Here is a 111,376-nt window from a genome sequence, read left to right as displayed (position 1 = left end):
AAGAAATTACCCTTGAAGGGATCGCCAGCATGGTTGGCGTATCCAGTATGCCCGTGCGTGAAGCATTTCAGATACTGGCTGCGGATGGGCTGATTAAAGTCCGCCCCAATAAAGGGGCGGTTGTGCTGGGGATTAACGAACAAACGATTCGCGAGCATTACGAGATTCGCGCGCTGCTGGAGAGTGAAGCGGTCGCTAAAGCTTCTCGCCCTGGGACGGACATTTCGCGCATTGCCGAAGTCCATTACGCTGCGGAAAAAGCGCTGGCGCAAAATAACTCAGCTGAATATTCTGACCTCAATCAGGCTTTTCATATGGAGATATGGAATGCGGCCGGAAACGGCAAAATGAAGCTGCTGCTCAGCAATATGTGGAACGGGCTCTCGATGGGGCATAAGGTCACCGAGGAGGAGTATGCGATCATTTCCATACGCGAGCATAAAGGGATTTTACAGGCCCTGGAGCAGCATAATGAAGCGCTGGCCCGTCAGCGAATGCGCGAGCATATCATCCGTTCGATGGAGAATATGCTGACGCGCTACGTCGGCGAGCCCTCGGCCTGACCTCACCGCCTGCACGATCGTTGCAGGCGTCTTACCTATTCACTCCATAAATTAATTTCTCTAAGTTACTGCTTTTGCGAGATTTTGATAAAGATCTCAATCCTGACGCTTTCGTGAAAAACGCATTGACTTACTCTTTGCATGGGAATAATTTCCCTCTCGTCAATATTGGATACAATATCATATATCATTGATGGGATAATTATAAATATGGAACCGATTACCATTACTCTATGTTTGCTGGCGTTTGCTATCGCCATGTTTGTGTGGGAAAAAATACCGCTCGCGGTCACGTCTATGGTGGTTTGCGTCGCGCTGGTTCTCACCGGCGTCCTCAATCTCAAGCAGGCTTTCGCCGGCTTTATCGACACCAACGTCATTCTCTTCGTCGCCATGTTTATCGTCGGCGGGGCGCTATTTGAAACCGGGATGGCGAATAAAGTGGGGGGCGTGATTACGCGCTTCGCTAAAACGGAAAAGCAGCTGATTTTTACCATTATGGTCGTGGTTGGCGTGATGTCCGGTTTCCTCTCCAATACCGGTACCGCAGCCGTCCTGATCCCGGTCGTTATCGGCGTGGCGGCGAAATCAGGCTTTGCCCGTTCCCGACTGCTGATGCCGCTGGTTTTCGCCGCCGCGCTCGGCGGTAACCTGTCGTTGATTGGCGCGCCGGGCAACCTGATTGCGCAATCAGCCTTGCAGAACATTGGCAGCGGTTTTGGCTTTTTTGAATATGCCAAAGTGGGTTTACCGATGCTGGTTTGTGGCATGATTTACTTTCTGACCATCGGCTATAAATTCCTGCCCAACCACCCGAATAGTGGGGAAGTTGGCAGCATCGGCCAACAGCGCGATTACAGCCACGTTCCGCGCTGGAAGCAGATCCTCTCTTTGCTTGTTCTGATCGCCACGATCCTCGGCATGATTTTCGAAAAGCAGACCGGTGTGAGTCTTGCGGTAGCGGGCTGTATCGGCGCGCTGGTGCTGGTGGTTACCGGCGTGCTTACAGAAAAGCAGGCTTATAAAGCCATTGATTCACAAACTATTTTTATCTTCGGCGGCACTCTGGCGCTGGCGAAAGCGCTGGAAATGACCGGGGCGGGAAAACTGGTGGCGGATCACGTGATTGGCCTGCTGGGGCAAAACTCTTCGCCTTTTATGCTGCTGGTGGTGGTCTTTGCGCTGTCCGTCGTTATGACTAATTTCATGTCCAACACCGCCACCGTCGCGCTGCTGGTACCGGTGAGCCTGTCGATTGCGGCGGGCATGGGCGCCGACCCTCGCGCGGTGCTGATGGCGACGGTGATCGGCAGCTCTTGCGCCTACGCCACGCCAATCGGTATGCCTGCCAACATGATGGTGCTGTCGGCAGGCGGCTATAAGTTTGTTGACTACGCCAAATCCGGCATCCCACTGATTATCGTTTCCACCATTGTCAGCCTGATTCTGCTGCCAATCCTTTTCCCTTTTCATCCGTAATGAACGGAAGCTGTCCTGACTAAGGAGCCTTTATGAGCAAAAGTGAACAGATATCCCATATGACCAATATTATGGCCAAATTTGTGGGGTACACCGGCAAAGTCTTGCCTGATGACGTCACCGCAAAACTGGAAGATTTGCATAAAAAAGAGACCAGTAAACTGGCCGACGTCATCTTTACGACCATGATTGAGAACCAGCGTCTGGCAAAAGAACTGGATCGCCCTTCCTGCCAGGATACCGGCGTGATTCAGTTTCTGGTGGAGTGCGGGGCCAACTTCCCGCTGATCGGCGAACTGGAAGCGCTGCTGCGTGAAGCGGTGATCAAAGCGACCGTGGATTCCCCGCTGCGCCACAACAGCGTTGAGACTTTTGATGAATACAATACCGGTAAAAACGTGGGTAAAGGTACGCCGACGGTATTCTGGGAGATCGTTCCCAATTCTGACCAGTGCAGCATTTACACCTATATGGCGGGCGGCGGCTGTTCTCTGCCGGGGAAAGCGATGGTGCTGATGCCGGGCGCAGGTTATGAAGGCGTAACCCGCTTTGTGCTGGATGTGATGACCAGCTACGGCCTTAACGCCTGTCCGCCGCTACTGGTTGGCGTGGGCGTGGCGACCTCTGTTGAAACGGCGGCGCTGCTATCGAAAAAAGCGCTGATGCGTCCGATCGGTTCGCACAATGAGAATGAGCGTGCGGCTTCGCTGGAGAAAATGCTGGAAGACGGCATTAACAAAATTGGCCTTGGGCCGCAGGGGATGTCCGGTAATACCTCCGTCATGGGCGTGAATATTGAAAACACCGCGCGCCATCCCTCCACCATCGGTGTGGCGGTGAACGTCGGCTGCTGGTCGCACCGGAAAGGACATATCGTTTTTGATAAAGACCTGAACTACACCATTACGTCTCACAGCGGAGTGAATTTCTGATGACGAAAAAAATCCTGACTACGCCAATTAAAGATGAAGATTTAGCCGATATTAAAGCGGGCGATATTATTTATCTCAACGGTCATATTGTTACCTGTCGTGATGTGGCGCACCGTCGATTAATTGAAGGTGGGCGCGAATTACCTGTAGATGTTCGCGGCGGCGCTATTTTACACGCTGGCCCAATTGTCCGCCCAATTAAAGGCGAAGACGATAAATTTGAAATGGTCTCCGTTGGGCCAACCACCAGCATGCGCATGGAAAAATTCGAAAAAGAATTTATTGCGCATACCGGCGTGAAATTAATCGTTGGGAAAGGCGGCATGGGGAAAGGCACCGAAGAGGGCTGCGCGGAGCATAAAGCGCTGCACTGCGTATTCCCGGCCGGCTGCGCGGTAGTGGCCGCGGTGTGCGTGGAAGAGATCGAAGATGCGCAGTGGCGCGATCTGGGAATGCCGGAAACGCTATGGGTATGTCGGGTAAAAGAGTTTGGCCCGTTAATCGTTTCCATTGATACCCATGGAAATAACCTGTTCGAACAGAACAAAATTATTTTTAACCAGCGTAAAGAGATCGTCGCTGATGAAATATGCCAGCACGTAAGCTTTATCAAATAATCTGGGTTATATGAATTGCACGATAATGATGGCGATACGTTTATTGCGATAATAAACAGGGACTCTGACCGGGGCGGTTCAGGGAAATCCACCCTTATTATTTTCGTTATAAATAACATCATTATCGTGCCTCCTGCTCGAAGGCTATTTTATGACTGATGCAGCACTGCTATTAGGTGAAGGCTTCACCCTGATGTTCCTCGGCATGGGGTTCGTGCTGGCGTTTCTGTTTGTGCTGATTTTCGCCATCCAGGGCATGTCCGCCGCTGTCAACCGCTTCTTCCCCGAACCGGCTCCGGCGCCGAAGGCCGCACCTGCCGCCGCGCCCGCTGACGACTTCGCCCGCTTAAAGCCGGTGATTGCCGCCGCTATCCACCACCATCGCCGACTTAACCCTTAATTCACGGAGGAATCCATGACCGTTGCCATTACCGATGTCGTCCTGCGCGACGCCCACCAGTCCCTGTTCGCCACCCGCCTGCGCCTCGACGATATGCTCCCCGTCGCCGCGCAGCTCGACGACGTGGGCTACGGCTCCCTCGAGTGCTGGGGCGGCGCCACCTTCGACGCCTGCATCCGCTTTCTCGGCGAAGACCCGTGGGTCCGCCTGCGCGAGCTGAAAAAGGCCATGCCGAAGACCCCGCTGCAGATGCTGCTGCGCGGCCAGAACCTCCTCGGCTACCACCACTACGCCGATGACGTGGTCGAACGCTTTGTTGAGCGCGCCGTCAAAAACGGCATGGACGTCTTCCGCGTCTTCGACGCCATGAACGACCCGCGCAATATGCAGGCCGCCCTGCGGGCGGTGCGCAGCCACGGGGCGCACGCCCAGGGGACTCTGAGTTACACCACCAGCCCGGCCCACTCCCTGCAGACCTGGCTCGATTTAACCGAACAGCTGCTGGAAACCGGCGTCGACTCCATCGCCATCAAGGACATGTCCGGTATCCTCACCCCGATGGCGGCGTATGAACTGGTCAGCGAAATCAAGAAGCGCTATGACGTCAGGCTGCACCTGCATGCTCATGCCACCACCGGGATGGCGGAGATGGCCCTGCTGAAGGCCATCGAGGCGGGCGTGGACGGCGTGGACACGGCCATCTCTTCCATGAGCGCCACCTACGGCCACCCGGCCACCGAGGCGCTGGTGGCGACGCTGGCCGGAACGGAACATGACACCGGGCTGGATATCCTGAAGCTGGAGAGCATCGCGGCCTACTTCCGCGAGGTGCGCAGGAAATACCACGCCTTTGAAGGCCAGCTGAAGGGCACCGACAGCCGTATCCTCGTGGCCCAGGTGCCGGGCGGGATGCTCACCAACCTCGAGGGCCAGCTGAAGCAGCAGAACGCCGCCGACAAACTCGACCAGGTGCTGGCGGAAATCCCCCGCGTGCGCGAGGACCTCGGCTTTATTCCTTTAGTCACCCCGACCTCGCAGATTGTCGGCACCCAGGCGGTGCTTAACGTCCTGACCGGGGAGCGCTACAAAACCATCGCTAAAGAAACGGCGGGCATTCTGAAGGGTGAATACGGCCACACCCCGGTGCCGGTCAATGCCGCCCTGCAGGCGCGCGTGCTGGAGGGGGCCGCCCCGGTGACCTGCCGTCCGGCGGACCTGCTGAAGCCGGAGCTGGCTGCGCTGGAAGCGGACGTGAAGCGCCAGGCGCAGGAGAAGGGCATCACGCTTGCCGATAACGCCATCGACGACGTACTGACCGTGGCCCTGTTCCCGCAAATCGGCCTGAAGTTCCTTGAGAACCGCAACAACCCGGCGGCCTTTGAGCCGGTTCCGCAGGCGGAAGAGGCGAAACCTGCCGCTGCCCCGGTAAAACCTGCCGCCTCCGGCGTCTACACCGTGGAAGTGGAAGGCCAGGCCTTTGTGGTGAAGGTCAGCGACGGCGGCGATATCAGCCAGCTGACTGCGCCGGCGCCCGTTCAGGCTGCTGCGCCGGCCCCGGCAGGCGCAGGCACCCCGGTGACCGCCCCGCTGGCGGGCAATATCTGGAAGGTGACTGCCACCGAGGGCCAGACGGTCGCCGAAGGCGACGTGCTGCTGATTCTCGAAGCCATGAAGATGGAAACCGAAATCCGCGCCGCGCAGGCCGGGACCGTGCGCGGTATCGCGGTGAAATCCGGCGACGCGGTCTCCGTGGGCGACACCCTGATGACGCTGGCGTAAGGAACAGGAACCATGGAAAGTCTGAACGCCCTGATTCAGGGCATGGGCCTGATGCACCTCGGCATCGGCCAGGCCATCATGCTGCTGGTGAGCCTGCTGCTGCTGTGGCTGGCGATTGCGAAGAAGTTCGAGCCGCTACTGCTGCTGCCGATTGGCTTCGGCGGCCTGCTGTCGAATATCCCGGAGGCCGGGCTGGCGCTGACCGCCCTGGAGAGCCTGCTGGCCCACCACGACGCCGGGCAGCTGGCGGTGATTGCCGCGAAGCTCAACTGCCTGCCGGACGTTCACGCCATCAAGGAGGCATTAGCCCTGGCCCTGCCGTCGGTACAGAGCCAGATGGAGCAGCAGGCGGTGGATATGGGCTACTCCGCCGGGGTGCTGGCGGTGTTCTATAAGGTCGCCATCGGTTCGGGCATTGCCCCGCTGGTGATATTTATGGGCGTCGGGGCGATGACCGACTTCGGCCCGCTGCTGGCCAACCCGCGCACCCTGCTGCTGGGGGCGGCGGCGCAGTTCGGTATCTTCGCCACGGTGCTCGGGGCGCTGACGCTGAACTACTTCGGGATTATCAGCTTCACCCTGCCGCAGGCGGCGGCGATAGGCATTATCGGCGGGGCGGACGGCCCGACGGCGATTTACCTGTCGGGCAAGCTGGCGCCGGAGCTGCTGGGGGCCATCGCGGTGGCGGCGTACTCGTATATGGCGCTGGTGCCGTTAATCCAGCCGCCGATTATGAAGGCGCTGACCACGGATAAGGAGCGGAAAATCCGCATGGTGCAGCTGCGCACGGTGAGCAGGCGGGAGAAAATCCTGTTCCCGGCGGTGCTGTTGCTGCTGGTGGCGCTGCTGCTGCCGGACGCGGCGCCGCTGCTGGGGATGTTCTGCTTCGGCAACCTGATGCGCGAGAGCGGCGTGGTGGAGCGCCTGAGCGACACGGTGCAGAACGCGCTGATAAATATCGTGACCATTTTCCTCGGGTTATCGGTGGGCGCCAAGCTGGTGGCGGACAAGTTCCTCCAGCCGCAGACGCTGGGGATTCTGGTGCTGGGGGTGATTGCGTTCTGTATCGGGACGGCGGCGGGGGTGCTGATGGCGAAGCTGCTGAACCTGTTCAGTCACAACAAAATCAACCCGCTGATTGGCTCGGCCGGGGTGTCGGCGGTGCCGATGGCGGCGCGGGTATCGAACAAGGTGGGGCTGGAGTCGGACGCGCAGAACTTCCTGCTGATGCACGCGATGGGCCCGAACGTGGCGGGAGTGATTGGCTCGGCGATAGCCGCCGGGGTGATGCTCAAGTACGTGCTGGCGATGTAGTTCTGTGCTCTTCCCGGAGGCGGCGCGTTGCGCCTGTCCGGGCTACGGGATCGCAGATGACTGTAAACCCGTAGCCCGGGTAAGGCGTCAGCCGCGACCCGGGAGATTTCCTGTAAGGAGACTTTGATGAATGAAACCATAGCATTACGTCCTGACAGCAGGGCGTCGGCAAAGGACAGCGTTGTTGATTACACCCTTGCGTCGCTGGAGGAACTTGAACAACTGCATCCGGCTCTGAATCTGCTGGCGCACCCATCAATCGCTCAGGGTAGCCATGATTTTTTTGTCCGTTGCTATGACGCTGGCGTACGGCATGCGCAGGCCGGGGCCGCTGAAACGGTGGCGGCTTTACCTGATTCGCTGACACATGAGCAGCAAGGGAGCGGGCTACTGTGTGCGGCTGCCGGGCGTCTGGAAATTCTTGGTCAGCCGCTGACGCACAATCGTCTGTGCGACCTCGCCGGTCAGTTCTGTGCTGGCATTGCGGATGTTGATAGCGAAATCCGCAGCGGTTTCTATACCGTGCGCAGCATATCGCTGCCGGTTTACCGGCGGCTGCTGCGGGATAAGCATTCATATGGCATCTGCCTGCAGCAGGCGCTGCTGCATCTGCTGGCCTGGAAAAGTGATTCCCCCTGGGCGCGGCAGCAGGCCCAGCGGTTGCTCTGGCAGGGGGGAGTTCTGGGTGATAACGGCGAGTTTGCGCTGATGACGCTCGATGATGAACTGCGGGAGCGCCAGTTTGCGTGGCCCGGACTGTGGTCGCTGCTGGCCGTGACCGGGTTTCTGGCGAAATTCCCGGCCGGGCCATTGTTTGCTGATTGAAAAGCGCTCCCCTGGCGGGGAGCCTGTTAATTGGTCGCAGGATATTCCTGGACGGCGATATGCAGCGTAAGTTTTTTATCATCGCGCATAATCACCACCGGAATTTCCGAGCCCGGGCGAATCTCTGCGACCTGGTCCATGGTTTCCAGGGCGGAAACGGCGGGCTTGTCGTTAACCGAAATAATGACGTCGTTGGCGCGGATCCCTGCCTGGGCGGCCGGGCCTTCCGGCGCAACATCATTCACCACGATCCCCTGCAGCTGATCGATCCCGCCGCCCTGCGCATGCAGCGGCGCAATTTCGCGGCCGCTGATCCCTATATAGCCGCGAATAACGCGGCCATCGCGGATCAGCTTATCCATAATCTTGGTTGCCAGCTGGAAAGGGATCGCAAAGCCGATCCCTTCCGGCGTTTCGCCATCGTTGCTTTTATCAAATGACAGGGTATTGATACCCATCAGCTCGCCCAGCGAGTTCACCAGCGCGCCGCCGGAGTTACCGTGATTGATTGACGCGTCGGTCTGCAGGAAATTCTGGCGCCCGGTGGGGTTCAGGCCGATACGGCCGGTGGCGCTGATAATGCCCTGGGTAATGGTTTGCCCAAGGTTGTACGGGTTGCCGATCGCCAGCACGACGTCACCGATATGCGGCACGCGTTTCGGGTTAATCGGAATCACCGGCAGGCCGCCGCTGGCGTTGATTTTTAACACCGCCAGATCGGTGAGAGTATCCGAGCCGACCAGCAGCGCTTCAAAAACCCGACCATCCTGTAGGGCCACGATAATCTGATCGGCATCGTTGATAACGTGCTTATTGGTCAGGATATAGCCGCGCTGATCCATGATCACGCCGGAACCGAGCGTTAGCTGGTTATGGCTGGTGCTGTTGAGTGCCCGGTTATAGACGTTCACGACCGCCGGGGCGGCGCGGCGAACGGCGGAATTATAGCTGGCGGGGGATTCATCCGCGCTATCGTATTGCGTGGTCGGCGAAAGCTGCCACTGGCGCAGCGAAGGCATAACGGCCAGCAGCAGACCGCCGACAATCAAACCAATAAGTATCGAACGTAAAAGCTTTCCAGGCATGATGCAGATATCGTTGATGGATGGACAGGCGCAGCATAACACGTCTTGTCCGGACATCGCACTGCACGCGATGCCCGGAAGGCGAGTTAACGCAGCAGCAGATAGATGCTTTCGCTGCCGCGAACGACGTTCAGCGCAATCACCGTCGGCTTGCTTTCAAGCACTTTTCGCAGTTCAGCAATGGACCTTACGCGCTCGCGGTTGAGGCCAATAATGATGTCGTCTTTATGCAGCCCCGCCTGGGCGGCAGGGCTGGCTTTATCGACATTATCAATGACGACGCCTTTGGTCCCGTCTTTCATCTGACCGTCGCTTAACGATGCGCCCTGCAGGGCTGGCGCGATAAGTTCGGCGCTGGCGGAAGAAGAGGTGCTCTTGTCGAGGGTGACTTCAACTTCTACGGGCTTTCCTTCGCGCAGGAGCCCCAGCTTCACCTTGGTCCCCGGCTCGGTCGTGGCGATGCGGGAGCGCAGTTCGGCGAAGCTGTTGAGCGGCTTGCCGTTCAGGCTGACGATAACGTCGCCAGATTTGATGCCCGCTTTGGCCGACCCTGAATTTGGCAGCACTTCGCTGACGAAGGCGCCGCGCTGGACGTCGAGATTCATCGCTTTGGCGATATCCGCGCTCATTTCCATGCCTTTGATGCCCAGCAGGCCGCGTTTGATTTCACCAAACTGAATAAGCTGCTGGGAGAGAATTTTCGCCATATTGCTGGGGATCGCGAAGCCAATGCCGACGCTGCCGCCGCCCGGGGCCAGAATGGCGGTGTTGATGCCAATCAGCTCGCCGTTGAGGTTCAGCAGCGCGCCGCCGGAGTTGCCGCGGTTGATCGAGGCATCGGTCTGGATAAAGTTCTCCAGCCCTTCAAGATTCAGGCCGCTGCGGCCAAGGGCTGAAATAATCCCGGATGTGGCGGTCTGACCCAGACCAAACGGGTTACCGACGGCGACGGCGAAATCGCCTACCCGCAGCTTATCGGAGTCGGCGATCGCGATTTGCGTCAGATTGCTGGGTTTTAACAGCTGCAGCAGGGCGATATCGCTCTGCTCGTCGCTGCCGACCAGTTTGGCATCGAACTCGCGACCATCGTTAAGCTGGACGCTGATTTTCTGCGCCTGATTAATCACGTGATTATTGGTTAGCACGTAGCCTTTTGCCGCGTCAATGATGACCCCAGAACCCAGGCCTTCAAATGGCTGCGCCTGCTCTTGCGGCGCATTGTCGCCAAAGTACTTCTTCAGCTCTTCCGGCATATTCTGCGCGGGCGACGCGGTGCCCTCAACCTGTACGCTCACCACCGCCGGCAACACTTTTTCCAGCATCGGCGCGAGGCTTGGCAACGCGCCCTGGCCGGGAACCTGTGTCGGTAAAGAGGCTGCTGCCGGAGGTAAGGCGGACAACGACAACCCAACGCTTAACGCTAACGCACTTAACAGCAAAGTCTGTTTATTCATTAGATGCTGGCTCTCGTAACCTGAGGTGTATGGGAAACGTCCCGAATGGTCCGATGTTATTGAATTTTCGGCCCGGTAACAATGTGGGCGATAGTTAAATTGTAGCTGGGATGAGAGGTTGAAACGGGCGCTGAGGGTGCGCCCGGAAAATATTTTTACTGTCGTTGGCGGATTAGTCGCGCTTTACGCCGCCGCGCAGCAGGCCGGAGGCGCCTTCAGAGTAGTCGCGCGGCATCTGGACCGGAGCCTGATCGTTGCCCGCTTCAGACTCTTCCAGACGATTGCGGAACGGATTGGCGTCCGCCATGCTGTCCGGCAGCAGGTTGCTGGAACTTTTCGCCATATGCTGATACAGCTGGCGGTAATCATGCGCCATGTTATCCAGTAGCTCTGCGCTCCGGGCAAAATGGCTTACCAGCTCTTCGCGGTACTCTTCCAGCTCTGCTTTATTCTTTTCCAGTTCAAACTGCAGCGCCTGCTGTTGGCGTAATTTGCGATTGCCAAAACGCATCGCGACGGCGCCGATAATGATGCCGACAACTAGCCCAATTAGCGCGTATTCCCAGGTCATGAACATCTCCCGTTGTTTTGTGGTTCCGTAGGATGGCTGTGAGGCTCTCCGCCTGCGCCCGATAGTGCCACTATAACCGCTAATTCCACAGAAGTGGAATCCTGGCGTATCATCACGTAGTGTAGAGCGGCCTTTTTTTCGTCAATCGTGAGCTACGGCATTACGGTTTTCAAGGAATAAGAATTAGATCATGCAAAGCCTGTCCCCAACATCGCGTTACCTTTCCTCTCTCAACGAGGGGAGCCACCAACCTGACGACGTACAGCGAGAAGCGGTCAGCCGCCTCGATACGATTTTTCATGAATTGCAGAATAAACCTTCGGCAGCGCCGCAAACCGGCGGCGGTTTACGGGCGAAATTCGGCAAGCTGCTGGGCAAGCGCGAACCCGTTGCCGAAACGGTCGCGGTTCGCGGTCTCTATATGTGGGGCGGGGTCGGCAGGGGGAAAACCTGGCTGATGGACCTGTTCTATCAAAGCCTGCCGGGAGAACGTAAACAACGTCTGCATTTTCATCGGTTTATGCTGCGGGTACATGAAGAGTTAACGACGCTGCAGGGGCACAGCGATCCGCTGGAAATCGTTGCGGACCGTTTCAAAGCTGAAACCGACGTGCTCTGCTTCGATGAGTTTTTCGTCTCTGATATTACCGATGCGATGCTGTTGGGCGGTCTAATGAAAGCGCTGTTCGCTCGCGGCATAACCCTGGTGGCGACATCGAATATTCCTCCTGACGAGCTGTACCGGAACGGCCTTCAGCGCGCCCGTTTCCTGCCCGCCATCGACGCCATTAAGCAACATTGCGATATCATGAATGTCGACGCCGGTATTGATTACCGCCTGCGCACGCTGACCCAGGCGCATCTGTGGCTGTCGCCGCTGAATGCTGAGACCCAGCAGCAGATGGATAAATTGTGGCTGGCGCTGGCAGGTGCGAAGCGCGAACAGGCGCCGACGCTGGAGATCAACCATCGTCCGCTGCCGACGCTGGGCGTAGAGAACCAGACGCTGGCGGCGTCGTTCGCCACGCTGTGCGTGGATGCGCGCAGCCAGCATGACTATATTGCGCTCTCGCGTCTGTTTCATACCGTGATGCTTTTTGAGGTGCCGGTGATGACTGGGCTGATGGAGAGCGAGGCGCGGCGCTTTATCGCCCTGGTTGATGAGTTCTATGAGCGCCACGTTAAACTGGTGGTCAGCGCGGCGGTACCGCTTTATGAGATCTATCAGGGTGAGAGGTTAAAATTCGAGTTCCAGCGCTGTTTGTCGCGCCTGCAGGAGATGCAGAGCGAGGAGTATCTGAAGCGGGAACACTTACCGGGGTAAAACCGGGTACAAATCACATAAAGGGGTCGATCTTTGACCCCGACTTCTCTATAATCTTGCGACCCCACGTTACGAGAAGGTTTTTTTCCCAAAACTTTCTATGTGCCGGCATAGGCTATTCGAAGGGGTAGGTTTGCTGGACAATGTCGTGTGAACCTCAACTGACTAAACGTTTGGGTGTTCACCAACGTGTAACTTATTTATTTGGGTAAGCTTTTAATGAAAACTTTTACAGCTAAACCAGAAACCGTAAAACGCGACTGGTATGTTGTTGACGCGACCGGTAAAACTCTGGGCCGTCTGGCTTCCGAACTGGCTCTGCGCCTGCGCGGCAAGCATAAAGCGGAATACACTCCGCACGTTGATACCGGTGATTACATCATCGTTCTGAACGCAGAAAAAGTTGCTGTAACCGGCAACAAGCGAGAAGACAAAATGTACTACCACCACACCGGCCACATCGGTGGTATCAAAGAAGCGACCTTTGAAGAGATGATTGCCCGCCGTCCTGAGCGTGTGATTGAAATCGCGGTTAAAGGCATGCTGCCAAAAGGCCCGCTGGGTCGTGCTATGTACCGTAAGCTGAAAGTTTACGCGGGTAACGAGCACAACCACGCGGCACAGCAACCGCAAGTTCTTGACATCTAATCGGGATTATAGGCAATGGCTGAAAATCAATACTACGGCACCGGTCGCCGCAAAAGTTCCGCAGCTCGCGTTTTCATCAAACCGGGCAACGGTAAAATCGTTATCAACCAGCGTTCTCTGGAACAGTACTTCGGTCGTGAAACTGCCCGCATGGTAGTTCGTCAGCCGCTGGAACTGGTCGACATGGTTGAGAAATTAGATCTGTACATCACCGTTAAAGGTGGTGGTATCTCTGGTCAGGCTGGTGCGATCCGTCACGGTATCACCCGCGCTCTGATGGAGTACGACGAGTCCCTGCGTGGCGAACTGCGTAAAGCTGGTTTCGTTACTCGTGATGCTCGTCAGGTTGAACGTAAGAAAGTCGGCCTGCGTAAAGCACGTCGTCGTCCTCAGTTCTCCAAACGTTAATTGTTTTCTGCTCACGCAGAACAATTTGCGAAAAAACCCGCTTCGGCGGGTTTTTTTATGGATAAATTTGCCATTTTCCCTCTACAAACGCCCCATTGTTACCACTTTTTCAGCATTTCCAGAATCCCCTCACCACAACCTCTTCAAAATCTGGTAAACTATCATCCAATTTTCTGCCCAAATGCAGGTGATTGTTCATTTTTTGTTTGGATGACGAACGAAATGAAGTCACGCAAATGGGGTTTTTACATCTGGCTGGCCATGCGTGGTCGGCAGCAGTACAAAAATTCTGAATATACCTGGAGGTTTTCATGGCTGTCGCTGCCAACAAACGTTCGGTAATGACGCTGTTTTCTGGTCCTACTGACATCTATAGCCATCAGGTCCGCATCGTGCTGGCCGAAAAAGGTGTTAGTTTTGAGATAGAGCACGTGGAGAAGGACAACCCGCCTCAGGATCTGATTGACCTCAACCCGAATCAAAGCGTACCGACGCTTGTGGATCGTGAGCTCACTCTGTGGGAATCTCGCATCATTATGGAATATCTGGATGAGCGTTTCCCGCATCCGCCGCTCATGCCGGTTTACCCGGTGGCGCGTGGGGAAAGCCGTCTGTATATGCAGCGTATCGAAAAGGACTGGTATTCGTTGATGAATACCATTCAGACCGGTACCGCTGCGCAGGCTGATACTGCGCGTAAGCAGCTGCGTGAAGAACTACAGGCGATTGCGCCAGTTTTCACCCAGAAGCCCTACTTCCTGAGCGATGAGTTCAGCCTGGTGGACTGCTACCTGGCACCACTGCTGTGGCGTCTGCCGGTTCTCGGCGTAGAGCTGGTCGGCGCTGGCGCGAAAGAGCTTAAAGGCTATATGACTCGCGTATTTGAGCGCGACTCTTTCCTCGCTTCTTTAACTGAAGCCGAACGTGAAATGCGTCTCGGTCGGGGCTAAATGATGGATGTATCACAGCTGACGCCGCGTCGCCCGTATCTATTACGAGCGTTCTATGAGTGGCTGCTGGATAACCAGCTGACTCCGCATCTGGTCGTTGACGTCACTCTGCCGGGCGTAATGGTCCCGATGGAGTACGCTCGCGATGGGCAAATTGTTCTCAATATTGCCCCACGCGCTGTCGGTAACCTCGAGCTGGCCAACGACGAAGTGCGTTTTAACGCGCGCTTCGGCGGCGTGCCGCGCAATGTCTCCGTGCCGATGGCTGCCGTACTGGCGGTTTACGCGCGTGAGAATGGCGCAGGGACCATGTTCGAACCGGAAGCGGCCTATGATGAAGATGTCACTAGCCTGAACGATGACGAAGAGCTGCCTGACAGCGAAACGGTCATGTCGGTGATCGATGGCGATAAGCCGGATAGTCACGACGACGATCCCGACGATACGCCGCCTCCTCGCGGTGGGCGTCCGGCGCTGCGCGTCGTAAAATAATCTTTGCCAGGCCCTTCGGGGCCTGTTTTATATCTTAATTCACATCTGAATTTGATAACATCATTGAAAATGAGCGAAGCGTGTTTCTGAACATGCTTCGCTTTTTTTATCCTATAGTCGGCGGCCTTGGTGTAAATAGACCCGTTTTAGTTCCCGGATTTTTTTGCGATCCCGGCCAAATTGACCCTGGCCCAATACTTTATGCCGCCAACAATCTGAACATGGATTTTACCGTGACCGCGGAGGCGGCGGGGTATACACCGACTTTAGTAATAACGACGTCGTTGATTTTGGCTCGCGGCATGTCGGCTTGCTATCAACCACCGCCTTTACCCAACTGGGCGCGCGGGACATCACTTTAACGATTCACTGTGAGACGTCCGCCGGGATCGCCATTACGGCACGATATGCCCGCGTCAGTTCCGCTCTCACAGGCAAAGACGCCTTTACAGATAAGCGCAGCGGTTGGGGGTAATATCAGAAGCGGGCAGAAGGTGTAGCTGGACGGCGAGGCGGTAATCAGCATTGTTTATCTTTGAATAAAGAGCTTGCGGGCACGGAGCCCGCAAGCTTCTCATTTTACACTTCCAGATAGTTCAGGATCCCGTCAGCCGCCTTACGGCCTTCGGCAATCGCCGTCACCACCAGGTCGGAACCGCGAACGATATCACCCCCGGCGAAGATTTTCGGGTTGCTGGTCTGGAAGGCGTTGTCGCTGCCTTCCGGCGCAATCACGCGGCCCTGAGAATCGAGCTCGACGCTGTGCTTCGCCAGCCATTCCATGCTGTGTGGACGGAAACCAAACGCCATTACAACGGCATCGGCGGGCACCACATGCTCAGAACCGGCCACGATTTCCGCGCGGCGGCGGCCTTTCGCATCCGGCTGGCCCATCTCCGTACGCGCCATCTTCACGCCGCATACCTTACCGTTGGCATTCACTTCAATGCCCAGCGGTTGGACGTTGAACTGGAACTCCACGCCTTCTTCACGCGCGTTTTTCACTTCGCGCTTCGAGCCCGGCATGTTCTCCTCATCACGGCGATAGGCGCAGATGACGTGAGTGGCGTTCTGGCGAATCGAGGTCCGCACGCAGTCCATAGCGGTGTCGCCACCGCCAAGAACCACGACGCGTTTGCCTTCCATGCTGACGTACGGCTCGTCCGCCGTTTCGCCAAAGCCCATGATCTGTTTGGTATTGGCGATCAGGAACGGCAGCGCATCAAAGACCCCGCTAGCGTCTTCGTTTTCCAGCCCGCCGCGCATGGACTGATAGGTCCCGACGCCGAGGAACACCGCATCGTAATCTTTCAGCAGATCGTCGAGCTGTACATCGCGGCCCACTTCGATATTGAGTTTGAACTCGATGCCCATGCCGGTGAAGATCTCGCGACGGCGGGTCATCACCTCTTTTTCCAGCTTAAACGCCGGAATACCAAAGGTCAGCAGACCGCCGATTTCCGGATGGCGATCGAAAACCACCGCCTTCACGCCGTTGCGGGTCAACACGTCGGCGCACGCCAGGCCCGCTGGACCCGCGCCGATAATGGCGACGGTTTTACCGGTTTGCTTTACGCCGGTAAGGTCGGGGCGCCAGCCCATTTCGAACGCTTTATCGTTGATATAGCGTTCGATGTTGCCGATGGTGACCGCGCCGAACTCATCGTTCAGCGTGCAGGAACCCTCGCACAGACGATCCTGTGGGCAAACGCGCCCGCAGACTTCCGGTAAGGTATTGGTTTGATGCGACAGCTCCGCCGCTTCAAAAATACGTCCTTCATTAGCCAGCTTCAGCCAGTTCGGGATGTAGTTATGCACCGGGCACTTCCATTCGCAGTACGGGTTGCCGCAGGACAGGCAGCGGTCCGCCTGTGCTTTGGCCTGGCCTTCTGAAAACGGCTCGTAAATTTCCACAAATTCAATTTTACGGATCTTCAGCGCTTTCTTTGGCGGATCAACTCGCTGTAAGTCGATAAATTGATAGACATTCTGACTCATCTTAACCCCTTACTGCGCCTGCACCCGCAGCTCAGCTGCGGAACGACTACGGTGACCCAACAGTGCTTTAACATCGCTGGACTTCGGTTTAACCAGCGCAAACTTCGCTGAGAAGGCCGGCCAGTTAGCCAGGATCTCTTCGCCGCGCTGCGAGCCGGTAAGCTGCACGTGCTCGGTAATCAAACCGCGCAGGTGCTCTTCATGGATGGCCAGAGAGTCAACGTCCAGCACTTCTACCAGTTCAGGGTTCACGCGTTTGCGGAAGTCGCCATCTTCATCCAGAACGTAACCAAAGCCGCCGGTCATGCCTGCGCCAAAGTTGACGCCGGTTTTACCCAGCACGCAGACGATGCCGCCGGTCATGTATTCACAGCCGTTGTCGCCAATACCTTCGACGACGGTGATCGCGCCGGAGTTACGCACCGCGAAACGCTCGCCCGCACGGCCCGCAGCATACAGGCGACCGCCGGTCGCGCCGTACAGGCAGGTGTTGCCGATGATGCTGGCTTCGTGGCTACGGAAGGCCGAGCCTACCGGAGGACGAATGGCGAGCAGGCCGCCGGCCATCCCTTTACCCACATAGTCGTTCGCATCGCCAGTCAGATGCAGTTCGACGCCGCCGGCATTCCACACGCCGAAGCTCTGGCCCGCAGTACCGCTAAAGTGGGCGACAATCGGGTCGGCAGCGAGACCCTGGTCGCCGTGAGTCTGGGCGATATAACCGGACAGCGATGCGCCAACGGAGCGGTCGGTGTTGCGGATATCGAACCAGAACGTTTTGCTCTGCTTGCTGTCAACAAACGGTTTCGCCTGCTGCAGAAGCTGGGCATTGAGTACGCCATTGTCGAACGGCGGGTTGTTCTCCGTGCAGTACAGCGCTTTGCCAGGATGCGGCTCAGCGGTTTCCAGCATCTTGCTCAGATCCAGCTTCTGCTGCTTGGCGGTAAATCCGTCCAGCTCTTTCAGCAGGTCGGTGCGACCAATCAGATCCACCAGACGCTTCACGCCCAGCTGCGCCATCAGCTCGCGAGTTTCGCGGGCGATGAATTCAAAGTAGTTGGTCACTTTAAACGGCAGACCGTGATAGTGGTTCTTACGCAGTTTGTCGTCCTGGGTTGCTACGCCGGTTGCGCAGTTGTTCAGGTGGCAAATACGCAGATATTTACAGCCCAGCGCGACCATTGGGCCGGTACCGAAGCCGAAGCTCTCAGCCCCGAGGATAGCCGCTTTGATGATATCAAGGCCGGTTTTCAGGCCGCCGTCCACCTGCAGACGAATTTTGTGGCGCAGCCCGTTGGCAACCAGCGCCTGCTGGGTTTCCACCAGTCCCAGTTCCCACGGACAGCCTGCGTACTTCACTGAAGAGAGCGGGCTGGCGCCGGTGCCACCGTCATAGCCAGCGATGGTGATTAAATCCGCGTAAGCTTTTGCCACGCCGGTGGCGATAGTCCCGACGCCCGGTTCGGAAACCAGCTTCACGGAGATCATCGCCTTCGGGTTGACCTGCTTCAGGTCGAAAATCAGCTGCGCCAGATCCTCGATAGAGTAAATATCGTGGTGCGGCGGCGGGGAGATCAGCGTCACGCCCGGCACGGAATAGCGCAGTTTGGCGATGTAGGGCGTCACTTTATCGCCCGGCAGCTGGCCGCCTTCGCCAGGCTTCGCGCCCTGAGCGACTTTAATCTGGATAACGTCGGCGTTGACCAGATAAGCGGGGGTTACGCCGAAGCGGCCGGAAGCAACCTGCTTAATGCGCGAGACTTTATTCGTGCCATAGCGCGCCGGGTCTTCGCCGCCTTCGCCGGAGTTGGAATTACCGCCGATGCTGTTCATCGCTTCCGCCAGCGCTTCGTGCGCTTCGGGGCTCAGCGCGCCGATAGACATCGCCGCGGTATCGAAGCGTTTGAACAGCTCGCTGGCCGGCTCAACGTCTTCCAGGCTCACCGTGGTGCCGTCCGGCGTCACGGCCAGCAGATCGCGCAGCGTTGCCGCCGGACGCTCGTTAACCAGCTTCGCGTACTGCTGGTAATCACCGTATTCGCCGCTTTGTACCGCTTGCTGCAGGGTACGCACCACGTCCGGGTTGTAGGCGTGATATTCGCCGCCGTGGACGTACTTCAGCAGGCCGCCCTGGTCCAGCGGTTTACGCGCCAGCCAGGCACGTTTCGACAGGTTCAGCAGATCCTGCTGGAAGTCATCGAAGCCCGCGCCGCCGATGCGGCTGACGACGCCCTGGAAGCACAGGTCGGAGACGTCGCGATGCAGGCCGACCGCTTCAAACAGCTTCGAGCAGCGATAGGACGCAATGGTCGAAATCCCCATCTTCGACATGATTTTATACAGACCTTTGTTGATGCCGTTACGATAGTTCAGCATCACCGCGCGGTACTCTTTGTCGATGGCTTTGTTATCCACCAGCTTCGCCAGGGTTTCATAGGCGAGGTACGGGTAGATAGCCGTCGCGCCGAAGCCGAGCAGCACGGCAAAATGGTGCGGATCGCGGGCGCTGGCGGTTTCGACAATAATGTTGGCATCGCAGCGCAGGCTCTTATCGACCAGTCGGGTCTGAATTGCGCCGACCGCCATCGGAGCCGGTACCGGCAGACGGTTTTTCGCGATGTTGCGGTCAGAGAGCACCAGCAGAACGGTACCGTTACGTACCATCTGTTCGGCTTTATCGCACAGCGCCTTCACGGTTTCAGCCAGCGTGGTTGCGGTGGCATCAAAAGTGATATCCAGGACGTCGGCGCGATAGTGCTCCTCTTCCATGGTGGTCAGCTGTTTAAAATCGGAGTACAGCAGAATCGGCGATTTGAAGCTCAGGCGGTGCGCCTGGCCTTCCGCTTCGCAGAAGACGTTCATTTCACGGCCGATGCTGGTGGCCAGCGACATGACGTGCGCTTCGCGCAGCGGATCGATCGGCGGGTTGGTCACCTGCGCGAACTGTTGGCGGAAGTAATCGTAAATGATACGCGGCTGGCTGGAGAGCACGGCAAATGGGGTATCGTCGCCCATTGAGCCGACCGCCTCCTGGCCGTTTTCACCCAGAACGCGCAGGACGGAGTCCAGCTCTTCAGCGCTGTAGTTAAACTGTTTCTGGTAGCTGGCGAGGGTATCATCGTCCAGCTGGCGGCTACCGACCTCTTCATCCGGCAGATCTTCGAATGGCACCAGGCGACGGACGTTTTTCGCCATCCACTCTTTATATGGGTGGCGGCTTTTCAGATCGTTGTCGGTTTCCGCGGAGTGCAGAATACGCCCCTCGCGGGTATCGATAACCATCAGCTCGCCCGGGCCGACGCGGCCTTTTTCGACCACTTCATCCGGCTGGTAATCCCAGATCCCGACTTCGGAAGCGCAGGTGATGAGCTTGTCTTTGGTGATGACGTAGCGCGCCGGGCGCAGACCGTTACGGTCGAGGTTACAGGCGGCATAGCGACCGTCGGACATGACGATGCCCGCCGGGCCGTCCCACGGCTCCATATGCATGGAGTTAAAGTCGAAGAACGACCGCAGGTCTGGATCCATATCCGGGTTGTTTTGCCAGGCTGGCGGCACCAGCAGGCGCATGGCTCGGATGATATCCATCCCGCCCGCCAGCAGCAGCTCCAGCATGTTATCCATGGAGCTGGAGTCAGAGCCGGTTTCATTGACGAACGGCGCGGCGTCGTGGAGGTCCGGGATCAGCGGCGTCTGGAACTTATAGGTACGGGCGCGGGCCCACTGGCGGTTGCCGGTGATGGTGTTGATCTCGCCGTTGTGCGCCAGATAGCGGAACGGCTGCGCCAGCGGCCAGCGCGGCACGGTGTTGGTGGAAAAGCGCTGGTGGAACAGGCAGATCGCCGACTCCAGGCGCAGGTCCGCAAGATCCAGGTAGAAGCGCGGCAGATCCGCCGGCATACACAGACCTTTATAAATGTTGACCAGGTTCGACAGGCTGCAAACGTAGAAATCTTTATCTTCCTGCAGGCGTTTTTCGATACGGCGACGCGCGATGAATAAACGGCGCTCCATGTCGCGCGGACGCCAGCCAGCCGGGGCGTTCACAAAGATTTGTTCAATACGGGGCAGCGAGGAGAGGGCGATTTCACCAAGAACGCCTTCATTAGTCGGCACATCGCGCCAGCCAACGATAGACAGCGTTTCGCGTTGAAGTTCTTCTTCGACGATGCGGCGTGCCGCTTTGGCCAGTTCAGGATCCTTATTAAGGAACAGCATCCCAACGGCGTAATTTTTGGCTAAACGCCAGCCGCGCTCTTCCGCAACAATTCGGAAGAAACGATCGGGTTTTTGTAGCAGCAAGCCACAACCGTCGCCGGTTTTTCCATCGGCAAGAATCGCGCCGCGGTGCTGCATTCGGGCCAGTGCGTGTATAGCGGTTCGCACTACCTTGTGGCTAGGTTCGCCTTCTATGTGGGCGATCAGGCCGAAACCACAGTTATCCCTCTCAAGGGATTTATCGTACAACATATCAGTGAACCTCCCCAGGCTCTACGGGACACCCTCCGATACCGATTGCGCACGGGCACAGAAAGAGCATGGCGACGGGGTTTACACCTCGCATTCGCCCTCTTTAAATCCTTTTCGCGTCGGTACACAAGTTTGAGGACTTGCTGTTAAGAGGGAATCTCAATTACTGCATAAATATGATGAGCAGAGCGCTCATCCAGAAAGCTTCCAGCGGATTCCCAACTTATCGGGAATCCACACATACGTCAAATGGCAATCTTATTTATACAAAAATGTGCTATACAACATCTAATATACTGATTTTTAAGAAAATAACGGTATTTTGAATGCCAGGGAAGCGCAGGGAACGGCTTGATCGAGTGTGATCTGTCTCACTATATCGACGGCACGCTATTATCGTTCTGTGCTGAAGTGTTCATTTATTGCAGTTTTTTAAACTGGTTTTTGTTTGATTAAAAGTTATTAATACTGTTTTATGCCCTGGTAAAGATAATGGCAAATCAGAGGCTATATATAAGGAAAACTCATTACCATGATGGTGAATTAAATTGCAGTTATCTTGATTGTTTATGCAATGAAATAAGCGGCCGCGTTGACGATTGATCCAAGTCATCGCCGTCGGTAGCTAAAAATGGCAGGCTTGGCCCCTTTCTTAAGGCCGGTCTATCAGATTATGCAGTTACAAAAATTAGTCAATATGTTTGGTGGGGATCTTATGCGCCGCTACGGTGAAAAGGTTCATAAACTGACGCTGCACGGTGGATTTAGTTGCCCAAATCGCGATGGCACCCTTGGTCGCGGCGGCTGTACGTTCTGTAATGTCGCCTCTTTTGCCGATGAAGAACAGCAGCACAGCTCGATCGCTGAACAGCTGGCCCATCAGGCGCAGCGGGTTAACCGCGCAAAACGCTATCTGGCCTATTTCCAGGCTTATACCAGCACCTTTGCCGAGGTACAGGTACTGCGCTCCATGTATCAGCAGGCGGTCAGCCAGGCGAATATCGTCGGGCTCTGCGTGGGCACTCGCCCGGACTGCGTCCCCGGAGCGGTATTGGATCTGCTGTCTGAATATCGGCAGCAGGGTTATGAAGTCTGGCTCGAGTTGGGTTTACAAACCGCGCACGATAAAACGCTGCGCCGAATTAATCGCGGCCACGATTTTGCCTGCTACCAGCGTACAGCCCGTCTGGCGCGCGAGCGGGGCCTCAAAGTGTGCAGCCACCTTATCGTTGGCCTGCCGGGTGAAGGGCAGAGCGAATGCCTTGAAACGCTAAAACAGGTGGTAGAGACCGGCGTAGACGGCATTAAGCTGCATCCACTTCATATTGTGAAGGGCAGCATTATGGCCAGGGCGTGGCAGGCCGGAAGGTTGCAGGGTATTGATCTGGCGGACTATACGGTCAGCGCAGGCGAGATGATCCGCCATACCCCGGCAGAGGTGATTTATCACCGTATTTCCGCCAGTGCTCGACGTCCGATGCTGCTGGCGCCGCTGTGGTGTGAGAACCGTTGGACCGGGATGGTTGAGCTGGATAAATATCTCAATGAATACGGCGTTCAGGGGTCAGCTATTGGTCGTTGCTGGAGATCTCCGGCCGCTACCGAATAACGTCATCGCCAGCCGCATTCCGGCTGACCGCTACCCCCAGGCAGGCGCGTAACTACAATCCTTCCCGCATTTTTCGCACAACTTACAGCGTCTTGCTCAGAATTGAGTATTATTGTGCGAAGTTGTCGCGAAGGAATCCCTTATGAAGCAAATCCGTATGCTGGCGCAGTATTATGTTGACCTGATGATGAAGCTGGGTCTGGTGCGCTTTTCCATGCTGCTGGCCTTTGCGCTGGTGGTGCTGGCGATCGTCGTGCAGATGGCCGTTACTATGGTGCTGCACGGCCAGGTGGAAAGTATTGATGTGATCCGCTCTATCTTCTTTGGTTTGCTGATTACGCCGTGGGCGGTCTATTTCCTGTCGGTGGTCGTTGAGCAGCTGGAAGAGTCCCGGCAGCGTCTTTCGCGGCTGGTGGAGAAACTGGAGGAGATGCGCGAGCGCGATCTCAAGCTGAATGTGCAGCTTAAGGACAATATCGCCCAGCTTAATCAGGAAATCGGTGAACGTGAAAAAGCTGAAGCGGAACGTGAAACGACGCTTGAGCAGCTGAAAATTGAGATGAAGGAGCGTGAAGAAACGCAAATTCAGCTTGAACAGCAATCGTCCTTTCTGCGCTCCTTTCTTGACGCTTCACCGGACCTCGTTTTCTATCGTAATGAAGATAAAGAGTTCTCAGGCTGTAACCGCGCCATGGAACTGCTGACCGGTAAAAGCGAAAAACAGCTTATTCATCTGAAGCCGCAGGATGTCTACAGCGAAGAGGTGGCGGAGAAGGTGCTGGAGACGGATGAGAAAGTCTTCCGCCATAACGTTTCGCTCACCTACGAGCAGTGGCTGGATTATCCGGACGGGCGCAAGGCCTGCTTTGAAATCCGCAAAGTGCCCTATTATGACCGCGTCGGTAAGCGGCGCGGCCTGATGGGGTTCGGTCGTGATATTACGGAGCGTAAGCGCTATCAGGACGCGCTGGAGCGTGCCAGCCGCGATAAGACCACCTTTATCTCAACGATCAGCCACGAGCTGCGTACGCCGCTTAACGGCATCGTCGGGCTGAGCCGAATCCTTCTCGATACCGACCTGACCGACGAACAGGAAAGATACCTGAAAACCATCCACGTCTCAGCGGTAACGCTGGGTAATATCTTCAATGATATTATTGAGATGGATAAGATGGAGCGGCGTAAAATTCAGTTGGATAACCAGCCGGTTGATTTCACCGGCTTCCTTGCCGACCTTGAAAACCTCTCCGGCCTGCAGGCGCAGCAGAAAGGGCTGCGCTTTGTGCTGGATCCTTCGCTTCCGCTGCCGCATAAAGTGATCACCGACGGAACGCGTTTACGCCAAATCTTGTGGAATCTAATCAGCAACGCCGTGAAGTTTACCCCGCAGGGTGGGAGCGTGAACGTGCGCGTGCGCTATGACGAAGGGGACATCCTGCACTTTGAAGTGGAAGATTCAGGCATTGGCATCCCTGAAGCGGAACAGGATAAAATTTTCGCCATGTATTACCAGGTGAAAGATAGCCAGGGCGGCAAGCCAGCGACAGGTACCGGCATCGGACTCGCCGTGTCGCGGCGTCTGGCGCGTAATATGGGCGGCGACATTAGCGTTGCCAGCCTGCCGGGTAAAGGGGCCACGTTCACGCTCACCGTACACGCGCCGGCCGTGGCTGAAGAGGTTGAAGACACGCTGGCGGAAGATGAAATGCCATTACCTGCGCTGAACGTGCTGCTGGTGGAAGATATTGAGCTCAACGTGATCGTGGCGCGTTCGGTACTGGAGAAGCTGGGCAACAGCGTGGATGTGGCGATGACCGGTAAGGCTGCGCTGGAGATGTTTGTACCCGGCGAGTACGATCTGGTTCTGCTCGATATTCAACTACCGGATATGACTGGGCTCGATATTTCTCGTCAGCTGAAACAGCGCTTTGCCGCCGATGAGCTTCCCCCGCTGGTTGCGCTTACCGCTAACGTCCTGAAGAACAAGACTGAGTATCTGGAAGCGGGAATGGATGATGTCCTGAGCAAGCCGTTATCGGTTCCGGCATTAACCGCGATTATCAAAAAATTCTGGGATGCGCCGGAAGAGGAGGAGAATGAGATGCCATCTGTAGATATCAGTAAATCAGCTTCCGTACTGGATATTCCGATGCTTGAGCAGTATATCGAACTGGTAGGGCCGAAGCTGATTAATGACGGTCTGGCCGTTTTCGAAAGAATGATGCCGGGCTACATGGCGGTTCTGGAATCAAATTTAACCGCTCGCGACCAGAAAGGTATCGTCGATGAGGGGCATAAGATAAAAGGCGCTGCGGGCTCTATCGGTTTGCGCCATATCCAGCAGCTAGGCCAGCAGATCCAAACCCCGGATTTACCGGCCTGGTCGGATAACGTTGGCGAATGGGTTGAAGAGATGAAATCCGAATGGCAAAACGATGTCGCGGTACTGAAGGCGTGGGTAGCGGCGGCAGATAAAAAATGACCCCGGATAAACCGGGGTGCGCGAATACTGCGCCAACACCAGGGAACGGGTCATTGCGCCAGAATCATTTGAGTGATTTTTTTACACGGCGCAACCTGAGGATTTGGCTTACTCGCTCATTAAGATAGCAAACCTTAAATATTTTGTTACGTGAAACAGTAAAATATGTGAAGCATAGCGAGTAAATCAAAATTTTTGACTGCTTTCATAAACTTGTACTAAGGGGCTGATGTGATGAAGAAAATTGGTGTAGTGCTGAGCGGTTGCGGCGTTTATGACGGAAGCGAAATTCATGAAGCCGTTATTACCCTGCTGGCTATTGCCCGCAGCGGCGCTCAGGCTATCTGCTATGCGCCTGATAAAGCGCAAACCGATGTTATCAATCACCTGACCGGCGAAGCGCAGGCGGAAAGCCGTAATGTGCTTGTGGAAGCGGCGCGTATCGCGCGCGGAGAGATTCAGCCTTTAGCAAACGCCCGGGCGGATGCGCTGGACGCGCTGATTGTGCCCGGCGGTTTTGGCGCGGCAAAGAACCTCAGCAATTTTGCTTCGCAGGGAAGTGAATGTGAAGTGGATAGCGATCTCAAGGCCCTGGCGCTGGCGATGCATCAGGCGGGTAAACCGTTGGGCTTTATCTGTATCGCTCCGGCGCTGTTGCCTAAAATATTCTCTATTCCGCTACGCGTCACTATTGGTACCGATCTTGATACCGCCGATGCGGTAGAGGAGATGGGGGCCGAACACGTGCCTTGCCCGGTCGATGACATTGTGGTTGATGAAGACAATAAAGTGGTGACGACTCCCGCGTATATGCTGGCGCAGAACATCGCCGAAGCGGCGAGCGGAATTGAAAAGCTGGTTGCTCGCGTAGTGGTTCTGACGGCATGACATTTCGCTTTTCGCCGTTGCGCTTGATTAAACGTTTTTTGCTGAGGCTGCTGCTGGCTTGCGCGGTGCTATGGGGCGGCGGGGTTGCTCTGTTTAGCATCGTCCCCGTCCCGTTTTCAGCGGTGATGCTGGAGCGGCAGCTCGGCGCCTGGCTCTCAGGGAATTTTCATTACATCGCCCATTCCGATTGGGTGGGCATGGATGAAATTTCTCCGTGGATGGGGCTGGCGGTTATTGCCGCGGAAGACCAGAAATTCCCGGAGCACTGGGGGTTTGACGTCCCGGCGATTGAGAAGGCGCTGGCGCACAATGAACGCAATGAGAACCGCATCCGCGGTGCGTCAACCCTGTCGCAGCAGACGGCAAAAAACCTGTTCCTGTGGGATGGTCGCAGCTGGCTAAGAAAAGGGCTGGAGGCGGGGCTGACCGTTGGCATTGAGACGGTCTGGAGCAAAAAGCGGATCCTCACCGTTTATCTGAATATTGCGGAGTTTGGTGAAGGGACGTTTGGCGTTGAAGCCGCATCGCAGCGCTATTTTCACAAACCGGCCAGCAGATTGACGGCTGCTGAAGCCGCGCTTTTAGCGGCGGTTTTGCCTAATCCCATTCGCTTTCGCGCTGATGCGCCGTCGGGTTATATTCGCAGCCGCCAGGCGTGGATCCTGCGCCAGATGAGGCAGTTAGGCGGGGAAGGGTTTATGCGGGCGAATCAGCTACATTGATGATTTCACGGCTCAGTACCCCGGAAGGCGCGCCGCGACCGGGGGAGTGAAATCTAATCCTCATCAAACCCGGCGTTGAACAGCGCGATAACCGCTGCCAGCGCCTCCACTTCTTGCGGGCCGTTGGCTTCAATCTCAATCTGCCGCCCTTTAGCTGAGTCAAGCATCAGCAGGGCAATCACGCTATTCGCTTCAGCTACAGTTCCTTCATCATTGCGCAGCAGCACTTCAGCATCGTAGTTCTGCATTAATTCAAACAGCTTCATCGCCGGGCGAGCGTGCATCCCCAGCTTATTGGTGATTTCAACGGTTTGCTTAACGGTCATGATTTGCGTTTTTCCAGCGTCCGATGACGGGACTGCACGTTCTTACCGCGCGAGCGGAAGTAGTCAGCCAGCTGTTCGGCGATGTAAACCGAACGGTGTTTACCACCGGTACAACCAATAGCTACCGTCAGATAGCTGCGGTTATTGGTCTCCAGCATAGGTAACCATAGCTCAAGATAGCTGCGGGTCTGGTAAATGAAATTGTGAACTTCCGTGTGCCGGTCGAGGAAGGCGGCCACGGGTTTATCCAGACCGGTCATCGGGCGCAGCTTCGGATCCCAGTGCGGGTTCGGCAGGAAGCGTACGTCGAAAACGTAATCAGCATCAATGGGAATACCGTGCTTAAAGCCAAAGGATTCAAACACCATCGTCAGCTCGCGTTCGCGCTTGCCTAACAAACGCGTGCGCAGCATTTCTGCCAGCTCATGTACCGACATTTCTGAGGTATCGACGATCAGGTCAGCGCGGGAACGCAGAGGTTCCAGCAGGTCGCTCTCTTCATCAATGGCGCTCTCCAGCGACAGGTTTTTGCTGGAGAGGGGATGCAAACGACGCGTGTCGCTGTAGCGGCGAATCAAGGTGTTACGATCGGCATCCAGGAACAGCAGCTGAGGTGAAAACTCTGCGGGCAGATTTTTCATCGCCTGCTCGAAGATTTCCGGCGACTCAGGCATGTTTCGCACGTCAATACTGACCGCGGCCGAGATGTTTCTGTCGGCGAGCGAGCGCGCCAGCTCGGGCAAAAGCACAACCGGCAGGTTATCCACGCAGTAAAAACCCATATCTTCCAGCGCTCGCAGGGCGACGGATTTCCCCGACCCTGAACGGCCGCTGACGATCATCAGTACCATGTACCGTTTCTCCTCAGTACGAAAAAGCGTAAGGTGCGGCTTTCGTTACGCCTCATTATTGCTTCCCGCTTCAGTGATGATTTCATACAGCTCTTCATCGCTTTGCGCAGCGCGCAGACGGCGGCAAATTGTTTTATCGGCCAGACGTTTCGCCACCAGCGAGAGCGTATGCAGATGCGTCTTAGTTTGATCGGCCGGGACGAGAAGGGCAAACAACAGATCGACGGGTTGGTTGTCGATAGCATCGAAAGCAATGGGGGTTTCCAGCTGGACAAACACGCCCACGGCCCGCAGCGTATCCTCTTCGAGTTTGCCATGGGGGATTGCAATGCCGTTGCCAATCCCGGTACTGCCCATTTTCTCACGGGTAAGGATCGCCTCGAACACTATCTGGGACGATAAGCCTAACTGCTTTGCTGCCAGCTCGCTGATGATTTCCAGCGCGCGTTTCTTGCTCTGGCAGTGAACCTGGCTACGGGTACATTCCTGGTTAAGGACATTGCTCAGTTGTAGAGCCGAATCGTTATTTATCATAATTTCACCTGAGCTCTCCTTGCCAACCGCCGGCAGGCGGTTGGCGTAGGCGATTGCCCGGACAATTAGTGTTGTTTCAGTTTATCTTTATGTTTTGTTAACTGTCTTGCCAGCTTATCGATAAGACCATCGATAGCAGCATACATATCCTGGCCTTCCGCACTGGCATGGATTTCGCCACCGTTGACATGCAGATTGGCGTCCGCAATTTGCGTCACCTTCTCCACTTTTAACACAATGTAGACCTGGTTGATCCTGTCGAAAAACTGCTCCAGTTTGCTGAACTTCGCGGTAACGAAATCGCGCATCGCGGGGGTTATCTCGACGTTGTGTCCTGTAATGTTGAGCTGCATAGTGTCTTCCTTATCGGTTGGGTCAAACCAGCTGCTTGCGCTGATTTGACGGCGGAATGGATAAAGACTCTCGGTACTTAGCAACGGTTCGCCGTGCCACCATAATACCCTGATCGGATAGCATGGTGGTGAGCTTACTATCACTCAATGGTTTCGCGGGGTTTTCCGCGGCGATTAATTTCTTCACCAGCGCGCGAATGGCCGTCGACGATGCTTCGCCGCCGCCTTCGGTGTTCACATGGCTGGAGAAGAAATACTTCAGCTCAAAAATACCGCGTGGACTGTGCAGGTATTTTTGCGTAGTAACGCGTGAAATAGTGGATTCATGCATTTCGACGGCCTGAGCGATATCCGCCAGCACCATCGGTTTCATAAACTCTTCACCTTGTTCAAAAAAAGCCTGCTGCTGTTCGACGATACAGCGGCTGACGCGCAGCAGGGTGTCGTTGCGGCTCTCCAGGCTCTTGATCAGCCAGCGCGCTTCCTGCAGGTTGCTACGGATAAACTGGCCGTCAGCGTCATTGCGCGTGCTGTTACCCATAGCGGCATACTGCTGATTGATCTTCAGGCGCGGGAGGCTATCTGAATTGAGCTCAACCACCCAACGATCGTTGACTTTACGCACCAGAACGTCAGGAATGACATATTCTGGCTCGCCAGTTTGGATCGACTGTCCCGGGCGCGGATCCAGCGATTGGATCAGATTTACCGCTTCCTTTAACACTTCTTCTTTGAGGCGGGTTACGCGCATCAGGCTGCGGAAGTCGTGGTTGGCCAGCAGATCGAGATGATCGCTGATGATCAGGCGGGCTTCTTCAATCCACGGCGTCTCTTTGGCAAACTGTGAAAGCTGAACCAGCAGGCAATCACGCAAATCTTTTGCCGCCACGCCGACGGGGTCGAAACGCTGAATGCGCTTGAGAACCGCTTCAACTTCTTCAAGTCCGATTTCATCGTCGCCAATACTTTCCACGATGTCTTCGACAGAAATCGTCAGGTAGCCGGTATCATCAACGGCATCGACGATAGAGGTCGCGATGGCGCGATCGGTATCGGTGAATGGCGTAAGTTCAACCTGCCACATCAGGTAATCCTGCAGGCTTTGCGTGGTCTCTCCCTGGTAGACGGGCAGTTCGTCATCCTGGTAATCGACGCCGTTGCCTGATGGCGTTCCGGCGGTGTAAATCTCATCCCAGCTGGCATCAAGCGGCAGCTCTTCGGGCATCTCTTTTTGCTCAAGGGCGTCGACGGTATCCAGAGATTCGCGATCCTCGGCCTCTTTGGTTTCTACCTCATCGTGAAGATCGGTTTGCTCCAGCAACGGGTTGCTGTCCAGCGCCTGCTGGAGTTCTTGCTGGAGTTCTAACGTGGACAACTGCAGTAGACGAATCGCCTGCTGCAGTTGTGGCGTCATGGCAAGCTGTTGGCTTAGCCTTAATTGCAAACCTTGCTTCATATTCAGGGCCAATATCTCCGGCTAAAACGTCTGTAACCTCTACCCTATCAGAGTCTGAAGTCTTCCCCAAGATACACGCGCTTAACCTGCTCGTCTTCAAGGATTTGCTGCGGCGTACCGTGGGCTATCAGGTGGCCCTGACTGACGATATAAGCACGCTCGCAAACGGCCAGCGTTTCCCTGACGTTATGGTCGGTTATCAGGACGCCAAGACCGCTGTCGCGCAGGTGTTCAATAATGCGTTTGATATCGATAACGGAGATGGGGTCAACGCCGGCAAAGGGTTCATCCAGCAGGATGAATTTCGGGTTAGCGGCCAACGCGCGGGCGATCTCGACGCGGCGCCGTTCACCACCGGAGAGCGCCTGGCCGAGACTATCGCGCAGGTGCTCAATGTGAAACTCCTCCATCAGCTCTTTCGCGCGATCTTCGCGCTGCTCGTTGCTGAGATCGTCGCGAATCTGCAATACCGCCATCAGGTTATCGTAAACGCTCAGCCGGCGGAAAATGGAGGCCTCCTGCGGCAAATAGCCGATTCCGCGACGCGCGCGCGCGTGCAGCGGCAGCAGGCTGATGTCTTCATCATCGATGATAATGTTGCCCGCGTCGCGCGGTACGATACCAACAACCATATAGAAGGTAGTGGTTTTACCGGCGCCGTTCGGACCGAGCAGGCCAACAATCTCGCCCGAATTCACGGTCAGACTGACATCTTCCACGACGCGGCGGCCTTTATAGGCTTTAGCAAGATTCTTTGCAGTTAATGTTGCCATAACGAATTACTTACCCTTCTTTGACTGATCGCTACCTTTATCCTGCAGCTGCGAAGGAACCAGAACCGTGGTCACGCGCCCGCCTTTATTGCTGAAAGCCTGCATTTTTTGTTCTTTCACCAGGTAAGTGATTTTGTCACCCTGGATATTGCTATCGATCTGTTCCAGATGCGCATTGCCGGTCAGGACGACAAAGTCGTTTTGCAGTTCATAATGCATTTTCGACGCGCGGCCTTTTACCGGTTTGCCGTTGTCCTGCATCTGGTAGAAGGTGGCCGGGTTACCGTAGCCATCGATAACCTCTTTGCCTTTTTCGCCGCCCGGACGGGTCACGACGACTTTGTCGGCGTTGATTTTGATCGTACCCTGAGTGACGACGACATTACCCGTAAAGGTAACGACGTTGCCCTGCATATCCAGCGACTGCTGATCGGATTCAATATGAATCGGCTGATCGGTATCACCCGTTTTGGCCTGTGCCGACAGGCTGGCGGCCAGTAAGGCGCTGGCGAGCGCAATCTTAAGGCTGAGTTTGTTTGTTCTGAATTTCATATGAGGTTCTAACCTTTTCAATCAGCTCGGCATTTTTGCTGCGCAGGTTCCCGCGCATTTTCAGGCCGCTGGAATTAAATGTTGTTCCGTACAACGTCACCATGTCATCGGAGGTAACATCCTGCGTCACCAGGTTTATCTGGGCGTTATCCGTCGTAATTTTGCGCAGTTGAGAATCCGCCGTCAGCGCATTAACCTCAACGTGCCCGTAAAGATACAGCATGCGGTCATTCGTCAACTTAGCTTTATCCGCTTTGATAGACCAGGTTGGTACTTTATTCGTATCGAAGGTGGTCATCACCGGTTTTGCGAACCACGAGAGCTGCTGTTCGGAAAAATACTCTACGTGTTCCGCGATTAGCCGGTAGTTAAGCGCCCCTTCGGGACTATAAACGACGGTATCGGTATGCTCGCTGGTATACGTCGGATCGTCAGGATTGATCGCTTGCTGGGTGGCATCGTCCGTACTCGCCAGGTTCAGGCCGATCAGGATCAGCGCGACCAGCGATAGTAAAATGATAACCCAACGTCTGGTTTTACTCATATAGATTGCCCTTTGGCCTCATCCAGCTTGCCCTGCGCCAATAGTAGCAAATCGCACACTTCGCGTACCGCTCCGCGACCGCCGTTGATACGAGTGACGTAATCCGCGCGCGGGAGCAGCAACGGATGCGCATCGGCTACCGCTATGCTTAAACCCACTTCAGCCATCACCGGCCAGTCGATCAGATCGTCGCCAATATAGGCCACTTCATCCGCGCTAACGGCCAGTTTATTGAGTAGCTCATGAAACGCCAGCAGCTTATCAGACTGCCCCTGGTAGAGATGGGTGATGCCGAGCGTCTGGCAGCGATCTTCCACCAGTTTAGCGTTTCGCCCGGTAATTATCGCTACTTCAATCTCTGAAGTCAGGGCGCAGCGGATACCGTAGCCGTCGCGCACGTTAAACGCTTTCAGCTCTTCGCCGTTGTTGCCCATATAGATAAGACCGTCGGACAGAACGCCGTCCACATCAAGTATCAGTAAACGGATCTTCGCCGCCCGGTCAATAAAGCCCTGACTTACCGGACCATAGCAGGTCGTTATCAGGGCATCAGCATTATTCATTATTTTTTCCTTACTTACACTACGCCCGCGCGCAGGAGATCGTGCATATGTATCACACCTACCAGACGGTCGCCATCGGCAACCAGTACGCAGGTGATATGACGGGACTGCATCAGGTTCAGCGCATCAACGGCCAGCGTACCGGGACGGATGCGGATGCCGCCTCGCGTCATGACTTCGGCGATGCTGGCGTTACGCATATCAATGCCGGTATCAAAGACGCGGCGCAGATCGCCATCGGTGAAAATGCCGATGATATTCATTTCATCGTCGCAAATAGCGGTCATGCCTAAATTTTTGCGCGTGATTTCCAGCAGCGCATCGCGCAGCGTGGCCTCCAGGCCAACATGCGGAATTTCATCGCCGGTGTGCATGATATCATTGACCCGCAGCAGTAGCTTACGGCCCAGCGCGCCGCCGGGATGCGATAGCGCAAAATCTTCAGCGGTAAAACCGCGGGCTTCCAGCAGCGCGACGGCAAGGGCATCGCCCATCACCAGCGCGGCGGTGGTGCTTGATGTGGGGGCCAGCCCTAACGGGCAAGCCTCTTTGGGCACCTTCACGCACAGATGAATATCCGCCGCGCGCGCCATGCTGCTTTCCGGTCGGCTGGTGATACAGATAAGCGACACCTGCTGGCGCTTAAGCACCGGGATCAGGGCGAGAATTTCATTTGATTCCCCGGAGTTAGATAGCGCGATCACTACGTCGCAGGGGGTGACCATGCCCAAATCGCCGTGCGCGGCCTCGCCGGGATGGACGAAGAATGATGATGTCCCGGTGCTGGCGAACGTTGCGGCCATCTTTCGCCCGATATGGCCGGATTTACCCATTCCCATCACCACAACTTTACCGGTACAGCGAAAAATGGTCTCACAGGCACGGGTAAAATCTTCATTAATATATTGATCGAGCTGGGCCAGACCTTCACGTTCAATGTCCAGCACCTCACGGCCTGCCCGTTGAAAGTCAAAATCCGCTGGCAAATCTATTTGCGACATAATGTTATCCCGAATCATTCAACGAAGAGCGGCGCTGTCCAGTACAGCATCGCTAACCAAAGCACAAAACCACCCAGCAGCAGGGCGCCGGCAAGGCGACCGGGCTGTTGTTTACGACGCCAGCACAGCACCGCGAAGATCAGGCTGACCAGCAGCATGACGCCATAGTCGCGGGTAAAGGCCTCGGCGGCAAAGGCGCCAGGCGCAATCAGCGCGGGGAGCCCGAGAACCAGTACGATATTCAGAATATTAGCGCCAATGATATTGCCGATGGCGATGTCATTTTCGCCTTTTCGCGCTCCGGCGATGGCGGTGGCCAGCTCGGGCAGGCTGGTGCCGATGGCAACGACCGTTAAGCCGACGGTCAGTTCGCTGATGGCAAAAAAGTTTGCCAGCACCGTGGCGTTATCCACCACCATCCGCGTGGCCATCGGCATCACTATCATCGCGACGCCCAACCAGAGCAGCGCGACGGGAAGCGAGCCCTCCCGCGGCAGCTCCGCCAGCTGTTCACGGGTCAGGCTGTCGTTCCCCTGGCGTTCCGCAAGGCGGGCAATCTTAAGGGTAAACAGCAGCCACAGTACCGCCAGCGCCAGCAAAAAAAGGCCATCTATCCGCGTAATCTGCCCGTCGTACAGCACAAATCCTGCCAGTAAACTGACCAGCAACATTAGCGGCAATTCGCGGCGCAGGATATCAGAATGCACGGTAAAAGGTTGAAACAGAGCGGTGAGGCCGAGGATCAGCAGGATATTGGTGATATTCGATCCGAGAGCGGTGCCAATCGCCAGATCGGTTTGCCCATGCAGGGAAGCGGCGGCGGAAACAATGACTTCCGGTAAACTGGTACCGATGCTGACCACTGTCATCCCTATAATAAGGGGGGGGATTCCCAGCATACGGCAGAGTATTGAAGCGGCGTAGACCAGACGATCGGCGCTGTAGACAACCAGCAATAAACCAATAATTAACAGAGCCGTCGCTAAGAGCATCTAAAGTCCTTTCTTCAGGTATAATCGTCGCCTCGCTGGCCGTCCGTAGGCAGCGTAACGAATTCTTAATTTTGACTTTATGTGTGCCAAAAGTAAAACAAATGCCAGCTTTCGCTAACCCGGGCGGGTAAGATTCTGTAAAAATGTTGGGTTTGTGGTGAAAGAAAGCGCCATGCTTAGCCCGACGGGTGTCTAGTAAGGATGATTTTATGAGCCAGAGTTCGGCGAATCTAGTCGAAGTGCGCGGTATTCGCTTCTCGAGGGGCGATCGCGTGATCTTCGATGATATCTCGCTATCGGTACCCCGCGGCAAGATCACCGCGATAATGGGGCCATCAGGGATCGGCAAAACCACCCTGTTACGTCTGATCGGCGGTCAGATCCCGCCCGATAAAGGCGAGATCCTGTTTGATGGTGAAAACGTACCGCAGATGTCGCGCTCGCGCCTGTATACCGTCCGCAAGCGCATGAGCATGCTGTTTCAGTCCGGCGCGCTGTTCACCGACCTGAACGTGTTTGATAACGTCGCTTATCCGCTGCGCGAGCATACGCGTTTGCCGGAAGCGCTGCTGCACACCACGGTGATGATGAAGCTGGAGGCCGTCGGGCTACGCGGAGCCGCGAAGCTGATGCCTTCTGAGCTCTCCGGCGGCATGGCGCGCCGTGCCGCGCTGGCGAGGGCGATTGCGCTGGAACCTGATTTAATCATGTTCGATGAGCCCTTTGTCGGGCAGGACCCCATTACGATGGGGGTGCTGGTGAAGCTGATTTCTGAACTCAATAGCACCCTGGGTGTCACCTGTATCGTGGTTTCGCATGATGTGCCGGAGGTGCTCAGCATCGCGGACTTCGCATATATCGTGGCGGACAAAAAGGTGGTGGCGCACGGGAGTGCGCAGTCGCTGCGCGAAAATGCCGATCCTCGGGTTCGTCAGTTCATTGATGGTATCGCCGACGGCCCGGTGCCGTTCCGCTATCCGGCGGGTGATTATCATCATGATTTATTGGGCAAAGGGAGTTAAGCGACTCATGTTGTTAAATGCGCTAGCCGCGCTTGGGCATCGCGGTATTAAAACTATCGCGACGTTCGGGCGTGCTGGATTAATGCTCTTCAACGCGGTTGTCGGCAAGCCTGAGTTTCGCAAGCATGCGCCGCTGCTGGTGCGTCAGCTGTATAACGTTGGCGTGCTGTCGATGCTGATCATCATTGTCTCGGGGCTGTTTATCGGTATGGTGCTGGGTCTGCAGGGCTATCTGGTGTTAACCACCTATAGCGCCGAAACCAGTCTGGGCATGCTGGTGGCGCTGTCGCTGCTGCGTGAACTGGGGCCGGTGGTCGCCGCGCTGTTGTTTGCCGGGCGTGCCGGTTCGGCGCTGACTGCCGAAATTGGCCTGATGCGCGCAACCGAGCAGCTCTCCAGCATGGAGATGATGGCGGTCGACCCGCTTCGCCGCGTGATCTCTCCGCGCTTCTGGGCGGGGGTGATTTCACTGCCGTTGTTAACGATTATTTTTGTGGCGGTCGGCGTTTGGGGCGGCTCGCTGGTCGGTGTCAGTTGGAAGGGCATCGATGGCGGATTCTTCTGGAGCGCGATGCAAAACGCCGTTGACTGGCGGATGGATCTGGTTAACTGCCTGATTAAGAGTCTGGTTTTCGCCATTACGGTAACATGGATCGCGTTATTTAACGGTTATGACGCTATCCCCACTTCCGCCGGGATTAGCCGGGCGACGACGCGTACCGTGGTACATGCGTCGCTGGCGGTTCTGGGGCTGGATTTTGTGCTGACTGCGCTGATGTTTGGGAATTGAGTTCATGCAAACGAGAAAAAATGAAATCTGGGTAGGGGTATTTTTACTGGTTGCGCTGCTGGCTGCGCTGTTTGTCTGCCTGAAGGCGGCAAACGTAACCTCTTTACGTACCGAACCGACTTATCGGCTCTATGCCACTTTTGACAATATCGGCGGTCTGAAAGCGCGCTCTCCGGTACGGATTGGCGGCGTTGTCGTCGGACGCGTGGCGGATATCACGCTCGACCCTAAAACCTACCTGCCTCGCGTCGCTCTCGATATTGATGAGCGCTACAACCATATCCCGGATACCAGCTCGCTGGCGATCAGAACTTCCGGTCTGCTGGGCGAACAGTACCTGGCGATGAACATCGGGTTTGAAGACCCGGAGTTGGGAACGGCTATCCTTAAAGATGGCGGCACCATTCAGGACACCAAATCCGCCATGGTGCTGGAAGATTTGATAGGCCAGTTCCTTTATAACAGTAAAGGTAGCGACAATAAGAATTCTGGCGATGAACAGTCTGCCGGGGAGAGTCATACTGACGCTACGCCGCCAGCCGGCACGACGCACTAATTTCAGGAGAGATAAGACATGTTTAAACGCTTACTAATGGTCGCCATGCTGGTGATTGCCCCTTTGACTGCGGCCACCGCCGCGGACCAATCCAATCCCTATAAGCTGATGGACGAAGCGGCGCAGAAAACCTTCGATCGCCTGAAGAACGAGCAGCCTAAGATTCAGGCTAACCCGAACTACCTGCGCGATATCGTCGATCAGGAACTGCTGCCCTATGTTCAGGTGAAATACGCCGGCGCCTTGGTATTAGGTCGTTATTACAAAGAAGCGACCCCGGCGCAGCGTGAAGCCTATTTCGCCGCCTTCCGCGAATATCTGAAACAGGCCTACGGCCAGGCGCTGGCGATGTATCACGGTCAGACCTATCAGATTGCGCCTGAGCAGCCTCTGGGCAGCGCGACCATTGTTCCTATTCGCGTTACCATCCTCGATCCGAATGGCCGTCCGCCGGTTCGCCTGGATTTCCAGTGGCGTAAAAATACCCAGACCGGTAACTGGCAGGCGTACGACATGATTGCGGAAGGGGTGAGCATGATCACCACTAAACAAAACGAGTGGAGCGACCTGCTGCGTACTAAAGGCGTTGATGGTCTGACGGCGCAGCTGAAGGCAAGCTCCGCGCAGCCGATTACTCTGGAACAGAAAAAATAATGACCGGGCAGCTGAGCTGGACTCGCGATGGTGAGACGCTGGCGCTGCGCGGAGAGCTGGACCAGGATCTTCTGGTCCCGCTGTGGGAAGCACGCGCTCAGGCGACGGATGGCGTGTCCGCAATCGACCTGAGCGCCGTGACCCGCGTGGACACCGCCGGGCTGGCGCTATTAGTGCATTTTATCGCACTGGTTCGTCGGCAGGGCGGGGAAGCGAAGTTGACCGGGAAGAGTGAAAATCTGCAAACCCTGGTCAGGTTGTATAACCTTCCTGCCGATATGATCCCATAACTTTTTCAGTGCCTTACTGCTGAAGCTATTCTGAAAGCCCCATCAAACTTTTCGATGGGGCTTTTTGCTTGTTTAAGACAGCGCCACTTTCCTCTAAGATGTTGGGCTGTTTTCACTATCAGATAAATGTAGCCCATGGAAAATCATGAAATTCAGACCGTGCTGATGAACGCACTCTCCCTTCAGGAAGTCCACGTCTCTGGCGATGGCAGCCACTTTCAGGTTATTGCTGTGGGTGAGATGTTCGACGGCATGAGTCGGGTCAAGAAGCAACAGGCTATCTATGCCCCGCTGATGGAATATATTGCCGATAACCGCATCCATGCTCTGTCGATAAAAGCGTTTACCCCGCAGGAGTGGGCGCGAGACCGCAAACTAAATGGCTTATAAGCTGTGGGGATGTTCCCCGCAGCGTATGTGAATTCTTAACAGAGAACAGAATCAATGGATAAATTCCGTGTTCAGGGGCCTACTCGTCTGCAGGGCGAGGTCACTATTTCCGGCGCGAAAAACGCCGCTCTGCCAATCCTCTTTTCCGCGCTATTAGCCGAAGAGCCGATTGAGATCCAGAACGTACCGAAGCTGAAAGACATCGATACCACCATGAAACTGCTGAGCCAGCTGGGCGCGAACGTTAAGCGCAACGGCTCCGTATGGATCGATGCCGGCCCGGTTGACGTTTTCTGTGCCCCGTATGACCTCGTCAAAACCATGCGTGCTTCGATTTGGGCGCTGGGTCCGCTGGTGGCCCGTTTTGGTCAGGGACAGGTATCACTTCCCGGCGGCTGCGCCATCGGCGCGCGCCCGGTTGATTTACACATTACCGGTCTTGAGCAACTGGGTGCGGAAATCAAACTGGAAGAAGGTTATGTCAAGGCGTCGGTTAATGGACGCCTGAAAGGCGCGCATATTGTGATGGATAAGGTCAGCGTTGGCGCTACCGTAACCATCATGAGCGCTGCGACGCTGGCGGAAGGCACCACCGTTATCGAAAACGCCGCGCGCGAGCCGGAAATTGTCGATACCGCCAACTTTCTCAACGCGCTGGGCGCGAAGATCAAAGGTCAGGGTACCGATCGTATCACCATCGAAGGCGTAGCGCGCCTCGGCGGCGGCGTCTACCGCGTTCTGCCGGATCGTATTGAAACCGGGACCTTCCTCGTGGCGGCGGCGATTTCTGGCGGTAAGATCCTGTGCCGCAATGCTCAACCTGATACGCTTGATGCGGTTCTGGCGAAGCTACGCGATGCCGGCGCGGACATCGAAACGGGCGAGGACTGGATTAGCCTCGATATGCACGGCAACCGTCCGAAAGCTGTCAACGTTCGTACTGCTCCGCATCCGGGTTTCCCGACCGATATGCAGGCCCAGTTCACCTTGCTGAATCTGGTTGCCGAGGGAACCGGCGTGATCACCGAAACGATCTTCGAAAACCGTTTCATGCATATCCCGGAGCTGATCCGTATGGGCGCGCATGCGGAAATCGAGAGCAATACGGCGATTTGCCACGGCGTGAAGCAACTTTCTGGCGCCCAGGTCATGGCGACGGATCTGCGTGCGTCAGCTAGCCTGGTGCTGGCAGGCTGCATTGCGGAAGGGACGACGATTGTCGATCGTATTTACCACATTGACCGCGGCTACGAACGTATCGAAGACAAACTTCAGGCGCTTGGCGCGAATATCGAACGCGTCAAAGCCGAATAAGCCCATTACAGCAGCCCTCTGACGTAGGTCCGGGGGCTGTTGTCTGCAACCTCGCTTTACTTGTTATTCTTCCTCTGACGCATCATCTGCGTTCTGTCGATAAACTGGTGGGTATGGGGATCGTGATAGCGCGATGGCCATATTACCCACGGATCGGTTTCCAGCGCGTGAGCGATAATCAGCTCGCCCTTGGGCCAGGGCCGAGTCAGCGCATTGGCGAGCGTTGAAGAACTTAAACCATTACGCCGCGATTCAGCTGCCAGCGACGTCCCTTTTTTGCGTAATCCGGCAATAATATCCGCCGGATGCCAGTCGATGAACTTATCCATAAATTCTCCTGGTAATAAACATTCCGTTCGTCCTTAATGGGCGACAAAATGACTATACTTTGAGTTCCAGTAATGTTCTAACAAGTTCTTTTAATGGCTTTGATATTAGGAATATATCAAGAAATAAGGCTGAAATTGGCTTTATTGGTGCTTACTGGAACTTTCCCGCGATTTTACGCGGGAAAGTGAGAGGAGGGGTTAATGGTCGCGCTGCACGGCGATGTGGGCAAGACCAATTAGCGCTTCACGCCACGGGGATTCGGGGAGGACCTGAAGGGCGGCAATCGCTTTATCAGCCTCTTCCTCCGCGCGTTTTTGGGTCCATTCCAGCGAGCCGCAGGCTGCCATGGTTTCCAGTACGGCTTCGAGTAGATGGCGGCCGTTACCCTGCTCGATCGCTCCGCGGATCATGGCGGACTGTTCTGCGCTGCCGTGTTGCATAGCGTGCAGCAGCGGAAGGGTGGGTTTGCCTTCGTTCAGATCGTCACCGACGTTTTTACCCAACCGCTCACCGTCTGAACTGTAGTCAAGCAGATCGTCAATCAGCTGGAAAGCGGTGCCCAGATAGCGCCCGTAGTCCTGTAACGCTTTCTCTTGTTCCGCGGTGCAGTCGGCCAGGATCCCGGAGCACTGGGCTGCGGCTTCAAACAAACGAGCGGTCTTGCTATAAATGACCCGCATATAGTTTTCTTCGGTGATATCCGGGTCGTTCACGTTCATCAACTGCAGAACTTCGCCTTCAGCAATGACGTTCACGGCTTCCGACATCACTTCCAGAACTCTCAATGAGCCGAGGCTGGTCATCATCTGAAAGGCGCGGGTGTAGATGAAATCGCCAACCAGCACGCTAGCGGCATTGCCAAAAGCGGCGTTTGCGGTGGCTTTGCCCCGGCGCATATCAGACTCATCGACGACGTCATCATGCAGCAGGGTGGCGGTATGGATAAATTCGATCAGCGCAGCAATGGCGACGTGAGCGTTTCCCTGATATCCCACGGCACGCGCGGCCAGCACGGCGATCATCGGGCGAATGCGTTTACCGCCTCCGCTAACGATGTAGTAGCCTAACTGATTGATAAGCTGAACATCCGAGTCGAGTTGCTCAAGAATTGTCGCATTGACGCCCGCCATATCCTGCGCGGTTAACTCATTGATTTTTTCTAAATTCATCGCAAAAGCCGGGCCAAATGTCCTGTTCCCGCGTATCCAATAGGATCACAGAAGGATTAAGATAGAATTAAAAGAAGATGTGATTGTACTGAAAAATTGCCGCAGATAAACGCTGGAGTGAAAGTTGTGTTTTTTTTCTGCGTTGATCGCTGATCGCTCTTGTCAAAGGCTCGCGTTTTGCGTAATATTCGCGCCCTATTGTGAATATTTATAGCGCACTCTGAATCATACGAAGAGGTGCGCGGAAGCGGAGTTCTATATGTACGCGGTTTTCCAAAGTGGTGGTAAACAACACCGAGTAAGCGAAGGTCAAACCATTCGCCTGGAAAAGCTGGACATCGCAACTGGCGAAGCTGTTGAGTTCGCAGAAGTGCTGATGATCGCAAACGGTGAAGAAATTAAAATCGGCGTTCCTTTCGTTGAGGGCGGCGTAATCAAAGCTGAAGTTGTTGCACACGGTCGTGGCGAGAAAGTTAAAATCGTTAAGTTTCGTCGTCGTAAACACTACCGTAAGCAGCAGGGCCATCGTCAGTGGTTCACTGATGTGAAAATTACTGGCATCAGCGCCTAAGACCTGAGGAGAGATTTAAATGGCACATAAAAAGGCTGGCGGCTCAACTCGTAACGGTCGCGATTCAGAAGCTAAACGCCTGGGCGTTAAGCGTTTCGGTGGCGAATCCGTTCTGGCGGGTAGCATCATCGTTCGTCAACGTGGTACCAAATTCCACGCTGGCACTAACGTAGGTTGCGGTCGTGACCACACTCTGTTTGCTAAAGCAGACGGTAAAGTGAAATTCGAAGTTAAAGGCCCGAACAACCGTAAATACATCAGCATCGTTGCTGAGTAAGTTTTTCGTGGTCCGGTAACGGATTAAAGCCCCGCAACGTGTTGCGGGGCTTTTTACATTGAAAACCCGGAAAATTTTCTGCAGGGAAAACGGGCATGAAGCAGCAGGCCGGCATCGGCATTATTTTAGCGCTCACCACGGCGATGTGTTGGGGGGCCCTGCCGATCGCAATGAAGCAGGTTCTTGAAGTGATGGAGCCGCCGACGGTGGTTTTTTATCGCTTTTTGATGGCAAGTTTTGGTCTTGGCGCCATTCTGGCCATGAAAAGAAAACTGCCTCCGCTGCGTATTTTTCGTAAGCCGCGGTGGTTGATACTGCTGGTGATTGCGACGGGTGGTTTGTTCGGTAACTTCATTCTGTTTAGTTCTTCCTTGCAATATCTCAGCCCCACCGCTTCCCAGGTGATTGGCCAGCTGTCCCCGGTCGGCATGATGGTGGCCAGCGTTTTTGTCCTTAAAGAAAAAATGCGCGGCACTCAGGTTGTGGGAGCGCTGATGCTGGTGAGCGGTCTGGTCATGTTTTTTAACACCAGCCTGATTGAGATTTTTACTCGCCTGACGGACTACACGTGGGGGGTAATTTTCGGCGTCGGGGCGGCGACGGTGTGGGTGTGCTACGGTGTCGCGCAAAAGGTGTTATTGCGGCGTCTGGCGTCACAGCAAATCCTTTTTTTGCTGTACACTTTATGTACGATATCGCTATTGCCATTAGCGAAGCCTTCGCAGGTACTGGCATTAAGCGACTGGCAGCTGGCCTGCCTGGTTTTTTGCGGCCTGAACACCCTGGTCGGCTACGGCGCGCTGGCGGAAGCGATGGCGCGCTGGCAGGCGGCGCAGGTGAGCGCGTTGATTACCTTAACGCCGCTGTTTACGCTGCTGTTTTCAGATTTATTATCACTGGCCTGGCCCGACGTTTTCGCCAGACCGCTGTTGAACCTGATGGGTTATCTCGGTGCGTTTGTCGTGGTTGCGGGCGCGATGTATTCCGCCGTCGGTCATCGTCTTTGGGGACGATGGCGTAAGCGAGAAGCGGTTGTGCCGCTCCCCCGCTCAGGCGAATGATTTACGGAGAGTAAAATGAAGTTTGTTGATGAAGCAACGATCCTGGTCGTAGCAGGCGATGGCGGCAATGGTTGCGTTAGCTTCCGCCGCGAAAAATATATCCCGAGAGGCGGCCCGGACGGCGGTGACGGTGGTGATGGCGGCGACGTCTGGCTTGAAGCGGACGAAAACCTGAACACCCTGATCGACTATCGTTTTGAGAAGTCTTTCCGCGCCGAGCGCGGGCAAAACGGCCAGAGCCGCGACTGTACCGGTAAACGCGGTAAAGACGTGACGGTGAAAGTGCCGGTAGGAACCCGTGTAATCGACCAGGGGACCGGCGAGACGATGGGCGATATGACCAAGCACGGTCAGCGTCTGATGGTCGCCAAAGGCGGCTGGCACGGTCTGGGTAACACCCGTTTCAAATCGTCCGTAAACCGTACTCCGCGTCAAAAGACGATGGGGACGCCGGGCGATAAGCGCGATCTCCAACTGGAGCTGATGCTGCTGGCGGACGTCGGGATGCTGGGGATGCCGAATGCGGGTAAATCGACCTTTATTCGTGCCGTTTCCGCTGCCAAGCCTAAAGTCGCTGACTATCCGTTTACGACGCTGGTGCCAAGCCTCGGCGTGGTGCGTATGGATAACGAGAAGAGCTTTGTGGTGGCGGATATCCCTGGGCTGATTGAAGGCGCAGCGGAAGGCGCAGGCCTCGGTATTCGCTTCCTGAAGCACCTGGAGCGCTGCCGCGTGCTGCTGCATCTCATCGATATCGAGCCGATTGACGGCTCCGATCCGGTTGAGAACGCGCGGATTATTATCGGTGAGCTGGAAAAATACAGTGAGAAGCTGGCTTCTAAGCCGCGCTGGCTGGTCTTTAACAAGATTGACCTGATGGATAAAGCTGAGGCGGAAGCGAAAGCGAAAGCTATCGCGCAGGCGCTGGGCTGGGAAGATAAATTCTATCTGATTTCGGCGGCCAGTCAGCAGGGCGTAAAAGACCTGTGCTGGGACGTGATGACCTTTATCATCGAAAACCCGATTGTCCATGCGGAAGAAGCGAAGCCGGCCGAAAAAGTCGAGTTTATGTGGGACGACTATCATCGTCAGCAGCTTGAAGAAGCTGAAGTGGAAGATGATGAAGACTGGGATGACGATTGGGACGAAGACGACGAAGAAGGCGTCGAATTCATCTACAAGCGTTAATTCCGGGTACACAAAAAGGGCCGCATATGATGCGGCCCTTTTGCTTTTAGTTGTTCTGGTACAGGTCCTTGTACAATCGGCTTTCGAAGCGCACCAGCGGAATGCGGCGATTACGCTGGTCGGCCGGAGGCACGGCGTAGCCAGACAAATATTGCACGAACGCAATCTTCTGGCCGCTGGCGGTAGTGATGAAACCGGCCAGGTTATACACCCCTTGCAGTGAACCCGTTTTCGCCGAAACTTTGCCATCAACGCCAGCCTGATGCAGACCCGCACGGTATTGCAGAGAACCGTCGTGGCCGGCCAGAGGCAGCATCGAGATAAAGTTGAGCTCGTTATCGTGCTGGGCGATGTACTGCAGCACCTGCATCATCGTGGCTGGCGCGATGAGGTTATGGCGCGATAGACCTGAGCCATCGGCAATAATGGTATTGCCGAGATCGACACCGGCCTGCTGGCGCAGGATCTGCCGTACGGCATCGGATCCGGCTCGCCAGGTACCCGGTACGCTGAAGCGGGCATGCCCAATGGTGCGGAATACCGTATCGGCGATCATGTTGTCCGATTTTTTCAACATAATACGCAGCAGATCGTGCAGCGGTGCAGATTGGGTGCTCGCCAGGACGGTACCCGGATCGTTCGCCAGCGTCTGACGCAGCAGCGTGCCGCTCCAGGTGATGTCGGCATCGGTCAGCTCCGCTTTCAGAATCGCACCGGCGTAGCTGGCACCATCCTGGATGGCGAAAGCCAGCGGCAGCGGTTCGCTGCGCTGCGGCAGACAGCCGGTCAGGGTGTATCGGTTCAGATCGCCGGGAACCACGTCAAGCTCACAGTACTGTGCTTCAGAAGAGCCGCGCGCCAGCGTTCGTACCTGGCTGAACATGGTCACCGGGTAGTAAGACGCCACGCGGATAAACGCCAGATCGCCCGGTTTTTGCGCGCTATAGAGCGAGATGGAGAAACAGTTTCGATCGACAATAGCTGCCGCTGGCGGGGCGCTAAAGCACTGCGTCATATCATTCCAGGGCCAGCCCGGCGCTTTGTCATGGCTGGCGAAGATGGAGGTATCGATCAGGACATTACCTTCAATTCGCTGGACGCCGGCTTTCTTCAGCGTGGCCACCATATTACGAATATCCTGACGCCGAAGGGTGGGATCGCCGCCAAAGCGCGCAATAAGGTCGCCTTTCAGGACACCGCCATCGAGACTGCCTTTCGTTTCCAGCGTGGTGGTGAAGCGGAAGTCCGGACCCAGCTGCAGCAGCGCAGCAAGTGCGGTTATCACCTTTTGGGTGCTGGCCGGAAGCGCCATCTGCTGGCTATGATAGTCTATCTCCGGCGTTGGGGATCCCACCTTCTGCGCCATAAAGGCAAGGTTTGCGCCCGCAGGAAGCTGGTTGATGTACTCGTCAATATTCGCCGCCTGAGCGCTAAGCGCTATACCGGCGGTCAATCCGATGATAAATCTGGGAAATCGCATAATCTCGCGCTAACAGCCTGAAACCAGTCCGTCATACTACGGTGCATCGCCCTGTAAAGTAAACGATGACCCATAGTGAACTTCAGGGTAAAATACGTATCAAATTGAAAATTGCTGCTGACCTGGGGATGACTTTCCGGGTCGGTTTTCTTTTGCTCCGGCCCTGCTCAAGTCTTGACCGGCTGCGGAGCGGTGTTGTCTGCTCCATGAAGGAATGAAAAGAGGTATAACAAATGCAAGCTATTCCGATGACCTTACGTGGCGCTGAAAAACTGCGCGAAGAACTAGATTTCCTGAAGTCCGTACGTCGTCCTGAAATCATCGCGGCCATCGCTGATGCGCGCGAGCACGGCGATCTGAAAGAAAATGCTGAGTATCATGCTGCCCGCGAACAGCAGGGCTTCTGTGAAGGCCGCATTAAGGATATTGAAGCAAAGCTGTCGAACGCGCAGGTTATCGACATCACTAAAATGCCTAACAATGGCCGGGTGATTTTTGGTTCGACGGTCAGCGTTCTGAATCTCGATACGGATGAAGAGCAAACTTATCGTATCGTCGGCGATGATGAGGCCGATTTTAAGCAAAATCTGATCTCTGTTAACTCACCGATTGCACGTGGTTTAATCGGTAAAGAGCAGGATGATGTTGTGGTAATCCGTACACCGGGCGGTGAAGTCGAATTCGAAATTCTGAAGGTTGAGTACCTTTAATCCGAATTTAACGCTACGATGTTGATGGATTGTAAAGAAAGGAAAAAGGCCGCGTAGCGGCCTTTTATCAGCGTCCGGAGCATGGCATTTTGCTCGTCTACCCGCAGAAAACCCTCGATTTACACAAAGTTGTGTCGATAACCAGGATATTCTTAGCGTGGCAGCGAGATTTTACGCTCTTTAGTCGGGCGGTACAGAACCAGCGTTTTACCGATGACCTGTACATTACAGGCGCCGGTTTCGCGCACGATAGCTTCCACGATCAAGGTTTTAGTTTCGCGATCTTCCGAGGCGATCTTCACCTTGATAAGTTCATGGTGCTCTAACGCTTGTTCAATCTCGGCCAGTACCCCTTCGGTCAAACCATTGTTGCCAAGCATAACTACCGGCTTGAGCGGATGTGCCAGACCTTTCAGGTGCTGTTTTTGTTTAGTACTCAGATTCATCGTATTTTTTTGCTTACGTTGGGATTGAAAACGGTTCATTCTACCGCCATCTCCCATATATCGCCAAACTACCGCGTCGATTTTTACGTCGCGAAGTACGATGAACCCGAAATGGGAATGTTAAATGACAGGTAAAAAGCGTTCTGCCAGCTCAAGTCGTTGGCTTCAGGAACACTTTAGCGATAAATATGTTCAGCAGGCACAGAAAAAGGGGTTACGTTCCCGTGCCTGGTTTAAACTTGATGAAATACAGCAAAGTGACAAGATTTTTAAACCGGGGATGACGATAGTTGACCTCGGCGCTGCACCCGGTGGCTGGTCGCAATACGCGGTTACGCAGATCGGTAACAGCGGCCGCATCATTGCTTGCGATCTTCTACCTATGGATCCAATCGTTGGTGTGGACTTCCTTCAGGGCGACTTTCGTGATGAATTAGTCCTGAAAGCGTTACTTGAGCGTGTAGGTGACAGTAAAGTACAAGTTGTCATGTCCGATATGGCGCCAAATATGTGTGGAACACCGGCGGTGGATATTCCCCGGGCCATGTATCTGGTGGAACTGGCGCTTGGAATGGCTCGTGATGTCTTAGCGCCAGGTGGTAGTTTTGTAGTGAAGGTGTTCCAGGGCGAAGGCTTCGATGAGTATCTAAGAGAGATTCGCTCCCTGTTTACGAAGGTCAAAGTTCGTAAGCCGGACTCTTCTCGCGCCCGTTCGCGTGAAGTGTATATTGTAGCGACCGGGCGTAAACCATAACCGGCAGATTTCAAACGAAAGTTTGAAAGACGCTGGATATAGAGTATCCTGACGCTGTTTTTAACACAGTTGTAATATGAGGTTAATCCCTTGAGTGACATGGCGAAAAACCTAATACTCTGGCTGGTCATTGCCGTTGTGCTGATGTCAGTATTCCAGAGCTTTGGGCCCAGCGAGTCGAATGGCCGCAAGGTGGATTATTCTACCTTCCTGCAGGAGGTCAATCAGGACCAGGTTCGCGAAGCGCGTATCAACGGACGTGAGATAAACGTTACCAAGAAAGATAGTAACCGTTACACGACCTACATCCCGGTGAACGATCCTAAGCTGCTTGATAACCTTCTGACTAAAAACGTCAAGGTGGTTGGTGAGCCGCCAGAAGAGCCGAGCCTGCTGGCTTCTATCTTCATCTCCTGGTTCCCGATGCTGCTTCTTATCGGCGTCTGGATCTTCTTTATGCGCCAGATGCAGGGCGGCGGTGGCAAAGGTGCCATGTCGTTCGGTAAGAGTAAGGCGCGTATGCTGACGGAAGACCAGATCAAAACCACTTTTGCCGACGTCGCCGGTTGTGACGAAGCGAAAGAAGAAGTGGCTGAACTGGTTGAATACCTGCGCGAGCCGAGCCGTTTCCAGAAGCTGGGCGGTAAAATCCCGAAAGGCGTCCTGATGGTCGGCCCTCCGGGTACCGGTAAAACCTTGCTGGCAAAAGCCATCGCGGGTGAAGCTAAGGTTCCATTTTTTACGATTTCCGGTTCTGACTTCGTTGAAATGTTCGTTGGTGTCGGTGCATCCCGCGTGCGTGACATGTTCGAACAGGCCAAGAAAGCGGCTCCGTGCATCATCTTTATCGATGAAATCGACGCCGTGGGCCGCCAGCGTGGTGCGGGCTTAGGTGGCGGTCACGATGAACGTGAACAGACCCTGAACCAGATGCTGGTTGAGATGGACGGCTTCGAGGGTAACGAAGGTATCATCGTTATCGCGGCAACCAACCGCCCGGACGTTCTTGACCCTGCGCTGCTGCGTCCAGGCCGCTTTGACCGTCAGGTTGTGGTAGGTCTGCCGGACGTTCGCGGTCGCGAACAGATTCTGAAAGTGCATATGCGCCGCGTACCGCTGGCGCCGGATATCGACGCGGCAATTATTGCCCGCGGTACGCCGGGCTTCTCCGGTGCTGACCTGGCAAACCTGGTGAACGAAGCGGCGCTGTTTGCGGCTCGTGGCAACAAGCGCGTTGTATCGATGGTTGAATTCGAGAAAGCGAAAGACAAAATCATGATGGGTGCGGAACGTCGCTCCATGGTGATGACGGAAGCGCAGAAAGAGTCCACCGCATATCACGAAGCGGGCCATGCGATTATTGGCCGCCTGGTGCCGGAACACGATCCGGTGCACAAAGTGACGATTATCCCGCGCGGTCGCGCACTGGGTGTCACCTTCTTCCTGCCTGAAGGCGACGCGATCAGCGCCAGCCGTCAGAAGCTGGAAAGCCAGATTTCAACCCTGTACGGCGGTCGTCTGGCGGAAGAGATTATCTACGGCGTAGAGCATGTTTCTACCGGCGCGTCGAACGACATTAAAGTCGCGACTAACCTGGCGCGTAACATGGTCACCCAGTGGGGCTTCTCTGACAAACTCGGCCCGCTGCTGTATGCCGAAGAAGAAGGTGAAGTTTTCCTTGGCCGCAGCGTCGCGAAAGCGAAGCATATGTCCGATGAAACGGCGCGTATTATCGACCAGGAAGTGAAGTCACTGATTGAGCGTAACTACAATCGTGCACGCCAGCTCCTGAACGATAACATGGACATCCTGCACGCGATGAAAGATGCGCTCATGAAATATGAAACCATCGACGCCCCGCAGATTGATGACCTGATGGCTCGCCGCGATGTTCGCCCGCCAGCTGGCTGGGAAGAACCGGGTTCATCCAACAATTCTGACAACAATGGCACCCCTCGTGCTCCGCGTCCGGTCGATGAACCGCGTACGCCAAACCCGGGCAATACCATGTCAGAACAGCTGGGCGACAAATAAGTTAGCCGTTATTGACGCTGTTGTACTTTTTAAAACCCCTGAGCGTATGCTCCGGGGTTTTTCTTTTTCAACCTTTCTCTGACTCAGGGATTTAGCGATGAAACTTGTAGCCCAGGGCTCAACCCTCGATCTCTCTCATCCACATGTGATGGGTATTCTTAACGTTACTCCTGATTCTTTCTCTGACGGCGGGACTCACAACACGCTGGTCGAAGCCGTTAAACACGCCAATCTGATGATCAATGCCGGGGCGACTATCATTGATATCGGTGGGGAGTCGACGCGTCCGGGGGCTGCGGATGTCAGCGTCGAGGAAGAACTGGCGCGAGTCATTCCGACGGTGGAGGCGATTGCCCAGCGCTTTGAGGTCTGGATCTCCGTTGATACCTCAAAACCGGAAGTGATTCGCGAGTCGGCGCGTGTTGGCGCGCATATCATCAATGATATCCGTTCGCTGACCGAACCGGGAGCGCTGGAGGCTGCGGCTGAAACGGGCTTGCCGGTATGTCTGATGCATATGCAGGGTCAGCCGAAGACAATGCAGGACGCGCCGAAGTACGCGGACGTGTTTGCTGACGTTGAGCGCTTTTTTGTCGAACATATTGTGCGCTGCGAACGGGCCGGTATCGCAAAAGATAAATTGTTGCTCGACCCGGGATTCGGTTTCGGTAAAAATCTTTCTCATAATTATGAACTGCTTGCCCGACTTGGAGAGTTCCATCATTTTGGTCTTCCGCTGCTGGTAGGTATGTCGCGTAAGTCGATGGTAGGTCAGTTGCTTAATGTCGGGCCGACGGAGCGCCTGAGTGGCAGCCTGGCCTGTGCTGTCATTGCTGCAATGCAGGGCGCGCAGATAATTCGCGTCCATGATGTCAAAGAAACGGTAGAAGCGCTGCGCGTGGTGGAAGCTACCCTGGCCGCTAAGGAAAATAAACGTTATGAGTAACCGCAAATATTTTGGTACGGATGGTATTCGTGGCCGCGTAGGCGATGCGCCAATAACGCCAGAATTTGTGTTAAAGCTGGGCTGGGCGGCAGGTAAGGTACTGGCAAGGCACGGCTCACGGAAGATTATTATTGGTAAAGATACCCGTATTTCAGGCTATATGCTGGAGTCCGCGCTGGAGGCTGGCCTGGCCGCCGCGGGATTATCCGCTTCTTTTACCGGCCCGATGCCAACGCCGGCAATTGCCTATCTGACGCGCACCTTCCGCGCGGAAGCCGGGATTGTGATTTCCGCTTCGCATAATCCGTTCTATGACAACGGCATCAAATTCTTCTCTATCGAGGGCACGAAGCTTCCTGATGAGGTAGAGGAAGCCATTGAAGCTGAAATGGAAAAAGAACTCACCTGCGTGGATTCCGCCGAGCTGGGTAAAGCCAGCCGTATCGTCGACGCTGCCGGTCGTTATATCGAGTTTTGCAAAGGCACTTTCCCGAACGAGCTGAGCCTCAACTCTTTAAAAGTGGTGGTCGATTGCGCTCACGGGGCGACATATCACATTGCGCCGAACGTTTTCCGCGAGTTGGGCGCTCAGGTCATTGCGATGGGCTGTGAGCCTGATGGTCTCAACATCAATGAAGAAGTCGGGGCGACGGACGTTCGTGCTCTGCAGGCGCGCGTGCTGGCGGAAAAGGCCGATCTGGGCATTGCTTACGATGGCGATGGCGATCGGGTCATTATGGTGGACCATGAAGGCAACAAAGTCGACGGTGACCAGATCCTCTATATCATTGCCCGTGAGGGCCTGCGTCAGGGGCAGCTGCGGGGCGGCGCTGTCGGGACGCTGATGAGCAATATGGGTCTCGAACTGGCGCTCAAACAGCTGGGTATTCCTTTTGTTCGCGCCAAAGTGGGCGACCGCTATGTGCTGGAGAAGCTGCAGGAGAAGGGCTGGCGCATTGGCGCGGAAAACTCCGGTCATGTGATCTTACTGGATAAAACCACTACGGGTGATGGGATTGTCGCCAGCCTGCAGGTTGTGGCGGCAATGGTGCGTAACCATATGAGCCTGCACGACCTGTGCAGCGGAATGAAAATGTTCCCGCAGCTTCTGGTTAACGTTCGCTTTACGGAAGGTAGCGGTAACCCGCTGGAACATGAGCACGTCAAAGCGGTAACGGCAGAAGTGGAAGCGGCGCTGGGGAATCGGGGCCGCGTACTGCTGCGTAAATCAGGCACTGAGCCGCTGATTCGCGTTATGGTGGAAGGCGAGCATGAAGAACAGGTGCACGAATTTGCCCACCGTATCGCTGATGCGGTGAAAAGCGTTTAATCTCTCTTGCTAAGTGACTAAAAAGGCGACGCTTGCCGCCTTTTTAGTCGACAATAAATCGCTTTTTGCTGTTTTTTTCCGCACTTGATACAATGCGCTGAAATTGCCCTTGCGAAGGTCATTCGCTTTGGTTAGTATTCACACCCGCTTCAGTGGGAAACGTTGAAACGTCCCGCTTTATTGGTCGAAGCACTTGGTATGCGGCAAATCCGCAAGGAACAGGTTGATTATGTACGAAGCTCTTTTAGTTGTTTTCCTTATTGTGGCGATTGGCCTTGTTGGTCTGATTATGCTGCAGCAAGGTAAAGGCGCTGATATGGGAGCCTCCTTCGGAGCAGGCGCTTCCGGCACTCTGTTTGGATCCAGCGGTTCAGGTAATTTTATGACCCGCATGACTGGTATCCTGGCTGCGCTGTTCTTCATCATCAGTCTGGCGCTGGGCAATATCAACAGCAACAAGACCAATAAAGGAAGTGAGTGGGATAATCTGAGCGCTCCGAAAACTGAGCAAACTCAGCCGACAGCTCCGGCGCAGCCGAGCAGCGATATCCCGCACTGATAAGTAGTATCCGTACCGAGGTGGTGGAATTGGTAGACACGCTACCTTGAGGTGGTAGTGCCCTAACGGGCTTGTGGGTTCGAGTCCCATCCTCGGTACCAATTTCTTAAAAAAAGACGCTGAAAAGCGTCTTTTTTTCGTCCAGAGAAAGGTGAACGGCAGCATCAGTGCCGGATATTCCACGTCGCTTTGGCGCGGATATTTCTGCATAAAAAAGGCCGCTCGCGCGGCCTTCACTATTTTCTCTGGAACGTTACTTAGATTTACTTTCCAGATTTTCTACCTGCGGCAAGCCGGTGGCGGAAGAGGCGGTCAGCAGTCCGGACTGCGCGTAGCCAAATAGCTTATCGCGGGTATCGGTGATATCCAGGTTGCGCATCGTCAGCTGGCCGATACGGTCCTCGGCGGAGAACATCGAGTCACCTTTTTCCATCGTCAGACGCTCTGCTTTATAGGTCAGATTATCAGAGACGGTATTGAGGATGGAGTAGTCGTTGCCGCGACGCAGTTCAAGCGTCACTTCGCCGGTGATTTGGCTAGCCACCCAGCGCTGCAGTCCGTCGCGCAGCATCAGCGCCTGGGAATCGAACCAGCGCCCCTGATACAGCAGACGACCCAGCTGACGACCGTGCGCATGATATTGCTCGATGGTATCTTCATTGTGAATACCGGTCAGCAGACGCTCGTAGGCGATATGCAGCAGCGCCATGCCCGGGGCTTCATAAATGCCGCGGCTCTTCGCTTCGATGATACGGTTTTCGATCTGATCGCTCATACCCAGACCATGGCGGCCGCCGATGCGGTTAGCTTCCAGCATCAGTTCAACGTCATCGCTAAAGGTTTGTCCGTTCAGCGCAACCGGGTGGCCCTGTTCAAAGCGAACGGTGACTTCTTCCGCCGGGATTTTGACGCTTTCGTCCCAGAACTTGACGCCCATAATCGGGTTCACAATCTTGACGCTGGAGTTCAGGAACTCGAGATCTTTCGCTTCGTGTGTGGCGCCCAGCATATTGGAGTCGGTTGAGTAGGCTTTTTCTACGGACATTTTATAGTCAAATCCGCAGGAAATCATAAACTCTGACATCTCCTGACGGCCGCCCAGCTCGTCGATAAAGTCGCTATCCAGCCATGGTTTGTAAATTTTCAGCTCAGCATTGGTCAGCAGGCCGTAGCGATAGAAACGTTCAATATCGTTACCTTTATAGGTACTGCCATCGCCCCAGATATTGACGCCGTCTTCCTTCATGGCAGCGACCAGCATGGTACCGGTCACCGCGCGGCCCAGCGGGGTGGTGTTAAAGTAGGTTAATCCGCCGGTGGTGTTATGAAATGCTCCGCACTGAATCGCGGCAATGCCTTCGGCAACCAGCTGTTTACGGCAATCGATCAGACGAGCCCCTTCAGCACCATATTCTTTGGCACGACGAGGAATGGCATCGTAATCGTCTTCGTCTGGCTGTCCCAGGTTTGCAGTATATGCATAAGGGACTGCACCCTTTTTACGCATCCACAGCAGCGCGGCGCTGGTATCCAGCCCACCAGAAAAAGCAATACCAATACGTTGGCCTACCGGGAGATGCTTGAGAATCGTCGTCATAAAATAAAACCCTGCTAGATAGACTGTGGTGAGTTCAACTCAACAATCTTTATTGCATGTTTATGCATTAATTGTGAGTTTTCATTTAATCATCTTTTGCTGGCGACAGGAAGAGGCAGAGCCTATTTTTGCCAAAAAAGCCTGAAATACCAGCATGAACCGAAACCTGCAATGTGAAATTCATGTTGACAAAATATATGAAGTATCAATACAATTCACTACGATTTTATGTCCCGTCTCTCGGTACCAAATCCCAGCAGTATTTGCGTCTTTTGCTCAAAACGAGTAAAATATGCCACGTTTCAGGCGCGGGGTGGAGCAGCCTGGTAGCTCGTCGGGCTCATAACCCGAAGGTCGTCGGTTCAAATCCGGCCCCCGCAACCACTTTCCCATTAAGTACTTTTTCAAATATACTGTGAGGACCGGGTCCTTCGTAGACGAATTTGAAAGAATTCTTCTGGAAAGTGTTCCAGATCGCAGTTGCGATCTCAGGGTTCAGTTATCTAAAGCCCCGATTTATCGGGGTTTTTTGTTATCTGACTTCAGAATAACTGGGCTATACGCCCTTTTTTTATGTCTTGGGGGTGGGTTTGTCCACATTAGAGCAAAAATTAACAGAGATGCTCACTGCGCCAGTTGAAGCGCTTGGCTTTGAGCTGGTCGGCATCGAATTTATTCGCGGTCGCACGTCCACACTGCGCATCTATATTGATAGTGACGATGGCATCAATGTTGATGATTGTGCTGATGTGAGCCACCAGGTCAGTGCTGTCATGGACGTCGAAGACCCGATTACAGTCGCTTATAACCTGGAAGTCTCTTCCCCTGGTCTCGATCGTCCCATGTTCACCGCCGAGCACTATGAGCGTTTCATTGGTGAAGAAGTTTCGCTGGTTTTGCGCATGGCGGTACAGAACCGACGCAAATGGCAGGGCCTTATCAAAGCGGTAGACGGTGAGATGATCACGGTAACCGTCGAAGGCAAAGATGAAGTGTTCGCGCTGAGTAACATCCAGAAGGCGAACCTGGTTCCCCACTTTTAACAGTCTGGATTGAGGTGAAAGGCCCCGATGAACAAAGAAATTTTGGCTGTTGTTGAAGCCGTTTCCAACGAAAAGGCGCTGCCGCGTGAGAAAATTTTCGAAGCGTTGGAAAGTGCGTTAGCGACGGCTACCAAGAAAAAATATGAGCAAGAGATCGACGTGCGCGTAGAAATCGATCGCAAAAGCGGTGATTTCGATACTTTCCGTCGCTGGTTGGTAGTTGAAGAAGTCACTCAGCCGACGCGCGAAATCACGCTGGAAGCTGCGCGCTACGAAGATGAAAGCATGAATCCTGGCGATTACGTCGAAGACCAGATTGAATCTGTCACCTTTGACCGTATCACTACGCAGACCGCCAAGCAGGTTATCGTACAAAAAGTACGTGAAGCCGAACGTGCGATGGTCGTCGATCAGTTCCGTGAGCACGAAGGTGAAATCATCACGGGCGTAGTGAAGAAAGTGAACCGCGACAACATTACGCTGGATCTGGGCAACAACGCTGAAGCCGTGATCCTGCGTGAAGATATGCTGCCGCGTGAGAACTTCCGTCCGGGTGACCGTATCCGTGGCGTACTGTACGCAGTTCGTCCGGAAGCGCGCGGCGCGCAGCTGTTCGTGACTCGCTCCAAGCCGGAAATGCTGGTTGAACTGTTCCGCATTGAAGTACCGGAAATTGGTGAAGAAGTTCTCGAAATTAAAGCGGCGGCTCGCGATCCTGGCTCTCGTGCCAAAATCGCCGTTAAAACTAACGACAAGCGTATCGATCCGGTTGGCGCCTGCGTCGGCATGCGCGGCGCGCGCGTTCAGGCTGTCTCGACTGAACTGGGCGGCGAGCGTATCGATATCGTGCTGTGGGACGATAACCCGGCGCAGTTCGTGATTAACGCCATGGCTCCGGCTGACGTCGCATCTATCGTGGTAGATGAAGACAAGCACACCATGGATATCGCAGTCGAAGCGGGCAACCTGGCGCAGGCCATTGGCCGTAACGGTCAGAACGTACGTCTGGCATCTCAGCTCAGCGGCTGGGAACTCAACGTCATGACCGTTGACGACCTCCAGGCTAAGCATCAGGCCGAAGCCCATGCAGCGATTGATACCTTCACTAAATATCTTGATATTGATGAAGATTTCGCCACGCTGCTGGTTGAAGAAGGTTTCGCCACTCTGGAAGAACTGGCCTATGTGCCAATGAAGGAACTGCTGGAAATCGACGGTCTGGATGAAGCAACCGTTGAAGCACTTCGTGAGCGGGCGAAAAACGCGCTGACCACGCTGGCGCTGGCCAAAGAAGAGAGCCTGGGAGACAGCAAACCTGCCGACGATCTTTTGAATCTCGAAGGTATGGATCGCGCTCTGGCATTCACCCTGGCCGCCCGTGGTGTTTGTACGCTGGAAGATCTCGCCGAGCAGGGCATTGATGATCTGGCTGATATCGAAGGCTTGACCGACGAGAAAGCCGGAGAACTTATCATGGCCGCTCGTAATATTTGTTGGTTCGGCGACGAAGCGTAATAAACTGTAGCAGGAAGGAACAGCATGACAGATGTGACCATTAAAGCGCTGGCCTCAGAGATTCAGACCTCTGTGGATCGCCTGATACAGCAGTTTGCTGATGCAGGGATCCGCAAATCGGCTGATGATTCTGTGACCGCGCAAGAGAAGCAAACCTTGTTGACGCACCTGAACCGTGAACACGGCTCGGCGCCCGACAAGCTGACGCTGCAGCGCAAAACGCGCAGCACGTTAAATATTCCGGGTACCGGTGGAAAGAGCAAATCGGTACAAATCGAAGTCCGCAAGAAACGCACCTTTGTGAAACGCGATCCGCAAGAGGCCGAACGCCTTGCCGCGGAAGAGCAGGCGCAGCGTGAAGCGGAAGAGCAAGCCCGTCGTGAAGCTGAAGAATCAGCCAAACGCGAGGCGCAATTAAAAGCTGAACGTGAGGCCGCAGAACAAGCGAAACGTGAACTCGCCGATAAAGCGAAACGTGAAGCCGCGGAAAAAGACAAAGTGAGCAATCAACAAACCGACGATATGACCAAAACCGCCCAGGCTGAAAAGCAACGCCGCGAAAATGAAGCAGCGGAGCTCAAGCGCAAATCGGAAGAAGAAGCACGCCGCAAACTTGAAGAAGAAGCGCGCCGTGTAGCGGAAGAAGCACGCCGTATGGCTCAAGAAAATGAAAAGAACTGGACTGAAGCGCCAGAAACGCCTGAAGAGACCACTGACTATCACGTAACGACTTCTCAGCATGCTCGTCAGGCTGAAGACGACAACGATCGTGAAGTTGAAGGCGGTCGCGGCCGCGGACGTAATGCGAAAGCAGCGCGCCCGGCGAAGAAAGGCAATAAACACGCTGAATCGAAAGCCGATCGTGAAGAAGCCCGTGCGGCCGTTCGCGGCGGTAAAGGCGGTAAGCATCGTAAAGGTTCTGCTCTGCAGCAAGGTTTCCAGAAGCCGGCTCAGGCGGTTAACCGTGATGTCATTATCGGCGAAACCATCACCGTTGGCGATCTGGCCAACAAGATGGCCGTCAAAGGTTCTCAGGTCATCAAAGCGATGATGAAACTGGGCGCCATGGCGACCATCAACCAGGTCATCGACCAGGAAACCGCGCAGCTGGTTGCCGAAGAGATGGGCCACAAGGTTATCCTGCGTCGTGAAAACGAGCTGGAAGAAGCGGTAATGAGCGACCGTGACACCGGCGCAGCGGCTGAACCGCGCGCACCGGTAGTGACCATCATGGGTCACGTTGACCACGGTAAAACCTCTCTGCTGGACTACATTCGTTCAACGAAAGTGGCCTCTGGCGAAGCGGGCGGCATCACCCAGCACATCGGTGCGTACCATGTTGAAACCGACAACGGTATGATCACCTTCCTGGATACCCCGGGCCACGCCGCGTTTACCTCTATGCGTGCTCGTGGTGCGCAGGCGACGGATATCGTGGTTCTGGTTGTGGCGGCAGACGACGGCGTGATGCCGCAGACCATCGAAGCTATCCAGCACGCGAAAGCGGCGCAGGTACCTCTGGTCGTTGCGGTGAACAAAATCGATAAGCCGGAAGCTGACCTGGATCGCGTTAAAAACGAACTGTCTCAGTACGGCGTTATGCCGGAAGAGTGGGGCGGCGAAGCGCAGTTCATCCCTGTATCCGCTAAAGCCGGTACCGGTATTGACGATCTGCTGAATGCTATTCTGCTGCAGGCGGAAGTTCTGGAGCTGAAAGCGGTTCGCAACGGTATGGCGAGCGGCGCGGTGATCGAATCCTTCCTCGATAAAGGTCGTGGTCCGGTTGCAACCGTTCTGGTACGCGAAGGTACGCTGCATAAAGGCGACATCGTCCTGTGCGGTTTCGAATACGGTCGCGTTCGTGCGATGCGTAACGAACTGGGTCTGGAAGTGCTGGAAGCGGGTCCATCCATTCCGGTGGAAATCCTCGGCCTGTCTGGCGTACCGGCTGCCGGCGACGAAGTGACCGTCGTGCGTGACGAGAAGAAAGCGCGTGAAGTTGCGCTGTATCGTCAGGGCAAATTCCGTGAAGTTAAACTGGCTCGTCAGCAGAAATCTAAGCTGGAGAACATGTTCGCCAACATGACTGAAGGCGAAGTTCACGAAGTGAACATCGTCCTCAAAGCGGACGTTCAGGGTTCTGTGGAAGCGATCTCCGACTCCTTGCTGAAACTGTCTACCGACGAAGTGAAAGTGAAGATCATTGGTTCCGGCGTAGGTGGTATCACCGAAACCGACGCAACCCTGGCGGCCGCATCCAACGCGATTCTGGTTGGCTTTAACGTTCGTGCTGACGCATCTGCGCGTAAAGTTATCGACGCGGAAAGCCTGGATCTGCGCTACTACTCCGTCATCTACCATTTGATCGACGAAGTGAAAGCAGCGATGAGCGGCATGCTGTCTCCGGAACTGAAACAGCAGATCATCGGTCTGGCTGAAGTGCGTGATGTGTTCAAATCGCCGAAATTCGGCGCCATCGCGGGCTGTATGGTCACCGAAGGTACGATTAAGCGTCACAACCCAATCCGCGTTCTGCGCGACAACGTGGTTATCTATGAAGGCGAGCTGGAATCCCTGCGCCGCTTTAAAGATGACGTTAACGAAGTCCGTAACGGCATGGAATGTGGTATCGGCGTTAAGAACTACAACGACGTTCGCGTCGGCGATATGATCGAAGTGTTCGAAATCATCGAGATTCAACGTACCATCGATTAATCGTTTAGTAGGCCGGGGAAGCGCAGCGCCACCCGGTTATACAAAATTAAAGGGGGCCGCGTGGCCCCCTTATTTGTCTGGAGAATTTATTATGGCGAAAGAATTTGGTCGCCCGCAGCGTGTGGCCCAGGAGATGCAAAAAGAGATCGCAATCATCCTGCAGCGCGAAATTAAAGACCCGCGTCTGGGCATGATGACCACGGTTTCAGGTGTCGAAATGTCCCGCGATCTGGCCTATGCCAAAGTGTTTGTGACCTTCCTGAACGATAAAGACGAAGCCGCCGTGAAAGCGGGCATCAAGGCTTTGCAGGAAGCGTCTGGTTTTATTCGCTCGCTGCTGGGCAAAGCGATGCGCCTGCGTATCGTGCCTGAACTGACGTTTTTCTACGATAATTCGTTAGTCGAAGGGATGCGCATGTCGAATCTGGTGACCAGCGTGGTGAAACATGACGATGAGCGTCGTGTGAACCCGGACGACAGCAAGGAGGACTAATGAGTCGTCCTCGTCGTCGCGGCCGCGATGTGCACGGCGTTCTGTTGCTGGATAAACCGCAAGGCGCATCCAGCAACGACGTGTTGCAGAAAGTCAAACGGCTTTATAACGCCAACCGGGCAGGGCACACGGGCGCGCTGGATCCGCTGGCGACCGGTATGCTGCCGATTTGCCTCGGGGAAGCGACAAAGTTTTCCCAGTATCTGCTCGATTCTGACAAGCGCTACCGCGTGATTGCAAAGCTCGGCCAGCGCACCGATACCTCTGATGCCGATGGCCAGGTGGTGGAAGAGCGTCCGCTGGCTTTTAGCCCGGAGCAGCTGGCAGCCGCGCTTGACGGCTTCCGCGGCGAAACTCAGCAGATACCGTCGATGTATTCGGCGTTGAAATACCAGGGCAAAAAGCTGTACGAATATGCCCGCCAGGGCATTGAAGTACCGCGTGAATCCCGGCCGATTACGGTATACGAACTGCTATTTATTCGTCATGAGGGTAGCGAGCTTGAGCTGGAAATCCACTGCTCGAAAGGCACCTACATTCGCACGATTATTGATGATTTAGGCGAGAAACTAGGATGCGGCGCGCACGTCACTTTTCTCCGTCGCCTGGCGGTCAGTAAATATCCTGTCGAACGAATGGTGACGCTGGAGCAACTGCAGGCGCTGGTCGAGCAGGCCAATGCGCAGGATATTCCCGCCGCTCAGCTGCTGGACCCGCTGCTGATGCCGATGGACAGTCCGGCTTCGGATTACCCGTTGATTAATATTCCGGAAACCTCAGCCGTCTACTTTAAAAACGGTAACCCGGTTCGTACATCGGGCGCGCCGCTACAGGGGCTGGTTCGCGTCACGGAAGGCGCGGAAGAGAAGTTTCTTGGTATGGGTGAAATTGATGATGAAGGCCGCGTTGCGCCTCGTCGTCTGGTGGTTGAATACCCTGCCTGAGCGCTTTCCTTGCGATAAAAGGCTGCTGCGAGTAGAATATCGCCGCTTAACGCTCGCCAAAGTGATTTAACATTTGCGAGCGTTATATCAGGGGTTGCTGAATTAGAGATCGGCACCCTTTCTTTCTTTTAATTTTGGAGTTCGAAAATGTCTCTAAGCGTTGAAGCTAAAGCAAAAATCGTTTCTGAGTTCGGTCGTGGCGAAAACGACAGCGGTTCTACTGAAGTTCAGGTTGCACTGCTGACTGCACAGATCAACCACCTGCAGGGTCACTTTGCAGAGCACAAAAAAGATCACCACAGCCGTCGTGGTCTGCTGCGCATGGTTTCTCAGCGTCGTAAACTGCTCGACTACCTGAAACGTAAAGATGTTGCACGTTACTCTGCGCTGATCGAGCGTCTGGGTCTGCGTCGCTAATTCTGCGAGTTTCAGAAGAAGGGGCCTCACGGCCCCTTTTTTCGACCGGGCGGCAGCAATTCATTAAAAACTCATGTATTGTTGCTATTAATGATCTTCATGCAGAGGTTCGCGCGGCTAATGAGAGGCTTGACTCGCAGGGGCGGGTAAAGGTTGTCATTAGTCGCGAGGATGCAGAAGATCGGGTCATACGATGTCTTATCGTGGATTTGACATCATCTATAGATATAAGGATAGAATTTTGCTTAATCCGATCGTTCGTAAATTCCAGTACGGCCAACATACCGTAACCCTGGAGACCGGCATGATGGCGCGCCAGGCAACTGCCGCCGTTATGGTTAGCATGGATGACACCGCGGTATTCGTTACCGTTGTGGGCCAGAAAAAAGCGAAACCAGGCCAGGATTTCTTCCCGCTGACCGTTAACTATCAAGAGCGTACCTACGCTGCAGGTAAAATCCCGGGTGGTTTCTTCCGTCGTGAAGGCCGTCCGAGTGAAGGCGAAACCCTGATCGCGCGTCTGATTGACCGCCCGGTTCGCCCGCTGTTCCCGGAAGGCTTCGTGAACGAAGTCCAGGTTATTGCGACCGTGGTTTCCGTTAACCCGCAGGTTAACCCGGATATCGTCGCGATGATTGGCGCTTCCGCAGCCCTGTCCCTGTCCGGTATTCCGTTCAACGGCCCAATTGGCGCCGCTCGCGTCGGTTATATTAATGACCAGTACGTGCTGAACCCGACCCAGGAAGAGCTGAAGTCCAGCAAACTGGATCTGGTTGTTGCAGGTACCGAAGCCGCAGTACTGATGGTTGAATCCGAAGCTGAACTGCTGAGCGAAGACCAGATGCTGGGCGCGGTCGTGTTTGGTCACGACCAGCAGCAGATTGTTATTCAGAACATCAACGACCTGGTGAAAGAAGCCGGTAAACCGCGTTGGGACTGGCAGCCGGAAGTGGTTGATGCGGCGCTGAACGCGCGCGTTGCCGCGCTGGCTGAATCTCGCCTGAGCGATGCTTACCGTATCACCGACAAACAGGAGCGTTATGCTCAGGTTGACGCGATCAAATCTGAAACTATCGCGACCCTGGTTGCGGAAGATGAATCCCTGGACGCTAACGAACTGGGTGAAATCCTGCACGCAATCGAGAAAAACGTGGTTCGTAGCCGCGTACTGGCCGGTGAGCCGCGTATCGATGGTCGTGAAAAAGATATGATTCGTGGTCTGGACGTTCGTACCGGCGTTCTGCCGCGTACCCACGGTTCCGCACTCTTTACTCGTGGCGAAACTCAGGCGCTGGTTACCGCGACCCTGGGTACCGCACGCGACGCGCAGAACATCGATGAGCTGATGGGCGAGCGCACGGATTCCTTCCTGTTCCACTATAACTTCCCTCCGTACTCCGTAGGCGAAACGGGAATGGTCGGTTCTCCGAAGCGTCGTGAAATCGGTCACGGTCGTCTGGCCAAGCGCGGCGTCCTGGCCGTTATGCCGACTATCGAAGAGTTCCCGTACACCGTTCGCGTGGTTTCTGAAATCACCGAATCTAACGGTTCCTCCTCCATGGCTTCCGTCTGTGGCGCTTCTCTGGCGCTGATGGACGCAGGCGTGCCGGTGAAAGCCGCCGTTGCGGGTATCGCAATGGGTCTGGTGAAGGAAGGCGACAACTTCGTCGTACTGTCTGACATTCTGGGCGATGAAGATCACCTGGGCGATATGGACTTCAAAGTAGCGGGTTCCCGCGAAGGTATCTCTGCGCTGCAGATGGATATCAAAATTGAAGGTATCACCAAAGAGATCATGCAGGTTGCTCTGAACCAGGCTAAAGGTGCGCGTCTGCACATCCTGGGCGTGATGGAACAGGCGATTAACGCGCCGCGCGGCGATATCTCCGAATTCGCACCGCGTATCCACACGATCAAAATCAGCCCGGACAAAATTAAAGACGTTATCGGTAAGGGCGGCTCCGTTATCCGCGCGCTGACCGAAGAGACCGGCACCACTATCGAAATCGAAGATGACGGTACCGTTAAAATCGCAGCAACCGATGGCGACAAAGCGCAGCACGCGATTCGTCGTATCGAAGAGATCACCGCTGAGATCGAAGTTGGCCGTATCTATAACGGTAAAGTGACCCGCATCGTTGACTTTGGCGCGTTTGTTGCCATTGGCGGCGGTAAAGAAGGCCTGGTTCACATCTCTCAGATCGCCGACAAGCGCGTTGAGAAAGTGACCGACTATCTGCAGATGGGTCAGGAAGTGCCGGTTAAGGTTCTGGAAGTTGACCGTCAGGGCCGTGTCCGTCTGAGCATCAAAGAAGCAACTGAACAAACTCAGCCTGCGGCTGCGCCGGAAGCTCCGGCTGCCGAACAGCAGGGCGAGTAAGGTTGCCGTTTGCCCTCCGCATAGCGGAGGGCGCATTACGGGCAGGACGCCCTGTTTGCAGCCGGGGAACTGGACGTTCATCCAATCGTTGTCTTCGGGAGTGGGAAATGAAGCCTTTTTTGCGCTGGTGTTTCGTGGCGACAGCTCTCACGCTGGCAGGATGCAGCAACTCTGCCTGGCGTAAGGACGCAGTCCTCGCGGTGCCATTGCAACCGACTTTGCAGCAAGAAGTGATTCTGGCGCGCATGGAACAAATTCTTGCCAGTCGGGCTTTAACCGATGACGAACGCGCACAGCTTTTATATGAGCGCGGAGTGTTGTATGATAGTCTCGGTCTGAGGGCATTAGCGCGAAATGATTTTTCACAAGCGCTGGCAATCCGACCGGATATGCCTGAAGTATTCAATTACTTAGGCATTTATTTAACGCAGGCAGGCAATTTTGATGCTGCCTATGAAGCGTTTGATTCTGTACTTGAGCTTGATCCAACTTACAACTACGCGCACTTAAATCGCGGCATCGCCCTGTATTACGGCGGTCGTGCTAAGTTAGCGCAAGATGATCTGCTGGCGTTTTATCAAGACGATCCCAATGATCCTTTCCGAAGCCTGTGGCTTTATCTCGCCGAGCGTCAGCTCGATGAGAAGCAGGCGCTTGAAGCACTGAGACAGCGCTTAGACAAGTCGGATAAAGAACAATGGGGATGGAACATTGTCGGGTTCTACCTTGGCGACATTAGCGAAAAAGAGCTAATGACCCGTCTGAAGGCAGACGCAACGGATAACACCTCGCTCGCTGAGCATCTCAGTGAAACCAACTTCTATTTAGGTAAGTACTACCTAAGTCTGGGGGACAAGGACAGCGCTACGGCACTGTTCAAACTGGCGGTCGCAAACAACGTTCATAACTACGTTGAGCACCGATACGCATTGTTGGAATTATCGCTCTTGGGCCAGGAGCAAGATGACCTGGCAGAATCGGACCAGCAATAGCTGACGAACACATCAGCCCTTTTTTGATTGCCATCACCTTTGCGGGTGAGGGCGTTGTTGTTCGTTAATACACCTACTTTGAGCCGGTTCACACTTTTCAATGAAAATTACCGTAAATTTTCACGATGAGTTATGTAGACTGGCCGCCATTAATTTTGAGGCACACGTACTACATGGCTGAATTCGAAACCACTTTTGCAGATCTGGGCCTGAAGGCTCCCATCCTTGAAGCGCTTAACGATCTGGGTTACGAAAAACCATCTCCGATCCAGGCTGAGTGCATTCCGCATCTGCTGGGCGGCCGCGACGTTCTGGGTATGGCCCAGACGGGTAGCGGTAAAACCGCAGCGTTCTCTTTACCGCTGCTGAACAACCTTGATCCTGAGCTGAGAGCACCGCAGATTCTGGTGCTGGCGCCGACCCGCGAACTGGCGGTACAGGTAGCTGAAGCAATGACGGATTTCTCTAAACATATGCGCGGCGTAAACGTGGTTGCCCTCTACGGCGGCCAGCGTTATGACGTGCAGCTGCGCGCGCTGCGTCAGGGACCGCAAATTGTTGTTGGTACCCCGGGTCGTCTGCTGGACCACCTGAAACGCGGTACGCTGGATCTCTCTAAGCTGAGCGGTCTGGTTCTGGATGAAGCTGACGAAATGCTGCGCATGGGCTTCATCGAAGACGTAGAAACGATTATGGCGCAGATCCCGGAAGGTCATCAGACCGCTCTGTTCTCCGCCACCATGCCGGAAGCGATTCGTCGTATTACCCGCCGCTTTATGAAAGAGCCGCAGGAAGTGCGCATCCAGTCGAGCGTAACGACTCGTCCGGACATCAGCCAGAGCTACTGGACTGCTTACGGTATGCGTAAAAACGAAGCGCTGGTGCGTTTCCTGGAAGCGGAAGATTTTGATGCGGCGATTATCTTCGTTCGTACCAAAAACGCGACCCTGGAAGTGGCCGAAGCGCTGGAGCGTAGCGGCTATAGCAGCGCTGCGCTGAACGGCGATATGAACCAGTCCCTGCGTGAGCAGACTCTGGAGCGTCTGAAAGACGGTCGTCTGGATATCCTGATTGCAACCGACGTTGCGGCCCGTGGCCTGGACGTTGAGCGTATCAGCCTGGTAGTTAACTACGATATCCCGATGGATTCCGAGTCTTATGTTCACCGTATCGGCCGTACCGGTCGTGCGGGTCGTGCTGGTCGCGCGCTGCTGTTCGTTGAGAACCGCGAGCGTCGTCTGCTGCGCAACATCGAACGTACGATGAAGCTGACCATTCCGGAAGTTGAACTGCCGAACGCAGAACTGCTGGGCAAACGTCGCCTGGAAAAATTTGCCGCGAAAGTTCAGCAGCAGCTGGAAAGCAGCGATCTGGATCAGTACCGCGCGCTGCTGGCGAAAATCCAGCCGTCTGCCGAAGGCGAAGAGCTGGATGTGGAAACGCTGGCCGCCGCGCTGCTGAAAATGGCTCAGGGCGAACGTCCGCTGATCCTGCCGCCGGATGCGCCAATGCGTCCTAAGCGCGAGTTCCGCGACCGTGACGATCGTTTTGAGCGTCGTGGCGACCGTAACGACCGTGGCCCGCGCGGCGACCGTCCTGAACGCAGCGGCGAAGATCGTCCTAAGCGTGAACGTCGTGACGTTGGCGATATGGAACTGTACCGCATTGAAGTGGGCCGTGATGACGGCGTTGAAGTACGTCATATCGTTGGCGCAATCGCCAACGAAGGCGACATCAGCAGCCGTTACATTGGTAACATCAAGCTGTTTGGTTCTCACTCCACTATCGAACTGCCGAAAGGCATGCCGGGCGAAGTGCTGCAGCACTTTACGCGTACCCGCATCCTGAACAAGCCGATGAACATGCAGCTGCTGGGTGATGCTCAGCCGCGTCCTGAGCGCAGCGGCGAACGTCGTGGCGGCGGTGAGCGTCGTGAAGGCGGTCGTAGCTTCGGCGGCGGTGAACGTCGTGAAGGTCGTGGTTTCGGCGGCGAGCGTCGCGAAGGCGGCCGTAGTGAAGGTCGTCGTTTCAGCGGCGAACGTCGTGAAGGCGGCCGCGCGCCGCGCCGCGATGATGCTTCAGCTCCGCGTCGCGATGACTCCGCAGGTCGTCGTCGTTTCGGTGGCGATGCATAATTAGCGCTTTCCGCTAACGTAAAGTAAACGATACAGCCCCGATCTTAACGATTGGGGCTTTTTTTATTTCCTTTGTACTCGTGTACTGGTACAGTGCGTCACGTTGATAACAACAAAAGTATTTTCGACTGGAGATTTCGGCAAATGGCGACACTTACCACTACGGCAACCCGACCGTCCTTGTTTGGCGGCGTAGTGATTATTGGCGGGACGATTATTGGGGCGGGGATGTTCTCACTGCCGGTTGTGATGTCCGGCGCGTGGTTCTTCTGGTCTCTGGCGGCGCTGGTTTTTACCTGGTTTTGTATGCTTCACTCCGGGTTAATGATCCTCGAAGCGAACCTGAATTATCGCATTGGCTCCAGCTTCGATACCATTACCAAAGATTTGCTCGGTAAGGGCTGGAATCTGCTTAACGGCGTGTCGATCGCCTTTGTGCTTTATATTCTGACTTACGCCTATATCTCCGCCAGCGGCTCGATCCTGCACCATACGTTTAGCGAAATGTCGCTGAACGTCCCGGCAAGGGCGGCAGGTTTTGGTTTTGCCCTGCTGGTGGCGTTTATCGTCTGGATGAGTACCAAAGCGGTGAGCCGCATGACGGCCATTGTGCTCGGGGCGAAGGTTATTACTTTCTTTCTGACCTTTGGCAGCCTGTTGGGACACGTTCAGCCGACCACCCTGTTTAACGTTGCTGAAAAGAATGCCTCGTATCTGCCCTACCTGCTGATGACGCTGCCGTTCTGCCTCGCGTCCTTCGGCTATCACGGCAATGTGCCGAGCCTGATGAAGTACTACGGCAAAGATCCGCGCACAATCGTTAAGTGCCTGGTTTACGGTACGCTGCTGGCGCTGGGTCTGTACGTGGTGTGGCTGCTGGTGACGATGGGCAATATCCCTCGTCCGGAGTTTATCGGTATCGCGCAGAAGGGGGGCAATATTGATGTCCTGGTCCAGGCGCTCAGCGGGGTACTGAATAGCCGGAGTCTGGATCTGCTGTTAGTGATCTTCTCAAACTTTGCCGTAGCCAGCTCATTCCTTGGCGTCACTCTCGGCCTGTTTGATTATCTGGCGGATCTTTTCGGTTTCGACGACTCCGCGCTGGGACGCTTTAAAACCGCGATTTTCACCTTTGTCCCGCCAATGGTGGGCGGCCTGCTGTGGCCGAACGGGTTCCTCTACGCGATCGGCTATGCGGGTCTGGCGGCGACCATCTGGGCGGCAATCGTACCGGCGCTGCTGGCTCGCGCATCGCGTAAACGCTTTGGCAGCCCATTGTTTCGCGTTTGGGGCGGAAAGCCGATGATTGCTTTGGTCCTGCTGTTTGGTCTGGGCAACGTGATTGTGCATTTCCTGTCGAGCTTTAATGTATTACCCACCTATCAATAATTGAATTTTCCGCTGAGCCAGATTTAACGATCTGGCTCAAAAAATATTTTCTTTATTTCTCTTACTATGAATATTGTCTTGAATAAGGGAATATTTATATGCTGAATAACGATATTACTCTGCGGAAGCTCGAGATTTTCCTTAGCTATATGGAGTCGATGAATATATCAAAAACTGCAGAGCTAATGAACATTTCATCCGTTAGCGTTCATCGCGCGCTTCATTCGCTGGAAGATAATTTACGCTGTCCTTTGTTTACCCATAATGGCCGCAATCTTTATCCTTTACCTGGCGCATGGGTTATGCAAAAGGAAGCGCGGGAAGTCATTAATGCACTGGAACGCTGTATTTATCTTACCCGTAAGGCTTCGGGGTATCATTCTCAGGTTTTACGTTTAGGGCTACTTTATTCGCTAGTGTTAAAAACCGCACCGCAAATTGTTCAGGGATTGAAAAAACGCTGCCCGGAACTGACCATTGAATTTATCATGAACTCTAATAAGAAATTATTAGAAGCGCTTAATGAAGAGAAGATTGATGCGGTTCTGATATCGACTCCCGATGATTATAACGCCCAGTTATTTGAGACATGGACCATATTCTCTGATTCCATCTACCTTGCAGTTCCGGTAACCGAAGCGGATAGCTTATCGACCCCCGTAGATTTACGGCATCTGCAAAATAAAAAGTTTATTGCCTTGAGCGAAGGCTTCGCGACCTGGCGAGGATTTCAGGAGGCCTTTCAGATTGCTGGATTTACGCCCGACATTACCGTCCGGGTACATGATATTTTTTCACTGATGAGTATGGTGAATGCCGGCATGGGCTATACCTTAATTCCGGGGAGGATGCGCGGCCTGTTCAGTAACGGCATTCGCCTGCTGCCGCTGCAGGAGCCCTATCGAATGGAACAGGAAATTTCGCTGGTCTTCCCGCGTAGCCAGGAAAATCAGCCGGGTCTGCTGTCCTTACTAGCCGAGTGCCGTATGTACGCCAGACAGCTTATGATGGAGAAAAGCGAGACAGAGAAAACCCCGTAAGCTCATGACTCAATCGCTGATAGACCACGCTTTCGCCGTAGATAGCGACGGCAAGCCACTTTGGATTACTGACTAAGGCTATTTTTATTCTCATCCGATCGCCATTGATGCTGTTCGCTAAAGCATGGGTCAGCGCCTGATGGCTGACCTGACATAACGTAAAAATGGCCGATTCCTGGCGCGTAATTATCTGATGCTTAAACGCGCAGCCGATGATACAGCGCTGTAGTTTATTTTTTATTTCATCCGATGTCCCGGTCATAAAAACAAAACCCACCTTATGTTCGGGCTTATCCGCTAATAGCTTCTGGCGAAAATTATCTTCGTCTTCTTGCGTACAAAGTGAGGCCAGAAGCGCGATTTGCCCAGGTTTCATGCGCTGAAATGAGTACATTGAACATCCCTTGCGCCTGCTGCATCACAGCAGGCGTCCGTCATTAAAAGAAGGGGGTTAAAGAGAGATAGAGGGCCGAAGGGGCCAGCAGACAGCCAAGGCCGGTATAAAAGGTTGCCGTCATTGCGCCATAGGGAACGAGTTTCGGGTCCGTGGCCGCCAGACCCGCGGCGACTCCGCTGGTGGAGCCCATTAGCCCGCCGTAGACGATAGCGGCGGCAGGCGAGTTCAGGCCCGCGGCTTTCGCTACCAGCGGCGTTAAGATCATGACGGCAATAGACTTAATCACGCCGGCGGCGATGCTCAGCGCGATAACATCCGAGCTTGCGCCAAGCGCTGCGCCGGTTACCGGGCCGACGATGAAGGTTACGGCCCCCGCGCCAATGGTCGCCATGCTGATGGCGTCGGTATAGCCAAAAGCCCAGGCGACAATCGCCCCGAGATAAAAAGAGAGCACCGTCGAGATAACCAGCGCCAGCGCGCCAGCCATGCCGGCTTTTTTCAGTTCTTCAAGCTTAACGCCGAAGGCGGTGGAAATGATGGCGAAATCGCGGAACATACCGCCGCCCATCAGCGCAATACCGCTAAACAAGCTGATATCGGCCAGACCTTTTTTACCGCCGGTCAGTTCCCCGCCAAGCCAGGCCAGCAGCAATCCGGCGACGATGGCAATAGCTGAGCTGTGGATCTTGCCGCGAAGCAGATGCGTTGAGATCCAGCTTGCGGCCCAGCATACGATACCCACCACGACAAAAGCGGTAATCAAACCGTTGCTGGTGAAGCTACCGGTTAGAATCTTTGTCAGCTGTTCCATTATTTACACTCCTCGCTAACGGCGGAGCTTTCCTGATGGTCGCGACCGCCGATTTTGCTCAAAGGCTTAATCAGCAGAAAACCAATAAAAACGGCGCCAACGCCGGCAATCAAGGCAACCGGACCGCCTTTAAGGGCGGCGATAACGTTCTGGTTTGCCGACATAGCGACGACAATCGGGATATACATTGCATTCCAGAAACCTACCCCCTGTTCCGCAGGCTTGGAGAGCAATCCTTTATCCACTAATTTTTGTGACACGATAACTAAAAACAGCATCGCGAAGCCGATGCCGCCGATATTGGCGGAAATACCCAAGACCAGGCCAAGAAGATCGCCCACGATTAGCCCGGCGAACATGCACAGTCCCATTAACATCAATCCGTAAATAATCATGATGTTTCTCTTTGTCTATCCATACTAAAAGCGAATTACACAACGCGGGTTGATAATGCCCGCGTTGGAGAAATGACAAAAAATTAATCAGCGGCTTTTAGCATAGCGCGTTTTTATTTGCGGACATTCGTAAGAACACAGGTTTGCTCAGTCACTATGATTTATCATATCAGCAAGCAAAATGCTTACTGATATGACATTAACATAGAAATAATCTCACAATAGAATGTCGCATTGTTTTTTTAATTAAATGCGTGTTAACTCACTTTACTCTGCAATAATTTCAAATAACACCATGCCTGGGTTGACGCGGTCTCCGGTATTGAGTGACAGCGTTTTTAATATACCCGTCTCCGGCGAGGCGACCGGCATTTTCATTTTCATGGCTTCGAGCACAATCACCACCTGGCCTTTTTCGATTTTATCCCCGGCAGCGGCTTTTACTTCATCGACCACACCCGGGACTTTTGATTTAACTTCAGACATATTAGATTCCTTTTTGATGTATTTAACAGAGATATGTTCTCATTGCTGCCGTGACCTGCTGTCGCGATCTTAATTGAACATCATCCTCTCCTTTAGCCAGCAGAGTTGCGCTTCCGCTGAACCACTCTTTGATATTGATTGCGTATCCGTCAGCTAAACCAATCTCGCCATCAATACGTAACTGAAATTGCTCTTCGGTATGACGTAAACAGGCCCAGCATGCGTTGAGTTCGCCTGGCGCGGTGGGGATAACGCGAATATCCAGATCCGAGTGGGCATCGCTCCATCGCCACGGCGTGGCCATTTCCAGCCCTACCGAACCCCAGACCCCGAGCTGGAGCCCGGGCCAGCGCCATGCCTGGCGCAAGGCATGAAATGCGCCTATCGCATTAGTGCGCTCTGCAATGGAGAGCGATGCCGTTTGCTCTGGGGTTGAGTAACGTGTTATCGCTGATAACGCCGCTTCAGTGGCCAGACGCACTCGCTGCCCTTGCCAGCGCAGTGGGAAAGAGAACCCAAGCGGAACACTATTCTCACTCCGCAGGCCGCGACGTACGATGCCCGGTAGCGATCCGCTGAGCAGATATTCCCGCGCTTGCTGCCGCAATACGGCAGGAAGGTGGCCGAATTCATCCTCCAGCTGCGCCGCGATTTCATCCAGCGTCGAAGGCTCCAGCCAGCACAGGGTATGTCGTTGCAGGGCGGTCATCGCGCTTTACACCAGGCAGGATCGTTTTTCGCCTGCCGCTGTAAATCCCGCTGGGACTGCAGCAGAGCGTCAAACTGGGCCGTTGCCTGCGGACCGATAATATCGATGGGCGCAACGCCTGCGGTACATTCGCCGGGAACCGCCTTTGGCCAGAGGCGAATATGGGTGGCCGTGGCCTCGGTTATCAGCTGCGTTGACACGTGGCAAACGCGTCCCTTAATACGCAAAATCGTCCGTGCGGTGCGCTCCACGATCTCCCGATGCCGCGCGGTGGTCGCCATGACCACCATGTCGTATTCCGGCGTGGTGCGCTGGCGCTTCCAGGTCTGGATTTTGCCCTGCGGATTGCAGAGATGTCCGCCGGCGGCGACGGGAAAGCTGTCGCCGGTTGGTAAACCGCCAACGATCGCTTCCCGCCAGTCTCCGCCCTGCGGAGCGGGAACCAGCGAAATATCTTCGCGTAGCGGGATGCCATCAAGCGTCAGCCAGCCGAATTCCTGACAGCCATACATATCGTGCAGCGCATAACCCAGAGAAGCCGCCAGCGGAACCAGCGCTTCATCCAGCGGCGTGCCGGCCGTTATCAGCGTCAGCTTTTTCGGCAGCCTGTCCGCCAGCTCCATCTTCAGCGCCTGCTCCAGGGTGGCGCGTAAAAAAGAGGACTCGCCCACCACCGCGTCCGGCGGCTGCCGGCACAGGGCGATCAGCAGCGCGTCCCGGCAGGAGCGGGATAAAAACGACCAGCGAAGGCCGCTCTCATCCAGCGCCTGGCGGGTAAACACGTTGACCAGCGGCGCGTAGGTCACCAGCACCTGCTGCCCTGCGGTTACGCCACATGCCGCCAGCGCGCGCTTTCCGGCGGCGGTGCGCAGCGCCAGTTCATCGTGCGTGACGCCGACGATATTCTGAAACGCGCTGCTGCCGGTGGTGAAGGTGACCAGCGCCAGGTTAAGCGGCGTATGGATCTCTTCAATCACGTGCGCCGCCGTTGGGCCGGCAATGCCTTTGTCCTCCAGCGTCCGGCGCGGCATCTCTTGCAGAGAGGGAATGCCGGGCTGGGCCTCAAGAAGCCATTCAAGCGTGGCGATGGGATCGTTCATCTCACTTTTCCCCTGGATCAGCCGGGCTGATAACGCGCCGCGACGTGCTGATACTCTTCGCGCATCTGCGCCAGAATCACGCCGCGGGCTTTCCTGCCGCCGCGTTCCTCGCCAGAGATGCCGCGCCCCTGCGGACCGGTGGCCTGAATACCCGCAGCCTGTTTCTGCTGGCGTACTTCAGCGATATGTCGAACGATCGCCTCTTTCATCGCCGGGATGGTTTTGATTAACTCTTCCACGCCGCCCAGCTGCCAGAAAAACTCCGGACCTGCCGCAAAGACCGGGTTGCTACGGGAGAGTTCGCTCAGCCGCTCGACGTCCTGACGCGTAATGCGCGCGATGCTGCTCAGCGGCATCACGTGGATCATGGTGCCGAATTCCGAGGTCAGACTGAGGATATGGTCGGCCTGCAGCCCGTGGCACAGGAACGCGCCGCTGATGGCGCGGCCAATCACCATGGCGATAATCGGGTGCCCGGCATGGCGCGCTTCGGCCAGCGCCAGCTGGTATGCGCCGGTCGCTTTATTCATACCGATAATCTCTTCCAGCTTGCCTGGTCCGTTCCCTGGCGTGTCGACAATCAGCACCAGCGGACGCTTCTCGCTCGCAGGTTTGTCTTTATCCATCGCCAGCGTGCGGTAGACCGCCAGCGCCATTTTATAGCCCTCTTCGAGACCGATTATCCCGGCGTAAACCACCGGAAAACGCGGGTTGAAGGTCATGGCGTCGTTGGCGATCACCGTGCAGGTTTCGCCGTTGATCCGCGCGCTGCCGACGACCGCGCCGGGGCCGTAGTCGTCGCAGGGGAGGTTAAGTTGCTCAAGGGCGTTTTCGGCAAAACTGCCTTCATCGACAATCAGGTCGATGGCTGCGCGCCCCTGACCGAGTAAATTTTCCATCATACTTCCTCCACGGACAGGCGTTGGACATTGCTCAGAAAGGTCTCCAGGCTCATATCAACCAGCGATTGCGGCACTGAATTTCCCGCCGCAGCCCAGACATCGCGCGCGTCGGTTGGCGCAAGTTCGTTGATTTTTTGCGTCAGCGCCATCTGTGCGCGGACTTTCGCCTCGCTGCCGATCCGGCGCATCGCTTCAATCTCAGGCCACGGCAGGTCGGCAATCAGTGAAGCCTGCTGGTGGAAGGCCGCCAGCGAATCGGCAATCAGGTAGTTGCAGTCGCCGACGATATATTTGTGCTTGCCGCCGGTAGTGCGGAACACCAGGGCGCGATCCGAGGCGTCAAATTCGCTACGACCCATCTCCTGCTCAATGACTTCCGGGCCGGTGAGTCCGAGACGGCCCGACTCGCTCATGACGATCAGATCGGTGGCGGCGGCGACAAAGCCCATACCGCCGAAGCAGCCGATCTTGCTGCCGATCAGCGCCACCACAGGTACGCGGCCGCGCAGGATTTGCAGCATATCCATGCACTCGGCGTGCGCCAGCAGCCCGGCGTTGGCCTCGTGCAGGCGTACGCCGCCGGTTTCAAACGAGATGAGCACGATGGGACGGCGGGCCGGATCGTTAGTTTGCGCCGCCAGCTCGTCGGCCAGCATCAGCGCGCCGACCATCTTTGCGCCGCCAACCTCACCAACGGAGCCGCCGATAAAACGTCCTTCCTGCGAGATAACGATGGTCGGATGCTGGCCGAGCAGGCCAATACCGGTCACCACGCCGTCATCAAACTCTACCGCTTCGCCCAGTACCGGCAGATGCGGACTAATCCGTTTCGCCGTCGGACCGATCAGTTCGGTAAACGAGCCTTTATCCACCAACCCTTCGGCGCGAACGCGGGCGCTGGCTTCCAGAAAACGCAGATCACTCATGATGGTTTTCCCCCGGAATTGCCTGTTGTAATGCTTGCTGAAGGCGTAACGCCACCACGGCAGGCGTCGCGTTGTTATCATTGATGCTGACCTGCATATCGCCCAGCGGACCGTTGTCTAAAAAGCGGGTGAGGACGATTTTCCAGATGGCGTCGAACCCGGTGACCGGCGTACAAATGCTGATGTCGATTCCGCCTGCCAGGGCTTTAGGTTCCAGCAACACTTCCAGATCGCCAGAGCCTACGATGCCGCAGTGCACGGTTTGCGGCAGAGACGGACGGTCGCTTTTACCGCTGAAATGATGTGATATTTGATGTAGAGCCATTTGCTATTCCCTTACCAGTTACGGAATCGAGCAGGAGGGTTGTACAGTCCGCCGGACCACTCGACCAAATCGCGAATACTCTTCGCCGCCAGCATCTGGCGGTTGGCGCGGCGTCTGTCGATGCCTAAATCTTCCGGCGTCTGCACAATGCCCGCATCGCGTAGCGCTTGCGTTTGCGCCGGGTCGGCGGCGAGGCCGATATCGGTGTAGCCCGCCACGGCGCGAATGGCCGCCATCCGCTGCTCCAGCCCATCGCAGCGGTGCAGGTGGGCAATACCTTCTTCGGTGAGCACGTGGGTGACGTCGTCGGCGTAAACCATTACCGGCGGCAGGGCGAGACCGGCTTTTTCCGCCAGTTCCCAGGCGTCCAGTTTGTCGACGAAGGCGGGCTGGCGTTTCTCGCGGAAGGTCTCCTGCATCTGGACCACCAGGCGTTTGCCGCGCGGCATATCGCCGATTAGCTGCTGCTGAGTCGCATTGAACTCTTCGCCGCATTTGAGCCAGGATTGAGTGACGTGGCGGCGGCCTTTGGCATCGCAGCCCATATTCGGCGCGCCGCCAAAACCGGAAACGCGGCTGGCGGTAGCGGTGCTGCTGTTGCCGTACTTATCGATTTGCAGCGTGCCGCCGATAAACATATCCAGCGCATAGTGTCCGGCGGCCTGGGCGAAGGCGCGGTTTGAGCGCAGAGTGCCGTCCTGGCCGATGTAAAACACATCCGGGCGCTCGGCGACGTATTTTTCCATTCCCAGCTCGCCGCCGAAGCAGTGAACGGACTGGATCCATCCGCTCTCGATCGCCGGGATCAGCGTCGGATGCGGGTTCAGCACCATGTGGGTACACACTTTGCCTTTCAGCCCCAGCTCTTCGCCGTAGGTGGGCAGCAGCAGTTCAATGGCGGCGGTGAAGAAGCCGATGCCGTGGTTAATGCGCTCGACGCCGTATTCGGCGTAGATCCCTTTGAGCGCCATCATCGCCATCAGCACGTGGGTATCGGTGATCAGCGCCGGATCGCGAGTGAACAGGGGTTCAACGTAGAACGGGCGCGGCGCTTCAATAACCGCGTTCACCCAGTCGCCGGGAATATCGACGCGCGGCACTTTATCGACGATCTTGTTCACCTGGGCTATCACGATCCCCTGGCGGAAGTGGGTCGCTTCAGCGATTACCGGCGTGTCTTCGGTGTTAAAGCCGGTGTAGAGGTTGCCGTCTTTGTCGGCGGCAAAGGCGGTGATCAGCGAGACTCGCGGAGTGAGATCGACAAAGTAGCGGCTGAACAGCTCCAGATAGGTGTGGATCGCCCCGAGCTTGATCTTGCCCTGCTGAATAAGCTGCGCGAGGCGGCCATCCTGCGGGCCGGCGTAGGCGAAGTCGAGCTTTTCGGCAATGCCCTTCTCGAACAGATCGAGGTGCGTACTGAGCGGCACGGAAGACTGCACCATATGCAGGCCGGAAATTTTTTCCGGGTCCACTTTGCACAGGCATTCGGCGAGAAAATCCGCCTGCTTCTGGTTGTTGCCCTCAATATTGACGCGATCAAAGCGGCGGATCGCCGCCTCCAGCACCGCGACGGTATCTTTAGCATCAATAATCTTGCCATCGCGGAAATACGGCGCCAGAAGGCTCAGGCGCTGCGCCGTGTCATCCTTAAGTTGATGCCAGTTGTGCTCTTTAAGCATGTTTTTACTCCCTTATTTCAGCAGGAATAGCGTGGAGATAAAGACCCCGGTGGCGATGGCCGAAACGATCAGGCCGCTGACGCCAGCGCCCATGGCCAGCGGCAGAATGACGGCGTAGGGGTTTTCATGGCTGACTTCTTTCTGCGCGATTTTGGCGGTGGTCGGCAGGCACGAAACCCCGGCGATGCCAATGGCCGGGTTGTAGCGTCCTTTCGAGATAAGCCAGATAAACCAGCCGCCGAGCAGGGCGCCGATTGCCGAGATAGCCAGCGCGCCAATACCGAGAATCAGAATGATGCCGACTTTCGGGTCAAGAATGGTTTGCGCTTCGCACAGCGTGCCGAGCAGCAGGCCGAGAAACAGCGTCGCGGTATAAGTCAGGGTGGTCTCCAGCAGCTTCTGGAACGGTTCGATCTCCGCTTCTTTAATCGCGATCCCGAGGAAGAATGAGAGGATCAGCGGCGCGGCGACCGGCAACAGCAGGCACAGCAGCAGGCAGGCGCAGATGGTGAAGATGAACTTCGCTTTTTTTGATACGGTGGGATATTCGATATCCACTTCCATCCCGCGGTACTTTTTCGGTACCAGCAGGCGCACCAGATACGGATAGCCGGCGTAGGTCAGGCTCAGATACAGGTAGGCGATAATGGCAATGGGGACAAACAGATTCGGCGCCAGAATCAAGGAGGCGAAGAGCACCATCGGGCCGTCGGCGCCGCCGATGGTCGCAATAGAAGCCGCTTCGTTAGCCGGGAGGCCAAATACTTCTATTCCCAGCAGCAGTGCGGCGAAGGTACCCGCTTCGGCGAACAGCGCAACGATGATGCTGGCCCAGGGGCGGAGCAGAATAAAGCTGATATCGCTCATCGCACCGATGCCGAAGAAAACGATACAGGCGATCAGGCCGTTACTGAAGGTCAGGTTATAAACCGGCTGCAGGAAGTTTATCTGCATAATGTTAACCAGCTCGGTAGGGTCGCTGATCATCGGGTCGAGAATTAAGGTGCCGGTTTGCCCGCCCGCGAGAAAGAGCACCCCGGCGTTAACGGCAATCATGCCTAAGCCCATCGGCACCATAATCAGCGGTTCGAGGGTGCGGCGAAAACCCATCCACGCCAGGACAAAACCCAGAATAATTAATAATATTCGCGCAATGGCTATTGTGGGATCTTCAATAAAAAAGGTACCAATGCCCGAAAAGAGCTTAATAAAGATATCCATAAAATATATTCCTGATAACGCATAAAAAGAGGCGTATTAGTCGTCGGTAATATTCAGCTTATTCATGACTCTATTAACGCCAACAATGACTCCGACCACGGCAAAAGAAATAACAATCGTCATGGCATAAGTTAATAATGTATATAAATAGATACTCATATCTCTTCCTCGTTAGGGTCCTCTTGCAATTGATGGCAAAGAAAGTACATCGCCAGGGTCAGCGCTAATAAATCTGCCGACCCGCCCGGACTGACCCATTTGTCCACGCACCAGGCATTAAATTCGTTGAGCTCATGTTCTATGCCGGGGTGGCTCATTCCTCCCAGGTTGACCAGGCGCTGCGCGCGCTGTTTCATTTCGTGCAGCGCAGGGGGACCTGCGCGCGAAAGTACCGTCGTATCATCGCAGTGCGCCATTAGCGCGAGCAGCGTATGTACCAGTGCTTCACGCCAGCTAAATCTCAGCGAGAGCGCCTGGCGCAGGGCTGGGAGACCAATATGGCAGACCAGCGGAAAGCCCCGTTCGGCCTCGCCGCGCACGCCGGTGATACCAAATTGCAGATACAGTTTTTCACCGTGAGTTTGCGCGGAACGATGGGCGAGCGCGGCGAAATCGTTGCGGCAGAGATCGAGGCACAGCCCGGCGACGCACTGGCTTAATGACTCGCTGGAAAGCGGCTGTCTCCGACCTTTTAGCCAGCCGGCGGCGGCGGCCAGAACGGCTCCGGCAAAGAGTATGCCGCGCTGAGTATTTATCTCGCGGGTGGATTGCAGCAGCCTGGATTCGTATTCAATACCGATAAGACGTATTTTGGGAAATAAATCTGCCAGCTCGCCCTGATGATATTCACCGGCCTGCGCGCAAGCATAAAAACAGGGCGCTATGGCAGAGCTACTGGTAATAAAAAGCCATATATCCATATCGTCATGCGCGCCCTGCGAGTGCGGCGTCACCAGGCCGGGTTTCGGCCAGGCGCAAACTTCCATTAATAGCGCTTTTAATAAACACTCACCGATCCTTATTGCATTGGCGGTTGGTTGGCTCATGGCGATTCTCTTTGACGCGTGCATTTATGAAAAGTAAAACAAGAGAGAAAGTAACATCGCTTTTTTTAGAGAACAATTACGCTCGGGGTAACGTAATTACGCTTAACGTAACCAGATGAGGGAAAAGGCGTGAGAAGAATGAGGTGGGTCACAGATTGTCATTCAGGCGGAAAAAAATGCGGCAAAAATGCCGCATTGCTCACTATCCGAGAAGCGCTTCTTTCACCTGCATCGCCAAATCAAATGAATGCAGGCGGGCCTGATGATCGAAGATTTGACCGTTAACCATGATTTCATCGGCCTGGGTTTCCCGCAGGATCGATTCCAGCCCGTGGCGGATTTTGGTTTTATTGCCGACCAGCGACATGCTCAGCGCCTTTTGCACGCCGTACTGCTCTGAAGCGGACCACAGCTGATGCATATTTTGCACCGGCGGCGGCAGCTGCCCGGTTTCGCCGCGGCGCAGTTTGACGAACGCCTGCTGCACGGAGGTAAACAGAAACTCCGCATCTCTGTCGCTGTCGGCGGCAATAATATTGATGCACACCATCGCGTACGGCTTCTCTAACCGTTCTGACGGCTGGAAGTGAGTGCGGTAGAGGTGCAGGGCCTGGAAAAGCATATCCGGGGCGAAGTGCGAGGCAAAGGCGAACGGCAGCCCAAGCTGCGCCGCCAGCTGGGCGCTGTACAGGCTTGAGCCGAGCAGCCAGACCGGGATCTTCTCGCCATAGCCGGGAACCGGGCGCACGTGCGGATTAGGATCGCGGGCGTCGAACCAGTCCACCAGCTCCGCGACATCGCGCGGGAAGTTATCGACATCGCCGCTCATATGGCGACGCAGCGCGCGCATGGTAGGCTGATCGCTGCCCGGCGCGCGGCCAAGGCCGAGATCGATTCGTCCTGGGTACAGCGTATTGAGCGTGCCGAACTGCTCGGCAATCACCAGCGGCGAATGGTTTGGCAGCATCACGCCGCCGGAGCCAAGATGCAGAGTGGTGGTATTCGCGGCAAGGTAGCCAATCAGCACCGAAGTCGCGGCGCTGGCGATACCGACCATATTATGGTGCTCGGCCAGCCAGTAGCGGTGATAGCCGCGCTTTTCCGCCAGCTGCGCCAGGTCTAAAGAGTGGGAGAAGGCTTCCTTTGCGGAAGACCCCTGCGGGATCGGCGCCAGATCGAGCACCGAGAACGAAACAGGTTTGTCAGTCATAAAGGCTCACTTTGCTACAGCATCGTCATCAGATTGAAGGTCTTCTTCCAGCCTGGCGTATCCAGGATACGCCTGCCAGAAAAGCTGCATCTTTAATAGTGCATTAAAAAGCAGCGATAGCCATTAACAAAGTGAGCGGTTAATCAGCTCTGCAATTCCAGTCCGGCCAGCCGTCGCCAGTAGCCGTTGCAGTCGCTGTTCGCCGTCAGCGACAGCGGCGCTGCGCCGTTTTCATTGGCGCGGAAGGCGTCCAGCATCGCAAAGGTCTCGCTGCCCAACGGCGATAGGCGAACCATATCCACCAGCCCGTTCATGGTGTTGAGCTCATTCCCGAGGTTATAGACGTAGCCGCTCATGGTCTGAATGCCGTTGAGGACGAACACCTGCTGGTTCTCCTGTGAGAGCACGTCGCGCCCGTTAGGGTATTTAATGCAGCAGGTTTCACACTCATCTTTTGGCCGGTCTTCCGAGCGGGCGGTAAAGCAGCGGGCGGAGTAAGCCAGCGGCAGGTGGCCGTAGCTGAGCACCTCCACTTCAAACTGATGGCGGATGCCCAGGTCGTCACACTGGGTCAGCAAGTTCGCCAGCCAGTCGCGGGAAAGCTCAACTGGCATACACCAGCGCACCATGCCTTGCTTGAGCAGCAGGCGCAGGGTGACGGCGTTGTAGCAGTTGAGCGCATGGCCGGCGACGAACGGCAGCTTACGTTCCGCGCACAGGTTGACGACTCCGAGATCGCTGGCTTCAATCAGAAACTCGCCGTTATCGACATAGCGTTTAAGTTCGCCCAGCTCAGAGGAGGCCTGCACCAGCGCGAGGGTGGAAAGCACCACCTGTTTACCGCTTCCCGCCAGCGCTTTCGCCATCTCGATCCAGTCGCCGACTTTGGTGGCGCGGCGTTTGCTGCATACCGCTTCGCCGAGGTAAATCGTATCCGCGCTGCAGTTTGCCGCCTGCTGGTAAAAATCTTCCAGCGTCTCTTTTGGCCAGTAATAAAGCACCGGCCCTAATGAATATTTCATTGCTGTTCTCACTGCCATTTACGGTGATAAGCGCCAAGGGTGGTTTGCGTCCCTTCGGACATGGAACCGAGGGTTTCCATCCACGCGGACTGCGGCACGAAGTTTTGCGGATCGGCTTTGCAGCGATCGATCGCCTGACGCCAGACCTTCGCCACCTGGGTGACGTAGGCCGGGCTGCGCTGGCGGCCTTCAATTTTCACCGAGGCAATATTTGCCGCCATCAGTTCCGGCAGCAGCTCCAGGGTGTTCAGGCTGGTGGGCTCTTCCAGCGCGTGGTAGCGCTCGCCGTCGACCAGATAACGCCCCTTGCAGAGGGTGGGATAACCGGCGTTTTCACCATCCCGGTAGCGGTCGATCAACACTTCGTTAAGGCGTGATTCCAGGCCCTGCGGCGTTTGCTGCCAGCGCACGAAGCGCGCCGGCGAACAGGCGCCAACGGTATTCGGCGATTCGCCGGTGAGGTAGGAGGAAAGGTAGCAGCGTCCTTCCGCCATAATGCACAGGCTGCCGAAGGCGAAAACCTCCAGCGGCACAGGCGTGTTGCGCGCCAGCTGTTTGACCTGGTGAATCGACAGCACGCGCGGCAGCACCACGCGGGCGACGTCGAAATTGCGATGATAAAACTTCACCGCCTCTTCGTTGGTGGCCGAAGCCTGAACGGAAACGTGACGCTCAATATGCGGGTAACGCTCGGCGGCGTATTCCAGCATCGCGATATCGGCGAGGATTAGCGCATCGGCGCCCAGCTGCGCCGCCATGTCGACCGCGCGTTGCCAGCGGGCATAACCATCAGGATGGGCGAAGGTGTTGATGGCAATATGCAGTTTGCGACGATGCTGATGCACAAAGCTGACGGCTTCCTGCAGTTTCTTTTCGGTGAAATTAAGGCCGGCAAAGTGGCGGGCGTTGGTGTCATCTTTCAGCCCGATATAGACGGCATCGGCGCCGTTTTCGATGGCCGCCTTAAGCGCCGGAAGGTTACCGGCTGGGCAGAGCAGCTCCATAATTTTTCCTGAAAAATGCGGCCCGTCAGGGACGCTGGATGGTTAATGAGCTGGGATTTTAGTTAACCTTCTGGTGACAATTTTTGATTTGAGGCAGTTAAAAGCGTATTGGCGGAATCAATACCAGCGGCCCGGCATCGTGATTTTGTTGATTTACGCCGCTATGTCGTTTATTTGATATGGCACAATAGAGGAACTATTGCATTCATGGAGTAAAGCTTGTGTTGGATAAACTGCGTTCCAAACTGGTTCACTTTGGCCCGTCGATGATGAGCGTGCCGGTTAAGCTGGCGCCATTTGCCCTCAAGCGCCAGGTGCTGGAACAAGTATTAAGCTGGCAATTTCGCCAGGCGCTGGCGGATGGGGAACTGGATTTTCTCGAGGGGCGCTGGTTAAGTATTCATGTGCGCGACATCGGTCTGCTGTGGTATACCTCGGTGGTTGATGGGCGTCTGGTGGTCAGTCCTGCGGCCGAAGCGGACGTCAGCTTCAGCGCCGACGCCAGCGACCTGCTGATGATTGCGGCGCGTAAGCAGGATCCGGATACGCTGTTCTTCCAGCGTCGCCTGGTTATCGAAGGCGATACCGAGCTGGGACTGTATGTAAAAAACCTGATGGATGCCATTGAGCTGGAGCAGATGCCGAAGGCGCTGCGCATCATGCTGCTGCAGCTGGCGGACTTTGTTGAAGCTGGCCTGAAAGGCCCGCAGAAACCTGAACAGACATCGGTAGGTGAGGCATGCTGATTCGAGTAGAGATTGGGATTGATGCGCCGGGAATCGATGCTTTATTGCGTCGTACCTTTGGCGGCGACGCGGAAGCGCAGCTGGTGCACAGTCTACGTGAAGATGGCCTGATCACGCTGGGCGTGGTGGCGACGGATGACGAAGGTCAGGTCGTAGGCTACGTGGCCTTTAGCCCGGTCGCCGTCGAAGGCGAAGAGCTGCAGTGGGTCGGACTGGCTCCGCTGGCGGTCGATGAAAGCTACCGCGGTCAGGGCATCGGGCGTCAGTTGGTCTATGAAGGGCTTGATTCCCTGAACGAGTTTGGCTATGCCGCCGTCGTGACGCTTGGCGATCCGGCGCTCTATGGCCGTCTGGGCTTTGAACCGGCGGCGCGTTTCGATCTGCGCTGCCGCTGGCCCAATAGCGCCGAGGCTTTCCAGGTTCATCGTCTGGCCGATAACGCGCTTGATGGCGTCAGCGGGCTGGTCGAATATAGCGACCACTTTAATCGCTTCTGAGGCTTTCAAGCAGCGCCTCAAATGAACCGTCCCCGGCAACGAGGCGCTCTTTCTGGCGCTTCGTTAGCTGCTTGATACGATATTCAAGACGCAACGCTAGTGAGCGTTCACCAACTTCCTTGCTAAAGGCCAGTTGAAGCTCTCCTTTGCCACGCAGCGCTTTCGCGCCCCTGCCGTCCTGGTGCTGGCAAAAGCGGCGTGCGACATCGGTGGTAATCCCGGTATAGAGGCGATTATCGGCGGTACGAATCAGATAGAGAAACCAGCACACGGTACAGAGATCGCTATGTTAAGGTGTGAGCACCATAACATACTGGAGAGTAAAGATGGATACGCTCGCTGCTATCAGCCGCTGGCTGGGCAAACAGCACGTCGTCACCTGGTGCGTCGCCCGCGATGACGAGCTATGGTGCGCCAACGCCTTTTACGTCTATGACCCGCAGCAGGTCGCATTTTATCTGCTCAGCGATGAAAAAACGCGCCACGGCCAAATGACCGGGGAAGGCGCCAACGTAGCCGGGACGGTCAACGGGCAGCCGAAAACCGTCGCGCTGATCCGCGGCGTGCAGTTTAAAGGCAAAATTCGCCGCCTGGCCGGGGAAGAAGAGGCGGCGATGCGTAAGCGCTACGTTAGCCGTTTTCCGGTGGCCCGCATGCTATCGGTGCCCGTCTGGGAGATTCGACCCGATGAGATCAAGTTCACCGATAACACGCTGGGCTTTGGTAAAAAGCTGCACTGGCTGCGTGAATCAGGCGCCGAGCAGGCGTAAGGCTTCACGATTAAACGCCGGCAGGTCGTCCGGGGTTCGGCTGGTTACCAGCTGCTCGTTGTCGATAACCACTTCCTGGTCATAGAATTCGCCGCCGGCGTTTTTCACGTCGATAATGATAGGTTTCACGGCCGTCAGCTTACGCCCGCGAATCACATCGGCGCTAATCAACAGCTGCGGACCGTGGCAGATGGCGAAGACCGGTTTGCCGCTGTTGACAAAATCGCGGGTGAAGGTGACAAAGCGTTCGTCGCCGCGCAGCGAGTCTGGTGAATATCCGCCCGGCAGCAGTAAGGCGTCAAAGTCCGCAGGGCTGACGTCATCAATGGCTTTATCGATAACGACTTCGGCTTCCCCTTTTTTCCCTTTTACCTTCTTCCCCCCCTGTTTTTCAATCGTGACCACCTCGTGGCCGGCAAGACGGTAGGCGTCAGCCGGTGAGGTAAATTCTGAATCTTCAAAGTCGTCGGTAATTAATACGGCTATCTTCTTACTCATTCTTCCTCCAGTGTTTCGGTGTGGAATGAGGCATTTCCCTGATGATGATGGATAATTACCTCGTAGAGTATTAAGCCTGGAACATGAGCCGGGGATCGCAAGGCAGAAAAGTCTGCAAAGGAGTTTCGATGAGTCAGGTACTGTTAACGGGGGCGACCGGGTTAGTTGGCGGTCACTTACTACGAATGCTGCTTAACGCGCCGGCGATTAAATCCATTGCCGCGCCCACGCGTCGGCCGCTGGCCGATATCGCCGGCGTATTTAACCCGCACGATCCGCAGCTTACGGATGCCCTGGCGCAGGTGGTCGATCCGATCGATATCGTTTTCTGCTGCCTGGGAACTACCCGCCGGGAAGCGGGGAGCAAAGAGGCGTTTGTGCATGCCGATTATACGCTGGTCATTGATACCGCGCTGGTGGGGAAAAGGCTGGGCGCGCAGCATATGCTGGTGGTCAGCGCGATGGGGGCGAACGCTCATTCGCCCTTTTTCTACAATCGGGTAAAAGGCGAGATGGAAGAGGCGCTGATTGCGCAGCAGTGGCCGCGGTTGACCATTGCTCGCCCGTCCATGCTGATAGGCGAACGGGAAAAGCAGCGGACCAGTGAGACCCTGTTTGCGCCGCTCTTCCGCCTCCTGCCGGGGAACCTGAAATCGATAGACGCGCGGGACGTAGCGAGCGCACTGCTCGCGGAGTCGCTATCGCCAACACATGAAAGCGTACAGATTCTCTCGTCATCGCAGCTTCGTGAGAGAGCGGCGCGGTCAGGGGATTAATAATTTCCAAAATTTCCCTGAAAGCGTAGTATTCATGGCCTCAATTTAACATGACACTCCCTGGGGAATGCTATGGCTGGTCAGTCTTCATCTCAGGCGGCAGCACCGTTTCAATGGTGGAAGCCCGCGCTCTTTTTTCTCGTTGTTATCGTCGGCCTGTGGTTCGTCAAATGGCAGCCCTACTACGGCAAAGCTTTTACCGCCGCCGAGACGCACAGTATCGGTAAATCTATCCTCGCTAACGGTGACGCGAACCCTTTAGCCGCGGCCTGGGATTACGCGCTGGTCTATTTCCTGGCGGTATGGAAAGCGGCGGTATTAGGCGTGCTGCTGGGATCGCTTATTCAGGTGCTGATCCCGCGTGACTGGCTGCTGCGCACGTTGGGGCAGTCGCGCTTTCGCGGCACGCTGCTGGGGGCCGCGTTCTCTCTGCCGGGGATGATGTGTACCTGCTGCGCCGCGCCGGTGGCGGCGGGCATGCGTAAACAGCAGGTCTCCATGGGCGGCGCGCTGGCATTCTGGCTGGGCAATCCGCTGCTCAACCCGGCGACGCTGGTATTCATGGGCTTTGTGCTGGGCTGGCAGTTCGCGCTGATTCGCCTGCTGGCCGGACTGGCGACCGTACTGGTGGTCGCCACGCTGGTGCAGAAATGGGTGAAAGAAGCGGCGACGCAGCCCGCAGATGTGCCTGAATTGCCGGCGGAAACCGCGCAGGGCGGCTTCTTCAGCCGCTGGCTACGCGCGCTGTGGACGCTGTTCTGGAATACCATCCCGGTTTATATTCTGGCGGTTCTGGTGCTGGGCGCCGCGCGGGTGTGGCTATTCCCTCACGCCGATGGCGTGGTGGATAATACGTTGTTCTGGGTGATTGCCATGGCGATTGCCGGCTGCCTGTTTGTCATACCGACGGCGGCGGAGATCCCGATTGTGCAGACCATGATGCTGGCTGGAATGGGCGTGGCGCCCGCGCTGGCGCTGCTGATTACGCTGCCTGCTGTTAGCGTACCGTCGCTGATTATGCTGCGTAAAGCGTTCCCGGCGAAGGCGCTGTGGCTGACCGGCGGACTGGTGGCGCTGTGCGGCGCGGTAGCAGGCGGGTTGGCTTTAATCTGATATTTTCCCGGGTTGCGGCGTAAACGCCTTACCCAGGCTACGGGTTCGCCGTCGGCTGTGGGCCGGTAGCCCGGACAGGCGAGCAGCGCCGCCTCCGGGATAAAGGGGCAGAGGGCGGCGTCAGCTAAAAGAGTTGCGGGATCTACAAATGCAGACCGCGTGGCTTTGTCGCCCGGCTCAGCGTAGCGCAAGCCGGGAGGCAGAACGCTTACTTGATATAGGTAAAGGCGGTGGTCACGCGAGACACGCCGCTCACCCGGCTGGCGATATCCGCCGCCGCGCGTCCTTCACGGTCGGTGACCAGACCCATCAGGAACACTTCGCCGTTTTCGGTTGTCACCTTCACGTTGGAGGATTTCACCTGGTCGGTACCCAGCAGCTGAGAGCGGACTTTGGTGGTGATCCAGGTATCCGAAGACGCGGTGCCTAAGCCGATCGGCTGGCCCTGACGCACTTCGTTAAACACTTCCGTTGTCCCTTCTACGCCCATAGCGATTTGCTTCGCGCGCGCGGAGAGATCGGAGGTTGGAGACTGCCCGGTCAGCAGGACTTTACCCTGGTAGGCGGTCACGTTGATACGTGCCTGTTTCTTGATTTGTTCATCTTTCGACAGCGCGCTGTTGACGCGCAGCTCCAGCGTGCTGTCGTCCACCTGAGTACCTACCGTACGCGGGTCCGTCGCGGCTTTAGTGCCGACTGCTGCCGTTCCGACTACCGCGGCAGCAACGCATCCCTGAAGCAGTAGCGCAGACAGCAGAATGGCGAGGGGCGAGAGAGCCTTCATGTGTTCTCCTTAATCGTCCTGGTGTGGAAAAAGCGTGTTATCGATCAAATCGCACAGACAGTTGACGGTGAGCATGTGCATTTCCTGAATTCGCGCGCTGCGATGTGAGGGAATGCGGATTTCGACGTCCTGCTGCCCTAACAGACCAGCCAGTTCACCGCCGTCATAACCGGTTAACGCCACGATAGTCATATCGCGGGTGACCGCCGCTTCCACGGCTTTCACAATGTCCCGGCTGTTGCCGCGCGTAGAAATCGCCAGCAGCACGTCGCCGGCGTGTCCCAACGCACGCACCTGCTTAGCATAGATTTCGTCATGCAGGCGATCGTTGGCAATTGCGGTTAAGACCACATTATCGGTATTTAGTGCAATGGCGGGTAAACCAGGACGCTCTGTTTCAAAACGATTAATCATACTGGCAGCAAAATGCTGTGCGTTGGCGGCGGAAGTGCCATTACCACAACAGAGGATTTTGTTGCCGTTCAGCAGCGACTGAACGAGCGTCATCGCCGCACGGGAGATGGCGTCCGGGAGTGCTTCCGCTGCTGCAATTTGGGTTTGAATGCTTTCGGTGAAGCAGGCTTTGATTCTGTCGAGCACGGGATCCCTTAATTCATTTACGCTATTCGCCAAAGGCGTTTTTTAGCCACTGGATGTCGTTTCCGGTGAAGGCTACCACATCGAAACGGCAATCCACAGTCTCAAAGCTCCCATTCTGTCGGCAGAGCCACAGACGCGCGGCTTTGAGCAGTCGTTGTTGCTTTTGCGGCGTGACGCTGGAGGCGGCATCGCCGTAGTTTGCGCTGCGACGATAGCGCACTTCGACAAACACGGTAACGCTGCCGTCGCGCATAATGAGGTCAATCTCGCCGCCGCGCTCGCGGACGTTGGCGGCGATAAAATGCAGACCCTGGCTCTCCAGCCAGCGGCGCGCCTGGATTTCCCAGGCGTCGCCGGTCTGTTTACTTAGTTGGCCGCGACGATTTGCCCACCCTGGTATTTGAGCCATGACAGTTTCCTGTTGATCACGCAATCCTGCGTGGCCGTAAGATCGCCGGTATTGCCGTTCAGCTCAAAGCCGGGAACCTGGCGCATCTGCGAGAAATGGTTGGCCAGTGACCAGGCGTCGGCGCCCATGGCGTACAGACGCGCCAGCGAGTAATCGTTACGAACGGCCGCCAGCGCCTGCTGCTGCAGGGCAGGGTTACTTCCCGCCAGCATCGGGATCTCGCTATATTGCAGGCCTTCCATTTCCAGGCGGAAGTCCGGGCCGGAAGTCCCCTGGGCGCTGCGGGAGCTGGCGTACAACGTCACACCGCTCTGGCTACCGTTACGCAGTGCGATCATCGGCTTGATGTAGGCAATTTGTTCTGGCGTGGCCAGGATATACGCGGCGTCGACGCCGCCGGTGCTGCTGACCGGCACATCGCTCGGGCTGCCCAGGGCGCTGTCCTGACCTGACGGCAGGGTTGAGACCGGCGTACCGCTTAATGAAATACCGCTGTTAACGCTGCCGCGCAGCTCGGCGGTGGAGCCCAGGCGCTGTTGCAGCACCGTACCGCCACCCAGCTTCAGCCACTCGTTGGCGAAGGCGGTAACTACCCGATCGCCCAGCGCGCCGCGCGGCACCAGCAGCAGCGGAGTCTGTTTACCCTGATCGTGTATGTGGTGCGCCGCGTCGCGAGCTTCGTCTTCCGGAGAGAGGGCGAAATAGCAGATATTGGCCCGGCTTTCGATTTTCTCCGGCTGGTTGAGCGCCAGCACGTTCAGCGAGGTATTGCTCTTGATGACTTGTTCGACGTTATCTTTCAGCAGCGGGCCGACGACGATGGTTGCGCCGTCCTGCTGCACCTGGGCCAGCAGCTGGCTCATTGGCTGAGTGGTCGTGTCGTAGATTTTCAGTTCTGCCGAAGGGTTGGCTGGCGTTGCGGCGACCGCCTGAGCCTGTGGCGCTTCCGCCGGCTGGCTGGTGGCCTCCGGCGTCGGGGCTTGTACTGCCGCCGGCGCGGTGACCGGCGCCGCGGGTTGCGCCTGGTCGGCCGCTGGCGTCTGTACCGGGGGCTGGGCGTTATTGGTCGTCGTCAGATCGGTGACCTCCGCCTGCGATGGGCTGACCACCGCGCTTTCGGCAACATTCGCCGCCTGGGCGACCTGGGCGGGCACCGCGCTTCCTGCAACGGCAGGCGCGCCGTTCTTCGCCGCTTCAAAGCCCTGCTGGATGGTACGGCCAAAAATCGCCGCCTGGCCGTTTAACGGCAGCAGCAGGGCGATTTTATTGGTCGATGCGGCCTGGTAGTTCTGCATATTCACTAACTGCGTCGGCAGCATTTTCGCCCCCGGGTTTTGCGGGTAGCGGGTCTGCCAGTCTTTCACCCCCGCCTTGAGCATCGTCGGGTCGTTGCGGTTATCAAACCACATGCGCTGCAGATCCAGCCAGCCCTGCAGGACGTTCTCGTCGGCGTTAATGACCAGCGCGTTGGCCTGATCTTTGGTCATGGCGGTGAGCGCTTTCCAGGTCGCGTCGATGTTTTTCTGCTTTTGCGCAGGCAGGCTTAACAGCGGCTGCTGGGCAATCAGGGCCCGCAGCAGGTTCAGCGAGGGTTGACCCTGGCTGGCGTCAATTTGCGCCTGCCAGTAGCGGGGCTGCTGATTCTGCTCAAGGCTTGCCGGGTCGAGCTTGCTGAGCAGCGTCTGCGCGCCCTGGAAATCGTTCTGCGCCAGCTTCACTTCAACCGCCAGCAGCGACCTTTCGCGACTTTGCGCGGCGTTGAGGTTAGACGGCAGCTGATTGAACAGATCGACCGCCTGCGGTTTCTTACCTTCCTTCAGCAGTGCACGAATGGCGAGTAATTGCCAGTTGGTCTTGCTATCATTCGCGCTTTGCTGCATCTGTTGCAGATAGTAACTGGAGTCTGCCTGGGCCGTACCCTGCAAATACGCCGTGCTTTGGTCCGGGGTATGGGTACCGCAGCCGGCAAAGATCAGAGCGGCCAGCAGTACGGGCAGACAACGCACGGGTTTAGAACGAAGAAATGTTGACGGTACCATATGTGTCCAGTGATATTTTTTTGGCTCAATGCTCAATATTAATTCGGCAATACGGACGAGACAATGAAACAACACGAATCAGCAGATAATTCTCAGGGACAGCTCTTTATTGTGCCCACTCCGATAGGGAATCTGTCTGATATCACGCAGCGCGCGCTGGAAGTGCTGCAAGCCGTTGATTTAGTTGCGGCGGAAGATACCCGCCATACCGGTTTGCTGCTGCAGCATTTTGCGATCAATGCCCGTTTATTCGCGCTTCACGACCACAACGAGCAGCAAAAGGCGGAAACGCTGGTCGCGAAGCTTAAAGCGGGGCAAAACATCGCGCTGGTTTCCGACGCCGGAACGCCGCTGATTAACGACCCCGGCTATCATCTGGTGCGCACCTGCCGCGAGGCCAATATCCGCGTGGTGCCGCTGCCCGGACCCTGTGCGGCGATTGCGGCGCTGAGCGCAGCCGGCCTGCCTTCGGATCGTTTTTGCTATGAAGGCTTTTTACCCGCCAAATCCAAAGGCCGTCGCGATACGCTGAAGGCGCTGGAAGAAGAGCCGCGGACGATTATTTTTTATGAATCCACCCACCGCCTGCTGGAAAGCCTGGAAGATATTTGTACCGTGCTGGGGGAGTCCCGCTACGTGGTGCTGGCGCGCGAGCTGACCAAAACCTGGGAATCGATTCACGGAGCGCCGATCGGCGAGCTGCTGGCGTGGGTGAAAGAGGACGAAAATCGCCGTAAAGGCGAGATGGTGCTGATCGTAGAAGGTTTTAAAGCGCAGGAAGAGGCGCTGCCGGCGGTAGCGCTGCGTACGCTGGCCCTGCTGCAGGCCGAGCTGCCGCTGAAAAAAGCCGCCGCGCTGGCCGCGGAAATCCACGGCGTGAAGAAAAATGCGCTGTATAAGTATGCCCTGGAGCAGCAGGGAGACTAACCTCATGAGTCATTACCAGCCGCCGTTTAGCATTACTCCTGCCATTCTCAATCTGGTTGTTGAGATTGGTGAGCTGTTAGGGCACTGGTCGGCTCAAACGGGACGAGCCTCCCCCCTTCTGCGAAAAGAGAATCGTATTCGTACGATTCAGGCGTCGCTGGCGATAGAGCATAACAGCCTGAGTACCGATCAGGTCACTGCGCTAGTGGAGGGTAAACGTGTTCTTGCGCCAGCAAAAGATATTCAGGAAGTGAGAAACGCTATTCTGGCATATGAAAAAATGCCTGCATGGAAAAGCCACCGGTTAACCGATCTTTTGACCGCCCACCGGACGCTGATGATAGGGCTGGTTGATAACCCTGGCCAGCTGCGTGACGGAGATGTAGGGATCTACCGGGATACCCGACTGGTTCATATGGCTCCCCCCGCCTCTCAGGTCGAGCGTTTGATAAACGAGTTGCTGCTATGGCTGAAAGTCACTGACATTCATCCGCTTATCGCTGGAGCTGTCTTCCACTACGAATTTGAGTTTATCCATCCATTTGCCGATGGTAATGGCCGAATGGGACGCCTGTGGCAAACCTTAATTCTTAGCCAGTGGCGCGCGGAGCTTGCCTGGCTACCAGTTGAAACGTTGATGCATTATCAGCAGGAGCGCTATTACCAGGTTTTAGGGATGTGTGATAGCCAGAGTGACAGCACGCCGTTTATTGAATTTATGCTGGAAAATATGGTTATCGCGTTGAAAGATGGCATGGGACAAACCGCTTCTCTGTCGGAAGAAATGTCGGAAAAAATGTCGGAAGAAAAAGTGGAAATGCTGGCTGCCGTTGAGGAACGGATCCTCAAGCTTTTGTCCAAAGAACCCACGCGTACCGCGAAAGACATGGCTCAGGAAATGGATGTTTCTGCCAGAACCGTTGAGCGGTATCTGAAGACGCTGCAGCAAAAGGGAAGATTACAGCGGACCGGCGCAAAAAAAAGGGGAGCCTGGCGCATTCTTTAGCGGGTTATCAGCGTACAAAACGTGATGGTCAATAGGGCAGATGTCACCGCATCTGCCTTATTTTCTATACGATGTGTAACTCAATCCGGGTACTTTTTAATGCCTTCCGATACTCATCGTTTATTCCGCTGTCGGTAATGACGCAGTTTATTTTCTCCATCGGCAGAACCTGGTTGAACCCGCGACGATTAAATTTGCTGGCATCCAGCACTGCTACCACCTTATGCGCCGCGGCGGCCATGACGCCGCTGATGGAGTAGCCTTCGTTGAAGGTCGTGATGCCGTTGGTGGTGTCGATACCGTCCGCGCCGACGAACATCAAATCGGCACTGATACCCTGAAGCGAGCGTTCAGCGATGGTGCCGTGCATCGAGTGCGTTTTATGGCGCACGGTGCCACCGCACACGACCAGCGTGATATCTTTGTTTTCTGATAGCGTAAACGCCGCGGGCAGACTGTTGGTAATTACCGTAATATTGGTCATACGTACCAGCGCCTCGGCAATCAGCAGAGTAGTGCTGCCGCTATCCAGGATCACCGTCATGCCTTCGCTAATCATCGCTACCGCCGCCTGAGCGATCCGCTTTTTCGGATCGCTGGCCAGCTGATAACGGTCTTCAAGTACCACTTCCAGATTATCTCCTTCGGTCAAATTACTGCCAGGCCTTGCGGCGCCGCCATGAAAGCGGGTGAGTAACCCCTTTTCCTCCAGCAAACGGAGATCGGCCCGAATAGTCACTTCGGAGATGCCAAAGAGATTCGAAAGGTCCAGTACCAATACGCTACCCTGCGCATTAACCATTTCGACGATTTTGTTCCTTCGCTCAAATGAGTTCATATTAATTTGCCTGATAATTAACTGATCTTAGTGTAATCGAAGGGTAATGAAAGTTGAACGATAATTTTCGAAAGGTTATGTGAGCCAGCTCTGATTGCTGGCTCAGTCGATCAGGAAAGTTTTAGCAGAATTTTCCCCTGCATCGGCGCGCCGTTCAGCGCCTGAACTTCGCGGGCAAAGCTTTCTGCATTGCCGATATGGGCGATAAGCGGAGCAAGCTGAATGCGTTTTTCCGTCAGCAGGCGAACCGCCGTTTGCCACTCTTCTCCCGGCCACGGACCTGAGTAGTTCATCCAACTGCCGACGATAGTCAGCTCTTTACGCAGAATCTGGCCAAAGGTGGCGGAGAGCAGCGTCAAATCGTGGTGCAGCGTGCCCACCAGCGCCAGCTGCGCTCGCGGTCCGGCGACCTCAATACCCAGCGCCACGGTTTGCGGCGTACCGGCGGTTTCCAGCACCAATTGGTCGAACTGAATCTCTTCCAGCGCCGTTTGAATCTCTTTGCTGCTGATCTCTTTACTGTTAAAGACGTACGTTGCGCCGAGCGTTTTTGCCAGCGCCAGCCTCTGCGGATTGATATCGATTGCCGTAATGCTTTTGGCGCCCAGTTCGCGGGCGCACTGCAGCGCCAGCAGACCAATCGTGCCTGCGCCAATAATAATGACGTTTTTTCCTTCGCAGCCCTGAGCCAGATGGAAGGCGTGCAGGCCGACGGTCATCGGTTCAATAAACGCGCCGTCATCAATCGGCATCCGATCCGGCAGACGGAACAGATTGGCGCGCTTAACCACCACATACTCCGCATTGCCGCCTTCGCTACGCGAACCGACAAACTGGTACTGCTTGCAAAGAGAGAAATATTCACGCTGGCACTGCGGGCAGTTAAAGCAGGGAAGCAGAGGCACGCAGGCCACTGCGTCGCCAGGCTGCAGATCGGTCACCGCGGAGCCGTAAGATTCAACGTAACCGCTGAACTCATGACCCAGGGTGATGGGGTAGTAGTGTGCGCCTTTGGCGAAGATGCGCGGAATATCAGAACCGCACAATCCGGAGCTGACGACTTTGACCAGGACATCGTTTTCCGTTTGCAGAGTCGGTATCGGGCGTTCTTCAACACGCACTGTCCCCTCAGCATGGATTACCACTGATTGCATATAATTCTCCAGAAATGTCCGGGGGAGCGGATGCTCCCCCTTGAGGTTAAGAAATGCTTGGGCTTTGTTGCGCGGTGGCCGCTTTCTCTGCGGCGGCAAAGTTGCGAGCCCGGCGCCACGTCAGCAGCACGCCGGCAACATAGATGACACCGATAACCGCAAAACCCACCACGTTTTGCCAGGTGAAGAGCTGAATGAGTAGCCAGGTAATCGGCGAACCACCCTGGTCCATGGAGGCCACAAGGCCTCCCGCCTTCAGAGCGCCAGCGTTAGCCGCCAGTTGGGTATGCAGGCCGATGGTTTGCGTCGCAATCCATAGCGTGATCCCCATCAGGATGATCCCGGAAATTAGCGTACGGAACAGGTTCCCCTGGTGCACTGCAACCGCCATGGCGACGAAGAATCCAATGGTTGCGAGGTCGCCGAACGGCAGGACCTGGTTGCCTGGCACCAAGACCGCGATCAGAATACTGAGCGGAATAAAGATCAGACTGGCGGACACGACCGAGGTATGGCCAAGCAGCAGCGCAGGATCGAGGCCAATCAGGAAATCCTGGCCGCCGAATTTTGCCTGAAGGCGTTTACGCGCCTGTTTGGCAATCGGGTTCAGGCCGTCCATGATAGGTTTGATAACGCGCGGCATCAGCAGCATTACGGCGGCGGTTTTCACCGCCAGCTGGAGGATACCCTTCAGGTCGTAGCCCGCCAGCGCGCCGATGACCAGACCCATCACGAAACCAACGGTGACCGGCTCGCCGAACGGGCCGAAGCGCTTCTGGATATCGTCAGCGCTGAAGTGAATGCGGTTCAGGCCGGGGATTTTCTCAATAATCGTATCGACCAGCACGGCTATTGGCCCTAGATACGCCGAGCTACCGTGCGGAATAGCGATACCCTCAAGGCCGAAAAAGTCGCGGGTATCCTTCGCAAACCAGTCGCCGAGCTTGTAGACGAAAGCCGCATGTACCACCACGCCGAGAATACCGATCCAGTAAGAGCCGGTGGCGATATGCAGCATTGCACCGGTAAAGGTCATATGCCAAATGTTCCAGATATCGACGTTCACAACGCGAGTCATCCGGGTCACCAGCATGAAGATGTTGACTGCGATAGCGATAGGAATCGCCACCAGTGCGATTTGCGATGCCCAGGTCATCGGCGACGACCCTGGCCAACCAATATCAATCACGTGCAGGTTAATCTGGAAATGCTCCGCCATCGCTTTCGCCGCCGGGCCGATAGAGTCGAGCATCAGGCCGATGACCAGGCCGATACCGACGAAACCAATCCCGATATGAAGGCCTGATTTAAAACAGTCCCCGAGCTTCATCCCCAGTATTTTGGAGAAGATGATGATCACGATCGGCAGCATCACCGTTGGACCAAGATCGAGGATATAACGCATGATTTCGCTAAACATGAGCGTTACTCCGTCAGGATGTTCAGGATTTTTTGCTGCAGCTCTTCAATACCTACGCCGGATATGAAAGGCATACCGTGAACCACTGGAATATCGCCAAAGGTTCTGTCGACCCGGGCGGTGGTGCAGATGAGGTGCGCGCCGTCCATATAGGTTTCGATTTCATTCACCCGACACTGCACCAGGTCCAGTTCAATGCTATGGTCCGTGCACAGATCTTTGATCTCTTCTGCGGCCATGGTCGAGGTGGCGACAGCGCCTCCACAGGCGACAATTACTTTACGTTTCATAGGGTACCCCTTTTATTATCAGTCTGTTATAAAGCCTGAACGCTGGGTTCTGACTCAAGGATAGAGTGCCGAAACAGCTCGGGCAGCTGCTCTTGCGAGGCAGCCAATAATGCTTCAAGCGTGGTCGGATTCTGTAGCTCACTAAATAACCGGCGCAGCAGCTGCAGCTGTGCGGTCGGATTTTCTACAATCAGCGCGATGATTAACGAAACGTCGATTTCTCCGTCGTCGTCAGCGCGTTGAAAAGGGACCGGATTGTCCGGGCGAATCAGATAGATAGCCGGAGACTTTGCATGTACTGCCTCGCAGTGGGGAATAGCGACCGCGTGCTGCTCCAGCGCAATGCCGGTTGGGAAAGTTGCTTCTCGTTCGAGCAGCGCCAGTGGGTAGCTATCGTGCACGACGCCGCGCGCCAGCATCTCTTCGCCAATATGCTCCAACGCCTGCTGGCTGGAGCTAAAATGAATGCCGGTACGAACAAACAATTGACTCATAAATCCTCTTTACTCAGGCGATTTCAGATGAACAGCCGTAACGGTAAGCTCGCAGCACATCCTGAATCTTGTCGAGGATGAGGTCGTGCGGCACGGCGGCAAGTTCGTTTAACGACAGTCGTTCAAACTGCACGGGCATATACTGGCTGATAAGGCCCAGCGGTAGCTTAGTTTCGGTCAGGTTTGCAATTAACTTTTCCACGCTCTGGCGAATACGTGGATGCGGCCAGTAGTAGCGAATGCGGTCGGACAGGCTGAAGTGAATATCCACCATTGCCTGGCTCCAGGTCGGGCGGTAGTACTTTTTCCAGTAGCCCGGCTCGTTAAGCATCACTTCATCAATCACTTCCATTACGCGGCTGCGGGACTCCGGAGCGACCAGCTCATTTTCCATTTGCGCGAGGGCAAAAATGGCTTCACGCAGCGCGAAGGTCAGCGCCGGGCCCACTTTCAGGATGGCGTAATGGTCGCGCACCAGTGCCCGGTAGGCCTGACGAGACTGGTAATCAGTTGAGTGCGCTTCGTAGACCATCGGCGTGCCTTCGATCCACGCGGAGAGCGCTTTGGCGGCCTCCGGCTGGTAATGAATAATTTGCGTATGGTCGAACTCAACGCCGGGCTGCACCACGATAGCAATGACGCGCTCCAGCGCTGCGTTAAGACCCAGTTTGTGGAAGGCGGCTTCATGGGTTTCCAGCGTTGCCGCCGCATCCTGGGCGCGGGTCACGTGGACGCTGCCGATGGTGCTGGCTTCGCCGCCGGGAACCGGAACCTCGGTGCCGATGACATAGGTCAGATGGCGTTTCTGTTCGTCGGTTGCCGTCTCTTCCGCGGCCTGGCACAGGCGAGCGGCACGTTCGGCGACGATGGCCGGGTCCAGCGGTACCGGATCGTCAGCGCAGGACATGGAGGCATCGAGATGGATTTTGTTGAAGCCCGCGGCGACATAGGCTTTAATCAGATCGACCGATTTCTCCATCGCTTCGGCGGCGGGTTCGCCCTGCCAGCAGTTCGGCCCGAGATGGTCGCCGCCGAGAATAATACGCTCTGACGGGAAACCGACTTCGCGGGCAATTTTATTCACGAAATCACGAAAGTCCGCAGGCTGCATTCCGGTGTAGCCGCCAAACTGGTTAACCTGATTAGAGGTTGCTTCGATAAGAACCTTGTTGTTGGTATGCAGATCGAAACGTAGCGCGGCTTCGATAACCAGCGGATGCGCGGAACAAACTGAGCAGATGCCGATGTGTTCGCCAGCTTTGTGGCGGGAAATAATATCTTTCATTTCAATCCTCCGTTTTCTTTCGAATATATTCGTTATGTTTTGTTTTGCTCGCAAACTCCTTTGTTTTGATTTGTGATCAATCTCGAAAAAAAGAAAGATAAAACGTAATGTTTCGAAAATTAAAGATAAAAAAACGCTCTGGCGATAACGGCAGAGCGTTTTTAATTTATTGAAATTTAACTAAATATTCGTGAAAGCCAGCTCCGTTTAGGCTTTTCTGCTGGCTGAACGACCCGCTGCGGCTGTGCGGCAATTTCGCCTAATCCGGCATTAAAGGCCGTACCGATAGCCTCCAGCGCCTGATGGGCATCTTCCCCGCTGGCCATAAAATGCAGCCGATGCCCCTGCTTTGCGCCGAGAGAAACGACCCGCATCAGATTTTTGGCGTCAACAATAGCGGAACGGGTGTCGAGATTTTCCACCCGAATTTGCGATCGCCACTGCTTCACCGCTTTCACCAGGACCGCGCTTGGCCGCGCGTGCAGTCCGTGGGGATTGCGGAGGGTAAACGTCGCCTCTTCATCGAACACCGGAGGCGGTTCCATATCTTCCCCTTCGGCAGGAAAGATATTTCCGGCCAGAATCTCCAGCACCGCCTGCGGACTCTCGGCGCGCGAGAGCGCTTCAGGCACGCGCTCGTCGCTCATGGCATGGGTAAGCTGGCGTAGAATATCGAGGTGTTCGCTATCCTGTGCGGCGATACCCACAATCAGATAAGCCCTTTGTTGCTCTCCCCAATCTACCCCCTGCGGGCAGGCCAGCACTTTCACTCCGGTTTTCAGTACCGCATCGCGACTCTGCGGCGTGCCGTGAGGAATGGCGATACCGTTGCCAAGGTACGTGCTGATTTGCCCTTCGCGATCGCGCATACCGTTCAGATAAGCGGCCGTGGTATGCCCGGCTTCGGTTAATCTGCCAACGACGCGTTGCAGCGCTTCATCTTTCGTTTTAATCTCGCGATCGAAATGGATATCTGCGCAACTCAGTTGCATAAATAGCTCCTTATTTAATGGCACCGGCAAGCGTTGTCGCTTCCTGGTTCCGTTTTTGCCATAGCCTCCAGCATCCCAGCATGACCGCGCCGCAGGCGGAACCGGCGAGAATACACAGTACCCACATCAGCGGTTTGCTTACCAGCGGCAGGATCAGGAAGCCGCCGTGCGGAGCAGGAACCTGGATTTGCAGGCTATAGCTGAGAACCGCAGAGATGGAAGAGGCGATCATCATCATAGGGATGACGCGTAAAGGATCTTTCGCGGCGAACGGAATAGCGCCTTCAGTAATATGGGTACAGCCGAGGATATAGTTAACCATTCCGGCGGCGCGCTCTTCTTCACTGAAGCCTTTCGGGAAGAAGGTAGTCGCCAGCGCGATAACCAGCGGCGGCGTGATGCAGGCGGCGGAAACCCCGGCCATAAAGAAGTAGTTACCCTGGCCAAGCAGCAGCGTACCGGTGACGTAGGCGGCTTTATTCACCGGGCCGCCAAAGTCGAAGGAGCACATCGCGCCTACCACAATACCCAGCAGAATTGGGTTTGCTTCCTGCAATGAGCTCAGCCAGTTCATCATCGCGTTGTTGATAGCGGCGACGGGTTGACCCAGCAGCACCATCATCACGCCAATCACCAGTACGCCAACGAGCGGCATAATGAAGATCGATTTCAGCCCTTCATACTGGCGCGGCAGGCCGTTGAGCATATTGCGGATCAGCAGCATAAAATAACCGGCGGCGAAACCGGCGATAATCCCGCCGAGAAAGCCTGCGCCGGTTGCGTTGGCTAATAGCCCACCGACAAAGCCCGCGACCATACCGGGACGCCCGGAAATAGACCAGGCAATATAAGCGGTGAAAATCGGCACCATGATTGAGAAGGCCTGTTGACCCACTTTCATTAGCGTGGCGGCGATAACGTTATATTGCGGCGAGTTTGGATCGGCGGAGTAGATGCCCCACAGGAAGGAGATGGCAATCAAAATCCCTCCGGCGACAACAAACGGCAGCATGTTAGAGACGCCGCTCATCAGGTGCTTATATACCTGGCGCCCGAAAGACTCCCGCTCGTATTTCTCCGTTGAATCGTCGGAGGCAGAAATACCCTGACGACGCGCCGCCTGGCCGCTGATAACTTTATTAATTAAGTCGGCCGGATGGTGAATGGCTTCTTTAACCGGAACTTCAATGACCGGCAGACCATTAAATCGCTCGGCGTTAACGTCTTTATCAGCGGCAATAATAACACCATAAATATCTTTTAAATCCGCGGGCGTAATCGCATTTTCAACACCTGAGGCGCCGTTGGTTTCGACTTTAATTTCAAGATTTAATTTCTTTGCTGCGGTTTTTAAGGCCTCTTCAGCCATAAAAGTATGCGCAATACCCGTAGGGCAACCGGTAACTGCAATGATTTTTTTCATAATCGGACCTTTATAATTGGACGACCTGAATTTGCTGTAATAATTCTTCTGTGCGTTGTAATTTTCCTAATCCGGCGGAGCCGGCGACGTCGGCGCCGGTCGCACTGGCTAGTGCCAGGGCGTGAGCAACATCTTCTTTATTAAGCCATTTACTAAGAAAAGCGCCCAGGGCGGCATCACCGGCGCAGGCGGAGCTGACCAGCGCAATTTTCGGTGCGGAGCAAAACCACACGCCTTCGCCATCAGAAAAGTAGAGTCCTTCCGCCCCCATCGTCAGCAGCACGTTGCGAGCGCCCAGCTGATGCAGGGTTCGCATTGCCTCGCGTACCTGCTGGTGGTTGCTGACGTCGAGACCAAAGATTTCCCGCAGCTCGTCATCGTTGGGTTTGATCAACAAAGGCCGTAATTCAAGCAGCTGGCGCAGGACCGGATGGCTGATATCGAGGATAACTTCACAGCCTTTCTGCTGGCATAATTCAATAATTTCAGCATACAATCGGCTTTCAATCCCCGGGGGCAGGCTGCCGCTGATCGCTAAATAATCACCAGAGGCGACGCATTGCAGATGATGCATAACCTGCTGTTTACACTCATCATCAATTTTTGCTCCAGGATTAACGAGCTTATATTCCTCAGCGCCGTCATTAATAAAAATATTAATTCTGGTTGGCTCAGAGACCCATGCCGGCGTCACTTTAATTTTTTTCTGACGTAACTCTTCCACAATATAACGGCCAGTGAAACCACCGAAAATACCTATAATGTGAGTGGGCTGCTGATAATGATTTAATATCAGCGATACGTTCACTCCTTTACCATTTGGGCAATATTCCGTGTGTCGGGTTCGGTTCACTGCCGACGGCTTCAGCGGATCGCAAAAGATATTCATATCGATTGCCGTATTGAGTGTCAGGGTATGGATCACGACATTGCTCCTTCGATCCGAAAATTACAGTTGTCCTTCACAGCCGCAAACGTGAATGACTTTGCGTACGACATCCTTCATCGCCGCTTTGGCCGGTTTCATGTAATGACGCGGATCGTTAGCGTCCGGATTTTCCTCGAAATAGTGCTTCAGGGCATCGGAGAAAGCGATTTTCAGTTCGGTGGCGACGTTGACCTTGCACACGCCCAGCGAAATTGCCCGACGGATGTCGCTATCGGGCAGGCCTGACGCGCCATGAAGAACCAGAGGAACGTCAACGCGATCGCGAATGGCGGCAAGGCGGTCAAAATCGAGTTTAGGTTCCGCAGCGTACAAGCCGTGCGCTGTACCGATAGCCACCGCCAGGGAGTCGATGCCGGTGCGGGCGACAAATTCGCGCGCCTGTTCCGGGTTGGTATACAGCGCATCTTTTGCATCAACCACCAAATCATCTTCCACACCGCCCAGGCGGCCAAGCTCGGCTTCGACGCTGGCATCATAGCGGTGGCTCAGTTCAACCACACTCTTGACTAACGCGACGTTTTCTTCAAAAGGCGAATGCGATCCGTCGATCATGACCGAGCGGATACCGGCTTGTACTTTGCGCGTGATATCGGCCAGATCTTCATGGTGATCGAGGTGGACTGCTAAAGGAAGATCCCAGATCTTAGCCAGATCGCGAGCGATCGCTACTACGTTACCGGTTCCTGCATAGCTGTAAGTTCCCGGGGTGCCGGCAAGAATCAGGGGAGAACGCAGCTCGGCAGCCGTCTCTACCACCACCTGCATCGTTTCCAGGTTGTGGATATTAAAGGCAGGAACGGCATAGCCGAGGCGTTGAGCTTTCAACAGCATATTTTTACTGGAGATAATGAACATTCTTACTCCTTTACTTTTATATTGTAAGTTTGTTTTCGTATATAACCTTCGTTTTGAAAGTAATGTAGCGATCGACCCGCGTTTTTGTTGTGATCAACCGCACACATCAGCGATATTTTTTTATAAATGAAAGTTATTCTGTCTTGTTTGTTTTCTTTTTTAAAATTATATTAAGAAGTGAGGTTGATTGTAAGTTTCTGAATTAAATGATTTTAATTTGGTATCAAACCCATATGGACGGCCTTACGTTTGACAATGTGGCGGGGAAATTTAAAAATGAAAGTTATTCTGGGAGAAAATAAGAAGGCACAACACTGTGGCAAAACCGTCAACAAGTCTGCTGAAAAGGCGCCTGGACATCGCGGAGATCGTGCGTAAGAACGGAGAGATCAAAGTCGACGATCTGGCTGAAATGCTGGCTGTTTCCGGGGTAACGATTCGTAACGATCTTAACTACCTTGAACAGCAGGGCTACCTGAAGCGCTCTTTTGGCGGCGCAATATACACTTCCCAGGCAGGGACGCCGGTTGCCCTGGTTCAGGAGGCGCCGGTTGTCACCGATAAAGCGCTGGAGACCGAAATGGCTCGCCAGATCGCCGCGCAGATCGAAGATAGTGAAACGCTATTCCTGGGTCAGGGCTCGATATTACGTAAAGTGATCCCCTTCCTTGCCGGTTATGACGAGCTCTGTCTACTGTTGAACGACCTGGCGCATGTGCCGCTGGCGCAGGAGTTTCTGAATGGCGAAACCGTGCTACTCGGCGGCGTACTAGGGAGCAGCGGCAAAATAGTCGAAGGCGATCTGGCGTTAAGCGCGCTGGGTCATTATCGCCCCTCGCGAGCGCTGATAGCTGTCGATCATATTGCTGAGGATGGCACTTTAAGCGTCAGGCAGGAAGCCAGCGCCCGCCTGTTGAGCGAAGCGGTGTCGCAAAGCGAGAGGGTGATCGCGGTAGCCGCACATCGTCCGGTCTATGGCGATAAGCGTTACGCGATTGGCGAGTTGCAGCAACTTAGCGGCATCGTTACGCCGCAGGTGGTTGCCGCGGAGTATCACGCCCGCCTTCTTGCTGCCGGACTGACGAATAGCTATACCAATAACGAGTGCCTGACATGGCTCAACCCTGCTTTGCAAAAGGCAAAGTAAAGGAGCGATGATGAACGTGACCATTTGCACCATTGGCGAACTACTGGTGGAGTTTCTGGCAAAAGAAGAGAGCCAGGGTTTTTCTCGTCCGGGAGAGTTTTGGGGGCCATATCCCAGCGGCGCGCCAGCAATTTTCGCCGATCAGGTGGCGAAGCTGGGGCTAGGTTCGGTGCTTTTCAGCTGCGTCGGCAACGATGCTTTTGGGGAAATGAATATTGCGCGGCTGGAAAGCGATGGCGTCAACGTTAACGGGATCGCGATGCTGCAAAAGGCGACTACAGGCAGCGCTTTTGTGAGCTACCGCAGCCAGGCGCAGCGCGATTTTATTTTCAATATGCCAAACAGCGCCTGTGGTCTGCTAACCGCCGACCATATCGATGACCGCCTGCTTAACCAGTGCAACCATTTCCACATTATGGGCTCTTCGCTGTTTTCGTTTCGCATGATCGACGCGATGCGTAAAGCGATTGAAAATATTAAAGCGCGCGACGGCACGGTTTCGTTCGATCCCAATATCCGTAAAGAGATGCTCAATATCCCGGAAATGTCGCAGGCCTTTGAATATATTCTTGATTATACCGATATCTTCCTGCCAAGCGACGGCGAACTGGATTACTTTGGCCTCAACCCGGGGCGCGATGAACAGGTGCTGGTGGATAAGCTTTTAAAGCGCGGCGTAAAGCACGTGGTGATTAAACGCGGCCCGCGCGGAGCGAGCTATTTCAGCGCCCGGGAAACGCATCATGTTACCGGGTTTCATGTCCCGGTTGTGGATCCAACGGGAGCTGGCGACTGCTTCGGCGCGACCTTTGTCAGCCTGTTCCTGTCCGGCGCATCGCCGCAGGAGGCACTGAGATGGGCTAATGCCAGCGGCTCTCTGGCGATTTCCCGCCGTGGCCCGATGGAGGGAACTTCCACGAAGGCGCAGATAGAGGCCTTTCTTAACGCGCATCAATAGCGGAGGTATCCCGCCCGAAGCATCACGAGCGGGATAAATCGCTGATTCGATCAGGTCACCGGCGCCGGGTTAAACACCGCCAGCTGATTGTGCAATCCCCATTGATCCGAGAAGGTTTTCTTGCGGCCGCTGGCGACATCAAGAATAAACTCAAACAGCTTCAGCCCTACCTCTTCGATGGTTTCTTCGCCGGTGGCGATGGTTCCCGCGTTGATATCCATTAAGTCGTACCAGCGGTTTGCCAGCTCGGTACGCGTCGCCATTTTAATCACCGGCACGGCGACCAGGCCATACGGCGTACCGCGACCGGTAGTAAACACCTGCACGGTGATCCCGGACGCCACCTGCTGAGTACCGCAGACAAAGTCGCTCGCCGGCGTCGCGGCGTAAATCAGACCGCGTTTGGTTGGGCGTTGCCCCGGAGAGAGTACTTCGGCAATCGCGCTCTTCCCGGACTTGGCGATAGAGCCCAGCGCTTTCTCTACAACGTTCGCCAGGCCGCCTTTCTTGTTGCCCGGGGAGGGGTTGGCGCTGCGGTCGGTTTTGCCCATATCGAGATAGTTATCATACCAGGCCATCTCCTCCAGCAGGCGTTTACCGACTTCCTCGTTGATGGCGCGCGGCGTCAGAAGATGGATCGCATCGCGCACCTCGGTGACTTCGGAAAACATCACCGTCGCTCCGCAGCGCACCAGCAGATCGGACGCGTAGCCCACCGCCGGGTTGGCGGTGACGCCAGAAAACGCATCGCTGCCGCCGCACTGCATACCGACAACCAGCTCGGAGGCAGGGCAGGTTTCACGCTGGCGCTGGTTCAGTTTCTCCAGATGGCGCTCGGCGACCTGCAAAATGTCATCCACCATTGATTTAAAACCGACGTGCTTCTCATCCTGCAGGCTGACGATGCTGGCGCTATCCACCGGGATGCCTTTCACATCATCGGTGCCTTCCAGCAGGCGCTCCGGCTGCAGTTTTTCGCAGCCGAGGCCAATGACCATCACTTCGCCGCCGAAGTTTGGATTAAGCGCCAGGTTGTGAATGGTGCGGATGGGCACGACCGCCGCCGGGGCGTTAATCGCCACGCCGCAGCCATACAGGTGGTTCAGACCCACGACGCCATCGACGTTGGGATACTTCGGCAGCAGATCGCGTTCGATTATTTTCACCACGTAATCGACGACGCCCGCCACGCAGTGCACGCTGGTGCTAATGCCGAGCAGGTTTTTGGTGCCCACGCTCCCGTCGGCGTTGCGATAGCCTTCGAAGGTATAGCCTTCCAGCGGCGGCAGCGGCGCCGGGACTTTGGTCGCCAGCGGCAAAGTATGCAGCGGCGGCGCTTTCGGCAGTTCGACCAGCGATTCGTCAATCCAGCTGCCCTGCGGGATATCGCGTACCGCGTAGCCAATCACTTCGCCATAGCGGATGATTTCACCGTGTACAGGAATATCGACCAGCGCGACTTTATGGCCTTGCGGGATATGTTCAACCAGCGTGAGCCCGTCAGGAAAACGCGTTCCGGCCGTTAAACCTCGATCGTTAACAATAATCGCCACGTTATCCGTTTCGTGTACTTTTATATAAAACGCCGTTGGCGATTCTTGTTTAATTTCAATGTCAGCCATTGTCCAGTATTCTCCAGCAAGGTGCGAATAATAAATAAAACGTTTATTCAATTTCTGATGTGCAGATTTGTGAAATAGAGAATGTCAGGTGTTTGAATCTGAAAATGTGATCTATATCACCCATTGCTGTGAGCGCCAATTCGCTAAAGTGGGAAATCGCTGGAACTGTGGATCAGCGCCCACTCATTACTGCATTTGCACAACAATAACGATAATTAAACGCCATTTACAGGTTATGTGCACAGTGTTTAACGCTCGTAAGCTGATTATACTGAGTCATGCTTGCAATGCGCCGGATAAGTAAATCGATACCTTATGATATTGATTTCTGAATAATGAAGAGTCACACCAAAATAAATAATGGAAGGTGTGTTGTACCTGAGGAATATTAAATGAGTCTGGATGCAACGATAGAACAGAAAAAGGAAGTGCCAACCCGATATTTAATTCTGTTGATCATTTTCATTGTTACCGCCGTTAACTATGCCGACCGGGCGACGCTGTCGATCGCCGGTACAGAGGTGGCGAAAGAGCTGCAGCTGAGCGCGGTATCAATGGGCTATATTTTCTCCGCTTTCGGCTGGGCCTACCTGCTGATGCAGATCCCCGGCGGCTGGCTGCTCGATAAATTTGGATCGAAAAAGGTCTACTCTTACAGCCTGTTCTTCTGGTCGCTGTTCACCTTCCTGCAAGGCTTTGTGGATATGTTTCCGCTGGCGTGGGCGGGCATCTCAATGTTTTTTATGCGCTTTATGCTGGGCTTTTCAGAAGCGCCTTCTTTCCCGGCAAACGCCCGTATCGTCGCGGCCTGGTTTCCGACGAAAGAGCGCGGCACCGCATCGGCGATCTTTAACTCCGCACAATATTTCTCCCTGGCGCTGTTCTCGCCGCTGCTGGGCTGGCTGACCTTCGCCTGGGGCTGGGAGCACGTTTTCACCGTGATGGGTGTGATTGGTTTTGTGCTGACCGGCCTGTGGATAAAACTGATCCATAATCCCACCGACCATCCGCGCATGACGCAAGAGGAGCTGAAGTTTATCTCCGAGAATGGCGCAGTGGTTGATATGGACCATAAAAAGCCCGGCAGCGCGGCGGCCAGCGGCCCGAAGCTTCACTATATCAAGCAGCTGCTGACCAACCGCATGATGCTGGGCGTATTCTTCGGTCAATATTTTATCAATACCATTACCTGGTTCTTCCTCACCTGGTTCCCGATTTATCTGGTGCAGGAAAAGGGTATGTCGATTCTGAAAGTGGGTCTGGTCGCATCGATTCCGGCGCTGTGCGGTTTTGCCGGCGGCGTGCTGGGCGGCGTGTTCTCTGACTATCTGATTAAACGCGGTTTTTCCATCACCGTGGCGCGTAAACTGCCGATCGTCCTCGGAATGCTGCTGGCGTCCACCATCATTCTGTGTAACTACACCGATAACACCGCGCTGGTGGTGACCCTGATGGCGCTGGCTTTCTTCGGTAAAGGGTTCGGCGCGCTGGGCTGGCCGGTGATTTCCGATACCGCGCCGAAAGAGATTGTCGGCCTGTGCGGCGGCGTCTTTAACGTATTTGGTAACGTCGCTTCCATCGTAACCCCGCTGGTTATCGGTTACCTGGTGAGCGAGCTGCACTCATTCAACGCAGCGCTGGTCTTCGTCGGATGCTCGGCCCTGATGGCGATGGTTTGCTATCTGTTTGTGGTCGGCGACATCAAACGTATGGAACTGCAGAAATAATTAACGGTTAAGTGACAAGGTATAAGTGATGAATAACGATATCTTCCCGAACAAATTTAAGGCGGCCCTGGCGGCGCATCAGGTTCAGATTGGCTGCTGGTCCGCGCTGGCGAGCCCAATTAGCACCGAAGTTTTAGGTCTGGCAGGTTTCGACTGGCTGGTACTGGACGGCGAACATGCGCCGAACGATATCTCCACCTTTATCCCGCAACTGATGGCGCTGAAAGGCAGCGCCAGCGCGCCGGTCGTCCGCGTACCGACCAATGAGCCGGTGATCATTAAGCGTCTGCTGGATATCGGTTTTTATAACTTCCTGATTCCGTTTGTCGAAACGGAAGAGCAGGCGGTTAACGCCGTCGCCTCAACCCGCTATCCGCCTGAAGGCATTCGCGGCGTATCTGTATCGCACCGCGCCAATATGTTTGGCACCGTGCCGGATTACTTCGCGCAGTCGAACAAAAATATCACCATTCTCGTGCAAATCGAGAGCCAGCAGGGCGTGGATAACGTTGATGCGATAGCCGCCACGCCGGGCGTGGACGGTATTTTTGTCGGCCCAAGCGATCTGGCCGCTGCGCTGGGCCATCTGGGCAATGCTTCCCATCCGGAAGTGCAGAAAGCGATTCAGCACATTTTTGCCAGCGCGAAGAAGCACGGTAAGCCGAGCGGTATTCTGGCGCCGGTTGAAGCCGACGCGCGCCGCTATCTGGAATGGGGCGCGACCTTTGTCGCCGTCGGCAGCGACCTGGGCGTATTCCGCTCTGCCACGCAGAAACTGGCTGACTCCTTTAAGAAATAACCACCACCGAAACTAGAGAGATAAAGACATGACAATGAAAGTTGGTTTTATTGGCCTCGGTATCATGGGTAAACCAATGAGTAAAAACCTCCTCAAGGCAGGTTACTCGTTGGTGGTTGCTGACCGTAATCCGGAAGCGATTGCCGAAGTGATTGCCGCAGGCGCAGAAACCGCCGCGTCAGCGCAAGCGATTGCCGAGCAATGCGATGTGATCATCACCATGCTGCCGAACTCGCCGCATGTGAAAGAAGTGGCGCTGGGCGAAGGCGGCATTATCGAAGGCGCGAAGCCGGGCACCGTGCTTATCGATATGAGCTCCATTGCGCCGCTGGCGAGCCGCGAAATCAGCGAAGCGCTGAAAGCGAAAGGCGTCGATATGCTGGATGCGCCGGTCAGCGGCGGCGAACCGAAGGCCATCGACGGTACGCTGTCGGTGATGGTGGGCGGTGATAAAGCGATTTTCGACAAATATTACGAGCTGCTGAAAGCGATGGCGGGTTCCGTGGTGCATACCGGCGAGATCGGCGCGGGCAACGTGACCAAGCTGGCCAACCAGGTGATCGTGGCGCTGAACATTGCGGCGATGTCCGAAGCGCTGACGCTGGCGACCAAAGCGGGCGTAAACCCGGATCTGGTGTATCAGGCCATTCGCGGCGGGCTGGCCGGGAGCACCGTGCTGGATGCCAAAGCGCCAATGGTAATGGACCGCAACTTCAAGCCGGGCTTCCGTATCGATCTGCATATTAAAGATCTGGCGAATGCGCTGGACACCTCCCACGGCGTGGGCGCCCAGCTGCCGCTGACCGCCGCGGTGATGGAGATGATGCAGGCGCTGCGCGCCGACGGTTTGGGTACCGCCGACCATAGCGCGCTTGCATGTTACTACGAAAAACTGGCGAAAGTGGAAGTCACTCGCTAACAAGAAGGGCGCGGATGCGCGCCCTGTAATTCTTGCCTTGCGCGGCACTGTCAGGCTACATAACTATGAAAATCGTAATCGCCCCAGACTCTTATAAAGAAAGCCTCTCGGCCACCGAGGTTGCTCAGGCTATAGAAAAAGGTTTTCGGGAAATTTTCCCCGATGCGCTCTACGTGAAGGTTCCTCTCGCCGATGGCGGAGAGGGGACCGTTGAGGCGATGATTGCCGCGACGCAGGGAACCGAAATGAGCGCCTGCGTGACGGGGCCGCTGGGCGTCCCGGTGGATGCCTGCTGGGGGCTTTCCGGCGATGGCAAAACCGCGTTTATCGAAATGGCGGCGGCCAGCGGGCTGGGGCTGGTGCCGCCCGCTCAGCGTAATCCGCTACTGACGACATCGCGCGGTACCGGCGAGCTGATTTTGCACGCGCTGGATCACGGAGCGAAAAACATCATTATTGGCATTGGCGGCAGCGCCACCAACGACGGGGGCGCGGGGATGGTGCAGGCGCTGGGCGCGCGTCTTTGCGATGCCAATGGCGCGGAGATCGGCCACGGCGGCGGTAGCCTGAGTAGTCTGAATTCGATAGATATCACCGGCCTCGATGCGCGGCTGCATGATTGCGCCATTCGGGTGGCCTGCGATGTCACCAATCCGCTGATCGGCGATACCGGCGCATCAAGGATATTTGGCCCGCAGAAAGGGGCTACCGAAGCGATGATCCGCGAGCTGGACAGCAACCTGGCGCACTATGCGGACGTTATTAAGGCCGATCTGCATGTCGATGTGAAGCAGGTTGCTGGCGCGGGCGCCGCGGGCGGTATGGGCGCTGCGCTGATGGCGTTTCTCAATGCTGAATTACGCAGCGGGATTGAAATCGTGACCCAGGCGCTGAATCTGGAAGAGCATATTCTCGATTGCTCGCTGGTGGTGACCGGCGAAGGCCGGCTGGATAGCCAGAGCATTAACGGTAAAGTGCCGGTTGGCGTGGCGAGCGTGGCGAAAAAGTACCATAAGCCGGTGATTGGTATCGCCGGCAGCCTGACCCGCGACGTGGGCGTGGTTCATCAGTATGGGATTGATGCGGTATTTAGCGTGCTGACCAGCGTAACGACGCTGGAAGAGGCGTTTCGCGGCGCGGCGGACAATATTTATCGTGCGTCGCGTAATATTGCGGCGACATTGCAGGTCGGGATGGCGACGGAAGGATGACAACCGCCGGCAAACCCTCTATACTTCGCGCCGAAGCTGACCAGACAGTCGCCGCTTCGTCGTCGTCCTCTTCGGGGGAGACGGGCGGAGGGGAGGAAAGTCCGGGCTCCATAGGGCAGGGTGCCAGGTAACGCCTGGGAGGCGCAAGCCTACGACCAGTGCAACAGAGAGCAAACCGCCGATGGCCCACGCAAGTGGGATCAGGTAAGGGTGAAAGGGTGCGGTAAGAGCGCACCGCGCGTCTGGTAACAGTTCGCGGCACGGTAAACTCCACCCGGAGCAAGGCCAAATAGGGGTTCACAAGGTACGGCCCGTACTGAACCCGGGTAGGCTGCTTGAGCCAGTGAGCGATTGCTGGCCTAGATGAATGACTGTCCACGACAGAACCCGGCTTAACGGTCAGCTTCCT

Annotated in this window: 113 protein-coding genes, 2 tRNA genes and 1 other RNA gene (1 of these 116 cut by a window edge); 63 read left to right on the top strand and 53 right to left on the bottom strand. The window is 55.5% G+C overall.

What is annotated here, in order from left to right; genetic code table 11:
• The 8 genes from KOSB73_RS27935 to KOSB73_RS27900 all read left to right on the top strand — a co-directional run.
• Positions 1–563, top strand: partial view of a GntR family transcriptional regulator gene (locus tag KOSB73_RS27935; protein ID WP_024360660.1) — the 3' portion only. 103 nt of this gene lie to the left of the window's left edge; the window shows 563 of its 666 coding nt (coding positions 104–666); its start codon lies off the left edge, out of view; its stop codon occupies positions 561–563.
• A gap of 210 nt (positions 564–773) precedes the next feature.
• Entirely contained in the window at positions 774–2,042 is a 1,269-nt protein-coding gene (locus KOSB73_RS27930) for an SLC13 family permease (RefSeq protein WP_024360661.1), read from the top strand.
• Positions 2,043–2,074: 32 nt separating this feature from the next.
• The gene (gene ttdA / locus KOSB73_RS27925; RefSeq protein WP_004139744.1) at positions 2,075–2,974 is read left to right on the top strand and encodes a L(+)-tartrate dehydratase subunit alpha; all 900 of its coding nucleotides are present in this window, start codon (positions 2,075–2,077) and stop codon (positions 2,972–2,974) included.
• The gene (ttdB, locus tag KOSB73_RS27920) at positions 2,974–3,591 is read left to right on the top strand and encodes a L(+)-tartrate dehydratase subunit beta (RefSeq protein WP_049087090.1); all 618 of its coding nucleotides are present in this window, start codon (positions 2,974–2,976) and stop codon (positions 3,589–3,591) included. The genes ttdA and ttdB overlap by 1 nt, the downstream gene beginning before the upstream one ends.
• A gap of 151 nt (positions 3,592–3,742) precedes the next feature.
• Complete coding sequence (locus KOSB73_RS27915; protein ID WP_049103682.1) at positions 3,743–3,991, top strand: oxaloacetate decarboxylase subunit gamma; 249 nt, start codon at positions 3,743–3,745, stop codon at positions 3,989–3,991.
• Positions 3,992–4,006: 15 nt separating this feature from the next.
• Complete coding sequence (oadA, locus tag KOSB73_RS27910; protein WP_098141346.1) at positions 4,007–5,770, top strand: sodium-extruding oxaloacetate decarboxylase subunit alpha; 1,764 nt, start codon at positions 4,007–4,009, stop codon at positions 5,768–5,770.
• 12 nt (positions 5,771–5,782) lie between these two features.
• Positions 5,783–7,084 carry an oxaloacetate decarboxylase subunit beta gene (locus KOSB73_RS27905; protein ID WP_049089739.1) on the top strand — a complete coding sequence of 434 codons (1,302 nt, stop codon included), beginning with the start codon at positions 5,783–5,785 and terminating at the stop codon, positions 7,082–7,084.
• A 126-nt stretch (positions 7,085–7,210) separates the two neighbouring features.
• Entirely contained in the window at positions 7,211–7,909 is a 699-nt protein-coding gene (locus KOSB73_RS27900) for a triphosphoribosyl-dephospho-CoA synthase (protein ID WP_098066901.1), read from the top strand.
• Between the two features lie 26 nt (positions 7,910–7,935).
• Here the strand turns inward: KOSB73_RS27900 and degS are convergent, their stop codons facing one another.
• From degS to zapG, 3 genes are all read right to left on the bottom strand, one after another.
• Positions 7,936–8,994 carry an outer membrane-stress sensor serine endopeptidase DegS gene (degS, locus tag KOSB73_RS27895; protein WP_004134703.1) on the bottom strand — a complete coding sequence of 353 codons (1,059 nt, stop codon included), beginning with the start codon at positions 8,992–8,994 and terminating at the stop codon, positions 7,936–7,938.
• Positions 8,995–9,080: 86 nt separating this feature from the next.
• Positions 9,081–10,448, bottom strand: a complete 1,368-nt coding sequence (gene degQ / locus KOSB73_RS27890; protein WP_024358764.1) for a serine endoprotease DegQ — start codon at positions 10,446–10,448, stop codon at positions 9,081–9,083.
• A gap of 172 nt (positions 10,449–10,620) precedes the next feature.
• Positions 10,621–11,019: a Z-ring associated protein ZapG gene (gene zapG / locus KOSB73_RS27885; protein ID WP_004125749.1), complete on the bottom strand. Its 399-nt coding sequence runs from the start codon at positions 11,017–11,019 to the stop codon at positions 10,621–10,623.
• A 190-nt stretch (positions 11,020–11,209) separates the two neighbouring features.
• On the opposite strand from zapG, the gene zapE reads away from it, so the two are divergent.
• The 6 genes from zapE (at position 11,210) to KOSB73_RS31280 (ending at position 15,316) form a co-directional block, all read left to right on the top strand.
• Positions 11,210–12,343, top strand: a complete 1,134-nt coding sequence (zapE, locus tag KOSB73_RS27880; protein ID WP_049100555.1) for a cell division protein ZapE — start codon at positions 11,210–11,212, stop codon at positions 12,341–12,343.
• A 219-nt stretch (positions 12,344–12,562) separates the two neighbouring features.
• On the top strand, positions 12,563–12,991 hold the full coding sequence (gene rplM, locus KOSB73_RS27875; RefSeq protein ID WP_004106200.1) for a 50S ribosomal protein L13: 429 nt from the start codon (positions 12,563–12,565) through the stop codon (positions 12,989–12,991).
• 15 nt (positions 12,992–13,006) lie between these two features.
• Positions 13,007–13,399 carry a 30S ribosomal protein S9 gene (gene rpsI, locus KOSB73_RS27870; protein ID WP_000829815.1) on the top strand — a complete coding sequence of 131 codons (393 nt, stop codon included), beginning with the start codon at positions 13,007–13,009 and terminating at the stop codon, positions 13,397–13,399.
• A gap of 311 nt (positions 13,400–13,710) precedes the next feature.
• Entirely contained in the window at positions 13,711–14,349 is a 639-nt protein-coding gene (gene sspA / locus KOSB73_RS27860) for a stringent starvation protein SspA (protein ID WP_004134697.1), read from the top strand.
• Positions 14,350–14,352: 3 nt separating this feature from the next.
• Entirely contained in the window at positions 14,353–14,841 is a 489-nt protein-coding gene (gene sspB / locus KOSB73_RS27855; RefSeq protein ID WP_049087008.1) for a ClpXP protease specificity-enhancing factor, read from the top strand.
• A gap of 310 nt (positions 14,842–15,151) precedes the next feature.
• Complete coding sequence (locus tag KOSB73_RS31280; RefSeq protein ID WP_224246514.1) at positions 15,152–15,316, top strand: DUF1120 domain-containing protein; 165 nt, start codon at positions 15,152–15,154, stop codon at positions 15,314–15,316.
• Between the two features lie 104 nt (positions 15,317–15,420).
• Here the strand turns inward: KOSB73_RS31280 and gltD are convergent, their stop codons facing one another.
• Positions 15,421–16,839 carry a glutamate synthase subunit GltD gene (gene gltD / locus KOSB73_RS27845; protein ID WP_024358762.1) on the bottom strand — a complete coding sequence of 473 codons (1,419 nt, stop codon included), beginning with the start codon at positions 16,837–16,839 and terminating at the stop codon, positions 15,421–15,423.
• Positions 16,840–16,848: 9 nt separating this feature from the next.
• Positions 16,849–21,309, bottom strand: coding sequence for a glutamate synthase large subunit (gltB, locus tag KOSB73_RS27840; RefSeq protein ID WP_049250658.1), 4,461 nt, complete (start codon positions 21,307–21,309; stop codon positions 16,849–16,851).
• A gap of 673 nt (positions 21,310–21,982) precedes the next feature.
• Here gltB and mnmL point away from each other — a divergent pair.
• From mnmL to mtgA, 4 genes are all read left to right on the top strand, one after another.
• On the top strand, positions 21,983–22,918 hold the full coding sequence (gene mnmL / locus KOSB73_RS27825; RefSeq protein WP_049087005.1) for a tRNA modification radical SAM protein MnmL/YtqA: 936 nt from the start codon (positions 21,983–21,985) through the stop codon (positions 22,916–22,918).
• Between the two features lie 142 nt (positions 22,919–23,060).
• Positions 23,061–25,400, top strand: coding sequence for an aerobic respiration two-component sensor histidine kinase ArcB (gene arcB, locus KOSB73_RS27820; RefSeq protein ID WP_024358760.1), 2,340 nt, complete (start codon positions 23,061–23,063; stop codon positions 25,398–25,400).
• Positions 25,401–25,634: 234 nt separating this feature from the next.
• On the top strand, positions 25,635–26,288 hold the full coding sequence (elbB, locus tag KOSB73_RS27815) for an isoprenoid biosynthesis glyoxalase ElbB (protein WP_049087002.1): 654 nt from the start codon (positions 25,635–25,637) through the stop codon (positions 26,286–26,288).
• Positions 26,285–27,010, top strand: a complete 726-nt coding sequence (mtgA, locus tag KOSB73_RS27810) for a monofunctional biosynthetic peptidoglycan transglycosylase (protein WP_004139770.1) — start codon at positions 26,285–26,287, stop codon at positions 27,008–27,010. The genes elbB and mtgA overlap by 4 nt, the downstream gene beginning before the upstream one ends.
• Positions 27,011–27,063: 53 nt before the next feature.
• Here mtgA and npr read toward each other — a convergent pair whose 3' ends face one another.
• The 11 genes from npr to KOSB73_RS27755 all read right to left on the bottom strand — a co-directional run bounded on the left by npr (position 27,064) and on the right by KOSB73_RS27755 (position 34,955).
• Positions 27,064–27,336, bottom strand: a complete 273-nt coding sequence (gene npr, locus KOSB73_RS27805; protein WP_004139771.1) for a PTS phosphocarrier protein NPr — start codon at positions 27,334–27,336, stop codon at positions 27,064–27,066.
• Positions 27,333–28,187, bottom strand: a complete 855-nt coding sequence (gene rapZ / locus KOSB73_RS27800; RefSeq protein ID WP_004106169.1) for an RNase adapter RapZ — start codon at positions 28,185–28,187, stop codon at positions 27,333–27,335. Before rapZ ends, npr begins: the two co-directional genes overlap by 4 nt.
• A gap of 45 nt (positions 28,188–28,232) precedes the next feature.
• The gene (gene ptsN, locus KOSB73_RS27795; RefSeq protein ID WP_004125714.1) at positions 28,233–28,721 is read right to left on the bottom strand and encodes a PTS IIA-like nitrogen regulatory protein PtsN; all 489 of its coding nucleotides are present in this window, start codon (positions 28,719–28,721) and stop codon (positions 28,233–28,235) included.
• A gap of 65 nt (positions 28,722–28,786) precedes the next feature.
• Positions 28,787–29,074 (bottom strand): ribosome hibernation promoting factor, encoded by a 288-nt coding sequence (hpf, locus tag KOSB73_RS27790; protein WP_004106167.1) that lies wholly within the window; start codon positions 29,072–29,074, stop codon positions 28,787–28,789.
• A 22-nt stretch (positions 29,075–29,096) separates the two neighbouring features.
• Positions 29,097–30,530 (bottom strand): RNA polymerase factor sigma-54, encoded by a 1,434-nt coding sequence (gene rpoN / locus KOSB73_RS27785; protein WP_049087000.1) that lies wholly within the window; start codon positions 30,528–30,530, stop codon positions 29,097–29,099.
• 47 nt (positions 30,531–30,577) lie between these two features.
• Complete coding sequence (lptB, locus tag KOSB73_RS27780) at positions 30,578–31,303, bottom strand: LPS export ABC transporter ATP-binding protein (protein WP_004125705.1); 726 nt, start codon at positions 31,301–31,303, stop codon at positions 30,578–30,580.
• Between the two features lie 6 nt (positions 31,304–31,309).
• Positions 31,310–31,855 carry a lipopolysaccharide ABC transporter substrate-binding protein LptA gene (gene lptA, locus KOSB73_RS27775; protein ID WP_004125703.1) on the bottom strand — a complete coding sequence of 182 codons (546 nt, stop codon included), beginning with the start codon at positions 31,853–31,855 and terminating at the stop codon, positions 31,310–31,312.
• Positions 31,824–32,399: an LPS export ABC transporter periplasmic protein LptC gene (gene lptC, locus KOSB73_RS27770; protein ID WP_004125700.1), complete on the bottom strand. Its 576-nt coding sequence runs from the start codon at positions 32,397–32,399 to the stop codon at positions 31,824–31,826. The genes lptA and lptC overlap by 32 nt, the downstream gene beginning before the upstream one ends.
• Positions 32,396–32,962 (bottom strand): 3-deoxy-manno-octulosonate-8-phosphatase KdsC, encoded by a 567-nt coding sequence (gene kdsC, locus KOSB73_RS27765; protein ID WP_024358756.1) that lies wholly within the window; start codon positions 32,960–32,962, stop codon positions 32,396–32,398. The genes lptC and kdsC overlap by 4 nt, the downstream gene beginning before the upstream one ends.
• A gap of 14 nt (positions 32,963–32,976) precedes the next feature.
• Entirely contained in the window at positions 32,977–33,981 is a 1,005-nt protein-coding gene (kdsD, locus tag KOSB73_RS27760; protein WP_162685355.1) for an arabinose-5-phosphate isomerase KdsD, read from the bottom strand.
• Positions 33,978–34,955, bottom strand: coding sequence for a calcium/sodium antiporter (locus KOSB73_RS27755; protein WP_004139780.1), 978 nt, complete (start codon positions 34,953–34,955; stop codon positions 33,978–33,980). The genes kdsD and KOSB73_RS27755 overlap by 4 nt, the downstream gene beginning before the upstream one ends.
• A gap of 209 nt (positions 34,956–35,164) precedes the next feature.
• On the opposite strand from KOSB73_RS27755, the gene mlaF reads away from it, so the two are divergent.
• The 7 genes from mlaF to murA all read left to right on the top strand — a co-directional run bounded on the left by mlaF (position 35,165) and on the right by murA (position 39,971).
• On the top strand, positions 35,165–35,977 hold the full coding sequence (gene mlaF / locus KOSB73_RS27750) for a phospholipid ABC transporter ATP-binding protein MlaF (protein ID WP_004125691.1): 813 nt from the start codon (positions 35,165–35,167) through the stop codon (positions 35,975–35,977).
• A 7-nt stretch (positions 35,978–35,984) separates the two neighbouring features.
• A complete protein-coding gene (mlaE, locus tag KOSB73_RS27745; RefSeq protein WP_004125690.1) occupies positions 35,985–36,767 on the top strand; it encodes a lipid asymmetry maintenance ABC transporter permease subunit MlaE in 783 nt (260 codons plus the stop codon).
• Positions 36,768–36,771: 4 nt separating this feature from the next.
• Positions 36,772–37,323, top strand: a complete 552-nt coding sequence (mlaD, locus tag KOSB73_RS27740; RefSeq protein ID WP_004139782.1) for an outer membrane lipid asymmetry maintenance protein MlaD — start codon at positions 36,772–36,774, stop codon at positions 37,321–37,323.
• An 18-nt stretch (positions 37,324–37,341) separates the two neighbouring features.
• Entirely contained in the window at positions 37,342–37,977 is a 636-nt protein-coding gene (mlaC, locus tag KOSB73_RS27735) for a phospholipid-binding protein MlaC (protein ID WP_004125682.1), read from the top strand.
• The gene (mlaB, locus tag KOSB73_RS27730) at positions 37,977–38,267 is read left to right on the top strand and encodes a lipid asymmetry maintenance protein MlaB (protein WP_004125681.1); all 291 of its coding nucleotides are present in this window, start codon (positions 37,977–37,979) and stop codon (positions 38,265–38,267) included. Before mlaC ends, mlaB begins: the two co-directional genes overlap by 1 nt.
• A 135-nt stretch (positions 38,268–38,402) precedes the next feature.
• Positions 38,403–38,657 (top strand): BolA family iron metabolism protein IbaG, encoded by a 255-nt coding sequence (gene ibaG / locus KOSB73_RS27725; RefSeq protein ID WP_004106141.1) that lies wholly within the window; start codon positions 38,403–38,405, stop codon positions 38,655–38,657.
• Between the two features lie 54 nt (positions 38,658–38,711).
• Positions 38,712–39,971 (top strand): UDP-N-acetylglucosamine 1-carboxyvinyltransferase, encoded by a 1,260-nt coding sequence (gene murA / locus KOSB73_RS27720; protein ID WP_024358754.1) that lies wholly within the window; start codon positions 38,712–38,714, stop codon positions 39,969–39,971.
• A 56-nt stretch (positions 39,972–40,027) separates the two neighbouring features.
• On the opposite strand, the gene sfsB is transcribed toward murA, so the two are convergent.
• On the bottom strand, positions 40,028–40,300 hold the full coding sequence (gene sfsB, locus KOSB73_RS27715; protein WP_004139786.1) for a DNA-binding transcriptional regulator SfsB: 273 nt from the start codon (positions 40,298–40,300) through the stop codon (positions 40,028–40,030).
• Positions 40,301–40,498: 198 nt separating this feature from the next.
• Positions 40,499–41,470 carry an octaprenyl diphosphate synthase gene (gene ispB, locus KOSB73_RS27710; protein ID WP_049100548.1) on the bottom strand — a complete coding sequence of 324 codons (972 nt, stop codon included), beginning with the start codon at positions 41,468–41,470 and terminating at the stop codon, positions 40,499–40,501.
• A 259-nt stretch (positions 41,471–41,729) separates the two neighbouring features.
• Between ispB and rplU the strand changes: the two genes are divergently transcribed.
• The 4 genes from rplU (at position 41,730) to cgtA (ending at position 44,567) form a co-directional block, all read left to right on the top strand.
• Positions 41,730–42,041 carry a 50S ribosomal protein L21 gene (gene rplU / locus KOSB73_RS27705; RefSeq protein ID WP_004106123.1) on the top strand — a complete coding sequence of 104 codons (312 nt, stop codon included), beginning with the start codon at positions 41,730–41,732 and terminating at the stop codon, positions 42,039–42,041.
• A 19-nt stretch (positions 42,042–42,060) separates the two neighbouring features.
• Complete coding sequence (gene rpmA, locus KOSB73_RS27700; RefSeq protein WP_003861831.1) at positions 42,061–42,318, top strand: 50S ribosomal protein L27; 258 nt, start codon at positions 42,061–42,063, stop codon at positions 42,316–42,318.
• 95 nt (positions 42,319–42,413) lie between these two features.
• Positions 42,414–43,379: a DMT family transporter gene (locus tag KOSB73_RS27695; RefSeq protein ID WP_004139791.1), complete on the top strand. Its 966-nt coding sequence runs from the start codon at positions 42,414–42,416 to the stop codon at positions 43,377–43,379.
• A 15-nt stretch (positions 43,380–43,394) separates the two neighbouring features.
• A complete protein-coding gene (gene cgtA, locus KOSB73_RS27690; protein ID WP_004125676.1) occupies positions 43,395–44,567 on the top strand; it encodes an Obg family GTPase CgtA in 1,173 nt (390 codons plus the stop codon).
• A gap of 46 nt (positions 44,568–44,613) precedes the next feature.
• On the opposite strand, the gene dacB is transcribed toward cgtA, so the two are convergent.
• A complete protein-coding gene (gene dacB / locus KOSB73_RS27685; protein ID WP_049086998.1) occupies positions 44,614–46,047 on the bottom strand; it encodes a serine-type D-Ala-D-Ala carboxypeptidase in 1,434 nt (477 codons plus the stop codon).
• A gap of 233 nt (positions 46,048–46,280) precedes the next feature.
• On the opposite strand from dacB, the gene greA reads away from it, so the two are divergent.
• Complete coding sequence (greA, locus tag KOSB73_RS27680; protein ID WP_004125674.1) at positions 46,281–46,757, top strand: transcription elongation factor GreA; 477 nt, start codon at positions 46,281–46,283, stop codon at positions 46,755–46,757.
• A gap of 152 nt (positions 46,758–46,909) precedes the next feature.
• On the opposite strand, the gene yhbY is transcribed toward greA, so the two are convergent.
• Positions 46,910–47,203, bottom strand: coding sequence for a ribosome assembly RNA-binding protein YhbY (yhbY, locus tag KOSB73_RS27675; RefSeq protein WP_004139797.1), 294 nt, complete (start codon positions 47,201–47,203; stop codon positions 46,910–46,912).
• 124 nt (positions 47,204–47,327) lie between these two features.
• Here yhbY and rlmE point away from each other — a divergent pair, with 124 nt between their 5' ends.
• From rlmE to KOSB73_RS27640, 6 genes are all read left to right on the top strand, one after another.
• The gene (rlmE, locus tag KOSB73_RS27665) at positions 47,328–47,957 is read left to right on the top strand and encodes a 23S rRNA (uridine(2552)-2'-O)-methyltransferase RlmE (protein WP_004106110.1); all 630 of its coding nucleotides are present in this window, start codon (positions 47,328–47,330) and stop codon (positions 47,955–47,957) included.
• A gap of 99 nt (positions 47,958–48,056) precedes the next feature.
• Entirely contained in the window at positions 48,057–49,991 is a 1,935-nt protein-coding gene (gene ftsH / locus KOSB73_RS27660; RefSeq protein WP_004139802.1) for an ATP-dependent zinc metalloprotease FtsH, read from the top strand.
• A gap of 97 nt (positions 49,992–50,088) precedes the next feature.
• Entirely contained in the window at positions 50,089–50,937 is an 849-nt protein-coding gene (gene folP / locus KOSB73_RS27655) for a dihydropteroate synthase (RefSeq protein WP_004125673.1), read from the top strand.
• Entirely contained in the window at positions 50,930–52,267 is a 1,338-nt protein-coding gene (gene glmM / locus KOSB73_RS27650) for a phosphoglucosamine mutase (protein ID WP_024358752.1), read from the top strand. Before folP ends, glmM begins: the two co-directional genes overlap by 8 nt.
• Before the next feature lie 229 nt (positions 52,268–52,496).
• Positions 52,497–52,826 (top strand): preprotein translocase subunit SecG, encoded by a 330-nt coding sequence (gene secG, locus KOSB73_RS27645; RefSeq protein ID WP_004106103.1) that lies wholly within the window; start codon positions 52,497–52,499, stop codon positions 52,824–52,826.
• Positions 52,827–52,840: 14 nt separating this feature from the next.
• Positions 52,841–52,927 (top strand) — tRNA-Leu (locus KOSB73_RS27640).
• A gap of 152 nt (positions 52,928–53,079) precedes the next feature.
• Here KOSB73_RS27640 and argG read toward each other — a convergent pair.
• Positions 53,080–54,423, bottom strand: a complete 1,344-nt coding sequence (gene argG, locus KOSB73_RS27635) for an argininosuccinate synthase (protein ID WP_004139807.1) — start codon at positions 54,421–54,423, stop codon at positions 53,080–53,082.
• Between the two features lie 307 nt (positions 54,424–54,730).
• On the opposite strand from argG, the gene KOSB73_RS27625 reads away from it, so the two are divergent.
• The 13 genes from KOSB73_RS27625 to KOSB73_RS27560 all read left to right on the top strand — a co-directional run bounded on the left by KOSB73_RS27625 (position 54,731) and on the right by KOSB73_RS27560 (position 69,486).
• Positions 54,731–54,807 (top strand) — tRNA-Met (locus tag KOSB73_RS27625).
• 206 nt (positions 54,808–55,013) lie between these two features.
• Entirely contained in the window at positions 55,014–55,466 is a 453-nt protein-coding gene (gene rimP / locus KOSB73_RS27620) for a ribosome maturation factor RimP (protein ID WP_004139810.1), read from the top strand.
• Between the two features lie 27 nt (positions 55,467–55,493).
• Positions 55,494–56,981 carry a transcription termination factor NusA gene (nusA, locus tag KOSB73_RS27615; protein WP_004125657.1) on the top strand — a complete coding sequence of 496 codons (1,488 nt, stop codon included), beginning with the start codon at positions 55,494–55,496 and terminating at the stop codon, positions 56,979–56,981.
• 24 nt (positions 56,982–57,005) lie between these two features.
• Positions 57,006–59,696 carry a translation initiation factor IF-2 gene (gene infB / locus KOSB73_RS27610; RefSeq protein WP_004125655.1) on the top strand — a complete coding sequence of 897 codons (2,691 nt, stop codon included), beginning with the start codon at positions 57,006–57,008 and terminating at the stop codon, positions 59,694–59,696.
• Between the two features lie 91 nt (positions 59,697–59,787).
• Positions 59,788–60,189: a 30S ribosome-binding factor RbfA gene (gene rbfA / locus KOSB73_RS27605; RefSeq protein WP_004106092.1), complete on the top strand. Its 402-nt coding sequence runs from the start codon at positions 59,788–59,790 to the stop codon at positions 60,187–60,189.
• Entirely contained in the window at positions 60,189–61,133 is a 945-nt protein-coding gene (gene truB / locus KOSB73_RS27600) for a tRNA pseudouridine(55) synthase TruB (protein ID WP_024358750.1), read from the top strand. The genes rbfA and truB overlap by 1 nt, the downstream gene beginning before the upstream one ends.
• Positions 61,134–61,280: 147 nt before the next feature.
• Positions 61,281–61,550 (top strand): 30S ribosomal protein S15, encoded by a 270-nt coding sequence (gene rpsO, locus KOSB73_RS27595; RefSeq protein ID WP_002918244.1) that lies wholly within the window; start codon positions 61,281–61,283, stop codon positions 61,548–61,550.
• Positions 61,551–61,791: 241 nt separating this feature from the next.
• On the top strand, positions 61,792–63,930 hold the full coding sequence (gene pnp, locus KOSB73_RS27585) for a polyribonucleotide nucleotidyltransferase (protein WP_004139819.1): 2,139 nt from the start codon (positions 61,792–61,794) through the stop codon (positions 63,928–63,930).
• A 107-nt stretch (positions 63,931–64,037) separates the two neighbouring features.
• Positions 64,038–64,922, top strand: coding sequence for a lipoprotein NlpI (gene nlpI / locus KOSB73_RS27580; protein WP_004139820.1), 885 nt, complete (start codon positions 64,038–64,040; stop codon positions 64,920–64,922).
• A 100-nt stretch (positions 64,923–65,022) separates the two neighbouring features.
• Positions 65,023–65,103 (top strand): protein YrbN, encoded by an 81-nt coding sequence (gene yrbN / locus KOSB73_RS27575; RefSeq protein WP_085903200.1) that lies wholly within the window; start codon positions 65,023–65,025, stop codon positions 65,101–65,103.
• The gene (locus tag KOSB73_RS27570; RefSeq protein WP_024358749.1) at positions 65,096–67,057 is read left to right on the top strand and encodes a DEAD/DEAH family ATP-dependent RNA helicase; all 1,962 of its coding nucleotides are present in this window, start codon (positions 65,096–65,098) and stop codon (positions 67,055–67,057) included. The genes yrbN and KOSB73_RS27570 overlap by 8 nt, the downstream gene beginning before the upstream one ends.
• A gap of 144 nt (positions 67,058–67,201) precedes the next feature.
• A complete protein-coding gene (mtr, locus tag KOSB73_RS27565) occupies positions 67,202–68,446 on the top strand; it encodes a tryptophan permease (protein ID WP_024358748.1) in 1,245 nt (414 codons plus the stop codon).
• A gap of 98 nt (positions 68,447–68,544) precedes the next feature.
• Positions 68,545–69,486 (top strand): LysR family transcriptional regulator, encoded by a 942-nt coding sequence (locus KOSB73_RS27560; RefSeq protein WP_004139823.1) that lies wholly within the window; start codon positions 68,545–68,547, stop codon positions 69,484–69,486.
• Here KOSB73_RS27560 and KOSB73_RS27555 read toward each other — a convergent pair.
• The 15 genes from KOSB73_RS27555 to ubiU form a co-directional block, all read right to left on the bottom strand.
• On the bottom strand, positions 69,449–69,880 hold the full coding sequence (locus KOSB73_RS27555) for a HutP family protein (RefSeq protein WP_004139824.1): 432 nt from the start codon (positions 69,878–69,880) through the stop codon (positions 69,449–69,451). The genes KOSB73_RS27560 and KOSB73_RS27555 overlap by 38 nt on opposite strands.
• Positions 69,881–69,923: 43 nt before the next feature.
• A complete protein-coding gene (gene madM / locus KOSB73_RS27550; RefSeq protein WP_004139827.1) occupies positions 69,924–70,694 on the bottom strand; it encodes a malonate transporter subunit MadM in 771 nt (256 codons plus the stop codon).
• Positions 70,694–71,089 carry a malonate transporter subunit MadL gene (gene madL, locus KOSB73_RS27545; RefSeq protein WP_024358747.1) on the bottom strand — a complete coding sequence of 132 codons (396 nt, stop codon included), beginning with the start codon at positions 71,087–71,089 and terminating at the stop codon, positions 70,694–70,696. The genes madM and madL overlap by 1 nt, the downstream gene beginning before the upstream one ends.
• A gap of 267 nt (positions 71,090–71,356) precedes the next feature.
• A complete protein-coding gene (locus tag KOSB73_RS27540) occupies positions 71,357–71,575 on the bottom strand; it encodes an acyl-CoA carboxylase biotin carboxyl carrier protein subunit (RefSeq protein WP_004139836.1) in 219 nt (72 codons plus the stop codon).
• Positions 71,576–71,597: 22 nt separating this feature from the next.
• On the bottom strand, positions 71,598–72,284 hold the full coding sequence (mdcG, locus tag KOSB73_RS27535) for a malonate decarboxylase holo-[acyl-carrier-protein] synthase (RefSeq protein WP_024358746.1): 687 nt from the start codon (positions 72,282–72,284) through the stop codon (positions 71,598–71,600).
• Positions 72,281–73,384, bottom strand: coding sequence for an acyl carrier protein (locus KOSB73_RS27530; protein WP_098141344.1), 1,104 nt, complete (start codon positions 73,382–73,384; stop codon positions 72,281–72,283). Before KOSB73_RS27530 ends, mdcG begins: the two co-directional genes overlap by 4 nt.
• A 17-nt stretch (positions 73,385–73,401) precedes the next feature.
• Complete coding sequence (gene mdcE, locus KOSB73_RS31370; protein WP_004139842.1) at positions 73,402–74,283, bottom strand: biotin-independent malonate decarboxylase subunit gamma; 882 nt, start codon at positions 74,281–74,283, stop codon at positions 73,402–73,404.
• Complete coding sequence (locus tag KOSB73_RS31365) at positions 74,283–75,212, bottom strand: biotin-independent malonate decarboxylase subunit beta (protein ID WP_098141342.1); 930 nt, start codon at positions 75,210–75,212, stop codon at positions 74,283–74,285. Before KOSB73_RS31365 ends, mdcE begins: the two co-directional genes overlap by 1 nt.
• Positions 75,205–75,537, bottom strand: a complete 333-nt coding sequence (gene mdcC / locus KOSB73_RS27515; protein WP_024358743.1) for a malonate decarboxylase acyl carrier protein — start codon at positions 75,535–75,537, stop codon at positions 75,205–75,207. Before mdcC ends, KOSB73_RS31365 begins: the two co-directional genes overlap by 8 nt.
• Positions 75,538–75,548: 11 nt before the next feature.
• Positions 75,549–77,216 carry a malonate decarboxylase subunit alpha gene (gene mdcA / locus KOSB73_RS27510; RefSeq protein WP_098141340.1) on the bottom strand — a complete coding sequence of 556 codons (1,668 nt, stop codon included), beginning with the start codon at positions 77,214–77,216 and terminating at the stop codon, positions 75,549–75,551.
• Positions 77,217–77,228: 12 nt separating this feature from the next.
• Positions 77,229–78,437, bottom strand: a complete 1,209-nt coding sequence (madB, locus tag KOSB73_RS27505; RefSeq protein WP_024358741.1) for a Na+-transporting malonate decarboxylase, carboxybiotin decarboxylase subunit — start codon at positions 78,435–78,437, stop codon at positions 77,229–77,231.
• A 155-nt stretch (positions 78,438–78,592) separates the two neighbouring features.
• Positions 78,593–79,483 (bottom strand): triphosphoribosyl-dephospho-CoA synthase, encoded by an 891-nt coding sequence (locus tag KOSB73_RS27500; RefSeq protein WP_024358740.1) that lies wholly within the window; start codon positions 79,481–79,483, stop codon positions 78,593–78,595.
• Between the two features lie 202 nt (positions 79,484–79,685).
• Positions 79,686–80,693, bottom strand: a complete 1,008-nt coding sequence (locus KOSB73_RS27495) for a luciferase-like monooxygenase (RefSeq protein ID WP_098141339.1) — start codon at positions 80,691–80,693, stop codon at positions 79,686–79,688.
• Between the two features lie 143 nt (positions 80,694–80,836).
• Positions 80,837–81,715, bottom strand: a complete 879-nt coding sequence (locus tag KOSB73_RS27490; RefSeq protein WP_024358738.1) for a U32 family peptidase — start codon at positions 81,713–81,715, stop codon at positions 80,837–80,839.
• A gap of 8 nt (positions 81,716–81,723) precedes the next feature.
• The gene (gene ubiU / locus KOSB73_RS27485) at positions 81,724–82,719 is read right to left on the bottom strand and encodes a ubiquinone anaerobic biosynthesis protein UbiU (RefSeq protein ID WP_024358737.1); all 996 of its coding nucleotides are present in this window, start codon (positions 82,717–82,719) and stop codon (positions 81,724–81,726) included.
• A 221-nt stretch (positions 82,720–82,940) separates the two neighbouring features.
• Here ubiU and ubiT point away from each other — a divergent pair, with 221 nt between their 5' ends.
• Positions 82,941–83,465, top strand: coding sequence for a ubiquinone anaerobic biosynthesis accessory factor UbiT (gene ubiT, locus KOSB73_RS27480; RefSeq protein ID WP_004125595.1), 525 nt, complete (start codon positions 82,941–82,943; stop codon positions 83,463–83,465).
• Positions 83,459–83,962, top strand: a complete 504-nt coding sequence (locus KOSB73_RS27475; protein WP_064362764.1) for a GNAT family N-acetyltransferase — start codon at positions 83,459–83,461, stop codon at positions 83,960–83,962. The genes ubiT and KOSB73_RS27475 overlap by 7 nt, the downstream gene beginning before the upstream one ends.
• On the opposite strand, the gene KOSB73_RS27470 is transcribed toward KOSB73_RS27475, so the two are convergent.
• On the bottom strand, positions 83,949–84,233 hold the full coding sequence (locus KOSB73_RS27470; RefSeq protein ID WP_004139877.1) for a GIY-YIG nuclease family protein: 285 nt from the start codon (positions 84,231–84,233) through the stop codon (positions 83,949–83,951). The two genes, KOSB73_RS27475 and KOSB73_RS27470, sit on opposite strands and share 14 nt — an antisense overlap.
• Before the next feature lie 55 nt (positions 84,234–84,288).
• Between KOSB73_RS27470 and KOSB73_RS27465 the strand changes: the two genes are divergently transcribed.
• Positions 84,289–84,732 carry a YhbP family protein gene (locus KOSB73_RS27465; protein ID WP_098141337.1) on the top strand — a complete coding sequence of 148 codons (444 nt, stop codon included), beginning with the start codon at positions 84,289–84,291 and terminating at the stop codon, positions 84,730–84,732.
• On the opposite strand, the gene KOSB73_RS27460 is transcribed toward KOSB73_RS27465, so the two are convergent.
• Positions 84,712–85,230 carry a type 1 glutamine amidotransferase domain-containing protein gene (locus tag KOSB73_RS27460; protein WP_098141335.1) on the bottom strand — a complete coding sequence of 173 codons (519 nt, stop codon included), beginning with the start codon at positions 85,228–85,230 and terminating at the stop codon, positions 84,712–84,714. The genes KOSB73_RS27465 and KOSB73_RS27460 overlap by 21 nt on opposite strands.
• A gap of 128 nt (positions 85,231–85,358) precedes the next feature.
• Between KOSB73_RS27460 and KOSB73_RS27455 the strand changes: the two genes are divergently transcribed.
• Positions 85,359–86,006 (top strand): NAD(P)H-binding protein, encoded by a 648-nt coding sequence (locus tag KOSB73_RS27455; RefSeq protein WP_049087421.1) that lies wholly within the window; start codon positions 85,359–85,361, stop codon positions 86,004–86,006.
• 72 nt (positions 86,007–86,078) lie between these two features.
• On the top strand, positions 86,079–87,119 hold the full coding sequence (locus tag KOSB73_RS27450; RefSeq protein ID WP_004139888.1) for a permease: 1,041 nt from the start codon (positions 86,079–86,081) through the stop codon (positions 87,117–87,119).
• 208 nt (positions 87,120–87,327) lie between these two features.
• Here KOSB73_RS27450 and dolP read toward each other — a convergent pair whose 3' ends face one another.
• The 4 genes from dolP to KOSB73_RS27430 are packed head-to-tail and all read right to left on the bottom strand — an operon-like array spanning position 87,328 to position 90,951.
• The gene (gene dolP, locus KOSB73_RS27445; protein WP_004125578.1) at positions 87,328–87,903 is read right to left on the bottom strand and encodes a division/outer membrane stress-associated lipid-binding lipoprotein; all 576 of its coding nucleotides are present in this window, start codon (positions 87,901–87,903) and stop codon (positions 87,328–87,330) included.
• A gap of 9 nt (positions 87,904–87,912) precedes the next feature.
• Complete coding sequence (gene diaA, locus KOSB73_RS27440) at positions 87,913–88,503, bottom strand: DnaA initiator-associating protein DiaA (protein WP_002918211.1); 591 nt, start codon at positions 88,501–88,503, stop codon at positions 87,913–87,915.
• Positions 88,504–88,525: 22 nt separating this feature from the next.
• Complete coding sequence (locus tag KOSB73_RS27435) at positions 88,526–88,912, bottom strand: YraN family protein (protein ID WP_024358733.1); 387 nt, start codon at positions 88,910–88,912, stop codon at positions 88,526–88,528.
• Positions 88,870–90,951: a penicillin-binding protein activator gene (locus KOSB73_RS27430; protein WP_004135866.1), complete on the bottom strand. Its 2,082-nt coding sequence runs from the start codon at positions 90,949–90,951 to the stop codon at positions 88,870–88,872. Before KOSB73_RS27430 ends, KOSB73_RS27435 begins: the two co-directional genes overlap by 43 nt.
• A 63-nt stretch (positions 90,952–91,014) precedes the next feature.
• Here KOSB73_RS27430 and rsmI point away from each other — a divergent pair, with 63 nt between their 5' ends.
• Both rsmI and KOSB73_RS27420 read left to right on the top strand, forming a co-directional pair.
• Complete coding sequence (gene rsmI, locus KOSB73_RS27425; protein ID WP_004135868.1) at positions 91,015–91,878, top strand: 16S rRNA (cytidine(1402)-2'-O)-methyltransferase; 864 nt, start codon at positions 91,015–91,017, stop codon at positions 91,876–91,878.
• A 4-nt stretch (positions 91,879–91,882) separates the two neighbouring features.
• Positions 91,883–92,884 carry a Fic family protein gene (locus KOSB73_RS27420; RefSeq protein ID WP_004135869.1) on the top strand — a complete coding sequence of 334 codons (1,002 nt, stop codon included), beginning with the start codon at positions 91,883–91,885 and terminating at the stop codon, positions 92,882–92,884.
• 64 nt (positions 92,885–92,948) lie between these two features.
• On the opposite strand, the gene KOSB73_RS27415 is transcribed toward KOSB73_RS27420, so the two are convergent.
• From KOSB73_RS27415 to KOSB73_RS27370, 10 genes are all read right to left on the bottom strand, one after another.
• Positions 92,949–93,722 carry a DeoR/GlpR family DNA-binding transcription regulator gene (locus tag KOSB73_RS27415; RefSeq protein WP_004135871.1) on the bottom strand — a complete coding sequence of 258 codons (774 nt, stop codon included), beginning with the start codon at positions 93,720–93,722 and terminating at the stop codon, positions 92,949–92,951.
• Between the two features lie 110 nt (positions 93,723–93,832).
• Positions 93,833–94,876, bottom strand: a complete 1,044-nt coding sequence (gene gatD / locus KOSB73_RS27410) for a galactitol-1-phosphate 5-dehydrogenase (RefSeq protein WP_049087422.1) — start codon at positions 94,874–94,876, stop codon at positions 93,833–93,835.
• Positions 94,877–94,922: 46 nt separating this feature from the next.
• Positions 94,923–96,296 (bottom strand): galactitol-specific PTS transporter subunit IIC, encoded by a 1,374-nt coding sequence (locus KOSB73_RS27405; RefSeq protein WP_004135874.1) that lies wholly within the window; start codon positions 96,294–96,296, stop codon positions 94,923–94,925.
• Positions 96,297–96,301: 5 nt separating this feature from the next.
• Complete coding sequence (gene gatB, locus KOSB73_RS27400) at positions 96,302–96,586, bottom strand: PTS galactitol transporter subunit IIB (RefSeq protein WP_004135876.1); 285 nt, start codon at positions 96,584–96,586, stop codon at positions 96,302–96,304.
• A gap of 26 nt (positions 96,587–96,612) precedes the next feature.
• Positions 96,613–97,080, bottom strand: a complete 468-nt coding sequence (gene gatA, locus KOSB73_RS27395; protein ID WP_004135877.1) for a PTS galactitol transporter subunit IIA — start codon at positions 97,078–97,080, stop codon at positions 96,613–96,615.
• 13 nt (positions 97,081–97,093) lie between these two features.
• Positions 97,094–98,365, bottom strand: a complete 1,272-nt coding sequence (gene gatZ, locus KOSB73_RS27390) for a tagatose-bisphosphate aldolase subunit GatZ (protein ID WP_098141331.1) — start codon at positions 98,363–98,365, stop codon at positions 97,094–97,096.
• Between the two features lie 176 nt (positions 98,366–98,541).
• Positions 98,542–99,357 carry an HPr family phosphocarrier protein gene (locus KOSB73_RS27385; RefSeq protein WP_098141329.1) on the bottom strand — a complete coding sequence of 272 codons (816 nt, stop codon included), beginning with the start codon at positions 99,355–99,357 and terminating at the stop codon, positions 98,542–98,544.
• A gap of 10 nt (positions 99,358–99,367) precedes the next feature.
• Positions 99,368–100,780 (bottom strand): PTS fructose transporter subunit IIC, encoded by a 1,413-nt coding sequence (locus KOSB73_RS27380; protein WP_098141327.1) that lies wholly within the window; start codon positions 100,778–100,780, stop codon positions 99,368–99,370.
• A gap of 10 nt (positions 100,781–100,790) precedes the next feature.
• The gene (pfkB, locus tag KOSB73_RS27375) at positions 100,791–101,705 is read right to left on the bottom strand and encodes a 1-phosphofructokinase (protein WP_024358726.1); all 915 of its coding nucleotides are present in this window, start codon (positions 101,703–101,705) and stop codon (positions 100,791–100,793) included.
• A gap of 24 nt (positions 101,706–101,729) precedes the next feature.
• Positions 101,730–102,584 (bottom strand): tagatose bisphosphate family class II aldolase, encoded by an 855-nt coding sequence (locus KOSB73_RS27370; protein ID WP_024358725.1) that lies wholly within the window; start codon positions 102,582–102,584, stop codon positions 101,730–101,732.
• Positions 102,585–102,936: 352 nt separating this feature from the next.
• On the opposite strand from KOSB73_RS27370, the gene KOSB73_RS27365 reads away from it, so the two are divergent.
• Positions 102,937–103,731, top strand: coding sequence for a DeoR/GlpR family DNA-binding transcription regulator (locus tag KOSB73_RS27365; protein ID WP_155553545.1), 795 nt, complete (start codon positions 102,937–102,939; stop codon positions 103,729–103,731).
• Positions 103,732–103,741: 10 nt separating this feature from the next.
• The gene (locus tag KOSB73_RS27360) at positions 103,742–104,689 is read left to right on the top strand and encodes a sugar kinase (RefSeq protein ID WP_004135886.1); all 948 of its coding nucleotides are present in this window, start codon (positions 103,742–103,744) and stop codon (positions 104,687–104,689) included.
• Positions 104,690–104,739: 50 nt separating this feature from the next.
• Here the strand turns inward: KOSB73_RS27360 and garD are convergent, their stop codons facing one another.
• Positions 104,740–106,311: a galactarate dehydratase gene (gene garD, locus KOSB73_RS27355; RefSeq protein ID WP_098141325.1), complete on the bottom strand. Its 1,572-nt coding sequence runs from the start codon at positions 106,309–106,311 to the stop codon at positions 104,740–104,742.
• Positions 106,312–106,703: 392 nt separating this feature from the next.
• Here garD and garP point away from each other — a divergent pair, with 392 nt between their 5' ends.
• The 5 genes from garP to rnpB all read left to right on the top strand — a co-directional run bounded on the left by garP (position 106,704) and on the right by rnpB (position 111,376).
• Complete coding sequence (gene garP, locus KOSB73_RS27350; RefSeq protein WP_004135890.1) at positions 106,704–108,038, top strand: galactarate/glucarate/glycerate transporter GarP; 1,335 nt, start codon at positions 106,704–106,706, stop codon at positions 108,036–108,038.
• A 28-nt stretch (positions 108,039–108,066) separates the two neighbouring features.
• Positions 108,067–108,837 carry a 2-dehydro-3-deoxyglucarate aldolase gene (garL, locus tag KOSB73_RS27345; RefSeq protein ID WP_024358723.1) on the top strand — a complete coding sequence of 257 codons (771 nt, stop codon included), beginning with the start codon at positions 108,067–108,069 and terminating at the stop codon, positions 108,835–108,837.
• A gap of 28 nt (positions 108,838–108,865) precedes the next feature.
• Entirely contained in the window at positions 108,866–109,756 is an 891-nt protein-coding gene (garR, locus tag KOSB73_RS27340) for a 2-hydroxy-3-oxopropionate reductase (RefSeq protein WP_049089702.1), read from the top strand.
• Positions 109,757–109,821: 65 nt separating this feature from the next.
• Positions 109,822–110,967 (top strand): glycerate 2-kinase, encoded by a 1,146-nt coding sequence (gene garK / locus KOSB73_RS27335; RefSeq protein ID WP_049087424.1) that lies wholly within the window; start codon positions 109,822–109,824, stop codon positions 110,965–110,967.
• A gap of 32 nt (positions 110,968–110,999) precedes the next feature.
• An RNA gene (gene rnpB, locus KOSB73_RS27330) (RNase P RNA component class A) lies at positions 111,000–111,376 on the top strand.

The organism is Klebsiella grimontii (assembly GCF_900200035.1).
Classification (GTDB): domain Bacteria; phylum Pseudomonadota; class Gammaproteobacteria; order Enterobacterales; family Enterobacteriaceae; genus Klebsiella; species Klebsiella grimontii.
Note: the sequence above shows the minus strand (reverse complement) of the source record. Positions and strands in the feature narration are given on the sequence as shown.

What these genes read in the sequence shown, in the direction of transcription:
- elbB (WP_049087002.1), top strand. Translation starts at nt 25,635, where the DNA reads ATGAAGAAAATTGGTGTAGTGCTGAGCGGTTGCGGCGTTTATGACGGA.
- infB (WP_004125655.1), top strand. Translation starts at nt 57,006, where the DNA reads ATGACAGATGTGACCATTAAAGCGCTGGCCTCAGAGATTCAGACCTCT.
- greA (WP_004125674.1), top strand. Translation starts at nt 46,281, where the DNA reads ATGCAAGCTATTCCGATGACCTTACGTGGCGCTGAAAAACTGCGCGAA.
- KOSB73_RS27380 (WP_098141327.1), bottom strand. Translation starts at nt 100,780, where the DNA reads ATGAAAAAAATCATTGCAGTTACCGGTTGCCCTACGGGTATTGCGCAT.
- gatA (WP_004135877.1), bottom strand. Translation starts at nt 97,080, where the DNA reads ATGAGTCAATTGTTTGTTCGTACCGGCATTCATTTTAGCTCCAGCCAG.
- KOSB73_RS27460 (WP_098141335.1), bottom strand. Translation starts at nt 85,230, where the DNA reads ATGAGTAAGAAGATAGCCGTATTAATTACCGACGACTTTGAAGATTCA.
- KOSB73_RS27455 (WP_049087421.1), top strand. Translation starts at nt 85,359, where the DNA reads ATGAGTCAGGTACTGTTAACGGGGGCGACCGGGTTAGTTGGCGGTCAC.
- lptA (WP_004125703.1), bottom strand. Translation starts at nt 31,855, where the DNA reads ATGAAATTCAGAACAAACAAACTCAGCCTTAAGATTGCGCTCGCCAGC.
- rlmE (WP_004106110.1), top strand. Translation starts at nt 47,328, where the DNA reads ATGACAGGTAAAAAGCGTTCTGCCAGCTCAAGTCGTTGGCTTCAGGAA.
- mlaC (WP_004125682.1), top strand. Translation starts at nt 37,342, where the DNA reads ATGTTTAAACGCTTACTAATGGTCGCCATGCTGGTGATTGCCCCTTTG.
- KOSB73_RS27555 (WP_004139824.1), bottom strand. Translation starts at nt 69,880, where the DNA reads ATGTACTCATTTCAGCGCATGAAACCTGGGCAAATCGCGCTTCTGGCC.
- garR (WP_049089702.1), top strand. Translation starts at nt 108,866, where the DNA reads ATGACAATGAAAGTTGGTTTTATTGGCCTCGGTATCATGGGTAAACCA.
- rapZ (WP_004106169.1), bottom strand. Translation starts at nt 28,187, where the DNA reads ATGGTACTGATGATCGTCAGCGGCCGTTCAGGGTCGGGGAAATCCGTC.
- sspA (WP_004134697.1), top strand. Translation starts at nt 13,711, where the DNA reads ATGGCTGTCGCTGCCAACAAACGTTCGGTAATGACGCTGTTTTCTGGT.
- mlaB (WP_004125681.1), top strand. Translation starts at nt 37,977, where the DNA reads ATGACCGGGCAGCTGAGCTGGACTCGCGATGGTGAGACGCTGGCGCTG.
- mdcA (WP_098141340.1), bottom strand. Translation starts at nt 77,216, where the DNA reads ATGCTTAAAGAGCACAACTGGCATCAACTTAAGGATGACACGGCGCAG.
- sfsB (WP_004139786.1), bottom strand. Translation starts at nt 40,300, where the DNA reads ATGGATAAGTTCATCGACTGGCATCCGGCGGATATTATTGCCGGATTA.
- garP (WP_004135890.1), top strand. Translation starts at nt 106,704, where the DNA reads ATGAGTCTGGATGCAACGATAGAACAGAAAAAGGAAGTGCCAACCCGA.
- KOSB73_RS27360 (WP_004135886.1), top strand. Translation starts at nt 103,742, where the DNA reads ATGAACGTGACCATTTGCACCATTGGCGAACTACTGGTGGAGTTTCTG.
- ispB (WP_049100548.1), bottom strand. Translation starts at nt 41,470, where the DNA reads ATGAATTTAGAAAAAATCAATGAGTTAACCGCGCAGGATATGGCGGGC.
- argG (WP_004139807.1), bottom strand. Translation starts at nt 54,423, where the DNA reads ATGACGACGATTCTCAAGCATCTCCCGGTAGGCCAACGTATTGGTATT.
- degS (WP_004134703.1), bottom strand. Translation starts at nt 8,994, where the DNA reads ATGCCTGGAAAGCTTTTACGTTCGATACTTATTGGTTTGATTGTCGGC.
- madB (WP_024358741.1), bottom strand. Translation starts at nt 78,437, where the DNA reads ATGGATATCTTTATTAAGCTCTTTTCGGGCATTGGTACCTTTTTTATT.
- yrbN (WP_085903200.1), top strand. Translation starts at nt 65,023, where the DNA reads ATGAAAATTACCGTAAATTTTCACGATGAGTTATGTAGACTGGCCGCC.
- KOSB73_RS27385 (WP_098141329.1), bottom strand. Translation starts at nt 99,357, where the DNA reads ATGCAACTGAGTTGCGCAGATATCCATTTCGATCGCGAGATTAAAACG.
- KOSB73_RS27495 (WP_098141339.1), bottom strand. Translation starts at nt 80,693, where the DNA reads ATGACTGACAAACCTGTTTCGTTCTCGGTGCTCGATCTGGCGCCGATC.
- ibaG (WP_004106141.1), top strand. Translation starts at nt 38,403, where the DNA reads ATGGAAAATCATGAAATTCAGACCGTGCTGATGAACGCACTCTCCCTT.
- KOSB73_RS27465 (WP_098141337.1), top strand. Translation starts at nt 84,289, where the DNA reads ATGGATACGCTCGCTGCTATCAGCCGCTGGCTGGGCAAACAGCACGTC.
- zapG (WP_004125749.1), bottom strand. Translation starts at nt 11,019, where the DNA reads ATGACCTGGGAATACGCGCTAATTGGGCTAGTTGTCGGCATCATTATC.
- yhbY (WP_004139797.1), bottom strand. Translation starts at nt 47,203, where the DNA reads ATGAATCTGAGTACTAAACAAAAACAGCACCTGAAAGGTCTGGCACAT.
- KOSB73_RS27435 (WP_024358733.1), bottom strand. Translation starts at nt 88,912, where the DNA reads ATGGCTCAAATACCAGGGTGGGCAAATCGTCGCGGCCAACTAAGTAAA.
- mdcC (WP_024358743.1), bottom strand. Translation starts at nt 75,537, where the DNA reads ATGGCTCTACATCAAATATCACATCATTTCAGCGGTAAAAGCGACCGT.
- mlaE (WP_004125690.1), top strand. Translation starts at nt 35,985, where the DNA reads ATGTTGTTAAATGCGCTAGCCGCGCTTGGGCATCGCGGTATTAAAACT.
- sspB (WP_049087008.1), top strand. Translation starts at nt 14,353, where the DNA reads ATGGATGTATCACAGCTGACGCCGCGTCGCCCGTATCTATTACGAGCG.
- npr (WP_004139771.1), bottom strand. Translation starts at nt 27,336, where the DNA reads ATGACCGTTAAGCAAACCGTTGAAATCACCAATAAGCTGGGGATGCAC.
- lptB (WP_004125705.1), bottom strand. Translation starts at nt 31,303, where the DNA reads ATGGCAACATTAACTGCAAAGAATCTTGCTAAAGCCTATAAAGGCCGC.
- garL (WP_024358723.1), top strand. Translation starts at nt 108,067, where the DNA reads ATGAATAACGATATCTTCCCGAACAAATTTAAGGCGGCCCTGGCGGCG.
- KOSB73_RS27915 (WP_049103682.1), top strand. Translation starts at nt 3,743, where the DNA reads ATGACTGATGCAGCACTGCTATTAGGTGAAGGCTTCACCCTGATGTTC.
- KOSB73_RS27905 (WP_049089739.1), top strand. Translation starts at nt 5,783, where the DNA reads ATGGAAAGTCTGAACGCCCTGATTCAGGGCATGGGCCTGATGCACCTC.
- nlpI (WP_004139820.1), top strand. Translation starts at nt 64,038, where the DNA reads ATGAAGCCTTTTTTGCGCTGGTGTTTCGTGGCGACAGCTCTCACGCTG.
- KOSB73_RS27500 (WP_024358740.1), bottom strand. Translation starts at nt 79,483, where the DNA reads ATGAGCCAACCAACCGCCAATGCAATAAGGATCGGTGAGTGTTTATTA.
- truB (WP_024358750.1), top strand. Translation starts at nt 60,189, where the DNA reads ATGAGTCGTCCTCGTCGTCGCGGCCGCGATGTGCACGGCGTTCTGTTG.
- mlaD (WP_004139782.1), top strand. Translation starts at nt 36,772, where the DNA reads ATGCAAACGAGAAAAAATGAAATCTGGGTAGGGGTATTTTTACTGGTT.
- secG (WP_004106103.1), top strand. Translation starts at nt 52,497, where the DNA reads ATGTACGAAGCTCTTTTAGTTGTTTTCCTTATTGTGGCGATTGGCCTT.
- KOSB73_RS27450 (WP_004139888.1), top strand. Translation starts at nt 86,079, where the DNA reads ATGGCTGGTCAGTCTTCATCTCAGGCGGCAGCACCGTTTCAATGGTGG.
- KOSB73_RS27530 (WP_098141344.1), bottom strand. Translation starts at nt 73,384, where the DNA reads ATGAACGATCCCATCGCCACGCTTGAATGGCTTCTTGAGGCCCAGCCC.
- ttdA (WP_004139744.1), top strand. Translation starts at nt 2,075, where the DNA reads ATGAGCAAAAGTGAACAGATATCCCATATGACCAATATTATGGCCAAA.
- rplU (WP_004106123.1), top strand. Translation starts at nt 41,730, where the DNA reads ATGTACGCGGTTTTCCAAAGTGGTGGTAAACAACACCGAGTAAGCGAA.
- KOSB73_RS27370 (WP_024358725.1), bottom strand. Translation starts at nt 102,584, where the DNA reads ATGTTCATTATCTCCAGTAAAAATATGCTGTTGAAAGCTCAACGCCTC.
- mtr (WP_024358748.1), top strand. Translation starts at nt 67,202, where the DNA reads ATGGCGACACTTACCACTACGGCAACCCGACCGTCCTTGTTTGGCGGC.
- mdcG (WP_024358746.1), bottom strand. Translation starts at nt 72,284, where the DNA reads ATGACCGCCCTGCAACGACATACCCTGTGCTGGCTGGAGCCTTCGACG.
- gatB (WP_004135876.1), bottom strand. Translation starts at nt 96,586, where the DNA reads ATGAAACGTAAAGTAATTGTCGCCTGTGGAGGCGCTGTCGCCACCTCG.
- cgtA (WP_004125676.1), top strand. Translation starts at nt 43,395, where the DNA reads ATGAAGTTTGTTGATGAAGCAACGATCCTGGTCGTAGCAGGCGATGGC.
- rbfA (WP_004106092.1), top strand. Translation starts at nt 59,788, where the DNA reads ATGGCGAAAGAATTTGGTCGCCCGCAGCGTGTGGCCCAGGAGATGCAA.
- KOSB73_RS27420 (WP_004135869.1), top strand. Translation starts at nt 91,883, where the DNA reads ATGAGTCATTACCAGCCGCCGTTTAGCATTACTCCTGCCATTCTCAAT.
- mlaF (WP_004125691.1), top strand. Translation starts at nt 35,165, where the DNA reads ATGAGCCAGAGTTCGGCGAATCTAGTCGAAGTGCGCGGTATTCGCTTC.
- KOSB73_RS27430 (WP_004135866.1), bottom strand. Translation starts at nt 90,951, where the DNA reads ATGGTACCGTCAACATTTCTTCGTTCTAAACCCGTGCGTTGTCTGCCC.
- nusA (WP_004125657.1), top strand. Translation starts at nt 55,494, where the DNA reads ATGAACAAAGAAATTTTGGCTGTTGTTGAAGCCGTTTCCAACGAAAAG.
- rpsI (WP_000829815.1), top strand. Translation starts at nt 13,007, where the DNA reads ATGGCTGAAAATCAATACTACGGCACCGGTCGCCGCAAAAGTTCCGCA.
- oadA (WP_098141346.1), top strand. Translation starts at nt 4,007, where the DNA reads ATGACCGTTGCCATTACCGATGTCGTCCTGCGCGACGCCCACCAGTCC.
- kdsD (WP_162685355.1), bottom strand. Translation starts at nt 33,981, where the DNA reads ATGATTCGGGATAACATTATGTCGCAAATAGATTTGCCAGCGGATTTT.
- mnmL (WP_049087005.1), top strand. Translation starts at nt 21,983, where the DNA reads ATGCAGTTACAAAAATTAGTCAATATGTTTGGTGGGGATCTTATGCGC.
- garK (WP_049087424.1), top strand. Translation starts at nt 109,822, where the DNA reads ATGAAAATCGTAATCGCCCCAGACTCTTATAAAGAAAGCCTCTCGGCC.
- KOSB73_RS27900 (WP_098066901.1), top strand. Translation starts at nt 7,211, where the DNA reads ATGAATGAAACCATAGCATTACGTCCTGACAGCAGGGCGTCGGCAAAG.
- ftsH (WP_004139802.1), top strand. Translation starts at nt 48,057, where the DNA reads ATGGCGAAAAACCTAATACTCTGGCTGGTCATTGCCGTTGTGCTGATG.
- KOSB73_RS27570 (WP_024358749.1), top strand. Translation starts at nt 65,096, where the DNA reads ATGGCTGAATTCGAAACCACTTTTGCAGATCTGGGCCTGAAGGCTCCC.
- ptsN (WP_004125714.1), bottom strand. Translation starts at nt 28,721, where the DNA reads ATGATAAATAACGATTCGGCTCTACAACTGAGCAATGTCCTTAACCAG.
- kdsC (WP_024358756.1), bottom strand. Translation starts at nt 32,962, where the DNA reads ATGAATAATGCTGATGCCCTGATAACGACCTGCTATGGTCCGGTAAGT.
- rplM (WP_004106200.1), top strand. Translation starts at nt 12,563, where the DNA reads ATGAAAACTTTTACAGCTAAACCAGAAACCGTAAAACGCGACTGGTAT.
- gatZ (WP_098141331.1), bottom strand. Translation starts at nt 98,365, where the DNA reads ATGAAAGATATTATTTCCCGCCACAAAGCTGGCGAACACATCGGCATC.
- dacB (WP_049086998.1), bottom strand. Translation starts at nt 46,047, where the DNA reads ATGCGATTTCCCAGATTTATCATCGGATTGACCGCCGGTATAGCGCTT.
- degQ (WP_024358764.1), bottom strand. Translation starts at nt 10,448, where the DNA reads ATGAATAAACAGACTTTGCTGTTAAGTGCGTTAGCGTTAAGCGTTGGG.
- gatD (WP_049087422.1), bottom strand. Translation starts at nt 94,876, where the DNA reads ATGCAATCAGTGGTAATCCATGCTGAGGGGACAGTGCGTGTTGAAGAA.
- glmM (WP_024358752.1), top strand. Translation starts at nt 50,930, where the DNA reads ATGAGTAACCGCAAATATTTTGGTACGGATGGTATTCGTGGCCGCGTA.
- zapE (WP_049100555.1), top strand. Translation starts at nt 11,210, where the DNA reads ATGCAAAGCCTGTCCCCAACATCGCGTTACCTTTCCTCTCTCAACGAG.
- rsmI (WP_004135868.1), top strand. Translation starts at nt 91,015, where the DNA reads ATGAAACAACACGAATCAGCAGATAATTCTCAGGGACAGCTCTTTATT.
- KOSB73_RS27540 (WP_004139836.1), bottom strand. Translation starts at nt 71,575, where the DNA reads ATGTCTGAAGTTAAATCAAAAGTCCCGGGTGTGGTCGATGAAGTAAAA.
- mdcE (WP_004139842.1), bottom strand. Translation starts at nt 74,283, where the DNA reads ATGGAAAATTTACTCGGTCAGGGGCGCGCAGCCATCGACCTGATTGTC.
- lptC (WP_004125700.1), bottom strand. Translation starts at nt 32,399, where the DNA reads ATGAGTAAAACCAGACGTTGGGTTATCATTTTACTATCGCTGGTCGCG.
- folP (WP_004125673.1), top strand. Translation starts at nt 50,089, where the DNA reads ATGAAACTTGTAGCCCAGGGCTCAACCCTCGATCTCTCTCATCCACAT.
- mtgA (WP_004139770.1), top strand. Translation starts at nt 26,285, where the DNA reads ATGACATTTCGCTTTTCGCCGTTGCGCTTGATTAAACGTTTTTTGCTG.
- arcB (WP_024358760.1), top strand. Translation starts at nt 23,061, where the DNA reads ATGAAGCAAATCCGTATGCTGGCGCAGTATTATGTTGACCTGATGATG.
- KOSB73_RS27475 (WP_064362764.1), top strand. Translation starts at nt 83,459, where the DNA reads ATGCTGATTCGAGTAGAGATTGGGATTGATGCGCCGGGAATCGATGCT.
- murA (WP_024358754.1), top strand. Translation starts at nt 38,712, where the DNA reads ATGGATAAATTCCGTGTTCAGGGGCCTACTCGTCTGCAGGGCGAGGTC.
- KOSB73_RS31365 (WP_098141342.1), bottom strand. Translation starts at nt 75,212, where the DNA reads ATGAGTGATCTGCGTTTTCTGGAAGCCAGCGCCCGCGTTCGCGCCGAA.
- ubiU (WP_024358737.1), bottom strand. Translation starts at nt 82,719, where the DNA reads ATGGAGCTGCTCTGCCCAGCCGGTAACCTTCCGGCGCTTAAGGCGGCC.
- rpoN (WP_049087000.1), bottom strand. Translation starts at nt 30,530, where the DNA reads ATGAAGCAAGGTTTGCAATTAAGGCTAAGCCAACAGCTTGCCATGACG.
- KOSB73_RS27695 (WP_004139791.1), top strand. Translation starts at nt 42,414, where the DNA reads ATGAAGCAGCAGGCCGGCATCGGCATTATTTTAGCGCTCACCACGGCG.
- ttdB (WP_049087090.1), top strand. Translation starts at nt 2,974, where the DNA reads ATGACGAAAAAAATCCTGACTACGCCAATTAAAGATGAAGATTTAGCC.
- rpmA (WP_003861831.1), top strand. Translation starts at nt 42,061, where the DNA reads ATGGCACATAAAAAGGCTGGCGGCTCAACTCGTAACGGTCGCGATTCA.
- KOSB73_RS27490 (WP_024358738.1), bottom strand. Translation starts at nt 81,715, where the DNA reads ATGAAATATTCATTAGGGCCGGTGCTTTATTACTGGCCAAAAGAGACG.
- madL (WP_024358747.1), bottom strand. Translation starts at nt 71,089, where the DNA reads ATGATTATTTACGGATTGATGTTAATGGGACTGTGCATGTTCGCCGGG.
- madM (WP_004139827.1), bottom strand. Translation starts at nt 70,694, where the DNA reads ATGGAACAGCTGACAAAGATTCTAACCGGTAGCTTCACCAGCAACGGT.
- gltB (WP_049250658.1), bottom strand. Translation starts at nt 21,309, where the DNA reads ATGTTGTACGATAAATCCCTTGAGAGGGATAACTGTGGTTTCGGCCTG.
- hpf (WP_004106167.1), bottom strand. Translation starts at nt 29,074, where the DNA reads ATGCAGCTCAACATTACAGGACACAACGTCGAGATAACCCCCGCGATG.
- KOSB73_RS27930 (WP_024360661.1), top strand. Translation starts at nt 774, where the DNA reads ATGGAACCGATTACCATTACTCTATGTTTGCTGGCGTTTGCTATCGCC.
- KOSB73_RS27755 (WP_004139780.1), bottom strand. Translation starts at nt 34,955, where the DNA reads ATGCTCTTAGCGACGGCTCTGTTAATTATTGGTTTATTGCTGGTTGTC.
- rpsO (WP_002918244.1), top strand. Translation starts at nt 61,281, where the DNA reads ATGTCTCTAAGCGTTGAAGCTAAAGCAAAAATCGTTTCTGAGTTCGGT.
- gltD (WP_024358762.1), bottom strand. Translation starts at nt 16,839, where the DNA reads ATGAGTCAGAATGTCTATCAATTTATCGACTTACAGCGAGTTGATCCG.
- KOSB73_RS27560 (WP_004139823.1), top strand. Translation starts at nt 68,545, where the DNA reads ATGCTGAATAACGATATTACTCTGCGGAAGCTCGAGATTTTCCTTAGC.
- KOSB73_RS27405 (WP_004135874.1), bottom strand. Translation starts at nt 96,296, where the DNA reads ATGTTTAGCGAAATCATGCGTTATATCCTCGATCTTGGTCCAACGGTG.
- garD (WP_098141325.1), bottom strand. Translation starts at nt 106,311, where the DNA reads ATGGCTGACATTGAAATTAAACAAGAATCGCCAACGGCGTTTTATATA.
- dolP (WP_004125578.1), bottom strand. Translation starts at nt 87,903, where the DNA reads ATGAAGGCTCTCTCGCCCCTCGCCATTCTGCTGTCTGCGCTACTGCTT.
- KOSB73_RS27415 (WP_004135871.1), bottom strand. Translation starts at nt 93,722, where the DNA reads ATGAACTCATTTGAGCGAAGGAACAAAATCGTCGAAATGGTTAATGCG.